The following is a 115,343-nucleotide window of genomic DNA, read 5'->3' on the forward strand; positions in this document are numbered from 1 at the left end:
TGGGCGCCGGCATGGGTCTGAGCGTCGCCGTGATCTACGGGGTGCTCAGCTTCGCCGCCGCCCTGCCCGGCGTCGCGGTCCTGTTCGTCCGCTGGTTCGCGGCGCTGCGACGCCCGCGGGAGGAGAACGCAGGAGGGCAGGATCAATGCCGGGATTCAGCGACCGCCGAAGCATCCGTCCCCGTCGAGGGCGGTGTCTTCTCCGTCAGCAACGAGAAGTACGCCCCGAAGGCCTCGGTCAGCCCCGCCAGGAGTTCCTCGCCCTTCTCGGCGGAGGCCCTCGAAGGGCGGCCGATGACGCCGGACTCGGTATAGCCGGACATTCCGAGGGTGAGCAGATGACGCCGGTCGTCCGCGACGAAGTCCGAGGTCTCGTAACCGGGGCGGATCAATTCCGGGTGCGTGTGCAGAAGAATGGAGGTCTCGATTTCTCCCGCGTGCATATCGGTGAGCAACGAGGTCTCCACACCGGCTCGTTCGAGCGCGGCCTCCCAGTCCTCGAGGGCCGGGAAAAGCGCCATGCGCGTACCGCTGCCCGCGGATTCCTGGACGACATTGCCCAGCACGTAATTCCCGCCGTGTCCGTTGACCAGCACCAGGGTGTCCACACCCGAGCGGCGGAGCGATTCGGCTATGTCCCGCACCACCGCGTACAGCGTGACGGCGGAAATGCTGACGGTCCCCGGCCACGCGGCGTGCTCGTGCGAGCAGGAGATCGTCAACGGAGGAAGGAGATGGACCGGATGGGCGGCGGCGATCTCACGCGCGACGGCGCAGGCGACCAGCGTGTCCGTCGCCAACGGAAGGAACGCCCCGTGCTGTTCGAAGCTCCCCACGGGAAGCACGGCGACCTCACGGGCAATACCGGCCCCCCGCTCGCGCACATCCTCCGTGGTGTCCGCCGGCAACAGACCGGACACCGTCGAGCGCGTTCCCGAACCACTCATGTTTCACGGCCTTTCGACGCTTCTTTCGACTCTGCTTAGGAACCAGATCATGACAGATAACTTTGCAGTACTTGCCGGGACCGCGCGCCGCTCTGGTGTCGAACGAGTCGTGATCGCCCCTCTGCCCACCGTGTACGGCAATTTCCAGGCGGTCGGCTACCTGGACCACGACCGCGGAGAGGAGCAAGTGGCCCTGGTCCACGGGGAAGTCGGTGATCTCGCCGGCGGTGGAGAGGACGCGACGAAGGAAGGCGTCCTCACCCGGCTCCATTCGGAGTGCCTCACCGGGGACGCGTTCGGCTCCACGCACTGCGAGTGCGGCGACCAACTCGGCGCGGCGCTGCGCGCCATCGTCGCGGAGGGCCGCGGCATCCTCGTCTACCTCCGCGGTCACGAGGGCCGCGGCATCGGCCTGCTCGCCAAGCTGCAGGCGATGAAGCTCCAGTCGGAGGGCCTCGACACCGTGGAGGCGAACGTCGCCCTCGGTCTCCCGGTCGACGCCCGCGACTACCGGGTGGCCGCGGACATCCTGCACGACCTCGGCGTACGGTCGGTGCGTCTGCTCTCGAACAACCCGCGCAAGCGTGAGTCGCTGCAGCGCAACGGCATCAAGGTCGCCGAGCAGGTCCCGCTGCTGATACCGCCGTGCGAGGAGAACCTCAGCTACCTGCTCACCAAGCGGGAGCGCCTCGACCACTTCCTCCCTCACCTGGACGGCGGCGACTGGACGAAGGCGATCTTTTGCGGAACGGCGAAGGCGGCTATCACTGAGGAATGACAGAAGACGACGCCGGACCGCTGTATCTGTCCCGTGAGCAGGTCGTGGAGCTGCTGGACACCGACACGGCGATCGCCTCGCAGCGCGCGGCGTTCACCGCGCTCGGTGACGGCACCGCCGAGCTGCCCGGCAAGATCATGCACCCCAGTCGCTTCGACGACAGCGTCGTCTTCGCGTACCTGGCGCGGCTGTCCGCGGACACCGGGGCCGTCGCCAAGTTCGGCAGCGTCAACCCGGGCAACGCGGCGGCGGGGCTGCCGACCGTCCATGCCGTGATCAACGCGCTCGATCCGGTGACCGGCCGGCTCGCCGCGGTCATGGACGGCACGGCGGTCACCACCCTGCGCACCGCCGCCGCCAGCGCTGTCGCCCTCGACGCGCTGGCCACCGCGGACAGCGCGGAGCTCGGCCTGCTGGGCTCCGGCACCCAGGCGCTCGCCCACGCGCGGGCCGTCGCCCGGGTGCGGGAACTGCGGTCCGTACGGGTGTGGAGCCCGCATCCCGGCCGGCGGGCGCACGCGGCCCAGCGGCTCGCCGCGGAACTCGGCGTCGCCGTCGAGGCGGCCGGCTCCGCGGAGGAGGCGGTCGCCGGAGCGTCGATGGTCGCGGCCTGCACGCTCAGCAGCACACCCGTCGTGCGGGGCGAGTGGCTGGCGCCGGGGTGCACGGTCGTCAGCGTGGGGTCCTTCGAGCCCACCCGCAGCGAGGTCGACGCCGAGGTGGTCCGGCGGGCCGCGGCGGTGGTCGTCGACGATCCGCTGACGGCGGCGGAGCACGCGGGACCGGTGGTCGAGGCGCTGGCCCGGGGAATCCTCGCGCCGGACGACCTGATCCCGCTCGGCGGCGTCCTGACCGGCGTCCGTACGGCCCGCACCGGCCCGGACGACATCGTCCTCTACAACAGCGTCGGGCTCGGCGTGCAGGACGCCGCCGCGGCCTGGGCCGTGATCGACGCGGCCCGTGCCCGGCGGGCACGGCGGTGAACGGGACCGCTCAGGTCGTCGTTGTCGGCGGCGGCGTGATCGGCACGAGCATCGCCTACCACCTGGCCCGCGCGGGTGTACGGGACGTCGTCCTGGTCGAGCGCGACGAACTGGCGTCCGGCTCCACCGCGCGGGCCGCCGGCGGCGTCCGGGCGCAGTTCTCCGACGAGCTCAACATCCGGTTGGGCGCCCGCAGCCTGGAGGCGTTCGCCCGTTTCGGGGAGGAACCCGGCCAGGACATCGGCCTGCGCCGGGTCGGCTACCTGTTCCTGCTCTCCACCCCCGAGGAGGTCGCGGCCTTCGAGGACGGGGTGCGGCTGCAGAACGCGCTCGGAGTGCCCAGCCGCCTGATCGACCCCGCCGAGGCACGCCGGCTGTCCCCGCTCATCGGCACCGACGGCCTGCTGGCCGCCGCCTTCTCCCCGGACGACGGGCACTGCACCCCCGAGTCCGTGGTCCAGGGCTACGCGGCCGGAGCCCGCCGGCACGGCGCGACCCTGCTGCGGCACTGCGAGGTCACCGGCATCGAGACCCGCGGGGACACCATCACCGCGGTGGTCACCACCGGCGGCCGGATCGCCACCGGCGCGGTCGTCTGCGCCGCCGGCGCCTGGTCGCGGGCCGTCGGCGCGATGGCCGGAGTGGACCTTCCGGTGCAGCCGCTGCGCCGCCAGATCGCCGTCACCGAACCCGTCCCCGACCTGCCGCCCGACCTCCCCATGACGATCGACTTCACCACCAGCCTCTACTTCCACGCCGAGGGCCCGGGGCTCCTCGTCGGCATGTCCGACCCCGACGAGACCCCCGGGTTCGCCACCGGGACGCACGAGCGCTGGATACCGCGGCTGGCCGAGGCCATGCGGCGACGCGCGCCCGCCCTGCTCGACCTGCGCCGCACGGGTGGCTGGGCGGGCCTCTACGAGGTCACACCGGACCACAACGCGCTGATCGGCGAGGCGCGTTCGTGCGCCCGCTTCCTGTACGCGACCGGGTTCTCGGGCCACGGCTTCCTGCAGGGACCGGCGGTCGGCGAGGTGGTCCGGGATCTGTACCTGGGCCGCGTACCCTTCCTCGACATCAGCCCCCTGAGCGTCGAGCGCTTCGCCGCCGACGCCCCGCGCCCGGAGGTCAACCTCGTATGACCGAGCTCCACTTGTGGCTGCGCCACGAGACCCGTACGACCGAACGGCGCACGCCCGTCGTGCCCTCGGACGCCCGACGGCTCGTCGACGCCGGCGTGACGCTCACGGTCGAGGACTCGCCGCAGCGGGTCTTCCCGGCCGAGGCGTACGAGCAGGCGGGGTGCGGTGTCGCCGAGGCGGGCTCCTGGGTCTCGGCACCGCCGGACGCGGTGGTCGTCGGCCTCAAGGAACTCCCCGCCGATTCAGCCGAACTGACGCACCGGCACCTCTTCTTCGGGCACGCCTACAAGCGGCAGCCGGGGGCCGAGCCGCTGCTGCGCAGGTTCCTCGCCGGCGGTGGTGCCCTGCTCGACCTGGAATACCTGGTGGACGACGAAGGACGCAGGCTCGCCGCCTTCGGCTACTGGGCCGGATATCTGGGTGCGGCGCTGGCGGTGCTGCAGCACCGGGACGCCCTGAAGGCCCCGTTGCGGCCCACGTCGAAGGAGGAGCTGGACGCGGAACTCGCCGGGATCGCGGGGGAGCTGCCGGCACTGGTGATCGGTGCCCTCGGCCGCAGCGGCCGGGGCGCCCGCGCCGCGCTGGGCGTGGCCGGGGTGGAGCCGACCTGCTGGGATCTCGCCGAGACCCGTGATCTGGACCGGGCGGCCCTGCTGGACCACGAGTTGATGGTGAACACCGTGCTCACGACCCGGCCGATCCCGCCCTTCCTCACGGACAAGGACCTCGACGGACCCGGCCGCCGGCTGCGCACGCTGTGCGACGTGACCTGCGACGTCGGATCGCCGTCCAACGTGCTGCCGGTCTACGACGCCACCACTAACTGGACGCGCCCCGTGCGCCGCCTGCGGGAGCGGCCCGCCCTGGACCTGATCGCCATCGACAACCTGCCGTCCCTGCTGCCGCTGGAGGCGAGCGTCGACTTCTCGGCGGCGCTGCTGCCGCAGCTCCTGGAGTTCGGCGTCGGCGGCCCGTGGGGACGCTGCCTGGACCGGTTCCACCAAGCCTGCCGTGAACACGGCCTGGAGTAAGGGGAGTTGCGTGAAGTCAAAGGCAACGGCAGCGAGCGGCACCGTGCACTGGATAGGCGCGGGTCTGTCCACCGGCAGCGGTCTGGCCGCCGTCTGCGACGCCGCCGACCGTGTGCACCTGTGGCACCGCACCGAGGAGCGCGCGGCGCGGAGCCTGGAGGCGCTGGGCCTGACCGGTCGCGCGGAGCCCCGCGCCCACACGCTGCCCGCGCTCACCGCCGCGCTCGCGCCCGGAGACGTCGTGGTCTCCATGCTGCCCGCGCCCGAACACGCTCCACTGCTCGCCGCCTGCGTCGGGAGCGGCGCCCATTTCGCCTGCTCGAGTTATGTGTCGGACGCCGTACTCGCGCAGGCGCCCGCGGCCACGGCGGCCGGCGTGGTGGTGCTGACCGAGTGCGGGCTCGACCCCGGTATCGACCACCTCTTCGCGCACAGCCTGATCGCCCGGGCCCGCCGGGCGATCGGGGACGGCGTGGCCGCCTCGTACAGCCTCACGTCGTACTGCGGTGGCGTCCCGGCGGTGCCCGACGACTTCCGGTACCGCTTCAGCTGGGCACCGGCCGGTGTGCTCGGCGCCCTGCGCTCACCGGCCCGCTACATCGAGGACGGTAACCGCACCACGGTCCCGCGCCCCTGGGAGGCGACCCGCCCCCATCACGTCGACGGCGAGACCTTCGAGGTCTACCCCAACCGCGACAGCGTGCCCTTCCTCCAGCAGTACGGTCTCCCCGACGCCTGGACACCGGAGACCTTCGTCCGGGGCACCCTCCGCCTCGACGGCTGGCAGCGCGCCTGGGACGCCGTCTTCGCCGAGCTGAAGGCGGGCGACGACGAGCGGATCGCGGCCCTCGCCCAGGAACTCGCGGCGGCCCACCCGACGACGGACACGGACCGCGACCGCGTCGTGCTCGTGGTGTCCCTGGAGGTACGGAGCGAACCGGGCACGAGCTGGTCGGGCCGTTACCTCCTCGATCTCGAAGGGACCGCCGAGGAGAGCGCCATGGCGCGCTGTGTCTCCCGCACCCTGGCCCTCGGCGTCCGCCACATCCTCGACGGCTCGCTCCCGCCCGGTCTGTGCCGCGCCGCCGGGACGGCGACGCGGTCCGAGCAGTGGCTGGCCGAACTCGCCCGGGACGGGATGGAGTTCGGTCTGCGGACCGGGTGAGCCGGGTCAGTCCCGCACGGCCTCGTGCACCAGCCGCTTCAGCTCGGGGAAGTGCGCGTGGGACCCCGCCGGGCGGACCTGGGTGAAGAACTGCACGGTCAGGTCCCGGTGCGGGTCGACCCAGAAGGTCGTACCGGCCACACCGCTCCAGCCGAACGCACCCTCGCCGGAGGGGGACCGGGTGATCTCCGGGTCCACCACGACGGAGACGCCGAGGCCGAAGCCCAGGCCCGCGTTGCCGGGCTCGCGGTGCAGCGGGCTGCCGAAGGTGCGGCGGTCGGCGCCTCCCGGCAACTGGTTGGACGCCATCGTGTCCACGGTCTCCGGCTTCAGCAGCCGCACGCCGTCGAGTTCGCCGCGCCGGCGGAGCATCTCCATGAAGCGGTGGTAGTCGTGGGCGGTGGCCACCATGCCGCCGCTCCCGGACAGGAAGCGCGGCCGGCCGTGCAGCGGGAGCCCGGCGATCGGGGCGATCCGCCCCTCGGAGTCCTCCCCGTAGAGCTCGGCGAGCCGTCCGGACTGCTCGTCGGTGACACAGAACCCGGCGTCCGTCATCCCGAGCGGACGGAAGATCCGCTCGGCGAGGAAGACGTCGAGGTCCTGACCGGACACCACCTCGACGAGACGCCCCAGGACGTTGGTGGAGACCGAGTAGTTCCACGCGGTGCCCGGCTCGAACTGGAGCGGCAGACCGGCGTACACCTCGCAGGTTCCGGCGAGATCCGTGCCCGGCGCCACCGACGACTCCAGACCGGCGACGCGGTAGAGCGCGTCGACCGGATGGGAGTGGTAGAAACCGAACGTCAGGCCGGAGGTGTGGGTCAACAGATGCCGGATCGTGAGGGGTTGATCTGCCGGACGGGTCCGCGTGCCGGCCCCCGACCCGTCGACGTACACCCGAGGTTCGGCGAAGGCGGGCAGGAAACGGGCGACCGGGTCGTCCAGCCGGAAGTGTCCCTCCTCGAGGAGCATCAGCGCGGCCACCGAGGTGACCGGCTTCGTCATCGAGTAGATCCGCCACAGCGTGTCGGTCTCGACCGGAAGCCCGGCCGCGCGGTCGCGCCATCCGTGCGTCGCGAGGTGCGCGACCGTGCCGTGCCGGGACACGGCCACCAGACAACCGGGCAGCCGGTGGTCGTCGACCAGGTGGGCGAAGTGCTGGTCCAACCGGGCCAGGGCCTTCGGATCGAGGCCGACCTCATGCGGCTCGACCTCTTGTCGCAGGTGTCCCATCGTTCTCCTCCGCACTGCGGCTCATGGACTGCCTCGTGTTCATCGTCCCGTACGGAGTTCCCGCGGATGCTTCGGGGCAGTCCGGCCCGCGGGTCGGCGGCCCGTCGCGTCCCGGCAGCCACCGGGCGAGCGGCAGTCCGGCCGGCGCCACGGCCGCCAGAACCGTCAGAGCGGGACCCGTGCGGACATCGCCCGCCAGGGGCATCAGCACGGTCGCCGCGGCAACACCCGGCGTGGGCCCGACGTTCATGGCCGTCTGCTGGAGACCGCCCGCCACCCCCGCCGACTCCGCGCGGACGTGCCGCACACGACGACCGTCGTCGCGGTGACCATCACCGCCGCGAAGCCGGCGCCCAGCAGGAGGAACCCGGGATGCGGCACACGGACGTCCTCGACGAACGAGTCCGGCGGTACGAAGCGGGTCCGGGCACGGTCTACCAGGCGGACGTGGACACTGTCTACCGCCTGTCGGTCAGGGAATGACGATCCCCACCGGAGGGTTGATCCGGATATGACTCAGGACGCGACGCAGGACGCACTGCTCAAGCTGCTCTCCGAGTACAAGGGCGGGGTGCTCACCACCCTCAAGAGGGACGGGCGGCCCCAGCTGTCGAACGTTGTTCACGCCTACAGTCCCGACGAGAACATCGTCCGGGTGTCTCTCACGGACGACCGCGCCAAGACGCGGAACCTGCGCCGGGACCCGCGGGCCTCGTACCACGTGACCAGCGACGACCGCTGGGCGTACACGGTCGCCGAAGGCACCGCCGAGCTCACTCCGGTGGCAGGGGACCCGCACGACGAGACGGTCGAGGAGCTCGTCCGTCTCTACCGCGACCTGATGGGCGAGCACCCCGACTGGGACGACTACCGGGCCGCCATGGTCCGTGACCGGCGGCTCGTGCTGCGGCTGCACGTGGAGCGCACCTACGGCGTCCCCCGCGAACGCTGACGCCGGCCGTCGGGTCCGTGCCCGGCTCCCGGAGCGTCGTCGGCCGGCCGTCCCCGTGACGAGGGCCGGCGGGAGCTCCGCGCATCCCGGCCGCCCCTGAATCCGGCCGGGGTGCGCGGAGCGGCTCCGTGCGGCCGCGCCTTCGCGTCGCGCGCCGTTCCGGCCGGTGTTCCCGCCGTGCCGTCGCGTTCGGCCCCGGCCCGATGTTCTTGCCGTCCGACGTCGGCTGTCAACCGTATCCAGGCGTGACGTTCACCCGGGAACGCCCAAGTCCCCGGCGGCGAGAGGCTGATGGAGACCCGGACGACCGGCGCGGACTGGACGGTCGCGCGGCGCTCCGGTGCGCCTCGCCGCGCAGCGCGCGGCCCCGGGGTGCGGACACGGCCCACGCGGCAGGTCACCGCCCCGCGGCGCCTCGGAGCGTCCGGCAGTGGGCGTCACTTCCACCTGCGGGTGGTGGCGCGGCCGCCTTGAAGGTGACGCCGAAGGCGTTCACGGACTTCGTCGAGGCAGCGGCCCGCGGCTCGCTCTGACGCACAGGGCGGCACAAATCAGGGAGGCGCAGGGCGGCGATCACGTGCTCGAACACGATCCGGTCGGGGACGCGCGGGTCGTGGCAGCCCGTGGGTGGGTGTCCACGTGCCCGGGCAGCGAGCGCAGAGAACTCCATGATCACCGGAGCTCGCGCCTGCTCTGCGTCCGAGGCCTCCGACCGCCGGTGCACGCCCACTGCCGGTCGCCCTTATACGGCGGATATTACCGACGGGTTGACATTGAAACACCAAAGACCACCGCTATCATCACACCACCTGCGGAACACCTCCTGCGGAGCTACCGTCGGCCGACAACAGTGGCCGTCGTGCAACCGAAGCAGCGCATCCATGAACGACGACAGGGGCAGAGGGCTCTCCCATCAGGAGCCCTCGGTTCGTCCGACACGGTGGTGACGGCGGTCGAGCGGTCCTTTCCCCACGAAGGTCTCCCCACCGACTTCTGAGAGAGTCCGCATGGCGAGAGACCGCTTCACCCCCGATTTCGACCCCGACGGCGGGGACACGCTCCTCACCTCCGCACGCCAGGACATCGCCGTCGGCCGTTGGCAGAGCCTGCGCGACCTGTTGAGGGCCACCGGCCCCGCGTGGCCCGTGCGCGGACACCGGATGCGGCTGCTGGCGGCGGCCTGCGTGGACAACTCCTCGGTCGAGTCCTGGCTGGCGGCCGAACCCCACGGCGGCGACGCCCTCGTGCTGCGGGCCGCGACCGAGGTCGCCAGGGCCTTCCATCTGGCCGGCGCGGCGGGCGGGGGTGCCCCGGTCGAACGGCGTCGCGTCGACCAGGCGGTGATGGCCTGCCTCCAGGGTGCCGAGGCCTACCCGGACGACCCCACGCCCTGGATCTGTCTCATCTCCGTCGCCCGGCTCTATCCCGCCGGGGTGCGCCGTCAGGAACTCGGGCGCTGGTGGGACGAGTTGCACGCCCGCGATCCGTACAGCATGGAGGGGCACCTCCAGGTGCTGCGCTACTACTCCGCGCGCTGGCACGGGTCGCACGGCCTCATGTACGACTTCGCGCGGGACGCGGCGGCCGTCGCCCCGCCGGGCTCCGCGCTGCCGGTTCTGCTGCAGGTCGCGCGGGTGGAGGAGTACCGCGCCGTCCTGGAGGAGGCGAACGGCCGGCGGGACACGCCCGCCGGGTTCGACCGGCACTGGAATCACGACGGAGCCGTCAGCGACGTGCGGCGGAGCTGGCAGCGCTGGCTCACCGCCCGCTCCGAGGGGCCGCCCGCCCCCGAGGAGGTGCGGCACTTCAACTACCTGGCGCACGCGGCCTGTTACGGCGGACTCCCGGACCTGGCCGGTTCGCTCTTCAGGATGGTCGGACCGCGCGCCAGCCGCTCGCCCTGGTCCTGCACCGGCGACCCGGAGAAGGAGTTCGTGAGGTGGCGCAAGCGGTCGGCGCGCGGCACCTGAGCCACTTCACCCGCCTCTGGGGGGCCTGTCGTCCGGATCATGCGGCGGGACGCCAGGGCGCCGCGCGCCGGTGCCGCCTGACCCGAACGACGGACCCCGGCCCACGGCGGGCGACGTGGGCCGGGGTCCGGCGCGGAACTACAGGTCGAACTCGTGCGGCGGCAGGTCGAGCGCGAAGCACGCCTCACGCACCACGGCCTGCTCGGTCTTGTCGAAGTCGCCGTCGGCGCCGCCGATCACGATGCCGATCTGGATGACGGCACGTGCCTCGGCGGGCTTCTTCTTGGCCTTGGCGATCTCCTGGAGGACGCTGACCTTGCCGAAGGCGAAGTCGGCGGTCAGCTTGTTCAGGTTGTCGTCGAAGCGGCGGCGCAGGTCGTCGGCGTCGAAGTTCTGCAACACCTCGTTCGTGGCGATGAGCTGGGCGACACGCTGCCGCTCGGACGGATCGACCGACCCGTCCGCCGCGGCGACGAGCGCGCACATCGCCATGCTCGCGTCGCGGAAGGCACCGCTCTTGAGATCGTTCTTCTTCGCCACGAGCTGGGTCTGCATCGTCGACGCGGACTCCTTGATGCGGTCCCACAGGGCCATGAGAACTCCATACGTTGGCAGAGGCCCGGCCCGCCCGGGGGCGGACCGGAAACCTCCTCGGTTTCTACAGCATCGTAGAAACTAGCGGACCGGCGCAGAAGTTCCGGTGGCGTTCCACTCGGCGATCACCGGGTGTCCGTGTTCCGTGGACAGCCGGCTGACGGTTCCCGTCGAGAGCTGGAACAGCCGTCCGGCGTCCGCCGGGAGCCCCAGCCGACGGGCCGTCAGCACCCGCAGGAAGTGCGCGTGGGCCACCAGGACCACGTCCCCGGGGTGGTTGCAGAGCGCCGCGTCCACGCGGGACAGGACCCGGTCGGCGCGTTCCCCCACCTCCTGCGGCGACTCGCCGGGGTGACCGTCGGGGCCGGGCGGCACCCCGTCCTCCCACAGGACCCAGTCGGGCCGGGTGCGGTGGATGGCGCGGGTGGTGATCCCCTCGTAGCCCCCGTAGTCCCACTCGTGCAGATCGGGGTCGGTCACCGGTCCGGTCAGGCCCGCGAGTTCCGCGGTCCGTACCGCCCGGTCGAGGGGGCTGGTGAACACCTGCGCGAAGGACTGCCCGGCGAAGAGCGGCGCGAGGGACTTGGCCTGTTCCTCGCCGTGCTGGGTGAGCGGCAGATCGGTCCAGCTGGTGTGCTGGCCCGTCAGGGTCCACTCGGTCTCGCCGTGGCGGACGAGTATGAGATCGCCCATGACCCGGCCTACTCCGCGGACTCGACGGCGTGGCCGCCGAACTGGTTGCGCAGTGCCGCGACCATCTTCATCTGCGGCGAGTCGTCCTGGCGCGAGGCGAACCGTGCGAACAGCGACGCGGTGATCGCGGGCAGCGGTACCGCGTGGTCGATGGCCGCCTCGACGGTCCAGCGGCCCTCGCCGGAGTCGTCCGCGTAGCCGCGCAGCTTGTCCAGGTGCTCGTCGTCGTCCAGGGCGTTGACGGCCAGGTCCAGCAGCCAGGAACGGATGACCGTGCCCTCCTGCCAGGAACGGAAGACCTCGCGCACGTCGGTGACGGAGTGGACCTTCTCCAGGAGCTCCCAGCCCTCGGCGTAGGCCTGCATCATGGCGTACTCGATGCCGTTGTGGACCATCTTGGAGAAGTGGCCGGCGCCGACCTTGCCGGCGTGCACGAAGCCGGAGTCGCCCTCGGGCTTGAGCGCGTCGAAGACGGGCTGGACCCTGGCGACGTTCTCCGCGTCGCCGCCGACCATCAGCGCGTAGCCGTTCTGCAGGCCCCAGACGCCGCCGGAGACGCCGGCGTCGACGAAGCCGATGCCCTTGGCGGCCAGTTCCCCGGCGTGCTTCTCGTCGTCCGTCCAGCGGGAGTTGCCGCCGTCGACGACGGTGTCACCGGGCTCCAGCAGGTCGCCGAGCTGGTCGATGGTGGACTGGGTCGCGGCACCGGCCGGCACCATCACCCACACCACACGCGGGGCTTCGAGCGCGCCCACCAGCTCTTCGAGGCTGTGGACGTCGGCGAGTTCCGGATTGCGGTCGTATCCGATGACGGTGTGGCCTGCGCGGCGGATCCGCTCGCGCATGTTGCCGCCCATCTTGCCGAGGCCGATCAGCCCCAGTTGCATCGCGGTCATGTCAGTTCACTTCTTCCGGAGAGTGCGGTACGCGGCCACGAGGGAGGCGGTGGAGGGGTCGAGGCCGGGTACCTCGGTGCCGTCGGTGAGTGCGGGTTCGATGCGTTTGGCGAGGACCTTGCCGAGTTCGACGCCCCACTGGTCGAAGGAGTCGATGTTCCAGACGGCGCCCTGGACGAACACCTTGTGTTCGTAGAGGGCGATGAGCTGGCCCAGGACGGAGGGGGTCAGTTCGCGGGCGAGGATCGTGGTGGTGGGGTGGTTTCCCTTGAACGTCTTGTGGGCCACCAGGTCTTCGGGCACGCCCTCGGCGCGGACCTCGTCGGGTGTCTTGCCGAAGGCCAGGGCCTGGGTCTGGGCGAAGAAGTTCGCCATCAGCAGGTCGTGCTGGGCGGCCAGGCCCGTCTCCAGCTCGTCGACCGGGTTGGCGAAACCGATGAAGTCGGCCGGGATGAGCTTGGTGCCCTGGTGGATGAGCTGGTAGTAGGCGTGCTGCCCGTTGGTGCCGGGAGTGCCCCACACCACCGGTCCGGTCTGCCAGTCCACCGGCTCGCCCTGCCGGTCCACCGACTTGCCGTTGGACTCCATGTCCAGCTGCTGGAGGTAGGCGGTGAACCTGCTGAGGTAGTGGGAGTAGGGCAGCACGGCGTGGGACTGCGCGTCGTGGAAGTTGTTGTACCAGATGCCCAGCAGGCCCAGCAGCAGCGGCGCGTTGGACTCGGCCGGCGCGGTACGGAAGTGCTCGTCGACGAGGTGGAAGCCGTCGAGCATCTCCCTGAACCGGTCCGGGCCGATCGCGATCATCAACGACAGGCCGATGGCCGAGTCGAAGGAGTAGCGTCCCCCGACCCAGTCCCAGAACTCGAACATGTTGTCCGTGTCGATGCCGAAGTCGGCGACCTTGCCGGCATTCGTCGACAAGGCCACGAAGTGCCTGGCGACCGCCTCCGGACCGGCTTTGAGTCCGGACAGCAGCCAGGACCGCGCCGAGGTGGCGTTGGTGATCGTCTCGATGGTGGTGAACGTCTTCGACGCGATGATGAACAGTGTCTCGGCCGGGTCGAGGTCACGCACCGCCTCGTGCAGGTCGGCACCGTCCACGTTCGACACGAACCGCACCACCAGACCACGGTCGGTGAAGGACCGCAGCGCGTCGTAGGCCATCGCGGGACCCAGGTCGGAACCGCCGATCCCGATGTTCACGACGTTCCTGATACGCCTGCCCGTGTGCCCGGTCCACTCACCCGAACGCACCCGCTCGGCGAAGGCCGCCATCTTGTCGAGGACCGCGTGGACCCCCGGGACCACGTTCTCCCCGTCCACCTCGATCACCGCGTCCCGCGGCGCCCGCAACGCGGTGTGCAGAACCGCACGCCCCTCGGTCACATTGATCTTCTCACCACGGAACATCGCATCCCGCAGCCCGAACACATCCGTGGCCACCGCCAGTTCCTGGAGCAGGGCGAGGGTCTCGTCCGTGATCAGGTGCTTGGAGTAGTCGATCCGCAGATCGCCGACCTGCACGACATAGCGCTCCGCGCGGGCGGGGTCGGTGGCGAACAGCTCACGCAGCTGCGGGTGGAGCATGCCGTCCGCGCGGTGGTCCTCCAGGGCCACCCACTCCGGACGCCGCGTGAGCTTGGGGGAGTCAGACATGACGGGAGGTCTCCTTGGTGCCCTCGCCCCGCAGGGCGACGGCGTACATCTCGTCCGCGTCGAGGCGGCGCAGTTCCTCGGCGATCAGTTCGGAAGTGCTGCGCACCTTCAGGGCGAGGGTGCGCGGGGGCTGCGCGGGCAGGGTCAGCGTGGCCAGTGGACCCTCGGGGCGGTCGATGACGATCTCGCCGGCCGCCGTGCCGAGCCGGACGGCGGTGACCACCGGACCGGCGGTGACGACCCGTTCGACCGGGACCTTGAGCCGGGCGCCCAGCCAGCGGGCCAGCAACTCGGCGCTCGGGTTGTCGGCCTCGCTCTCGACGGCGGCCGAGGTCACCTTCGTACGGGCCTGGTCGAGCGCGGCGGCCAGCATCGAACGCCACGGGGTCAGCCGGGTCCAGGCCAGGTCGGTGTCGCCCGGCGCGTAGGAGGAGACGCGGGCCTCCAGGGCGACGAGCGGGGACTCGACGGCGTACATGTCGGTGATGCGGCGCTGCGCGAGGGCACCCAGCGGGTCCTTGGCGGGCACGCCGGGCGCGTCCACCGGCCACCAGACGACGACGGGCGCGTCGGGAAGCAGCAGCGGCAGCACCACGGAGTCGGCGTGGTCGGACACCTCGCCGTAGGTCCGCAGCACCACCGTCTCACCGGTGCCGGCGTCGGCGCCCACCCGGATCTCGGCGTCGAGGTGCGAGTTGGTGCGGTCGCGCGGGGTGCGGGCGTGCCGCTTGATGACGACCAGGGTGCGCGAGGGGTGTTCGCGCGAGGCCTCCTCGGCGGCCTTGATCGAGTCGTAGGCGTTCTCCTCGTCCGTGACGATGACCATCGTCAGGACCATGCCCACGGCGGGGGTGCCGATGGCCCGGCGTCCCTGCACGAGCGCCTTGTTGATCTTGCTTGCCGTGGTGTCGGTCAGGTCGATCTTCATGGCCTGCGCCAGCTCCGTCCGTCTCGTGCGAGCATCTCGTCGGCTTCCTTCGGACCCCAGCTGCCCGAGGGGTACTGCGCGGGCTTGCCGTGCGTCTCCCAGTGCTCCTCGATGGGGTCGAGGATCTTCCAGGACTCTTCCACCTCCTGGTGACGGGGGAAGAGATTGGCGTCGCCGAGCAGGACATCCAGGATCAGCCGTTCGTACGCCTCCGGGCTGGACTCGGTGAACGACTCGCCGTAGGCGAAGTCCATCGAGACGTCCCGGATCTCCATGGAGGTACCCGGCACCTTCGAACCGAAGCGGACCGTCATGCCCTCGTCGGGCTGGACGCGGATGACGATCGCGTTCTGGCCCAGTTCCTCGGTGGCCGTCGAGTCGAAGGGGGAGTGGGGCGCGCGCTGGAAGACCACCGCGATCTCGGTCACCCGCCGGCCCAGACGCTTGCCGGTCCTCAGGTAGAACGGGACACCCGCCCAGCGGCGGTTGTCGATCTCCACCTTGACGGCCGCGTAGGTGTCGGTCGTCGACCCGGGGTCGATGCCGTCCTCCTGCAGATAGCCGCGTACCCGCTCGCCGCCCTGCCAGGCCGCCGCGTACTGCCCGCGCACGGTGTGCTCGCCCAGGTTCTCCGGGAGCCTGACCGACTTCAGGACCTTCAGCTTCTCCGTCAGCAGCGACTCGACGTCGAACGCGATGGGCTCCTCCATCGCGGTCAGCGCCATCAGCTGGAGCAGATGGTTCTGGATGACGTCACGGGCCGAGCCGATGCCGTCGTAGTAGCCGGCCCGGCCGCCGATGCCGATGTCCTCGGCCATGGTGATCTGTACGTGGTCGACGTACGACCGGTTCCAGATGGGCTCGTACATCTGATTGGCGAAGCGGAGCGCCAGAATGTTCTGGACGGTCTCCTTGCCGAGGTAGTGGTCGATGCGGAACACCTGCTCCGGGTCGAACACCTCGTGCACGATCGCGTTCAGCTCCCGCGCGCTGGCCAGGTCGTGACCGAACGGCTTTTCGATGATCGCGCGTCGCCAGGAACCCTCCGGCGCGTCCGCCAGCCCGTGCTTCTTCAGCTGCTGGACGACCTTGGGGAAGAACTTCGGCGGGACCGAGAGGTAGAAGGCGTAGTTGCCGCTGGTGCCCCGGGAGGAATCCAGCTCCTGCACGGCCTCGCGCAGCTGCTTGAACGCGGTGTCGTCGTCGAAGTCGCCCGGGATGAACCGCATGCCCTCGGCGAGCTGCTGCCAGACCTCCTCACGGAACTCGGTCCGCGCGTGCTCACGCACCGAGTCGTGCACCACCTGGGCGAAGTCCTGGTCCTCCCACTCGCGCCGGGCGAACCCGAGGAGCGAGAAGCCGGGCGGCAGCAGACCCCGGTTGGCGAGGTCGTACACGGCCGGCATCAGCTTCTTGCGGGAGAGGTCGCCGGTGACACCGAAGATGACGAGACCGGAGGGGCCCGCGATACGCGGCAGACGGCGGTCGCGCGGGTCGCGCAGCGGGTTGTCCCAGTCCGGGCCGGCCTCGGGCGCGGTCCCGGCCGCGGCGGACGCGGCCTTCACAGCTCCCGGTTCCACGGCCTGGTCACCGGATCCCTCCGGCGTGGTGGACGCATCCTGCGGGTCACCGTCGGGAAGCGCTTCACTGTTGGTCATTCCCCCTCGACTCCCTTGCCGCTCAGCGAGACCTTCACCGCGTCGAGCAGATCGCCCCACGCGGCCTCGAACTTGGAGACGCCCTCGTCCTCCAGCTGCTTGACGACCTCGTCGTACGAGATCCCGAGCCGCTCGACGGCCGCGAGGTCGGCGCGTGCCTGGGCGTAGCCACCGCTCACCGCGTCGCCGTGGATGTCACCGTGGTCGGCGGTGGCGTCGAGCGTGGCCTCCGGCATGGTGTTGACCGTGCCCGGCGCGACCAGCTCGTCGACGTACAGCGTGTCCTTGTACGCCGGGTCCTTGACGCCGGTCGAAGCCCACAGGGGGCGCTGCTTGTTGGCGCCCGCCGTGGCGAGGGCGGTCCAGCGGGACGCGCCGAAGACGTCCTCGTAGGCCTCGTACGCGAGACGCGCGTTGGCCAGCGCCGCCCTGCCCTTGAGGGCCAGCGCCTCGTCCGTGCCGACCTTCCCCAGCCGCTTGTCGATCTCGCTGTCGACGCGGGAGACGAAGAAGGAGGCGACGGAGTGGACGGTGGCGAGGTCGACGCCGGAGGCCTGGGCCTTCTCGAGCCCGGCCAGGTAGGCGTCCATGACCGCGCGGTAGCGCTCCAGCGAGAAGATCAGCGTGACGTTGACGCTGATACCGAGGCCGACCACCTCGGTGATCGCCGGGAGACCTGCCTCGGTCGCCGGGATCTTGATCATCACGTTCGGGCGGTCCACCAGCCAGGCCAGCTGCTTGGCCTCGGCGACGGTCGCGGCGGTGTGGTGGGCCAGGCGCGGGTCGACCTCGATGGAGACCCGGCCGTCACGGCCGGCGGTCGCGTCGTACACCGGGCGCAGGATGTCGGCGGCGGCGCGGACGTCGGCCGTGGTCATCATCCGGACGGCCTCGTCGACCGTCACGCCGCGCACGGCGAGTTCGGCCAGCTGCTCCTCGTACCCCTCGCCCGAGCCGATGGCGGCCTGGAAGATGGAGGGGTTGGTGGTGACGCCCACCACGTGCTTGGTCTCGACGAGTTCGGCGAGGTTGCCGGACGCGATGCGCTTGCGCGAGAGGTCGTCCAGCCAGATGGAGACGCCTTCGTCGGAGAGGCGCTTCAGGGTTACCGCGGTCGCGGCTGCTTCGGTCACAGTGATCATCTTCCTTGATGCGATCGGATCAACCGCGGGCGGCGGCGAGAGATTCCCGCGCGGCGGCGGCGACGTTCTCGGCGGTGAAGCCGAACTCGGCGAACAGGGTCTTGGCGTCGGCGGAGGCACCGAAGTGCTCCAGCGAGACAATGCGTCCGTGGTCACCGACGTACCGGTACCAGGTCAGGCCGATGCCCGCCTCGACCGCCACGCGGGCCTTCACGGACGGCGGAAGCACGCTCTGCCGGTACTCGGCGGACTGCTCCTCGAACCACTCGACGGACGGCATCGACACCACCCGGGTACCCACACCCTCGGCCTCCAGCAGGTCGCGTGCCTCCACCGCGAGGTGCACCTCGGAGCCGGTGGCGACGAGAACCACGTCCGGCGTCCCGGTGGACGCCTCCCGCAGCACGTAACCACCCTTCGCCGCCTCGGCGTTGACCTCGTAGGTGGGCACGCCCTGACGGGTGAGCGCCAGACCGTGCGGGGCCGGGTTCGTGGCATGCCGCCGCAGGATCTCGGCCCAGGCGACCGTCGTCTCGTTGGCGTCGGCCGGGCGCACGATGTTCAGACCCGGGATCGCGCGCAGCGAGGCGAGGTGCTCGACCGGCTGGTGGGTGGGGCCGTCCTCGCCGAGCCCGATCGAGTCGTGGGTCCAGACATAGGTGACGGGGAGCTGCATCAGCGCGGACAGCCGGACGGCGTTGCGCATGTAGTCGGAGAAGACCAGGAAGGTGCCGCCGTAGATGCGGGTGTTGCCGTGCAGCGCGATGCCGTTCATCTCCGCGGCCATCGAGTGCTCACGGATACCGAAGTGGACGGTTCGGCCGTACGGGTCGGCCTCCGGCAGCGGGTTGCCCGCAGGCAGGAAGGAGGAGGTCTTGTCGATGGTGGTGTTGTTCGAGCCCGCCAGGTCGGCCGAGCCGCCCCACAGCTCGGGGAGCACCCCGCCGAGCGCCTGCAGGACCTTGCCGGAGGCGGCCCGGGTCGCGACGGACGTACCGGGCTCGAACGCCGGCAGCGCTTCCTCCCAGCCCTCGGGCAGCTGGCCGGCGACGACGCGGTCGAAGAGCTTCGCGCGCTCGGGCTGCGCCGTGCGCCACTCCGCGATCCGCTTGTCCCAGGCGGCGTGCGCCTCGGCACCCCGGTCGAGGGCGGCCCGCGCGTGCGCCAGCACGTCGGCGTCCACCTGGAAGGTCTGCTCGGGGTCGAAGCCCAGCACCCGCTTGGTGGCGGCGATCTCGTCGGCGCCGAGCGCGGAGCCGTGGGAGGCCTCGGTGTTCTGCGCGTTCGGGGCGGGCCACGCGATGATCGTGCGCATCGCGATGATCGAGGGGCGCCCGGTCTCGGCCTGCGCCGTCCGCAGCGCCGTGTGGAGCGCGTGGACGTCGATGTCGCCGTCCGCGGTGGGCTCGATCCGCTGCACGTGCCAGCCGTACGCCTCGTACCGCTTGAGGACGTCCTCGGAGAAGGCCGTCGCGGTGTCGCCCTCGATGGAGATGTGGTTGTCGTCGTAGAGGAAGACGAGGTTGCCGAGCTTCTGGTGGCCCGCGAGCGAGGAGGCCTCGGCGGAGATGCCCTCCTCCAGGTCACCGTCCGAGACGATCGCCCAGATGGTGTGGTCGAAGGGGGACTCGCCCTGAGGAGACTCGGGGTCGAAGAGACCGCGCTCGTAGCGGGCGGCCATCGCCATGCCCACGGCGTTGGCGACACCCTGGCCGAGCGGACCGGTCGTCGTCTCGACGCCCGCGGTGTGCCCGTACTCGGGGTGGCCCGGCGTCTTCGAGCCGTGGGTCCGGAACGCCTTGAGGTCGTCCAGCTCCAGTTCGTAACCGGACAGGAAGAGCTGGGTGTAAAGGGTCAGCGACGTGTGGCCGGGGGAGAGGACGAAGCGGTCGCGGCCGGTCCACTCCGGGTCGGCGGGGTCGTGCCTCATCACCTTCTGAAAGATCGTGTACGCGGCCGGGGCCAGGCTCATCGCGGTGCCGGGGTGGCCGTTCCCGACCTGCTGCACGGCGTCCGCCGCCAGGACACGAGCGGTGTCGACGGCACGCCGGTCGAGTTCGGTCCACTCGAGACCGTCGGGAGAACGGTCCGGTGTCTGGGTGCTCTGCTGCGCGCTCATCTTCAAGAAATCCTCGTTGGAAGCGTCTTAACTGCTCGGACGCGTTCAAACTTAAAAGTCTGACTTTTGCCGGGAAAGGTGCCCCTGTGTCAGCCTTCGGTGAAAGTGGGACACGCAGTGCCGCACCGAGCCGACGCGAGAGGGACATGGCAGACAGAACCACCCAAGGCGGTGTCGGGGGCGACGAGACCCAGGACGGGATCAAGACCTTCCCCTTCCCCACCGACCTGAGCCTCTCCGGCGTCGGCATGCAGATCGGCGCGATGGGGACGGGCCGCACCTGGCACGTGGACGCGCCCCTGGAGCGCGTCCACCGCATCGACTTCCATATCGTGATGCTGTTCCACGAGGGCCCGGTCCGGCACATGATCGACTTCGCCGAGTACGAGGTCGCCGCGGGCGAAATCCTGTGGATCCGCCCCGGTCAGGTGCACCGCTTCTCCCGCACCGACCGCTACCGCGGCACCGTCCTGACCATGCAGCCCGGCTTCCTGCCGCGGGCGACCGTCGAGGCGACCGGCCTCTACCGCTACGACCTGCCCCCCGTGCTGCGCCCCGACCCCCAGCGGTTCGCCGCCCTGGAGCACGCGCTGACGCAGCTGGAGCGCGAGTACGTCGACACGACCACCCTGCCGCTCAGCCTGCACACCGCGGTGCTGCGGCACTCCCTCACCGCCTTCCTGCTCCGCCTCTCCCACCTCGCGGCCAGCTCCGCCGAGGGCGACCGCGAGCGCACCGACACCACCTTCACCCGCTTCCGGGACGCGGTCGAGAAGGGCTTCGCCACCAACCACAGCGTCAGCGCGTACGCCGACGCCCTCGGTTACTCCCGCCGCACCCTGGTGCGCGCGGTGCGCGCCGCCACCGGACAGACCCCGAAGGGCTTCATCGACAAGCGGGTGATCCTGGAGGCCAAGCGGCTGCTGGCGCACACCGAGATGCCGATCGGCCGCATCGGCGTCGCCGTGGGGTTCCCGGACTCCGCGAACTTCTCGAAGTTCTTCCACCAGCACACGGGGACGACCCCGGTGGCGTTCCGGGCGGAGCTGAGCTGACCGAAGGGGCGGGCCGCGCGGCCCGCCCCTTCATCGCTCGTTCACCGTACGCGGCTCATCTCCCCGGTCAGTGGCCGAAGTCGAACCAGTTGACGTTCACGAAGTCGGCGGGCTGGCCGCTGGTGAAGGTCAGATAGACGTCGTGGGTGCCGGTGACGCCGGTGATGTTGGCCGGGACCGTTCGCCAGCTCTGCCAGCCCCCGGTGCCGCCCACCGCGAAGCTGCCGACGGGCGTGCTCGTGCGGCTGTCGAGGCGCACCTCGACCAGACCGCTGACGCCGCTCGCCGCACCGCTCGCGACCCGGGCGTAGAACTGCCTGGCCGCCGAGGAGCCGAAGTTGACGCCCTTGTAGAGCGCCCAGTCGCCGTTCGCCAGCGAGCCGATGTCCTGGCCGCCGCCGCTGTCCGTGGTGGCCTCGGTGATGGTGCCGGACTGGCTGTCGTACGACTCGGCCTGGACGGCGCTGTAGGCGTCGCGGTTGCCGGTCGGCGGCGGTGTGGTACCGCTCCCAGCGGCCTGCAGCACCTGGACGTAGTCCACCACCAGCGGGTGACCGGGCACCGTGCCGCTGTCGGGACCGCCGCCGAACGCGCCGGGGAAGCCACCGCCCATCGCCACGTTCAGGATGACGAAGTAGCCGTGGTTGGTGGCGTTCGCCCAGGTCGCCGCGTCCACCTGGTTCGCCTTCACCGTGTGGAAGTTGACGCCGTCGAGGTAGAAGCGGATCTCCTCGGGGCTCGTCGACCTGTCCCACTCCATCGCGTACGTGTGGAAGCCGGCCTGGCAGGTCGTGCCGGCGCAGGGGGTGTTGCCGCCGATGCCGCTCGTCTCGTTGCACGGGCCGCCCGGGTTGGTGCCGCAGTGCATCGTGGCCCACTCGGTGTTGAGGCCCTGGACGTTCTCCATGATGTCCAGCTCGCCGACGCTCGGCCAGTTCTGGTAGTTGCCGCGGTAGGGCGCGCCCAGCGCCCAGAAAGCGGGCCAGTAGCCCTTGGCGGCGGCGCCGGTCACGTTCGGCATCTGGAGCCGTGACTCGACGCGCAGTTTGCCGCCGGCCGGCGGCTGGAAGTCGGTGCGGGTGGTCTCGATGCGGCCCGAGGTCCAGTTGCCCGAGGCGTCGCGGCGCGGGGTGATCAGCAGATTGCCATTGCCGTCCAGGGCGACGTTGTTGGTGCTGGAGGTCATCGTCTCGACCTCGCCGGTGCCCCAGTTGGCCGCGCCACCGGGATAGCTGGTGCCGGTGTCGTACTGCCAGTTGGAGGTGTTGACGCCGGTTCCGGCCGCTCCGTTGAAGTCGTCGACGAAGACCTGGGACCAGCCGGAGGGGGGAGTGGGCGCGGACGCGTTCGCGGGGAGGGTGGCGGCCGCGGCGGCGGCCGCGACCAGGCCCAGGGTGCCGAGGACGGCCACCAGGGTGCGCCGCAGGGGGCCGCGTCTTACGAGGGTGCCGGAGGGTTCACGCATGGGTGCCTCTCAGGTACGGGGTGGGGGTGCGCGGGTGCTGCCGACGCACTCTGAGAGCGCTCTCAGAGTGCGCGGCCAATGTGCTCTCCGCCACTCCTGCCGTCAAGAGGTAGAACCGATAATGTCCTTGCGCCACAAGGGAGTTCACGCCATGAAGGGGGGATTTGGGGACATCCCTCAGAGGGCGCTCCCCGCCTTCCAGTCCGACCAGGACAGGTTCCAGCCGTTGAGACCGTTGGACGGCTCGACGGTCCGTTCGCCCGAGTTCCGCACGACCACCACGTCACCGAGCATCGAACTCGCGTAGAACTCGTAGCCCGGCACGGAGGTGTCGGCGGCGCCCTTGGCGTCGTGCAGACCGACGCAGCCGTGGCTGGTGTTGGAGGCACCGAAGACCGAGGGCGAGGCCCAGTAGTTGCCGTGGACGAAGGTGCCGGAGGTGGTCAGGCGCTGGGCGTGCGGGACGTCCGCGATGTCGTACTCGTCGCCGAGCCCGACGGTCGAGGACTCCATCCGGGTCTGCTCGAACCGCTCGCTGATCACCATGATCCCGGCCCAGGTGGTGTGGGCGGCGTCGCCGCCGCTCACCGGGTAGACGGCGCGGGCCGCGCCGTCACGCTCGACCGTCATGGTCTTCTTCGCCAGGTCCACCGTGCTCACCTGGCGGCGGCCTGTGCGGAAGGTGACGTCCTTGGACTGGGTGCCGTACACACCCGCCGCGCCCTCGACGTCCCTGAGTCGCAGACTGAGCGTGATCTTCGTACCCGCGGCCCAGTACTCCTCGGGCCGGAAGTCGAGACGGGTGTCGCTGAACCAGTGGCCGACCACCTCGACCGGGGGCTGTGCCGTCACCGTGATCGCCCTCTCGACGGCGGCCCGGTCCCTGACCGCCTCGGTGAAGTCGAGCGACACGGGCATGCCGACGCCGGAGGTGGAGTTCGCCTCGGGGGTGAAGCGGCCGACGAAGGTGTCCGAGGGCCGTTGCGTGACGAAGCTCGCGGTCCGCGCGGTGCCACCCCGCGGCGTCGCCGTGACCGTGTACTTGGTCCCCGAGTACGGGTTCCGGGAAGAGGTCCATTTCGTACGGGCTTCGTCGAAGGTCCCGGCCAGCGTCGAACCGTCGTTGCCGGTGACCAGGACCGTGGTGAGCGTGCCGCCGCTCACGGTGACCTCGACCGGGCTGGTGAAACCGGCCTTCCTGGTGCCGTCGGCGGGGACGACGGTGACGGTCGGGGCCTTGACCTCGGCCTTCGTTCCGGCCACCGCTGTCGCGCCCGTACCCGCCTTCGCGTCCGCGCCCGCCGAGCCGTCGGCCGAGCCGCCGCAGCCCGCGAGGGCCCCCGCGACCGGCACGGCACCGAGGGCCGCGAGCACCCCGCGTCGCGACCACGGCTGCCGCTGGGACCGGTCCGCGGCCCGCTGCTGGGACCGGTTCGAAATCTTCGGGAAGCCCACGGCACGCCTTTCCTGGATGTACACCCCCGCTGGTGCATCCTGCGTCGGCTCCCTGGGGCGATTCTTTGAAACCGGGGGCTCCCACCTGAGATTCCGCTGAAGAGCCCGGGTATCGCGGAGGGCGTACCGCGGAGTCCGCACCGGTGCGGAGGAGATCAGGCGCCGCCCTGCGGGTCCGGGCCCGGCGCGTGCCGGTGTCGCCGTCCTTCGGGTCCGGGCTCGGCGTGTGTCCGTACGGTCGTGCTACGAGCCCGGCTCGGCCCGCGCCGGCACGGCCGCCCTCGCCCCCGTGCCGGCCGGAGGCTCCGGCGGGGGCTGCCACCCCAGTGCGCGCGAGATCCCGCGCGCCGCCAGCCGGACGGCCGGGACCAGCGCCGGTACCTGACCGTCGTACCAGGGCACCACGACCGACACCGCGGCGACCACGGCCCCGTCCACCCGGCGCACCGGAGCGGCGACCGACAGGGCGTCGTCGGTGACCTGACGGCTGCTCACTGCCACGCCGGTACGGCGCACCTCGGCGAGCTCGCGGCGCAGCCGTACCCCGTCGGTGATCGTGTGGGAGGTGAACGCGGTCAACGGCCCGCGGCAGTAGGCATCCTGGAACGCCGGATCACCGTGGGCGAGCAGCGCGAGGCCGACGCCCGTCGCGTGCAGCGGCCAGCGGGCGCCGACCTGGATACGGACGCCCACCGCGGAACGCCCGGAGAGCCACTCGATGTACACGACCTCAGGGCCGTCGCGGACCGCCATCTGCACGTTCTCGTGCGTGGCCTCGTACAGGTCCTCCAGGTACGGCAGCGCGGCCTGCCGCAGCGCGAGGCCGCGGGGGGCCAGCGCCGCGATCTCCCACAGGCGCAGCCCCACGTGGTAGGCGCCGTCCTCGTCCCGTTCCAGCGCGCCCCACTCGGTGAGCGCGCCCACCAGCCGGTGCGCGGTGGTGAGGGTGAGCCCGGCCCGGCGGCTGATGTCCGTGAGGCACAGCGCCGGGTGCTCGTGGTCGAAGGCGGCGAGCACGGCGAGCAGCCGGTCGGGCGCCGAGAGCGGGGGCGGGCGCCCGGTCCGGCTCTCGCGATCCGTCGCCGGGGCGGGTGCGGGGCGGTCCGCCCGGCCGGTGCCGGGGGGCCGGTGCGGATCGCCGGTCGCACGGGGACCCGCCTCGTCGGTGGCACGCTGCCGGCCTGCGATGACGGGCTCCCTGGGCCGGGCCCCGGGCGGGGGCGGTTCGTCCGTGCTTCGCACTTCGCACAGCATGCCGCGCCGACGGGTCGGCAACAACCGTGGGCGCAGGCAACGGTCTACCCGGACCCCGGCCCTGATCGACTGCTTCCGGTGACCCGGTGACCCGGTGACCCGGTGACCCGGTGACCCGGTGACCCGGTGACCCGGTGACCCGGCGCCAGCGGTGGCTTGTCCTCGGCCTGCTCGGCCTCGGCCCGCTCGGTCTGCGTCCGGGCATGCGAAGTACACACGTTCGCTCCATCGGGAAGAAGGTGGGGCGCGAGAGGGTCAGAGCATGCGCAGCGTCCAGGACCAGCGGTGGGTGCCGGCCCGGACCAGATGGCCGGGCGAGGTGTCGGGCCCGCAGGAGGCCGTGCCGAGGCCGCGGTGGGCGGCGTCGAGGTGGACCACGCAGCCGGGCCGCGCCACCAGCTCGTCGTGGTGGGTGGCGGCGGCCAGGTCCCCGGCGCGATACCGGGTCACGGACACCTGACGTGGCTCGTCCAGCGTGACGGTGAGCCCCGTGGCGTCCGGCGCAGAGAGCGTGAAACGGCGTACGCCGTGCCGTCCGCCGCTCTCCTGCGGCCGCAGGTACGGGGTGAACAGCTCGTCCACGGTGAGCGAGTGATGGCCCACGGGCGCGCCCGCGCTGCGGTCCGGATAGGACTCCCAGGGACCCTGTCCGTACCACTCCAGGACATCGAGTCCGGCGACCGTCTCGAAGACGGAGCCGACGCGCGGCACGTCGGCTAGCCCCTCCGGGAGCTCGGCCGTCTCCTCGATCCGTATCCCGCCTCCGACGCGGGTGAACACCTGCTCGTGGCGCACGGTTCCGGCGAGGGTCGCGTACCCGGCGACCACCGTGACGCCCGCGCTCTCGCGCCGTACGTCGAGCACCTCGCGCTCCGGCGCGTCGAGCCTCCAGGCCCGCCAGCGCAGGGCCATGCCGCCCAGTTCGTCGTTGTCGGTCGGTGTCCGCCACAGCGAGAGCACGGGGGCGGCGGTGAGCAGCGGATGGACGAGCAGGCCGGCCTCGTCCACCTCGACGGGCGGCCCCGGCAGGGTGGCCGACGTCATGCGGGCGGCCGCCCGCAACCGCACCTGCGGCACGCACACCTCGGTGCCCCGCGGCGTCCACGCCTCCTCGCCGGCCGTCGTCACCCGCAGCGTCAGCCAGGCCTCGCCGCCCTCCTCCGGCAGGGTGAACGGCATCGGCACCACGGCCGAGCCACCCGCCGGCACCCGGGGCAGTTCGGCAGGCGCGGTCCGGGTACCGCCGTCCGCGAGGGACAGCAGCCACTCGGCGGCGAGCCACTCCAGCCCGCGGAAGTGCTGGTGATTGGTCACCCGCAGCTCGCCCCCGGCGTACGCGAGGCGTACCGGCGCGGCGATCTCCCGGTGCTCGAACATCACCGGCTTGGGTGTGCGGTCGGGGAAGACCACCCCGTCGGCGACGAAGGCACCGTCGTGGATCGCCTCGCCGAAGTCGCCGCCGTAGGCCCAGCGATGGCCCGGGGCGGTGACACCGTGGTCGTACAGCCCGGCGCCATCGCGCCCGGCCGGTCTTCCGTCGCTCACGCGTTGAAGAATGCCGTGGTCCCAGAACTCCCAGATGAAACCGCCCTGAAGCCCGGGGGTGGACTCGATGGCCTCCCAGTGGTCGGCGAGCGTGCCGTTGCTGTTGCCCATGGCGTGCGAGTACTCGCACTGGATGAGCGGCTTGGTCTGCCGGCCGGAGAGGGCGTGCGCGACGCAGTCCTCCAGCGGCGCGTACATGGGGCAGGCGATGTCGGACGCGACCGTCGGACCGGCCCAGTCGAGTTTGGCCGCACCCTCGTACTGGAGGGGGCGCGTGGGGTCGTGCCGGCGGACCCAGCCCGCGGCGGCGTCGTGGTTGGCGCCGTAGTCGGACTCGTTTCCCAGCGACCAGATGATGACACAGGGGTGGTTCTTGTCGCGCAGCACCATCCGGGAGACGCGGTCCACGAAGGCGGCGAGATAGCGCGGGTCGTCGGCGATCTCGTGGGCGTGGTCGTGTGCCTCGATGTTCGCCTCGTCGACCACGTAGAAGCCGAGTTCGTCGGCGAGGTCGAGCAGGGAGGGGTCGTTGGGATAGTGGGCGGTGCGGATCGCGTTGAAGCCGAAGCGCTTCAGGGTGACGAGGTCCGCGCGCATGTCCTCGTACGACACCGTGCGGCCTGTCAGAGGATGGAAGTCGTGCCGGTTGACGCCCCGGATGTAGACCCGCTCACCGTTGAGAAGCAGGTCCCGGCCGCGGATCTCGACGTCGCGGAATCCCACGCGGTGGTGCGAGGTGTCGGCGACCGAGCCGTCGGCGCGGTGCAGCCGTACGGTCAGGGGATACAGCGCGGGCGTCTCCGTGGTCCAGGGGCGGGCGTCGGCGACGACCGTGCTGAGGCGGGCCTCGCCGAGGAAGTCGGAGACCCGCCCGTCCTCCTCCTTGAACCGCTCGAACTCCGCGTCCTGGGTGAGGAGATGCCCGTCCAGTTCGCCGGTGACGTACCAGCCGGCGGGCAGCGCGCCCCCCGCGTCCCGTACCTGGCAGTCGACGCGCAACGTGCCGTCGCGCCGCGTCCGCACGGTCACGTCGGCCAGCCGCAGCGGATCGGTCGCGTACAGCAGGACAGGGCGGGTGATCCCGGCGTGCCACCACTGGTCCTGGTCCTCCAGGTGCGAGGCGTCCGACCACTTGACGACGGTGAGCCGCAACACCGCGCGCCCGCCGGGCCGTACGACGCCCGACAGGTCGAACTCGGCCGCGAGATGCGAGTCCTTGGAGACGCCGACCGGCCGCCCGTCCACGTGGACCAGCAGTACGCTCCCGGCGGCACCGACCTGGAGCACGATCCGGCGTCCGGCCCACTCGGCGGGGACGTCCACCTCACGCTCGTAGACCCCGGTGGGATTGGCGGCGGGGGAGGCGGGCGGGAACTCGCCCCAGGGCATCGCGAAGTTGGTGTACTGCGGCAGGTCGTCGGTGCCCTGCACGGTCCAGGCGCCCGGGACCCGCTGGGAGGACCGGACGCCGTGGGCCGGGGCGTCCGGCGCGGGCAGCAGCTGGAAGCGCCAGTCGCCGTCCAGGGAGAGGGCTCCCGGTCGACGGTCCAGCGCGTTCATCGGCAACCGCCCCCAGGAGGTCACCTCGGGTGACTCCCAGGGGCGGAGCGCGCGGAGCGGGTCGCTCATCAGCGGATGGCCCCCTTGCCGAGGTCCGCGATGATCTGCCTGGCGCCGATGGCGAAGACGATCAGCAGAGGGACGAGGGCGAGGAGCGCTCCGGTCATGACCATTCCGTAGTCGGTGGTGCCGTGGACACCGTTGAGCTGGGACAGCGCGACCTGGAGGGTCACGTTGTCGGGGTTGGTGAGGGCGATCAGGGGCCAGGCGTAGTCGTTCCACTGGCCCATGAAGGTGAAGATGCCGAGGAAGGCGAGGCCCGGCCGGACGACCGGGAGCGCCACGTGCCAGTACTGGCGCAGGAAGCCGGCCCCGTCGAGCTTCGAGGCGTCGATCAGCTCGTCGTGGATGGCGCTCCTCATGTACTGGCGCATCCAGAAGATGCCGAACGCGTTGGCCGCCGCGGGGACGATCAGCGCGGTCATCGAGCCGATCCACCCGAGCTTCGCCATGATGACGAACTGTGGGATCGCCTGGAGCTGGGCCGGGACCATGAAGATGGCCATCATCAGCGCGAAGAGCACCCGACGGCCGGGGAAGTCGAACTTGGCGAAGACGAACGCGGCCAGCGAGTCGAAGAACAGGACCAGGACGGTCACCGAGCACGCCACCAGCAGCGAGTTGAACATCGACCCGAAGAAGTCCACGTTGTCGAAGAGGTGGCGGGCGTTCTCCAGGAAGTGCGAGCCGGGCAGCAGTTTCGGCGGGTAGGAGAAGATCTCCGTCGACGAGTGCGTCGACATGATCACGGCCCAGTAGAACGGCAGGACAGAGAGCAGCAGACCGGCGATCAGGACGAGATGGAGGCCGATGCCCCGGCGCCGTGAACCCTTGAGGGATGCCATGGTGGGGGCCTCCTAGTCTTCGCCCCGGCGCTGTACCAGCCGCCAGTTGATGATCGAGAAGATGATGACGACGAGGAAGATGCCCCAGGCCACGGCGGCGCCGTAGCCGAAGTCGTTGTTGTCGAAGGTCTGCTGGAAGAAGTAGAGGACCATGGTCTGGCCCGAGTGGCCCGGACCTCCCGCGAACGACGAGTTGTTGTCCGTGGACTGCAGCAGCACCTGGGGCTCGGAGAACGTCTGCAGACCGGTGACCGTCGAGATGACGAGCACGAAGAGCAGCACCGGTCGCATCAGCGGCAGCGTGATCCGGAAGAAGGTCTGCACGGGCCCGGCGCCGTCCATCCGCGCCGCCTCGTACAGCTCGCCGGGAATCGTCTGGAGTCCGGCGAGGAAGATGATCGCGTTGTACCCGGTCCACTGCCAGGTCATCAGCGTCGCGACGGCGACCTTGATGCCCCAGGGGGTGTTCAGCCATGCCACCTGGTCCAGTCCGACCGCCTGCAACAGGGCGTTGACCAAACAGAAGTTGGTGGAGAAGACCGAACCGAAGATGATCGCGACCGCCACGATCGAGGTGACGTTCGGCAGGAAGTAGGCGAAGCGGTAGACGTTCTTGAAGCGCACCGCGGAGTTGAGCAGCACGGCCGTGACCATCGACAGGAAGATCATCGGGAAGGTGGCCAGCGCCCAGATGACGAGCGTGTTCCCGATCGAGCTCCAGAACTGACTGTCCGCCAGCAGGTACCGGTACTGGGACAGTCCGGCGAACTCCATCGGCCCCAGGCCGTCCCAGCGGTGGAACGAGAGATAGAGGGAGAAGCCGACCGGGACCAGGCCGAAGGTGAGGAAGAGCAGATAGAAGGGGGAGATCGCGGCGTACAGCCGCCAGTGGCTGAGGACACCCTTCCTGGGGTGGGCGGGGAGGGGCCGGGCGGGCGTCGGCGGGGGTGTCGTCTCCAGCACGGGCGCGGTGGCCATCAGTAGCTCACCCCCAGGTGGTCCGCGATGCGCCGGCACTTGCTCATGGCGTCCCTCCAGGCCTTCTCCGGGTTCTTGCCGAGGACGGAGAAGTTCCGCAGCTCGTCGTTGATCGGGGTGCTGAGCGCGACGTCGTAGGGGCTGTTGAAGGCGACCGGGACCTTCCGCGCCGCCGGGCCGAAGACGTCCATGGTGATCTGGTCACCGAAGAACGGGTCGGGTTCGCGCAGCTGCTTCATGGCGTACGAGGCCGGAGTCGAGGGGAAGAGCACGGAGTCGACGAACCCCTGGGCCTGGTTGCCCGCGTCGAGCATCCAGGTGATCAGTTCGAAGGCCTTCTCCGGCTCCCGGCACGCCTTCGTGATCGCCAGGAACGAGCCCCCGATGTTGGACGGTCCGCCGGGACAGTTCGCGACCCGCCATCTGCCCTTGGTCCTCGGCACGTTGAGCTTGATGTCACCGGCCGCCCAGGAGGCGTTCAGCTGGCTGGGCAGCAGGCCTCGCTCGGTGGCGGAGGTGTTGTCCGGCGTTCCGTTGACGATCTTCGAGACCAGGCCGCGGTGGGTGGCCTCGACGGCACGGTCCCAGGCGGCGCGCACGTGCTCCTGATCGCCGATGAAGTGCCGGTCCCGGTCGACGAACCGCTTGGTCGACTGGTTGACCGAGATGCTGAAGACGCTCAGCGCGTCGGTCAGGATGAAGGAGCCCGGGACGCGCTTCCTGAGCTGCTCGCCGGCCGCGAAGAACTGGTCCCAGGTGGCCAGTTCCCGGGAGACGTCGGCCGGCTCGTACGCCAGCCCCGCCTTCTCGAAGACGGCCGGCTGGTAGTAGTGGGCGACCGGGCCGCAGTCGATGGGGAAGCCCACCATCGAGCCGTCCTCGGCGATGGCCTGATCCCACTTCCAGGCCAGGTACCGGTCCTTGAGCTTGTCGGCGCCCAGCGTCCGCAGGTCCACGAACTGGTCGGAGTTCGGCAGGTAGGAGGCCATGTCCTCGCCCTTGAGCCCGGCGATGTCCGGGATGTGGGCGCGCCCGGTCAGTGTCGTCAGCAGTTTGGAGCGGTAGTAGCCGCCGATCTGGATGGCCTGGAGGTTCACCGCGCTGTGGTAGCGGGCCCTGGCGTCCTGGACGACCTTCGGGCTCAGCCCTCCGCTCCAGTACCAGAGCACCATGTTCCGTCCGGTCGAGCCGGTCGGGACGCCGCAGCCGGTCGTCAGGCCGCCGAGCGCCGTGGCGGCCGTAGCGGCCAGGCCGGCGCGGAGCAGGCCCCTTCGTGAGAGCCGCACTGCTCCCACCGCCTTTCGGATCTCTTCTGTCTTCGTGTACCAGGGGTCGAATCAGGTGAACGGGGGGTCGGGCAACGGGTCGTACGGGGTGTCGCGTCGGGGGTCATCGGGGGGTGCCCGGCCGACGTGGAGTGTCGGGGGGAGTCACCGGTGCGTGGCGGACGGGCGGGCCGGGGTCCGCGGGGATGCGTTCGGCCAGGAAGCCGTACGTGCGGCGCAGGCCGGGGTCCCGCAGCGACTGCCACCAGCGGTGCACGCCGTACCAGCCGGGCGCGGCCAGGGCACCGCCGTGCCGGCGTACCGAGAGTCCGGCGGCCAGTACCGCGAAGCGCAGCCGCTCCTCCAGCGGCCAGCCGCCGAGAGAGGCGGCGACGAAGCTCGCGCCGAAGACGTCCCCGGCCCCCGTCGCGTCCAGGACATCGATGTCGAGGGCCGGGACCTCCGCGTACTCGCCCGTCGTCTGGTCCGCGGCCATCGCGCCGTCGCCGCCGCGGGTGACCACGGCGACCGGTACCAGCTCGGTCAGTCTGCCGAGGGCCGCGCCCGCGCTGCCGGTGCGTGTGTACGCCATCGCCTCCGCCTCGTTCGGGAGGAAGGCGTGGCACAGGGAGAGCTGGTCGAGGAGGTCGCGGGACCACCGCTGGGTGGGGTCCCAGCCGACGTCGGCGTAGATCCGGGTTCCGTTCGCGGCCGCCTTCGCGAGCCAGGCGCTCGGCTCGGCCTGGAGGTGCACGAGGGCGGTGCGCCCCGCGGGCGGGTCGCCCATCAGTTCGTCCTGCGAGTACGGCGGCTCCTGGCCGTGGGTGACGAGGGCCCGGTCGTCGCCGTGGGCCAGGGAGACGGTGACCGGGGTGTGCCAGCCGTCCGCGGTGCGGGAGAGGGAGAGGTCGATGCCCTCCTGGCCGGCGAGCACCTCGCGGCAGTACGACCCGTAGTGGTCGTCGCCGAAGACCGTGGCCAGGGAGGTGCGCAGACCGTAGCGGGCCGCCGCGACGGCCAGGTTCGCGATGCCGCCCGGGCTCACGCCCATGCCCTCGGTCCAGATCTCCTCGCCGGGGGTCGGCGGTTTCCCCAGTCCGGTCAGGACGAGGTCGTAGAAGAGCAGCCCGGTCAGCAGGACGTCGGGCCGTTCGTCACCCACGAGCACATCCTCTCGTCAAAAGTCTGCAAGCGGTGACCAGGATCGTGCGCGCATCGCTTCAATTTGGCAAGAGTCGAGCAGAACTGAGCATAGAAATGATTGAAGATGACGAGTACTGTTCACAGGGTGCTGGCAGAGCGACGACATCAACTCATCCTGCGGGCCCTGCGCTCCGGCGGGCCCGCGGCCGTGACCGACCTCTCCGAACAGCTGGGCGTGAGCCCGGCCACGGTCCGCCGTGACCTGTTGAGACTTGAGGAGGAAGGCCTGCTCACGCGGGTGCACGGTGGCGCGGTCGTCGACGAGGGCGACCAGCCCTTCGCCGAGGTCGCCGAGGTCCGGGTGGCCGAGAAGGACGCCATCGCGGCGCGCGCCGCGTCGATGGTCGTGGACGGCCAGTCCGTCCTGCTGGACATCGGCACGACCGCGTACCGGCTGGCCCGGCAGCTCCACGGCCGCCGGATCACCGTGATCACCAGCAACCTGGTGGTCTACGAGGAGCTCGTGGACGACGAGAACATAGAGCTGGTGCTGCTCGGCGGCATGGTGCGCCGCGAGTACCGCTCCCTGGTCGGCTTCCTCACCGAGGACAACCTGCGACAACTGCACGCCGACTGGCTCTTCCTCGGCACCAGCGGGGTACGCCCGGGCGGCCAGGTCATGGACACCACCGTGGTCGAGGTACCGGTCAAGCGCGCCATGATCCAGGCCGGTGACAAGGTCGTCCTGCTCGCCGACCGCGCGAAGTTCCCGGGTACGGGAATGGCGCGGGTCTGCGGGCCGGAGGAGCTGGACGTGGTGGTGACGAACGGTCCGCCGGACCCGGCGACGCGGTCCTCGTTGGAAGAAGCGGGCGTGCAAGTGGTCGTGACGGGAAAGGCGGAGACGGCGTGAAGCTGACGATTCTGGGTGGCGGCGGGTTCCGGGTGCCGCTCGTGTACGGGGCACTCCTCGGGGACCGCGCCGAGGGCCGCGTCACCCGTGTCGTACTGCACGACGTGGACGCGGAGCGACTGACGGCCGTCGCCCGCGTGCTGAGCGAGCAGGCCGCGGGGGACCCCGACGCCCCCGAGGTGTCCTTCACGACCGACCTCGACGACGCCCTGCGCGGCGCCGACTTCGTCTTCTCGGCGATCCGGGTCGGCGGACTGGAGGGCCGGGCGGCGGACGAGCGGGTCGCCCTCGACGAGGGGGTCCTCGGCCAGGAGACGGTCGGTGCCGGCGGCATCGCGTACGGCCTGCGCACGGTGCCGGTCGCCGTCGACATCGCCCGCCGGGTGGCCCGGCTCGCCCCCGACGCCTGGGTCATCAACTTCACCAACCCGGCCGGTCTGGTCACCGAGGCCATGTCCCGCCACCTCGGCGACCGCGTGATCGGCATCTGCGACTCGCCCGTCGGCCTCGGCCGCCGGATCGCCACCGTCCTGGGCGCGAACCCCCGCGAGGCCTTCATCGACTACGTCGGCCTCAACCACCTCGGCTGGGTGCGCGGGCTGCGCGTCGAGGGCAGGGACGAGCTGCCCAGGCTGCTCGCCGACCCCGAACTGCTCGGCTCCTTCGAGGAGGGCAAGCTCTTCGGTGCCGACTGGCTGCGCTCCCTGGGCGCCGTCCCGAACGAGTACCTGCACTACTACTACTTCAACCGGGAAACCGTCAGCGCCTACCAGCGCGCGGAGAAGACCCGCGGCGCGTTCCTGCGCGACCAGCAGAAGCGGTTCTACGACGACATGAAGCACCCGGACACCGCCGCGCTCACCGCCTGGGACCGCACCCGCGCCGAGCGCGAGGCCACCTACATGGCCGAGAACCGGGACGCGGCCGGCGCGGGCGAGCGCGCCGCCGACGACCTCTCCGGCGGGTACGAGAAGGTGGCGCTCGCGCTGATGCGCGCCATCGCCCGCGACGAGCGCACCACCCTGATCCTCAACGTCCGCAACCGCGGCACCCTCGCGGTGCTCGACACGGACGCCGTCATCGAGGTGCCCTGCCTCGTCGACGCCAACGGCGCGCACCCCGTCTCCGTCGCCCCGCTGCCCGGCCACGCCACCGGGCTGGTGTGCGCGGTCAAGGCGGTGGAGCGCGAGGTGCTGTCCGCGGCCGATTCCGGCTCGCGCACGACCGCCGTCAAGGCCTTCGCCCTGCACCCGCTCGTGGACTCGGTGAACGTGGCCCGGCGACTGGTCGACGGATACACCTCGGTCCACCCCGGTCTGGCGTACCTCAAGTAGCGCTTCCCGTCCGCTTGGAGACTTCTCATGCACGACGAACGCCGCCGGATCGAGGAGCGCGTCCAGCGCGTCCACGACCAGCGCATCAAGCCCGCCGTCCACGCCGCCTCCGTACCCTTCGAGGTCGAGGCGTGGCAGGCGCCCGGTGAACCGGTCCCCTTCGACGAGGCCGCCGCGGCGCCGTACCAGCCCTTCGCGATGGGCACCCCCTGGGGGCCGCCGTGGGGCACCACCTGGTTCCGGATGCGCGGGACCGTACCCGAGGACTGGGCGGGCAGGCGTGTCGAGGCCGTCTTCGACCTCGGCTTCGTGGGGGACTGGCCCGGCAACCAGGCCGAGGCGCTCGTCCACCTCCCCGACGGGGTCCCGCTGAAGGCGGTCAACCCGCAGAACCAGTACGTGCCCGTCGCCCGTCCGGCCGCGGGCGGGGAACGCGTCGACTACCTGGTCGAGGCGGCCTCGAACCCCGACATCCTGGCGGACGACTTCGCGCGCCCGACCCCGCTCGGCGACCGGCTCACGGCGGGCTCCGAACCGCTCTACACCTTCAGGCGCGCGGACATCGCCGTTCTCGACGAGGACGTCTGGCACCTCGACCTCGACATCCAGGTGCTGCGCGAGCTGATGACGGAGCTCGGCGAATCCGATCCGCGCCGCCACGAGATCATGATCGCGCTCGACCGGGCGCTGGACGCGCTGGACCTGGACGACATCTCCGGGACCGCCGGCGCGGCGCGCGCCGTACTGGCGCCCACGCTGGCCAAGCCCGCGCACGCCAGCGCCCACACCCTCTCCGCGGTGGGCCACGCGCACATCGACTCCGCCTGGCTCTGGCCGATCCGCGAGACCAAGCGCAAGACCGCCCGCACCTTCTCGAACGTGACCGCGCTCGCCGAGGAGTACGAGGAGCTGGTCTTCGCCTGCTCACAGGCCCAGCAGTACGAGTGGGTGCGCGACCACCACCCGCACGTGTGGGAGCGGATCAAGAAGGCGGTCGCCGACGGGAACTGGGCGCCGGTCGGCGGCATGTGGGTCGAGGCCGACGGCAACCTGCCCGGCGGTGAGGCGCTGGCCCGCCAGCTCGTCCACGGCAAACGGTTCTTCATCGAGCACTTCGGCATCGAGACCAAGGGCGTGTGGCTGCCGGACTCCTTCGGCTACAACGCGGCCTACCCGCAGCTCGCCAAACTCGCCGGCAACGACTGGTTCCTCACCCAGAAGCTCTCCTGGAACCAGACCAACAAGCTGCCGCACCACAGCTTCTGGTGGGAGGGCCTCGACGGCACGCGCATCTTCACGCACTTCCCGCCCGTCGACACCTACAACGTGGAGTTCTCCGGCAGGGAGATGGCGCACGCCGTCCGCAACTACCAGGACAAGGGCCGCGGTTCGACGTCACTGGCCCCCTTCGGCCACGGCGACGGCGGTGGCGGCCCCACCCGCGAGATGATGGAGCGGGCCCGCCGGCTGGCGAACCTGGAGGGTTCGGCGAAGGTACGCGTCGAGCACCCGGACGCCTTCTTCGCCACCGCGCGCGAGGAGATCCCCGGGGACCAGGTCTGGTCGGGCGAGCTCTACCTGGAGCTGCACCGCGCCACCTACACCTCGCAGGCCCGCACCAAGCAGGGCAACCGGCGCAGCGAACACCTGCTGCGCGAGGCCGAGTTGTGGGCGACGACGGCCGCGCTGCGGACGCCGGCGTACTCCTACCCGTACGAGCGGCTCGACCGGCTCTGGAAGACGGTCCTGCTCCACCAGTTCCACGACATCCTGCCCGGCTCCTCCATCGCCTGGGTGCACCGCGAGGCCGAGGCGGAGTACGCGCGGGTGGCGCGGGAGGTGGAGGCGATCACGGAGGAGGCCGTGGCCGCGCTGGGCAGCGGCGGCACCCGGGTGTTCAACGCCGGTCCGGTCGACCGCGCCGAAGTGGTGCGTACCCCCGCCGGCCTCCCGGTCTACGTCGAGGTCCCGGCGAACGGCAGCGCGCCGCTGGGCACGGCCGGACCACCGCGGCCGGTGACCGTCGACGGCCGCGTCCTCGACAACGGACTGGTCCGCGTCGAACTGGCCGTGGACGGCACCCTGGCGTCCGTGCGGGACCTGACGGCCGACCGCGAGGTCCTCGCCGACAAGGGGAACCTCCTGCGTCTGCACAGCGACCTCCCGAACCACTGGGACGCCTGGGACATCGACAAGCACTACCGGAACCGCTACACGGACCTGCTCGACACCGAGTCCGTGACCGTGGCCGAGGACGGACCGCTGCTCGGCGCCCTGCGGGTGGAACGCGCCTTCGGGAAGGGCTCGCGGATCGTCCAGACGATCACCGTACGGGCGGGCAGCCGCCGGATCGACGTCGAGACCGAGATCGACTGGCACGAGACGGAGAAGATCCTCAAGGCCGCCTTCCCGGTGGACATCCGGGCCCCGTACTCCTCCGCGGAGATCCAGTTCGGCCACGTCCAGCGCCCCACCCACACCAACACCAGCTGGGAGTCGGCCCGTTTCGAGGTCTACGGCCACCGCTGGGTGCACATCGCCGAGCCCGGCTACGGCGTCGCCGTCATCAACGACTCGACCTACGGCCACGACGTCTCCCGCACGGTCCGCGAGGACGGCGGTACGACGACGACCGTCCGGCTCTCCCTGGTGCGTGCCCCGCGCGTACCCGACCCCGACGCCGACCAGGGCAGGCACCGCTTCACCTACGCGCTGCTGCCGGGCGCGACCATCGAGGACGCGGTCGCGGCGGGCTACGCGCTCAACCTGCCGCTGCGCGTGACCGATTCGGCCGGCAGCGCCGTGCCCGTCGTCTCCGTCGACGGCGAGGGCGTGACGGTCGAGGCGGTCAAGCTCGCCGACGACACCTCGGGCGATGTCGTCGTACGCCTCTACGAGTCACGCGGCGGCCGGGCCACCGGCATCCTGCGCACGGGCTTCCCGCTCGCGGGGGCGCAGGTGACCGACCTGCTGGAACGCCCGCTGGGCGAGGCGGACACGGACGGGGACGCGGTGGCGGTGTCACTGCGGCCGTTCGAGGTGCGGACACTGCGGCTGGCCGTGCGGAAGGACTGACCGTCCGGGGGCGCCGTGCCGAAGCGAGTGCGGGGGTACCCGGCCGGGTGACGGCCGGGTACCCCCGCGAGGGAGGTGTCAGCCGGTGAACCCGGCGGTGATGGAGGTGAACTGCCAGGTGCTCTGGCTGATGCCGGAGCAGTTGCTCACCACACCGCCGCCGGGGCAGGACCGGTCACGGTTGACCGCCCAGTAGGCGAGCCGGGCGATGTGGTGCGAGTTCGCCCAGTCACGGATCTGGGTCCAGATCGCCGGGGTCGTGTTCTCCTGCTGGTCGCTCAGTCCGTTCATGCCGGAGATGCCGATGTGGGAGTACGCGGTGGCGTCGTCCCAGCCGAAGGTCGACTTCAGCTTGGCCTTCAGCCCCTCGGTGGCGTTGACGGTGTTGTTGTACATGTCGGAGCCGCCGCCGAAGTCGAACGGCATGATGGTGAAGACGTCGATGCCCGCGTTGAGCGACTGCGCCTGCTCGATGAGCCGGTTGCCGTAGTACGTCGGACCGGTCGTCGAGGTGCCGAAGGTGACGATCGTGCGCAGGCCGGGGTTGTTGGCCTTCACGGTCTTCAGCGCGGTCAGGATCTTCGCCTGGACGGCCTCGTTCTCGAACTCGTCGGTGTTCTCGATGTCCATGTCGATCGCCTTGAGGCCGTAGGCGTCGATCACCTTCTGCAGCGCACCCGCCAGCGCACCGGCGGAGGAGCAGTTGGCGCCGAGCTTGCTGCCCTGCCAGCCGCCGAACGACGGGACGACGTCACCGCCCGCGGAACGGATCTGGTTGATGACGGTCTGGTCGGTGCCGCCGGTCAGCGGCCGGCTGCTGTCCCAGGCGGGGTTGCAGCCGCCCGAGTCGAGCATGAACGCCATCGTGAACCACTTGATCCCGGTCGAGCTCATCACCGAGGTCGCGCTCGGCGGGTCGCCCCAGCCGAGGTAGAGGTAGGGCGCCGCCTGCTTGAAGCCGGTGGGGCCGCCACCGCCCGCGCTCGTGGTCACGCTCACGGAGTTCGAGGCCGCGGAGGTGTTCCCGGCCGCGTCCCGCGCCTTCACCGTGAAGGTGTACGCCGTGCTCGGCGACAGCCCGCTGACCGTCGCGCCGGTACCGGAGACGCTGAGCACCTGGTTCGAGCCGCTGTAGACGTCGTACGCGCTGACGCCGACGTTGTCGCTCGACGCGCCCCACGACAGCGACACGCTCGACGAGGTCTTGCCGGTGGAGGTCAGGTTCGTCGGTGTGGTCGGCGCCTGGGTGTCGGAGCCGCCTCCGCCGCCGCCCGGACCGTCGAGGCTGATGTCGTCGGCGTAGTAGGTGCCCTGCGCGTACCAGCCGTGGACATAGATCTTGGCACTGGTCTGCGAGGCGCCGGTGGTGAAGGACACGGAGAGCTGGCTGTACGCCGACGGGGACGTGGTCCAGGTCGAGGCACCGCCGTCCACGCCGAGGTAGACGTAGTTGCCGCGCACCCAGCCCGAGAGGCTGTACGTGGTGTTCGGCTGCACCGAGACGGTCTGGCTGCACTGGGCGTTGTCACTCGAACTCACCGCGCCCGCGAGGGCCTTGGAGCCTCCGTGCACGGGGCTGGAGACCACCGAGCCGAGGTTCCCGGTGCAGGACCAGGGGGAGGGACTGCCCGACTCGAAGCCGGGATTGGAGAGGATGTTGGCCGCCTGGGCCGTGGTGGGGAGGGCGACCGCCCCGGCCAGGGCCAGGGCAGCGGTGCCGAGCAGAGCGAAGAAGCGACGTCTGGAACGTCCGAGGTCGGTGATGCGCACGCGATCTCCCTGAAGAAATGGGGGTGTTCGGGAGTGCTGAGAGGTGCGCAACCAAGTTGGTATGGACCAATCACGCTGTCAAGACGCTGGGCGAGAACTGGTCCGGACCGGTGGACCGACAAGGGTGACAAGGGTGACAAGGGGAGGGAAGAAGCGAGGCAGGGGGAGCGAGGGACACGTGGGGAGAAGAGGGAAAGCGGCGGGGGAAAGGGGGAGTGGGCGGGGCCCGGGGGCGGGCGGGCTCGTCGGCGGTCAGGCGGGAGCGATGGCGGCGCTGCTCGCACCCGCGGACGCGGGCGTGGCGGCCGACGAGGCCGCGGGCGCCGTGGCCGGTGCCGTGGTGACCGCCGCCGCCGGGGCCGGGACGGCCGGCAGCGTGGGCGCGGGGGCGTGGGCGTCGGTGCGCTGCTGCGGCAGTGACACCGGGCGCACCGGACGCGGCCCCGCCACCACGGTGTAGTCCGGTGCGAGCGTCGGCGGCAGCAGCTCGCCCGTCTCCTCGCCGAGGGCCAACTGCACTGCCGCCCAAGGGGCGTTGACGCCGCACTGGGCGAGCTGGTGCAGACCGCCCGCCGGACGGGTGTTGACGTCCATCAGAACCGGCTCGTCGCCGAACATACGGAACTGGATGTTCGTCAGGTAGTGCAGCCCGAACGCCTCCGCGAGCAGCCGCGCGGGCTCGATCCACGAAGGGTGGAGCGTGAAGCCACGGCGACGCCCGTTCTTGGTGCGGCCCACCGCCATACGGACCCGGCCGTCCGGACCGGTCAGGCAGTCCACGGACACCTCCGGCTCCGCCAGACGCGGCATGACGAGCCAGTCGACGGGCTCGTCGGCCTGCAACATCGCCTCCACCACCAGGTCGAGCGGCACGTACGGGCTCGGGAACCCGTTGAGGTGCATCATCGAGAAGGGGGTCCGCGTCAGGACGCGGAAGCCCACCCCGCCCGCGCCGGCCGCGGGCTTGAAGCAGGCCCGGTGGCCGTCGGCCTCCAGCGCCTCGACCGCCGCCACCAGCTCTTCAGGGGTACGCACCCGCCACCACGGAGGCACCGGCACGCCCACGGCCTGCACGGCCTGGTACGCGGTCGCCTTGTCCTGGAAGACGGCCACGGCCTCGACGGTCGGCGCCAGCAGGGCCGTACCGAGCGCGGCGAACTCCGCGCGGTGCGCCACGATCGCCGGCTGGTGCAGGACCGGCACGAACACATCGATGGAGTGCCGTGCGCACTGGTCGAGCGCGTACTCCACGTAGGCGGCGGGGGAGAGGCCGTCCGGCTCCATGGCGGCGGTGTCGGCGGCCGCCAGCACGGGGGAGTCGGGATCACCGTGCGTGGCATGGATCTCGACCGCGCGGCGCTGCGGATTACTTCGCAGCTGGTCCATGAAGAACACGTTCTCCGCGTACGTGCGGTTGAGCCAGACGCGTACGCGAGAGACCATGCAGGCCGCCTTTCACGGTTCCCGGGCACGGCGGAGCGGGCCGTGCCCGGCCAAGGGGGAGGGAGGAACACCAAGCCGCCGTACGCCAAGGTAGGTTCATGGCGGCCGTGTTGGGGCGATCATAAGGGGAGCGGGACCGCAGTGGTGCTACGGGCCTGTTACGGAATTTCCGGGACGCGGCACCGAACGCCCCGGGCCGGAACCGGCCCCCGCCGCGCGCGGTCCGTTCTTGTCCCGCGAGGGTGAATATGTTCTTGTGTTTCCAGTCCTTTTCTCGGAGGTGGCGAGGGTGCGGTCTACGGCCGGCGGACACGGAAACCTGCTGGCCATCAGCGACCTGCACATCGGGTATCCGGAGAACCGCGCCCTGGTCGAGGAGATGCGCCCCTCCACGGACGACGACTGGCTCCTGGTCGCCGGTGACGTCTCGGAGACCGTGGCCGACATCCACTGGGCCCTCGAAACACTCGCCGGACGCTTCCGCAAGGTCGTCTGGGTGCCGGGCAACCACGAGCTGTGGACCCATCCGAAGGACACCGTCACGCTGCGCGGCGTGGAGCGCTACGAGCATCTCGTGACCCTGTGCCGGGAGCTGGGTGTCACGACCCCCGAGGACCCCTACCCGATCTGGGACGGGCCGGGCGGCCCCGTCGTCGTCGCACCGCTCTTCCTGCTCTACGACTACTCGTTCCTGCCGCCGGGCTGCACGACCAAGGACGAGGGCATGGCGTACGCGGAGAAGACCGGGGTGATCTGCACCGACGAGTACACCCTGCACCCCGACCCCTATCCGAGCCGCGAGGCCTGGTGCCGGGCCCGGGTCGCCGAGACCGGGCGCAGGCTCGCCGAGCTGCCCGAGGACCTGCCCACGGTGCTGGTCAACCACTATCCGCTGGACCGCCACCCGACCGACGTCCTGCGCTATCCCGAGTTCGCGATGTGGTGCGGCACCGGGCTGACGGCCGACTGGCACCGCCGGTTCCGCGTCGAGGTCATGGTCTACGGTCATCTCCACATCCCGCGGACCACCCACCACGAGGGGGTCCGCTTCGAAGAGGTCTCGGTGGGCTACCCCCGCGAGTGGCGCCCACGCCCGGGACCGCCGGGAACGCTGCGCCGCATACTGCCGATGGAGGTCGGAACCGGTGATCGAGGAGCTGCTCCCGGACTCGGTCGTGAGCGTGGAGGCGCTCGGTGACGACGCGGCCGGGGGCGCGCGGCTGTATCCCGAGGAAGAGGCGCTCGCGGTGTCGTTCGTACACAAACGGCGCAGTGAGTTCGCCGCCGTACGCGGCTGTGCCCGGCAGGCCATGGAGAAGCTCGGGGTGGCGCCGCGCGCCGTTCCGCGCGGGGACAGCGGAGCGCCGATCTGGCCCGCGGGGCTGATCGGCAGCATGACGCACTGCGAGGGCTACTGCGCCGCGTCCCTCGCCCGCGCCGGTGACCTGGCCTCCCTGGGCATCGACGCCGAACCCCACCAGGAGCTTCCCGAGGACGTCATCGTCTCGGTGGCGCTGCCCACCGAGAACGACCGCCTGCGCCGGCTGGCGGAGCGGGACCCGTCCGTGCACTGGGACCGGCTGCTCTTCAGCGCCAAGGAGTCGGTCTACAAGGCGTGGTTCCCGCTCATGGGGCAGTGGCTGGACTTCCTGGAGGCGGACATCGATCTCTTCGAGGACGGCGGCCCGGCGCCGCACGGTGCCGGAGCGGGGGCTTCCGCGGCCAGGGGTTCCACGACGGGGACTGCGGCGAGCGGGGCTGAGGTGAGCAGAGGTCCGGTGAGCAGGGGGCCACTGAGCAGGGGTTCCGTGACCGGGCACCCCGTGACCGGGCACGCCGTGTCCAGGGACTCCGTGTCCAGGGACTCCCTGAAGGGTTCCGCCACCGGCGGTCCCGAACGGTCCGGCGGATTCCGGGCCACGCTCCTGGTACCGGGACCGCTGGTCGGCGGGCGCCGGATCCAGTCCTTCGACGGGCGCTGGACGGTCCGGCAGGGCCTGCTGGCCACGGCCGTCGCCGTGCCCCACGGCGGAACGGGCGCGGTCTAGGAACGCGACCGGCCTCCTGCGGCCGGGACGGCTCTCCCCACGGCTGGGACAGCCCTCCCCGCCTGCCGGAGGCGCCTTCCCACGGCCGGGACGGTCCTCCCCGCACGGTCGGAGTCGCCTTCCCACGGCCGGGACAGCCCTCCCCACTGCCGGGGTCGTCCTCCTCATGGCCGGGTCCGCCGTCCCGCGGCCGGGCTCCGCCCCCGCGGGCCCCGCACGGATCCTGCCGCGGCGCCCGCGCCGGTACGCCGTCCGGGGCGCGGGGCTTCAGGGCAGCCGCCCGCCGGGCTCCGGGCACCAGCGGTGCAGCAGCCGGAAGAACTCCTCCTCGTTGCCCGCGAGTCCGGCCGCCGCCAGCGCCCGCTCCGCCTCCGCGAGCGCGGACGGCGCCACCACAGGCGGCCGGTGCGTGTCCGGCGTACCGTCGAAAGCGGCCCGTACGGTCTGGAGGAGACGCAGATAGGCCTGCACGGCGGCGCGTTCGTGGTCGGTCAGTACGGCGGTCGGCATCGGACGGCTCTCCCCGGGTCGGCTGGTCGTGAGCGGTGCGTGGCACTACGTGACCCCAGCTTGCCGTCCACCACTGACAATGCCGTTTCGATGTGCGGGGGTTCGCCCGCTTAGCGGAGGCGAAACCTCACGGAAATCCCTGGTGGGACAGGAGCCCTAGGCTGGGAGGAGGAGCTGGAGGCCGCCCGCTCGGCGGCCCGGGAACAGGAGGTGAGCCCGTGGCCGACGTACCGCCTCGGCGTCCGAGGCGAAACCTGCGACTGCGCTCGGTGGGCGGCGCGGAACTGCGCCTGCAGCATCGCGTCGTGCACGGCTACCGGCGTGCCTACCGTGTGGCGGGCGAGGGCCCCGCGCTCGTCCTCATCCACGGCATCGGCGACTCCTCGGCGACCTGGGCGGACCTGATCCCCGACCTGGCCCGCACCCACACCGTGATCGCGCCCGACCTGCTGGGCCACGGGGCCTCCGACAAGCCGCGTGCCGACTACTCGGTGGCCGCGTACGCCAACGGGGTCCGCGACCTGCTGACCACGCTCGACATCGAGTCCGCGACCCTGGTCGGTCACTCGCTCGGCGGAGGCGTCGCGATGCAGTTCGCCTACCAGTTCCCCGACCGTACGGAACGGCTGATCCTGGTCAGTGCCGGAGGCGTCGGCGGCGAGGTCAACCCGGTGCTGCGGGCCGTCTCGCTGCCGGGCGCCCACCTCCTGCTGTCCACCCTGCGACTGCCCGGAATGAGACTCCAAGTAGGCCTGTTCTTACGCCTGATGACGCTCCTCGACACCGACCTGGGCCAGGACGCGCCGGAACTGCTGAACCTCGTGGACGCCCTGCCCGACGCGACCTCCCGCAGCGCGTTCATCCGCACCCTGCGCGCCGTGGTCGACTGGCGCGGCCAGTCGGTGACCATGCTCGACCGCTGCTATCTGACCGAGGGCATGCCCACGATGCTGCTCTGGGGCGACCGGGACAGCGTGGTGCCGGTGCGGCACGCGTACGGGGCGCACCGGGCGATGCCCGGCAGCAGACTGGAGATCTTCGAAGGCGCGGGCCACTTCCCCTTCCACAGCGACCCGGCGCGCTTCCTCAACCTCGTCGAGGAGTTCACCAGCACCACCAGTCCGGCCGACTGGAGCCGCGAGCACTGGCGGGAGCTGCTGCGTGCCGGCCGCCCCGGCACGACGGTGGGGCAGCCGGACACGGCACACAACCGCGCCGTGGAACGGGACCTGCGGGAGGCGAGCGAACGCAGCGCGACCTGATGCGGGCCTCGGACCCGCGAGCGCAGCTCCGATCCGAGTCGGCGCCGCTCGCGCCGGGGGACGCCGCCACCCGTTCGGCCGAGTCCGGTCACGCCGGATCGGAACCGGTCCGGCAGGGGGCGCGGCGCCGTCCCGGGCGGGTCAGCCCGCGGTCGGTGCCACCGAGGGCTCCGGCGCGCTGAGCACCGCCGCGCGCTCGTCGGGCGTGAGCGGCGGCTCGGCCAGCGGGGGACGCCGCGGACCGCGCAGCACCTCGAAGAGCACCGGGGGCTTGACGAGCGCGGTCAGCGGCGCGGAGAGGGTGATCACGGAGAGGAAGGCCCTGGCGACCAGTGGACGTCCCGCCGCGGTCCGCGTCAGCCGTTCCACGTAGCGGCCGAGCAGCTTCTGCGCCACGCCGGGCTGTTCGCCGATCGCGTCGGGGTATCGGATGTCGGTTCCCGTGGCCAGTTCCCAGGCGATCGTCACCGGGAGCCCCACCGCTCGCTGAACCCGTCGCGCGAGCCCGGGCGCCGCGGTCCCGTGCTCGGCCACCTGTCCGCGCAGCGCCACCGCACCCTGGGCGGCCACCGACATACCGTGTCCGTAGACCGGGTTGTACGTGGCGACGGAGTCGCCGAGCGCGACGAACCCCTCGGGCCAGTCCCGCACCTTCTCGAAGAAGCGCCGCCGGTTGATCGTGCTGCGGGTGAGCACGACGTCCGTCAGCGGCTCCGCGTGCGCGATCAGCTCGCCCACCACGGGATGCCGGACGGCGCGCGCGAACAGCTCGAACTCCTCGGCCGAGGCCGTCGGTTGTCCGCCGCGGGTGCCCGAGAGCGTCACCAGCCAGCGGTCGCCCTCCAGGGGCACGATGGTCGCGGACTGCGCGGGCACGGGCTGCGCCGGGTCGGGCTGCACATTGACCACCGGGTAGTCCGCGGTGCCCGCCGGTGCCCGGAAGACCCGGCTGGCGTAGGCGAGTCCGGAGTCGACCTCGTCCATCGGAGCCTGCGGGACGCCCAGTGCGTCGAGCCATGCGGTGGACCGCGAGCCGCGTCCCGAGGCGTCCACCACCAGATCGGCCTCCAGAACCCGCTCGCTGCCGTCGGACGTCCGTACCCGCACACCGGTCACCCGGGAGGCGTCGCCCTCGAGTCCGAGCAGTTCCGTGCCGTCCAGGACGGTCACCCGCTCCTTGCCCGCGACCTGCTCGCGCAGCACCGAGTCGAGCAGATCACGGCTGCACGAGATCATGAACTCCATCTCGGGCCAGCGCCGCAGCCAGCCCCGCGCCGACAGGGTGACCAGTCCGGTCGGCAGCGGGATGCGGCGGGCGCCCGCGGCGAGCCACGCGGCGGTCACACCGGGAAGCAGCTCCTCCATCGCGCGGGCGCCGCCGGACCACAGCAGATGGGCATGACGGGCCTGGGGCAGCCCCCTGCGCGGTTCGGGCCCGGCGGGCAGGACGTCACGCTCGACGACGGTGACGTCGGCGTACGTGTGCAGGGCCGCGGCGGCCAGCAGGCCGGCCAGCCCGGCTCCGATGACGACGGCCCGACCGGAGGCCGGGGCGCGGTCGTCTGCTGCCGCGCCCCGGGGGGCGCTAGCGCGATTGCTCATGGAAGTCGCTCTCTGACCTGGTGGCGGCGCGCCCTCGGGCGGCCGCGACGACGGGGGACTGACGCAGGGCCATCGACATCCGCACGAGGTCGCGTGGCCCGTCGGGGTAGGCGTGTGCGGACCCGGGTCCGACGGGGGCGGTGGCCGCCTCCGCCGCGCTGATGACCCGGCCCTCGGGGTCGGCCGCCCTGGCCCGTACCGCCGCCGTCACCATCGCGGCGTCGGCCTCGGCCTGTGCCTGGACGGGCTCGGAGCCCGCCGCCACGGCCGCGTCGTAGGCGAGGGCGCGCGCCTCGGAGTCGAAGTAGGGGTACAGGCCGAGCATGCCGTCGTGGATGTCGGACTCCCGCTGGGTGACCTGGAGTTCGGCGGGGGACCACCAGGAGATCCGCACGGCGCGGTCCTCGTGGGCCGAGACCGACTTCAGTTCGCGCCACAGCGGCCCGAGCCGGCGGTACGTCGACCAGGTGCACCAGCTGTCCCCGATGCGCTGGCAGGCCAGCGGCAGCAGGAAGCCGACCGCGCTGACCTGGGCTCCGACCGAGGCCAGCACCGGCGCCACGTCGGTACTCAAACTGTCCAGGTCGGTGCCGTTCCAGCGGGCGCCCACGGCGATGAACTTGAGCGCCGAGTAAGGGATGTTGAAGAGGAAGCCGAACGCGATCGTCAGCAGTCCGGCCCGCAGCCAGCCGCTCACCTGCAGGGCCCAGCGCCAGCACATGACGTTCATCGCGACGCCCGCGACGGTCAGTGAGGCGAGGTACAGCACGATCATCTCGCGGATGAACGGGGTGTTGGCGTAGTAGGTGTCGAGGTCGCGCAGCCGCTCCTCGCGGCAGTCCCCCAGCAGGTACAGCACGACCAGCGCCACGCTCACCACGCCGTACCCGGTGATCCAGCGACGGGAGAGCCGGCGGGTCACCTCGGCGGGTCCGCCCCGCCAGTTGATGATCAGCACCAGACAGGAGGCGCTGAAAGCGGTCAGCAGGCAGTAGACGAGGGGCGCCGAGACGTTGGGGATCCCCGTCAGATCGTTGACCTCGCCGATGGTCGGCGGTGCCGCGAAGAGGAAGACCAGGCAGGCCAGGGCCAGCAGGACGCCCACGGACCTCAGCAGCGGGTCGCGCCAGCCGCGGATCAGGGTGGGCGCCTTCACGGCCAGGGCGACGCCCATGGCGACCGCAGGGACGTAGTAGCTGGATCCGTCCATTCCCGGAGAGTGTCCTCAGCCCTGCGGTCCGCGATAGCCGAGGGACGCCTCGATCCGGCCGGCCAGACCGTCCCGGCTCACCGGCCCGCGCAGCGATGAACCGGCCAGCCACGTGCGGCACTTGCTGGCGAGCAGCAGACCGAAGCTCTCGGCCTCCTTCTCGTCGGCGAGGTCGAACCGGGTGCGCGCGGCGACCTTCAGGACGGTCGCCTGCAGGTCCGCGTCGTCGCTGAGCAGACGGGCGGCCACGGCCGCGCCCTCGACATGGTGGCCGCAGTGCCCGGCCTTCATGTGCCACAGCTCGTGGCCGAGGATCACCAACTGGTGGTCGGGGGCGGTGCGTTCCTCGATGACGACAAGGTCCTGCTCGGCCATGTCGAGCCACAGCCCGCTGGCGGTACCGGGCGGGAACACGGCCGTACGGAACTGGACGGGCCGGCCACGGCGTCTGCTCATGGCGTCGCACAGGGCGGCGTACAGGGTGGCGGGTTCCGCCGGCGCGGGGAGCGAGAGCTCCGCGACCAGCTCGCCGCACAGACGGCGCATGTCCCTTCCGATGCCCACGGTTCTCCCCCGGATCATGACTCGGGCCGCTTGACGCTTTCCAAGAGCATGTCCAGCCATTCGGCGACCTTGTCGCGGTGCTGGTCGGTGGGCAACTGAGCGGCCCGCCAGGCGATGCCGCGGACGCCGTGGTCCTGCAACAGCCTCTCCAGCGGGTCGTCGGCCGCCGCGGCCGCCTCGCGCTCGCGGTCGGCGAGCTGTTGCAGCAGCTCCTGCTCGGAACGCTGCAGGGCACCCACGAGCGCCTCGGAGTCCTCGGCCGTCAGGAATCCCGCGTGCACCCGGAAGAAGCGCTGGATGGCATCGCAGTGCTCCATGGTGGGGCGCCGGTCGCCGTTGATGAGAGCGCCCGCCTGCTGACGCGACATGCCCGCGCCGTCGGCGATCTCCTGCTGGGTGTATCTGCGCCCGTTGGGCTTGAGCCGGGTGCGGCGCAGCAGGTCGAGACGCTGCAGGAAGCGGGCCTGCAGATCGGGCTCGCCGGCTGGGCGGCCGCCGAGCAGTGCCCGCACCACGGGCTCGGGAACGCCGGACTCCGCCGAAAGGCGCCGTACGTCGAAAACCTCGGTGTGCTGCACACCGAGCCGGTCGGCGAGCGCGGTGACCCGGGCCACGACGGCCGGCAGCAGAACCGTCGCCGTGGCGCCCGGAACTTCGAAGCCATCCGTCACCGACAGATCTCCTACGTCTCTCTCAGGTCTCTCACATGATGCTCAGGACCCCCGGAGACTAGTCGCTCGCTCGAACTCACATCCAGGTCTCGCCACAACTGTGGCGCGAATCAGCCGTCAACAAGCGCCAAATGCCACGATAGTTGACACGACTGAGCTCGGGGCATCAGGATCGGGGCGCCGCGTGAAGGCCGCATAGGCAAGAGGGGTGACCTCCCGATGGCGTACCAGGCAGGAAGGCAGCGGTCCCAGCCGCGACCTGTCCCCGAGAGCCCCGAGGCTCAGGCGTATCTCCAGGACTACGCCAGCCTCCTCGATGCCGTGCCGTTCCCCTCCGTCGTCTTCGACCACCGTTGGGACGTCGTGCTGTCCAACGCCGCGTTCCAGACACTTTTCGGCGGCGTCGGCCCTCATCCGACGGCGATGCCGGGGGACAACTTCCTCCGGTTCGTCCTCTTCCATCCGGACGCGGCCACCGTCCTCGGCGAGCACGAGGCGAGCTGGTGCCTGCCGATGCTGGCCCACTTCGCCGCCGCCGTGGAGCGGGACGGGCAGGACCGCGGGCTGCAGTCGATCCGCCGGGACATCGCCCAGGACCCGATCATGGAGGCGGCCTACCGGCACGGCCTGCCGCACTGGATCCGCGCGGTCGGCCAGGACGCCGTCGAGCACGACGGGGCGGTACGGCCGCTGATCCACCCCGACCCCCGCTGGGGGCGCACGGACTGCCGGATCGTCGACGAGACCCCCAAGAACCTCCAGGACATGGGCTACACGCGGATGACGCTGGTCCTGCGCGAGACGCGCCGCGGCGCGCAGCCCCCGCGCGGGATCGCCCGGACGCGCCTCGGCGGCACCCACCTCAGGGTCGTCTGACGCCCGGTGCCGGGGACCCGGCACCGGGCGTGTCCCGCCAAGGGCTGTCCCGTGATCCCCGGTGGATCAGCGCGCGGCGTCAGATGCGGTGCATCGCAAGGCGGAGGGTCGTCCTCGTACTGGGTGTGTTCGGGCGATCCGACAACGCGGCGAGGTGCCGTGGCTGTCGTCGTGCGCCCGCCGGGGATCACGGGACAGCCCTTAGCCTGCGAACTCCCGCATCCAGGCCTCGACTTCGGCGGCCGAGCGCGGCAGCCCGCCCGACAGGTTCTCGTAGCCGTCGGCGGTGACCAGCAGGTCGTCCTCGATCCGCACGCCGATGCCGCGCCACTCCTCGGGCACGGTCAGGTCGTCGGGCTGGAAGTAGAGGCCCGGCTCGACGGTCAGCACCATGCCCGGCTCCAGCACCCCGTCGACGTAGTCCTCGTTGCGGGCCTGCGCGCAGTCGTGCACGTCGAGGCCGAGCATGTGACCGGTGCCCGCCATGGTGAAGCGTCGCTGCAGGCCGAGTTCGTACGCGCGCTCGGCCGGCCCCTCGACCAGGCCCCAGGACACCAGCCGTTCGGTCATGGACCGCTGGGCCGCCTCATGGAAGTCGCGGTACCGGGCGCCCGGCTTCACCGCGGCCATCCCGGCCTCCTGCGCCTCGTGCACCGCGTCGTAGACCTTCCGCTGGAGCGGGCTGAACGTGCCGTTGATCGGGAGGGTGCGGGTGACGTCGGCGGTGTAGAGGGTGCGGGTCTCCACGCCCGCGTCGAGCAGGAGCAGTTCGCCCGGGCGGACCGGGCCGTCGTTGTCCGTCCAGTGCATGATCGTGGCGTGCTCGCCCGCGGCGCAGATGGAGCCGTAGCCGACGTCGTTGCCCTCGACCCGGGCGCGGCGGAAGAAGGTGCCCTCGATCCAGCGCTCCGAGGTGGCCACCGCCTGGGACAACTCCCTCACGACGTCGGTGAACCCACGCACCGTGGAGTCCACCGCCCGGCGCATCTCGCCGATCTCCCACGCGTCCTTGACCAGCCGCAGACCGGACAGCGCCTCCTCCAGCTCGGCGTCCCGCTCGTCGTCCGCGCCGGGCGTCGCGTCCAGCGCGGGGTCGTGGCCGCGTACGACACGGGTCGGTGTGCGGGTGTCCCGCAGGTGCTCGGGGAGTGCGCGGATGTCCCGGCAGACGAGGCCGAGTTCGCGCTCCGACTCGGCGAGGGAGCGGCGGCGGCCCGTCCACAGTTCGGCGGTCGTGCCGGTCCAGAACCCGTCGGTGTCCCGGCCGTCGCGGGGGAGCCGGTAGCAGTACGCGTCATGACCGCCCTCGGGCCGGGGTTCGAGGACCAGGGCGCAGTCCCGGGACTGATCTCCCGTCAGGTGGACGTAGCCGGTGTACGGGCGGAACGGGTAATGGCTGTCGTTCGAGCGGATCCTGAGGCTTCCGGAGGGGATGACGAGTCGCTCGCCGGGGAAGAGCGCGCCCAGCGCGGCGCGGCGGCGGGCCGCGTACGGCGCCTGCTCGGCCGGTTGTATGTCGCGCCGCTCGGTGTCCGCCCAGCCCGTTCGCATCAGGGCGGACAGTTCCTCGGAGATCTCTCGGTACAGACCGTTCTTCCGGGCCTTGGCCACGGTGGGCACCTCTTCTGTCGGTCGGTCCATCGGTCCGGGCGGGTCCCGGCACTGTTCCCCCGCGTAGAAGCATGTGACATAGTACTGAGGTGAGCAAGGGACTGACCTGCGATGTCGTGGTGGTCGGAGCCGGAATGGTGGGCTCGGCCTGTGCCCTTTACGCGGCGCGGGCGGGCTTCGACGTGGCGCTCGTGGACCGCGGCCCGGTGGCCGGCGGCACCACCGGAGCGGGCGAGGGCAATCTGCTCGTCTCCGACAAGGAGCCCGGTCCCGAGCTCGATCTCGCGCTGCTGTCGGGACGTCTGTGGTCCGGGCTCGGGGAAGAACTGGGCGGCGCCATCGAGTACGAGGCCAAGGGCGGGGTCGTGGTGGCCGCCACGCCCGAGGACCTGACCGCGCTGGAGAGCTTCGCGGCGGGGCAGCGGACGGCCGGTGTCTCGGCCGTACCGGTCCCGGCGGACCGGCTCCACGATCTGGAACCGCACCTGGCACCCGGCCTGGCGGGCGCCGTGCACTACCCGCAGGACACCCAGGTGATGCCGGCGCTGGCCGCCGCCCACCTGGTGCGCGCTTCGGGCGCGCGGCTGCTCACCGGCCGGACCGTGACCGAGGTCCTACGCACGGCGGACGGGTCGGTCCGGGGCGCGCGCACCGACAAGGGGGACCTGTACGCGCCGGTGGTGGTGAACGCGGCGGGGACCTGGGGCTCCGCGGTGGCGGCGCTCGCGGGCGTACGACTGCCCGTGCTGCCCCGGCGCGGCTTCGTGCTGGTCACCGAGCCGCTGCCGCGGCGGGTACGGCACAAGGTGTACGCCGCGGACTACGTCGCCGACGTGGCCAGCGACTCGGCGGCGCTGCAGACCTCGCCGGTCGTGGAGGGGACGGCGGCGGGCCCGGTACTGATCGGCGCGAGCCGCGAACGGGTGGGCTTCGACCGCTCCTTCTCACTGCCGGCCGTACGGGCGCTGGCGGCGGGGGCGATCCGGCTCTTCCCCTTCCTGACGGACGTCCGCGCCCTGCGGACGTACCTGGGATTCCGCCCGTACATGCCCGACCACCTGCCCGCGATAGGTCCCGACCCGCGGGTGCCCGGACTCTTCCACGCCTGCGGGCACGAGGGAGCGGGAATCGGTCTCGCCGCCGGCACCGGGCATCTGATCGCCCAGGTCCTCACCGGCGGGACACCGGACCTGGACCTCACGCCGTTCAGGCCCGACCGCTTCGCGCAGGAGGCCGTGTGAATCCCCTGGAACTGGTGGGTGCCGAGCCGGGGCCCGGGTTCACCGTCACCCTGGACGGCCGCGCGATCACGGCGCTGCCGGGTCAGACCGTCGCCGCCGCGCTGTGGACGGCGGGGATCACCTCCTGGCGCACCACCCGCGGCTCCGGGCGGCCGCGCGGAGTCCTCTGCGGCATCGGCGTCTGCTTCGACTGTCTGGTGACCGTCAACGACCGCCCCAACCAACGGGCCTGTCTGGTGCCGGTGCGACCGGGCGACACCATCCGTACGCAGGAAGGGACCGGACATGGCGGCTGAACGGGCGCACCTCGCGGTGATCGGCGCGGGTCCGGCGGGCCTGGCCGCCGCCCTGGCCGCGGCGGGGCGCGGGGTCCGGGTCACCCTGATCGATTCCGCCGCCCGGGCGGGCGGACAGTTCTACCGTCAGCCCGCGGCCGGGCTGCGGGCGCGGCGCCCGCGGGCCCTGCACCACGGGTGGCGCACCTGGGAACGGCTGTCGCGAGCACTCGCCGTCCAGGTGGAGGCAGGCACGATCACGCACCTGGCGGACCATCACGTATGGCTCGTGGACCGCGTGGACCGCGTGGACCGCCTGGCACGCATGGACCGCGTGGCACGCATGGAAGGCATGGAAGGCACGGAACGCGTCGACCGCTCCGGCACGGCGCACCTGCCCGCGGGCACCGGCGGCTTCGTCGTGCACGCGCTCCGGGGGCCCCTCCAGGAGGACCCCGGCACGGTCCGCGCCGACGCGGTCCTCCTCGCCACGGGCGGCTACGAGAAGCTGCTGCCCTTCCCGGGCTGGACCCTTCCCGGCGTCGTCACCGCGGGCGGTGCTCAGGCCATGCTCAAGGGGACGCTCGTCGTGCCCGGCCGCACGGCTGTCGTGGCCGGCACCGGCCCGCTGCTGCTGCCCGTGGCGACCGGGCTGGCCGCGGCCGGGGTCGAGGTCGCCGCGCTCGTCGAGTCGGCCGACCCGCGGGCGTTCCTGCGCCGTGCGGGGGCGCTGGCGGCACAGCCGGGAAAGGTCGCCGAAGGCGCCGGGTACGCGGCCCGGCTCCTGCGGCACCGCGTCCCCCTGCGCACGCGGCACGCCGTCGTCGAGGCACACGGCGAGGCACGGCTCGGCGCCGTGACCGTCGCCGCGCTCGACGCCGACGGACACGTCAGGCCCGGCACCGAGCGGCGCATCCCGTGCGACACGCTCGCGGTCGGGCACGGCATGCTGCCGCACACCGACCTCGCCGACGGGCTCGGCTGCCGCGTCGAGGGCGTCCGGGTACACGTCGACGAGGAGCAGCGGACCGACGTGCCGGGCGTGTGGGCCGCGGGTGAGACCACCGGCGTCGGCGGCGCGGCCCTTTCGCTCGCCGAGGGCCGCATCGCGGGACACTCGATCGCCGCCCGGCTGCGCGGCGCGGAACCCGACCCGCGCGACCGGTCCGCGGCCACCAGGTCCCGTACGCGGCTGCGGGCATTCTCCGCCGCGCTCGACGCCGTCTACGCGCCGCCCGCGCGGTGGACGGAGCGGGTCACCGACGACACCGTCGTCTGCCGCTGCGAGGAGGTCACCGCCGGGGCGGTCCGCGCGGCCGTCGACGAACTGGGCGCGGGCGACGTACGCACCGTGAAGCTGCTCACCCGCGCGGGGATGGGCTGGTGCCAGGGCCGGATGTGCGAGCCCGCCGTCGCCGGACTCACCGGTTGCGAACAGACCCCCGTACGAAGGCTGTTGGCACGCCCCGTCCCGCTCGGGGTGCTCGCCGTGGCCGGGGAGCCGACGGACGACTGACCGACACCACGGCCGCCCCCCGTCGCACCCGCGTGCTGTGCCCGCGCGCCGCGACCGCGGTCACAGCCACCGCCGCACCCCATGCGTCCCGCCGCACGTCGTCTCACGGCACCAGTCAGTAAAATGTCACACCCCATTGAGAGGGAACCGCTGATGACCACCACCGAGAACCGTCCCTGGCACGGCGTCCTCGTCGCCACCGCGCTCCCGCTGAACGACGACCTCTCCGTGAACCACGACCGGTACGCCGCGCACTGCGCCTGGCTCGTCGAGAACGGCTGCGACGGAGTCGTCCCCAACGGTTCGCTGGGCGAGTACCAGGTGCTCACACCGGAGGAGCGCGCGCGGGTCGTCGAGACGGCCGTGTCGGCGGTCGGCGGTTCCAGGGTGATGCCCGGCGTCGCCGCCTACGGTTCCGCCGAGGCCCGCCGCTGGGCCGAGCAGGCCCGCGACGCCGGCTGCGAGTCCGTGATGCTGCTGCCGCCCAACGCCTACCGCGCCGACGAGCGTTCCGTCCTCGCCCACTACGCGGCGGTCGCCGAGGTCGGCGTCCCGGTCGTCGCCTACAACAACCCGATCGACACCAAGGTCGACCTGGTGCCCGAACTCCTCGCGAAGCTGCACGCGGAAGGGTTCGTCCAAGGCGTCAAGGAGTTCTCCGGCGATGTGCGCCGCGCCTACCGGATCGCTGAACTAGCCCCGGAACTCGACCTGTTGGTCGGCGCGGACGACGTCCTCCTGGAACTCGCGACGGCGGGCGCCAAGGGCTGGGTGGCCGGCTACCCGAACGCACTGCCCGCAGCGAGCGTCGAGCTCTACCACGCCGCCGTCAAGGGCGACCTCGACACGGCCGGCCGGCTCTACCGGCAGCTGCATCCGCTGCTGCGCTGGGACTCCCGGGTCGAGTTCGTCCAGGCCATCAAGCTGTCCATGGACCTCGTCGGCCGGCCGGGCGGCCCGGTGCGCCCGCCACGTGTCCCGCTGCTGCCCGAGCAGGAGGCCGCCGTGCGCGCGGCCACCGAGAAGGCCGTCGCGGCCGGCCTCGGCTGAGCCGCCCCGCCGTCCCCCACCGCTCTCGATCACGAGGAGTTACGGATCCCATGCGCAGCAAGCTCGTCCTGCACGCCGTCGACTCGCACACCGAGGGGATGCCCACCCGCGTGATCACCGGCGGCATCGGCACCGTCCCCGGCGCGACGATGAACGAACGGCGGCTGTACTTCCGCGAACACCGCGACGACATCAAGCAGTTCCTGATGAACGAGCCGCGTGGCCACGCGGCGATGAGCGGCGCCATCCTGCAGCCCTCCACCCGTCCCGACTGCGACTACGGGGTACTCTACATCGAGGTCTCGGGCTACCTCCCGATGTGCGGGCACGGGACCATCGGCGTCGCCACCGTCCTGGTGGAGACCGGCATGGTCGAGGTCGTCGAGCCCGTCACCACCATCCGCCTCGACACCCCAGCCGGCCCGGTCGTCGCCGAGGTCGAGGTCGAGGACGGCGCCGCGAAGGCGGTCACGCTCAAGAACGTGCCGTCCTTCTCGGCCGGGCTCGACCGGAAGGTCACCCTGGCCGATGGCCGGACGGTGACCTACGACCTCGCGTACGGCGGCAACTTCTACGCGATCCTGCCACTGGAGCGGCTCGGACTGCCCTTCGACCGCACCCGCCAGGACGACATCCTCAAGGCGGCCCTGTCGCTCATGGAGGCCATCAACGCCGAGGACGAACCGGTCCATCCCGAGGACCCGACCATCCGGGGCTGCCACCACGTCCACCTGTACGCGCCCGGTGCCACCGCACGGCACTCGCGGCACGCGATGGCGATCCACCCCGGCTGGTTCGACCGCTCGCCCTGCGGCACCGGCACCAGCGCGCGGATGGCCCAGCTGCACGCGCGCGGCGAACTCCCGCTGCACACCGAGTTCGTGAACGAGTCCTTCATCGGGACGCGGTTCACGGGACGGCTGCTCGGCACCACCGAGGTCGCCGGCGTCCCCGCCGTGCTGCCCAGCTTCACCGGCCGCGCGTGGATCACCGGCACCGCCCAGTACCTGCTGGACCCCTCCGATCCGTTCCCGGCCGGATTCATTTTGTAGATCCCCGGGAGATACTGGTGGCACGTGACATTGCACAAGCCGGTGCGCGCGGCTCGGCGCACCGGCCCGTACGAGGAGAGACCCCATGCCCGCCCAGCGCAGCAGCGCACCCTCCGCCGCTCCCGCCGCCCTGCCCACGCTCGGCGGCAAGAAGAGCAGCTACCGCGAGCGCGTCGCCGACGCCCTGCGGGCCGCGCTGATCGCGGGCGAACTGCGGGCCGGCGAGGTCTACTCCGCGCCGACGCTCGCCGCCCGCTTCGGCGTCTCGGCGACGCCCGTGCGCGAGGCCATGCTCGACCTGGCCAAGGAGGGCCTGGTGGACACGGTGCCCAACAAGGGGTTCCGGGTCACCGCGGTCTCCGAGAAGCAGCTGGACGAGTACACGCACATCCGCTCACTCATCGAGATCCCCACCACGGTGCAGCTGGCCACCACCGCCGACCCGGTCTCCCTGGAGGCCCTGCGCCCGGCCGCCCGGGAGATCGTGACCGCGGCGGCGGCCGGTGACCTGATCGCGTACGTCGAGGCGGACATCCGCTTCCACCTCGGTCTGCTCGCCCTCGCCGGCAACGCGCATCTGGTGGAGGTGGTCGGCGACCTGCGTAAGCGCTCCCGCCTCTACGGACTCAACGCCCTCGTCGAGGCGGGCCGTCTCCAGGACTCCGCCGAGGAGCACCTCGAACTCCTCGAAGCACTGCTGGACCGCGACGGGGAGGCCGTACGCAGGGTCATGACCCGGCATCTCGGGCATGTCCGGAGCCTGTGGGCGGCCGGCTCGTCGATGGCCTGATTACGCAAGTCGTTTGCAATTCTTGCGGTATTCTTGCGCTCATGACACGACGACTTGCTCAGGTGGCGAAGAAGGTCGGGGTCAGCGAGGCCACGGTCAGCCGGGTGCTCAACGGCAAGCCCGGCGTCTCCGACTCCACCCGGCAGGCAGTGCTCTCCGCGCTCGACGTGCTCGGCTACGAGAGGCCCACCCAGCTGCGCGGTGAACGCGCGCGGCTGGTGGGTCTCGTGCTGCCCGAGCTGCAGAACCCGATCTTCCCGGCGTTCGCCGAGGTGATCGGCGGAGCGCTGGCGCAGCTCGGTCTGACCCCGGTGCTCTGCACCCAGACCAAGGGTGGGGTCTCCGAGGCGGACTACGTGGACCTGCTGCTCCAGCAGCAGGTCTCCGGTGTGGTGTTCGCGGGCGGTCTGTACGCGCAGGCCGACGCGCCCCACGACCACTACCGGCAGCTCGCGGAGCGCAACATCCCGGTGGTGCTGGTCAACGCGGCCATCGGGCACCTCGGATTCCCTGGCGTGTCCTGTGACGACGCGGTGGCCGTCGAACAGGCCTGGCGGCACCTCGTCTCGCTCGGCCACGAGCGGATCGGCCTGGTGCTCGGACCCGCCGACCACATCCCCTCGGGCCGGAAGCTGGCGGCGGTGCGGAGCCTCGCTCCCGAGCTGCCCGACGAGCACATCGGCCGGGCCATGTTCTCCATCGAGGGCGGTCAGGCGGCGGCCTCCCGGCTCATCGACCGCGGGGTCACCGGTTTCATCTGCGCGAGCGACCCGCTCGCCCTCGGTGTGGTGCGGGCCGCCCGCCGCAAGGGGCTTGACGTGCCGTCACAGGTCTCGGTCGTCGGGTACGACGACTCCGCGCTGATGAACTGCACCGAGCCGCCGCTGACCACCGTGCGTCAGCCCATCGAGGCCATGGGCCGGGCGGCCGTCGAGTTGCTGAACGCCCAGATCGGCGGCAGCAGCGTGACGCCCGAAGAGCTCCTGTTCGAGCCGGAGTTGGTGGTGCGGGGGTCGACCGCGCAAGCACCTCGTCACTGAGATCCGGTCCGGCGCGCGAGCACCCTGTCGTGGGCGGCCGTCCGACCGCGCAAGCGCCCCGCCGCTGAGATCCATTCCTCTGTCAAATAATTACAGATTCTGCGTGACATCTTGCGCACCCCTGTCGGCGGTGCTTGAGTGTGCGGCGCCCACCGCTCCTGCCCAAGGCGCCCAACCGCTCCTGCCCAAAGGGGTCCACCGATGAGAAGTCCCGGGTTCCGCCGTACCTTCGTCGTCTTCACGGCGTCCGCTTTCGCGCTCACCGCGACCGCCTGCGGTTCGAGTGACGACGACGGTTCCGCGGGTGGCAAGACCCGCATCACGGTCAACTGCGAGCCGCCCAAGAGCGCCAAGGTCGACCGCTCGTTCTTCGAGGCCGACGTCAAGGCCTTCGAGAAGGCCAACCCGGACATCGACGTCGTCGCCCATGACGCGTTCCCGTGTCAGGACCCCAAAACGTTCGACGCCAAGCTCGCCGGCGGCCAGATGGAGGACGTCTTCTACACGTACTTCACCGACGCCAAGCACGTGGTCGACATCAACCAGGCCGCCGACATCACGTCCTACGTCAAGGACCTCAAGAGCTACGGCACCCTCCAGCAACAGCTGCGCGACATCTACACCGTCGACGGCAAGATCTACGGCGTCCCGCGCACCGGGTACTCGATGGGCCTCATCTACAACAAGGCGCTCTTCACGAAGGCCGGCCTCGACCCCGACAAGCCCCCGGCCACCTGGGAAGAGGTGCGCGCGGACGCCAAGAAGATCGCGGCGCTCGGCGGCGGCACCGTCGGCTACGCCGACTACAGCGCCCAGAACCAGGGCGGCTGGCACTTCACGGCCGAGCTCTACTCGCAGGGCGGCGACGTCGTCACTCCGGACGGCAAGAAGTCCAGCATCGACACCCCCGAGGGCAAGGCCGTCCTGCAGAACCTGCACGACATGCGCTGGGCCGACAACTCCATGGGCACCAAGCAGCTTCTCGTCCTCAACGACGTCCAGCAGATGATGGGCTCCGGGAAGCTCGGCATGTACCTCTCCGCGCCCGACAACATCCCGATCCTGGTGAAGGAGAAGGGCGGCAACTACAAGGATCTCGCCCTCGCGCCCATGCCGGGCGGCAAGGGCACGCTCGTCGGCGGTGACGGCTACATGTTCAACAAGAAGGACTCCCCGGCGCAGATCAAGGCCGGCCTCAAGTGGCTCGAGCACATGTTCCTGACGCCCGGCAAGGGCTTCCTCGGTGACTACGCGCGCGCCAAGCAGAACAACGCCCCGGTCGGTCTGCCCGAGCCGCGTCTGTTCACCGGTGCCGCGGACGCCAAGGACCAGGAGGTCAAGAAGGCCAACGCGAACGTGCCGGTGGAGAACTACCAGGGCTTCCTCGACGGCAACCAGAGCCTGCAGATGAAGATCGAGCCGCCGCAGGCCCAGCAGATCTACTCCGTCCTCGACGGCGCGGTGTCCGCGGTCCTCACCAAGAAGGACGCCGACGTCGACCAGCTCCTCAAGGACGCCTCCGGCAAGATCGACTCCATCCTGGCCCGAGGCTGACACCGTTCATGAAGACCGCATCGAAGCCCCCCGCAGCGTTCCCTCCGGCCGCCGTCGGCGCGCCGGAGGTACCGCGGTCGGCCGGGCGCCGGCCCGGGGGACCGTGGCGCCGGCGCCTGGCCGACCAGTCCCGGGCCTACGCCTTCCTGATCGGCGGCGTGCTCTGCTTCGCGCTGTTCTCCTGGTACCCGGCGATCCGCGCGGTCGTGATCGCCTTCCAGAAGTACACACCGGGCAGCGGCGGCGAGTGGGTCGGCACCGCCAACTTCACCCGGGTCTTCCACGACCCGGAGTTCACCGCCGCCTGGCGCAACACCCTCACCTTCACGCTCCTCGCCCTGCTCATCGGCTTCGCCGTCCCCTTCGTGATGGCCCTGGTCCTCAACGAACTGCGGCACGCGAAGGCCTTCTTCCGCGTCGTGGTCTATCTGCCGGTGATGATCCCGCCGGTGGTCAGCGCCCTGCTGTGGAAGTGGTTCTACGATCCCGGAGCGGGCCTCGCCAACGAGACGCTGCGCTTTCTGCACCTGCCGACCTCGAACTGGTCCAACGGTGCCGACACCGCCCTCGTCTCCCTGGTGATCGTCGCCACCTGGGCCAACCTCGGCGGCACCGTCCTCATCTACCTCGCCGCGCTCCAGAGCATCCCCGGCGAGCTGTACGAGGCGGCCGAGCTGGACGGCGCGAGCCTCCTGCAGCGCGTCCGGCACGTGACGATCCCGCAGACCCGCTTCATCATCCTCATGCTGATGCTGCTGCAGATCATCGCCACCATGCAGGTCTTCACGGAACCGTTCGTGATCACCGGTGGCGGTCCCGAGGACAAGACCGTCACGGTGCTCTACCTGATCTACAAGTACGCCTTCCTCTACAACGACTTCGGCGGAGCCTGCGCGTTGAGCGTCATGCTGCTCGTCCTGCTCAGCGCCTTCTCCGCGGTGTACCTGAGGCTGACCCGCTCGGAAGGGGACGACGCATGAGCACCCGCACCCTGGTCTCCCCGCTCACCCTGGCCCGCCCGCGCGGCAAGGCCGTCTACTGGACGGTCTTCAGCGGTGTCGTCCTGCTCTTCGCGGTGGCCTTCCTCTTCCCCGTCTACTGGATGGTGACCGGCGCCATGAAGTCGCCGGACGAGGTGACGCGCACGCCGCCGACCCTCGTACCCGACCGGTGGCACCTGAGCGGCTACACCGACGCGTGGGACCTGATGGACCTGCCCACGCACCTGTGGAACACGGTCGTCCAGGCAGCGGGCGCCTGGCTCCTCCAACTCGTCTTCTGCACCGCCGCCGCGTACGCCCTGTCCAAGCTGAAGCCCGCCTTCGGCAAGGTGGTCCTCGGCGGCATCCTCGCCACCCTGATGGTCCCCGCACAGGCGCTCGTGGTCCCGAAGTACCTGACCGTCGCGGACCTGCCCCTCATCCACACCAGTCTGCTGAACTCACCGCTCGGCATCTGGCTGCCGGCCGTCGCGAACGCCTTCAACCTCTATCTCCTCAAACGCTTCTTCGACCAGATCCCGCGTGACGTCCTGGAGGCCGCCGAGATCGACGGCGCCGGGAAACTGCGCACCCTGTGGTCGATCGTGCTGCCGATGTCCCGGCCCGTCCTCGGAGTCGTGTCGATCTTCGCCCTGGTCGCCGTCTGGCAGGACTTCCTGTGGCCGCTGATGGTGTTCTCCGACACCGAGAAGCAGCCCATCAGCGTGGCGCTCGTCCAGCTGTCGCAGAACATCCAACTGACCGTGCTCATCGCCGCGATGGTGATCGCGAGCATCCCCATGGTCGTGATGTTCCTGGTGTTCCAGCGGCACATCATCGCCGGGATCAGCGCGGGCAGCACCAAGGGCTGACGCCTGTACGTGACCTCCTCGAACGAAAGGCAACGCACCGTGGGACAGCCCCGCCCTGCCCGAAATCAGTCCGCGTGGTGGCGTTCAGCCGTCATCTACCAGGTGTACGTCCGCAGCTTCGCGGACGGCGACGGCGACGGCACCGGCGACCTCGCGGGTGTCCGCGCCAGACTGCCCTACCTCGCCGAACTCGGGGTGGACGCCCTGTGGTTCAACCCCTGGTACCGCTCACCCATGGCCGACGGCGGTTACGACGTCGCCGACTACCGCTCCATCGACCCGGCCTTCGGGACGCTCGCCGAGGCGGAGAAGCTCATCGCCGAGGCCAGGGAACTGGGCATCCGCACCCTCGTCGACATCGTGCCGAACCACGTGTCCGACCAGCATCCGTGGTTCCAGGCGGCCCTGGCGGGCGGCCCGGAGCGCGAGCTGTTCCATTTCCGCCCCGGACGTGGCGAGCACGGTGAACTCCCGCCCAACGACTGGCCGTCCCAGTTCGTCGGCTCCGCGGAACCGGTGTGGACCAGGCTGCCCGACGGCGACTGGTACCTCCACCTCTTCACCCCCGAACAGCCCGACCTCAACTGGGAGCATCCGGCCGTCCGCCAGGAGCACGAGGAGATCCTGCGCTTCTGGTTCGAGCGGGGGGTGGCGGGGGTCCGCATCGACTCGGCCGCCCTGCTCGCCAAGGATCCCGACCTGCCCGACTACGTCGAGGGCCGCGACCCGAACCCGTACGTCGACCGTGACGAACTCCATGACATCTACCGCTCGTGGCGGTCGGTCGCCGACGCCTACGACGGCATCTTCGTCGGCGAGGTCTGGCTCCCCGACAGCGAGCGCTTCGCCCGCTACCTGCGCCCGGACGAGCTGCACACCGCCTTCAACTTCAGTTTCCTGTCCTGCCCCTGGGACGCCGGACGGCTGCGCACCTCCATCGACGAGACCCTCGCCGAGCACGCACCCGTCGGAGCGCCCGCCACCTGGGTGCTGTGCAACCACGACGTGACACGCACGGTCACCCGTTACGGACGCACGGACACCGGCTTCGACTTCACGGCCAAGGCCTTCGGCACCCCCACCGACCTGACTCTCGGCACCCGCCGGGCGCGCGCCGCCGCCCTGCTCTCGCTCGCCCTGCCCGGTGCCGTCTACGTCTACCAGGGTGAGGAACTGGGGCTGCCCGAGGTGGAGTTGCCCCTCGACAGCATCCAGGACCCGATGTACTTCCGCTCCGGCGGCACGGACCCGGGCCGGGACGGCTGCCGCGTCCCGCTGCCCTGGGACGCCGAGGCCCCGTACGCCGGATTCGGCGGCGACCCCTGGCTGCCCCAGCCGGCCGACTGGCCCCACTACGCCGCCGACCGCCAGTCCGAGGACCCCACCTCGATGCTGAGCCTCTACCGCGCCGCGCTTCGTGTCCGCCGCACCGAACCGGGTTTCGGCGACGGCCCGCTCAGCTGGCTGCCCGCGGACGAGGGCGTGCTGGCCTTCGCCCGCACGGACGGTCTGCTCTGCGTCGTCAACCTGGCCGACCGACCGGTCGAGCTCCCCGAACACTCCGAACTCCTGCTCGGCAGCGCCCCGCTGGACACCGACGGATTCCTCCCACCGGACACGGCGGTGTGGCTGCGCGCCTGAGACCGCCGAACCGCACACCGCTATCCCCGCACCCCCACCTCGAAGGGATCAGCACATGCACAGCAGGAGAACTGTCAGGCGCATGCCATTGGCGTGCGCCGCGGCCGTCGCCCTCGCCGCGGGCATGCTCGGCGCCACCACGGCCCACGCCGCGGTCGCCGCGGCGGGCGCGAGCCTCCCCTTCACCTCCGTCGAGGCCGAGTCCGCCACCACCACCGGCACGAAGGTCGGCCCCGACTACACGCAGGGCACTCTCGCCTCGGAAGCCTCCGGGCGGCAGGCCGTAAGTCTGTCGGCGGGCCAGCGCGTCGAGTTCACCGCCCCGCGCGCGGCCAACGCCGTGAACGTCTCCTACAGCGTCCCCGACGGCCAGTCCGGCACACTCGACGTGTACGTGAACGGCACGAGGATCTCCAAGACGCTCGCCGTGACCTCCAAGTACTCCTACGTGGACACGTCCTGGATCGCCGGCGCCAAGCAGCACCACTTCTTCGACAACGCCCGGCTGCTCCTCGGCCAGAACGTCCAGGCCGGCGACAAGATCGCCTTCCAGGCCACCTCGACCCAGGTCACCGTCGACGTGGCGGACTTCGAGCAGGTCGCCGCCGCCGCGTCCCGGCCGGCGGGGTCGGTGTCCGTCACCGACAAGGGCGCGGACCCCAGTGGCCAGGGCGACTCCACCCAGGCCTTCCGGGACGCGATCTCCGCCGCTCAGGGCGGCGTCGTGTGGATCCCGCCGGGCGACTACCGGGTGACGTCCTCGCTCAGCGGCGTCCAGAACGTGACCCTCCAGGGCGCCGGCGGCTGGTACTCCGTCGTCCACGCGTCCCGCTTCATCGACCAGAGCAACTCCTCGGGCGGCGTCCACCTCAAGGACTTCGCGGTCATCGGCGAGGTCACCGAACGCGTCGACTCCAACCCGGACAACTTCGTCAACGGCTCGCTCGGCCCGGGAAGTTCGGTCTCCGGGATGTGGATCCAGCACGTCAAGGTCGGCCTGTGGCTGACCGGCAACAACGACAACCTGGTGGTCGAGAACAACCGCATCCTCGACACCACCGCCGACGGCCTCAACCTCAACGGCAACGCGCACGGCGTCCGCGTCAGCAACAACTTCCTGCGCAACCAGGGCGACGACTCGCTCGCCATGTGGTCACTGAACGGCGCGGACAGCAACTCCAGCTTCGAGAGCAACACCATCTCGCAGCCGAACCTCGCCAACGGCATCGCGATCTACGGCGGCACGGACATCAGCGTCAGGAACAACCTGGTCTCCGACACCAACGCGCTGGGCAGCGGCATCGCCGTCTCCAACCAGAAGTTCCTCGACCCCTTCTCCCCGCTGGCCGGCACGATCACCGTCGACGGCAACACGCTCGTGCGCACCGGGGCGATCAACCCCAACTGGAACCACCCGATGGGCGCGCTGCGCGTCGACTCCTACGACAGCGCGATCAACGCCACCGTCAACATCACCAACACGACGGTCACCGACAGCCCGTACAGCGCCTTCGAGTTCGTCTCGGGAGGCGGTCACGGCTACCCCACGAGCAACATCAACGTGACCGGGGCGACCGTGAAGAACACCGGGACGGTCGTCGTCCAGGCCGAGACACCCGGCTCGGCGAGGTTCAGCAACGTCCAGGCCACCGGCGTCGGCTCGGCCGGTGTCTACAACTGCCCGTACCCGAGCGGCTCGGGCAGCTTCACCGTCGCCGACGGCGGCGGCAACTCCGGCTGGAGCAGCACCTGGTCGGACTGCTCGGCCTGGCCGCAGCCCGGCCAGGGCAACCCGCCCCCGGACCAGAACGCCAATCTGGCCAAGGGCCGCCCGGCCACCGCCACCGGCTCCCAGGACGTCTACACGCCGGGCAGGGCCGTCGACGGCGACGCGGGCAGCTACTGGGAGTCCAGCAACAACGCCTTCCCGCAGGCCATCACGGTGGACCTCGGCTCCTCGCAGGCGGTCCGCCGGCTCGTCCTGAAGCTGCCGCCGTCCTCGGCGTGGGGCGCGCGCACCGAGACCCTGTCCGTGCTGGGCAGCACCAACGGCTCCGCCTACTCCACGGTGGTCGGTTCACAGGGCTACCGCTTCGACCCGGCGACCGGAAACACCGTGACGATCGCCCTGCCGGCCGGTACCGGCCTGCGCTACCTGCGGCTCAACGTCACCGCCAACACCGCCTGGCCGGCGGCCCAGTTCAGCGAAGTGGAGGCGTATCTGACCTCGTGACCTCCGCCCCGCGCTTCGCCGCCTGGATCTGCTCGTACACCTGGGTCCGCAACTCGGCGAAGCGCGGGGCCACCCGGGTGTGCAACTGGTCCCGCTCCTCGGGCAGGTCGACCTTCAGCTGCTCCCGTACGACGGTGGGGGAGGCGGAGAGGATCAGGACCCGCTCGCCCAGGTAGACCGCCTCGTCGATGTCGTGGGTCACGAACAGGACGGTCATCCCGCGCTGCCGCCACAGCCGGCGCACCAGGTCCTCCAGATCGGCGCGGGTCTGCGCGTCGACCGCCGCGAACGGCTCGTCCATCAGCAGGACCTCGGGCTCGTACGCCAGCGCCCGCGCGATCGCGACCCGCTGCTGCATCCCGCCGGACAGCTGCCACGGATAGGCCCCCACGGCGTCGGACAGACCGACGGACTCCAGCGCGTCGGCGACCAGCTCGTGCCGCCGGAGCCTGCTCAGCTTCTTCTGCTTCAGCGGGAGTTCGACGTTCTCTCCGACCCGCATCCAGGGGAAGAGGCTGCGCCCGTACTCCTGGAACACGAACGCCATGCCGGGCGGCGGCCCGCTGACCGGACGTCCGGCGAGCCGTACCTCGCCCGCCGTCGGCGTGAGGAGCCCGCCCACGCACTTGAGCAACGTGGTCTTTCCGCAGCCCGACGGGCCCACCAGACAGACCAGTTCACCCGTGTCCACGGTGAAGGTGAGGTCGCGGACCGCCTCCACGCGGCGTCCCGACCCCTCGTAGACCTTCCGCAGGCCGGTGACGACCAAAGACGCGTGCATGGACCGCCCTTTCGCGAGCGAGCGTCACGGGGACCGCCGGGAGGAGTCCCGGAGTCCGTGGTACCAGCCGAGCACCCGGCGCTCCACGAACTGGAAGACGACCGAGAGGAGAAGGCCGAGCAGGCCCAGGACGAGGATCCCGGTCCACATGTCGGGGATCGCGAAGCCGCGCTGGAACTGCACGATGGTGAAGCCGAGGCCGTTGGTGGCCGCGAACATCTCGCTGATGACCATCAGGATGATGCCGATGGACAGCGCCTGGCGCAGGCCCGCGAAGATCTGCGGGCTCGCCGCCCGCAGGACCACGTGCCGCAGCCGGGCGGCGCCCGTGACGCCGTACGAACGCGCCGTCTCGGCCATGACGGAGTCGACGGCCCGCACTCCCTCGACCGTGTTGAGCAGGACCGGCCAGACGCAGCCGCTCGCGATCACGACGACCTTCATCGTGTCCCCGATGCCCGCGAACAGCATGATGACCGGCACGAGGACGGGCGGCGGCACCGCGCGCAGGAACTCCAGGACCGGCTCGCAGAACGCCCGCACCCGCCGGTACGAGCCGATGACCACGCCCAGCAGGACCCCTACGACGGCCGCTGCCGCGTATCCGCCGAGCAGCCGCAGCACGCTGGGCACCAGGTCGGCGCGGAGCCGGTCGCCCGTCCAGACGTCCGGGAAGGTCCTGAGGATCGTGCGCAGCGGTGGCCAGTAGACGTCGGTGCTGCCGTCCGAGGCGAGCCACCAGCCGGCGACCAGAAGCGCGGGGAGCGCCACGACGAACAGCACGCGCGGCAGGAGGGAGTTCCAGGCGTTCGGCCTCGTCCGGCCGGACGGGAGGCCCGTCACACCGCCACCTCCCCGCGCACCGACTGGTGCCAGGCCAGGGCCCGTCGTTCCACCGCGCGGGCACCCACGTTGATCAGCAGCCCGAGCAGGCCGGTGACCACCACCAGCGCGTACAGGTCCGGGACGGCCTGCGAGGACTGGGCGACCGCGATGCGCGCACCCAACCCCGGTGCCCCGATGACGAGTTCGGCCGTCACGGCGAGGATGAGGGCGACCGCGGCCGCCAGCCTGACACCCGTCATGACGTAGGGGAGCGCGGTGGGCCACAGGACGTGCCGGGTGCGTGCCCAGGGGCCGAGGCCGTACGAGCGTGCCGTCTCCTCCGCCACCGGGTCGACGTCGCGGACGCCGTAGAGGACCTGGACGAGGATCTGCCAGAAGGAGGCGTACACGACGAGGAGGAGGACCGAGCGCAGTTCGGTGCCGTAGAGGAGGACGGCGAGGGGGATCAGCGCGACGGAGGGGATCGGGCGCAGGAACTCGATCGTGGAGGCCGTGGCCTCGCGCAGGTACGGCACGACCGAGACGACCAGTCCCACGACGACGCCGGCGACGACCGCGGTCACCAGCCCCAGCGCCCAGCCGGTGAGGGTGTCGCCGAGGGCCGTCCAGAAGGCGCCGTCGGTGGCCTCCTGCCCGAGCGCGTCGGCGATGCGGCTGGTCGGCGGGAAGTAGGCCGCCTTGACGAGGCCGAGCCGCGGCGCCGCCTCGCCCAGGGCGAGGAAGGCCGCGAGCCCGGCCGTACCGAGCGCCGCGTTCGCACCCCTCACGGCAGCAGTTCGTCGAGATCGGGGGCCGACTTGAAGAGCCCGTCCTGCTCGCCCAGTTTCTCCAGCGCCTCGATCGACGCGCGGTTCGGCTCGGCCGGCCACTTCGGCAGGGTCACCTTCGCGAGGACCGCGGCGGGGATCTTCGTGTACGAGGTGACGACGGAGCGGACCTCGTCAGGGTGGGCGTCGGCGTAGGCGAGAGACTCCGCGGTGGCCTCCTGGAACCTCTTCACCACATCGGGGTTCTTCTGTTCGTACTGGGTGGACGTGAAGTACATCGCCACGGTGAGGTCCTTGGCGACGTCGACCAGGGACGAGGCGATCTCCGTGCCGCCCTGGCTCCTGACGGTGGCGAGCGCGGGCTCGACCACCATCGCCGCGTCGATCTGGCCGCTGTCCAGGGCGGCGGGCATCTGGTCGAAGGCCAGCTCGACGAACTTCACCCTGGAGGGGTCGCCGCCCGCCTTGCGCACCGACTCGCGCACCGCTGTCTCGTTGATGTTCTTCAGCGTGTTGACGGCGACTTTCTTCCCCTCCAGGTCCTTCGCCGATGTGAGGGCACTGCCCTTCTTCACCGTGATGGCGCCGAAGTCCTTGCCCGTCAGGCCCGTTGAGGCGGCACCGTTGGCCACCGCCTTCACCGGCACGTTCTGGCTCCGGGCGATCATCAGCGAGGTCATGTTGGAGAAGCCGAACTGGAACTGGCCGCTGACGACGCCCGGGACGATCGCGGCGCCGCCCTGCGCGGTCGTCATGGAGAGCTTCAGACCGCGTTTGCCGTAGAAGCCCTTCTGCCGGCCAAGGTAGAGCGGTGCGACATCGACGATGGGGATGATCCCGACCTTGACCGTGGTGGTACCGCCGGACGACGCGCCCTTGTCCGACGTTCCGGAGTCGTCGGACGAGCCACAGGCCGACGCGGTGACCAGGAAGGTTCCGACCGCGAGACCGGCGAGCAGACGACGCATGGCTCCTCCTGTGCAGACGACAGTGTTCCGACAGGCTGTGCGCACACCGCACAGTGGTGCTCAGCGGAAGGTAGAACTCCCGTACGACGCGGTCAATGGCCTTAGCTGACAATATTGTTGACAGTTACCGAAGCGTGCTCCCCGGCCGCTCGAGCCGGATGCCTACAGGTCGAGCACGAGCCGCTTCCCCCGGCATCGGGAGACGCAGATGAGCATGGTCTCGCCGGCCGCCCGCTCCGCGTCGGTGAGCACCGCGTCCTGGTGGTCCGGGGTCCCCTCGAGGACGTCCGTCTCGCACGTGCCGCAGGTGCCCTCGGTACAGGAGAAGAGCACCTCGACGCCGGCACCCCGCACGGTGTCGAGCACGGAGACGTCCGCGGGGACGGTCAGGGTGCGGCCGCTGCGTGACAGGACGACCTCGAACTCGCCGTCGGCGCCCGGCTCCTGGGCCTTCGGCGTGAAACGCTCGACGTGCAGCAGCCCGCTGGGGCAGCGCTCCTCCACCGCGTCCAGCAGCGGACCGGGACCGCAGCAGTAGACCAGGGTGCCCGCGGGAATGCCGGAGAGCACGGAGTCGAGGTCCAGCAGCCCGCTCTCGTCCTGGGGAGCGATCGTCACCCGGTCCCCGTACCGGCTCAACTCCCGGACGAACGCCATGGAGCCGCGGGACCGTCCGCCGTAGAGCAGCGTCCACTCCGCGCCCGCCGCCTGCGCCGCGGCGAGCATCGGCAGGATCGGGGTGATGCCGATGCCGCCCGCGACGAACCGGTAGCGGGGAACGGGAGCCAGGGCGAAGTGGTTGCGGGGGCCGCGGACGCGGACCCGGTCGCCCACGTCCACCCGCTCGTGCACGTACGAGGACCCACCGCGGCCGTGCGGCTCCCGGAGCACCGCGATCCGCCACGTTCGGCGCTCCGCCGGGTCGCCGCACAGCGAGTACTGCCGCTCCAGCCCTGGGCCGAGCCCGACGTCGATGTGGGCGCCCGGCTCCCAGCCGGGGAGTTCGTCGCCGAGGGGGTGGCGCAGCGTGAGGGCGACCACTCCCTCGGCCACGAAATCCCGTCGCGCCACGACGAGTTCGGCTTCGTAATCGGTCATCCTCGGCTTCCTGGGGGCGTGTGTCCCTCGGGGTGGGCGAGCATCCACTCCCACATCTCGACCGGATCCTGGGCGGTGTGCTCGGCGCCGCAGTGGCAGGTGCCGTGCAGGACGTCGGTGCCCGGGAGCCAGTCGACGCGGTAGACCTCGCCGTGCGCGAGGCGGGGTGCCGGCCTCACCGGACCCTCTCCGTCGGCTTGTCGCCCTCCTCGGCCAGCCGGGCGAGGATGCGGCGGGCCGCGAGACCACCGGTGTCGATGTTGATGCTGAGTTCCTGGTACCCGTCGCGTTCGGTGCCCAGCGTCCGCTGCAGCAGGTTGAGCGCGTCGACGTCCTGCATCACGACCGTGTGGTTGAAGTCCCGCAGGAACGCGGTGACTTCCGTGTCCTCGCGGGCGAAATCCCGGGAGACCGCCCAGAAGTCGTAGACGTGGCCGTCGCGTGAGGGGGTGATCGCATAGGTGATCTCGGTGTGGAAGGCGTTCGGATCGCCGCCGTCCCCCTCGGGCAGCACCCCGACCGGCGCGACCCGGCTGTGCAGCAGATACAGGCACGGTGCGTGGTACTCGATGTCCTGCCAGCGGGTGATCCGGCCCTCGATGCCGGTCGAGCGTGCGTAGAACGGCGGGCAGGCGGCATCGTCCATGCGCCGGCTGACCCGCACGATGCCGGCGCCCTCGTCGACCTCCGTCGTGATCGGCGTCTCGGCGACCTCGGGGGTGCCGATGTATCCGCCGTGCAGATAGGTCTCGTGGGAGAGGTCGAGGAGGTTGTCGACGAGCAGCCCGTAGTCCGCGTCGATGGGCTCCATGCCCGAGACCGTGGTCCAGTCCGGAGAGTCCATGTGCGGGGCCCGCGGGACGGTCCCCGGGTCGGCGAGCGCCGGGTCGCCGACCCACACCCAGACGAACGAATCCTGTTCGAGGACCGGGTAGGACGCGACCCGGGCCGTGCGCGGTATGCGTTTCTGCCCCGGCACGTACACGCAGGTGCCCGTGGTGTCGTACGTGAACCCGTGATATCCGCACACGATCCGGTCACCGTCGAGCCGGCTCTCGGAGAGCGGGAACCTGCGGTGCACACAGCGGTCGGCCAGGGCGACGGCCGCCCCCTCGTCCTCCGTCCGGTAGAGGACGAGCGGTTCGCCCAGAACCGTCCGGGCGAGCAACTCGCGCCCCACCTCGTGGGCGAGGGCGGCGACGTACCACTGGTTCCTGGCAAAAGCGGTGATGTGCGGCATGAGAGGGGTCCCGTCATCCTCGACGTCGTGTCGAGAACACCATGACGATGGCGCCTCCACCCCGGCAATAGGACTTCCGTCGGACGGAAACTCCCTGGTCAGCCGCTTGCTGCCTGCCACGTGGTATTCAGTTCGCTTCACCGCTCCGGTCGAGACCGGGAGAGGTGCACTTTCTGGTCCTGCACTCGCGGGGTCGAATCGGGGTCGAATCGAGCGCTTCGACCGTTCCACGGGTCGATGCGCCCTCTTGCCGCGATGGTTAGCCTCGCTTCGTTGTCGAGTCTTTCACATTAGGGGCGGACCGGGTCAAGTCCCCTTCTCAGACTCGCCATCAGGCCGCTTGTTCCCTGGACGGGTCCAATGGGGTAAACAAGCCGCTGAATGTCGTGACGGCCACGCCCTCCACGGCTCGCGGCGGGTGGGCGTAGGTCTCCCATGTCTCGGCGAACCGCGCATGTCTGCTGAGAGCCTGAACCGTCTTCGGGTCGTGCTGACCGGACGCGCCAAGCTGAGACGTGTAGAAGTGCTTGAGGTCATGGAACCGGGTCTCTGGCGGCAGCCCGGCCAGCCTGACGGCGGCACGCCACTTCTCGTTGAAGTCTCGGCCCGAAACTGGCCGGCCGTACCGGTTGGTGACGATCAACCCCTCGTCTGGCGGCGGAACCCAGCCGCGGCGTCGGCGGTCACCTTCCGCACGGTGACTCACCGACGCGAATTGGGGGAATCGCTCGATGTGCTTCCTCAGCTTGTCGATGAGGAAGGCGTCGACAGGCAAAGTTGCTGCGCTGGCCTTGGTCTTGAGCTTCGCCGACTTGCCTCCCTGTCGCTGTTCCTCGATGTACAGGAGGCCCTCCGACCAGTCGACGGATGTCTTCCTGAGGCCGATGGCTTCTCCTTCACGGAGGCCTGCGCATGCGGCGATCCACACGAAGACCTCGAAACGTGGCTCGACTTCCCGCATCGCGGCAGCGAGGCGGTTGACCTGCTCTGCGCTGAGGGAGACTTTGACACGCCCCTCCACTTCCGGCAGCTCGATCCGTGACACGACGTTCGCCGGCAGGGGCACGTCCTCGTCGATCATGTAGTTGACGAGGATGCGCCAGGTTTTGAAGATCTGAACACCGTAGACGCCACCAACGGTGGGTTGGTCGATCAGGTAATCCACGAGGGCCATGCTGTGCTTGCGGCGCAGCGTCCGGGCGATGTACTTCCCGAGGAACGGAATGATGTGGACCCGGATGTGCGTGTCGTACGTGTCAGTCGTGTTCTTGTTCTTGTTCTTCTTCCTTCTGCGTTCAAGAAATTCTTTGGCGTAAAACTCGACTGTTTCGTTACCCAGGTCTGGATCGACCCAACTACCGTTGCGGATCTGGACTCGGACTTCGTCTAGATGGTCACGCGCTGCCTCCCACGTGTCGAACGCTGGACGACGCCCCTTTCCGTTCGGATCCGTGTAACGAGCCTGCCATTGCTGACCCCGTCCGTGGTCAGCTGAAGGGTAGAGCGGATTCTTCTTTGTGCCGCATTTGCATGGTATGTCACCTGGTTTCGGATATCTTTTGTGCCACCGATCAAACGGTGCATCGGACTCGGCCATGTGCCTCTTTCGTGGGTGAGTTTCAGATTTTCTAGCGCCTGTGGTACCTAGGGGTCCTGGAGCTTGGGTGGGTGGGCAAGTGCGCCGCTCTTGATGCGCTCGAAAAGGTCGTTGACCTCATGCTCGCTGTAGCGCACCCGGCTGCCATTTCTGTTACCTCCACGGTTGTTTCCCGGTCCTGGCCGGTAGTACGGGCCAAGAGGATAGGCGCGCAGAAGACCGCGATTAGTCCACCGGCGCCGAGTTGAAGGTGAAATGCCAAGTCGCTGTTCCACCTCACGGGGCATCATATAGCGATCGACGGAATCCGATGGAGTGGTTTCGGGTGTCCTTATTGAATTGCTTATTGAGGCGCCCAAGTCTGCATTTTCGGGTTGACTCGAAGCCGAAACCCTCCTGCTTCTGAACCTGGCATCCGGCAAGATCCAGCCTCCTGTGGTCACGTCTCCTCACCCGTGGTGGGTTGACCTGGACGTCAAGCTCGCTGTGCGAGCGCGCCAGAGCCGCTCATCTACAGGTGTTTATGTATGGAGGTGACGCTAGCTCAACCGCTCTGGATGCGACAGATCCAATGTGTGCGCTATCGCTGCTTATGTGGTGCTATGTCGTAAACACTTGTAGATGAAGGTGAGAGGTGTCGCCCTCGTATGCCGCTTCCAGCGGGACGTGAGGGCGGACTGCTGACCTACGCATGCGATGGCAGAGGCGCGAGTCGGTCCATGAAGGCGGGACCTCTTGCGGATCCAACGGCCAAGTAGATGAAGAGGGACTCCTTGTAGCGTCGCGCGGCAAGCTGGGTGTCCCCGTGCCTCCTCCGCGGCGCTGCCCAAGAGTTCTAGGGCGGCGGCTTCGCCGGCGAGTTGGTCGGCGGCCTGGCATGTGTCGTGCGCGACACGCACTTTGCGCAGGGCTCCTTCCTAATCGTGCGCTGCTGCGTCGCCGAAAGCCCAGGAACGAGAGGGCTCGTTCCTGGGTGTCCCAATCAGGGGAAAGGGCATGGGTGAGAGGATGCCGTACGTGCTGGCGAGGTAGTGAATCGATTCGCCAAAGGAGGTTGGCGTCACGAAAAGGCTCCCGATGCAGCGGCGTGAAAAACAGGGCTGTCCTAGCCGGTATCAGCTGCTGGCAGCATGGAACCGCTGCGGGGAGAGGTTACTTTAATGCGGACTGTGCGACTACGCGCAGGTGGGCATTGCGAATCTAGGGTTGTGTCTAGGCCACAGCCTTCCAGTGCCATGGCCGTGGACCTGCAAGCCCGCGCACGCATTCGACTCGATATCTTGCTTGCTCCAGCATCACAGGATTGTCGTCGGCTGTTTGCAATGCGAATGACGTAAGTCGAAGTTCTCGAATATCGCGCAGCGTGGGATAGCCGGCCCAGTCCATGACGTCGTGGCCGTAGGATTCGCAGAATTTCACGTACGCGGATCGAGAGATTTTGCCAAACGTATCCGCAGCCACGGCTGTCGAAGTGAGATCCCACTCCGGGGGCCCTACCGCAGTGCGCTCAAAGTCCATCAGAAAGACGCCGTTGTGGGTAACCGCAGTGTTGCCGCCCCAAGCGTCGCCATGAACGACGCATGGCCGTAGGCCCTGCGGCAGGTCGGTCCATGCTGCCTGGAGATCTTCTAGTCGTCGAAGGAGCCACGCTTGATCTTCTCGACTGGCAGACTGGGAGGCCTTGATGCGGTCCGCGATACGCACGAAGGGGGCTATCTCTCCCAAGGCGAAGGGTGGGGATGGCAACTCGTGTAGACGGCGCAGGAGTGGAGCAAGGTCCGACTCGTCGCCGGCGCGGTGTGGTGGTAGCTCTTCCCAGAATGTCGCTGTGCGCCCATCGACAGTTACGGGCTGGTCTGTGTCCAATGGCCGTACTGCTGGAATGCTGTTCTGTGCAAGCCATCGTGTGACTTGTACTTCGCGGGCTGCAGCGGCAGATTGTCCCCTACGCGCGATCCGCACAACGACTTGCCCGGGAAGACGCCATAGGTCGTTCTCGGCCAGACGGATGGGCTCCGCACCGTTCGGACTTAGGCCGACCGCCTGCACGATCTTCTCCAGAACATCGAACGACTCTTGGATGCGGGGAGACGTCATGCCTGAACAGTAGTGCGGATGCGTTCGCGCAGATCAGCGACTCCGACGTTGCGGCTGCGTGAAGCCGCGATGCGTCGCAGCTCCTGGACGTCGTCAACGGCGCGTTGAGAGCGAAGGCGTCCCACCTCGTCGAGGGCGCGGTGGCCAACCGCCACAGCTTCCTGCGGGTCGCCGGTGGCCATACGGAGCGAAGCGAGCTTCGTCCCGGAGAGAGCACGGGATCGCACGTATCCGTCTCCGTGCTCCTCGATCGCGATCTTCAGACGGTCGGCTGCCGCAGCTGGAGAATGGCCGGCGAGAATCGTCAGGTCGAAGAGCGCGTGGCCTGTGTCGCCGTGATGTTGTGCGCGGTCGTAGTAACTCATCCACGGGGCGTCTTCGCCTTCCGCGGCGTGAGAGAAGATCTCGTCCGAATGGCCAATCGCTCGAACTGCTGCGTCGATGTCTCGCATTTTGGCGTGGGCGCGGGCGCGCGCGTTATGTAACATCGCCTGCTCCTTCGGCGTCAGACGATCAGAGCGCACAAGGCCGTTCTCCGCGTGAGTCAGCCCGTCGTCTGGTTCTCCGACCCAGATCGCCTGACGGGCCAGCCAGTTCATCGCCGACGCCCGGAGATGCCAATTGCCAGCATGTTCAGCGAACTTGACACCTGCGCCCAGGTAGAACCGCGCGTCATCGTGCTCGTACGCATCAAAGGCGCTCGCGCCCATGACGATGGCGAGGCGGCCGACCGCAGTAAACAGCTCGGGTTCCAGGCGACCGGGGCATCGCACGTCGAGGAGAGACGTGGCCCAGCGGTACAGGCCGATCGACGCGCTGCGGACGAGACCTGCACCTCCATACTGGTTATCCCACTGGGCAAGAAGGGTCGACGCCATCCATACCTGCTCAACGTCGTCGTTACGGATGACCTTTGGCAGTGAGGCATGGCCAAGCGCTCCCACTCCTATCGGGCCCAGTACGGCGGCGCCACCAGCGAGGAACGACCGACGTTCCACGTCACTCCCATCGACTTCAGCAAGTGTCCTTGCCTCTAGCGTGCCCGGAGCGGCCAGGTTCGAGGCCTCTACCAAAGCTTCGGACCGGAGCTTGTCCGCATCACGGCCCTGGCTGTCCGCATCCGCCTCGACGCGGCGCCAGAGCCGTCGCAGCGCACCCCTTGCATCAAGTGCATCATCCAGCGAAGCCGCCAGGTCGGCGTTGCATGGTCGCTCTGCCTTCTCGATCCTCTGGATTGAGGACCCGCTGAGGTGCACCTTTGCCCCGAGGGCGGTGGTTGAGAGGCCTCGCAGTTCACGCCAAGTTCGCAGCTCTACCCCGAACCAATGCGCCATGGACTGCGAGTCATCGAGAGGCCTGGGCTTCTGTGGCATGACGTCCCCCTCGACAGTCTGATGCGGACAGTTTGCCGTGCACGTCCACTGTCCGCATCAGCATCTCCCGAGAGTGGTTCGAATCCTCGGGTGAGCAGCGAACAGGCGTGATCACGGCCATTTTGTACACCGCCGGACTCATCTCAACGTGTGTGACGGCATTGTGACGTAATGTCAGTTTTACTCTGTGGGATGCGCCTGAGGTGCGGGGCCCGGCTGTAGGGGCTGGTGGCGAAACTTTCGTCGTGAACGTGCTTCGGCCTGGCAGCCGAATGCGCCGGGCCGAAGCACGTTCACGACGGCTGCGCTAGGAGGAGATCTCCCCGTGCTTCACCGCGCTGATGAACGTCATCCAGGCGTCGCCTTCGAAGGTGTGGTGAGGGCCATTCGGATCCTTCGAATCGCGCACCTTCACCCGCGTGGCAGCAAGGAAGGCGGCCTCTACACAGTCCGTTGACGGTTGGCCGCTGTAGCTGCTTTTGAACCAGTTGGGCTGTTCGATCACGTGTCTTCCTCGTTAGGCGCGCAGGTGCTTCTTGCTGGCCTCGGCGATCAGCTCCGCCGAGGACTCGATTGAGAGGGCTTCGGCTTGCAGGTAGTCGAACGCTGCTGAGTACAGCCGGCGCTCCTCGTCCTGTTCCAGGTACAGCGAACCCGACGTGTTCTCTGCGTAGATGACGTCGAAGTCAGGGTCTGCGGCTCCGAGAATGATGAAGCCGGTCAGTGCCGCGGAGTATGCGCCTCGGTCGAACGGCAGGATCTGCACAGTGGTGCCCGGTGCCGAGCCGCGTTCGAGCAGGTGATCGAGTTGCTCGGTCATGACGTCAGGTCCTCCGACGCAGCGACGGAGGACGGATTCGTCGAGGAGGACGTGATACCGAGGGCGGGTCGGCTGATCGAGCAGCTGCTGCCGTCGCATGCGGGTATCCAGGAAGGATGTGACTTGCTCCGGCGGCAGTTCGTAGCCCGGTGTGCCCTTGATTGACCGAGCGTAGCTGCTGGTTTGCAAGAGTCCGGGGACAACGCTTGAAGCGAACTGACGGAGGCTGGTGGCCTCGTTCTCCAGAGCGATCAGCATGCCCAATGTGCTCGGCACGGAACCTGCGCCCGGTACCCACCACCCGTTGGTGGCTTTGGACGTCTTGGCCAGTTCGACCAGGGCGTCACGCTCTTCGTCCGAAGCGCCGTAGACCCTGCAGAGCTGGTCAACTTGGTTCCAGCGGACGTTCCCTTTGCTGGTCTCGTATCGGCTCACTGTGGCCTTGGAGACGCCGGCGCGGTCGCCGGCCTCCTCAGCGCTGAGGCCCTTGGATCTGCGGAGCTCCAGCAATCGGAACGCCAACTGGCGGCGGCGGGTTGTCGGGCCGGGACCTGGAGTCGGCTCGACGGCTCGCCTGGAGCCGAGCGGCTCGTCGGTCATGCGGCCCCCTCAGGACATCGTGCTTCCAGTGTCAGGTTCAGCTCGTAGTAGCCACAAGGAAGTTACACGGCGGACCAGCCGCGGCGTTACGGGCCTGGCAAATCGTGGATCGCTCATGCGGACACTTCCGCCATGAGCGTTACATGAGGAGCGATACGCGCTACATACTCCACCTCAGCCGCTCCACGAGTAGTTGCTCGGGGACGGTGAGCGATCTCGATCCGAGTGCGTCACCCCCACCGCGAGGACAGCCGCCATGATCCCTTCGACTCAACTCCAACGTACGGAGTCCCCTGCGCGTCACGCGGGGATGGTCGACGGGCTTGGTGATCGTGTGACAGCGCGAAAGCAGCCTATGTATCGCCTCAGGTCCAGACGGGGCCGGCGCGCGACCGTCGGGCCCTTGAGGCGCGGTGGATTCGATAGTGGCTTGGCTGACTTCGTTGCCGCCTACCGTGCCGCGTTAGCGTTCGGAAGCGTCTCGCCAGTAGTCCCGCAGCATTTCGCTTGGCCAAGAGGGCTGTCGTACGGGGCCGCGCGGGAGCATCTCCTCGAACACCGCTACTACGTCAACCACGAGCGTGCCGTCATCCGCATCGAGATCGGTGACATGCAGATCGTGCCCTTCAACGCGAAGCAGGCGTGGGAACGACGTGGCGAGTCGAGCTGGCCGTCGGTGGTTGTGGTGCACGAAGGTCCCTGTGGCTGGCCAGGCCGGATTGTCGCGAGGGCTGCGAGCATGCAGTGCGACGTCGTCGGGAGACCCGAAGTTAAAAAACCAAGTGACTTGGATGTGCGAGAACTCCTCGATCCCCTGCAGCGTCTCCAGCGGAAACTCCGGATGCAGCCGGATGATCGATTCCGTGCCGCCCTTGAAGTCGTCGAGCCGCCCCGTGTGCCCTCCCACCACGGTTGCGATGACAGGCACTTCGATGGACTTTGTGGACACGACTTTCCCCTTCTCCGCTGTGAGCAGGGCGGGACGCATGGCTTGTTCATGGTCGTCCTCGCCACGACGGCGCCGTCAGGCTACTCGTTCGAGTACCGCCTTAGCCCGCTCGTCGATCTCTCCAGCTGCTGTGATCCCTCGGTTCCGGAAAGGGGAGAGCACCCTGCGCATGTTCACGACGGCCTCACGCGCCCTGCCCGACTGAACCCCTTCCATGGCGTCCAAGGCTTGGGCCCACGTATGGCAGGCGGCTTCAACGTTGCCTTGGTGTGCCTGCACCGCGCCCATGTAGCCCAGGGTGACAGCGTGCGTCCGGCTGAAGGTCTCGGCCTTCCTGGTCAGCACGCTGTTTCGGAACTCGCGAAGAGCTCCTTCGAGGTCACCAAGAGTCCACAGGGTGCGTGCCGTCTCGTGGGCCAGGGACGCTTGCTGGAAGAACCACACCCGATGCGGATCACTGTCGCCGTCCCCAGCGGCGGCGAGGTCGTCCTCAGCTCGGAGGAGCGCTGCTATCGCCTCGCGCCTCTGGCCGTCCATGGCAAGGCTGCGGGCGCGGACAACGCCGAGCAGCGCGCGCTCACGTGGTGTCGCCAGGGTGTACCGCTTGCGGTCGACGGAAGCTGTCGCGAGCCGCACTCCCGTCCCGGGGTGTCCCAAATCGATTGCCTGATGGGCCATGGCCCGGAGGATATGGCCGGCCAGCGGTGCTTCGTCGGCTTCTGCGGCGAGCTTCAGTGCCAAGGTGAAATAGCGTCGCGCTGCCTCGTGTTCGGAGGCGTCGAAGCTCATCCAGCCAGCCACGTACACGGCTTCGGAAGCTGCGGCAAGCAGGTCTCTGCGTGTTTCATCGTTGGTGAAGACACCGCCTACGTATTTCGCGACGTCATCGAGAATGTACTGGCGCAGGGCTGTGCGACCGTCCATCCCGCCGTGTCGCTGGTCCCGTCTGGAGAAGAACTCAGTCATCTCGCGGACAGCGGCAACCTCGCTGACGCCGATGTGGCGGAAGGTTGCGGCAGGGCGCGACCTGGCGCGTTCCGGTGCGTCGTCCCACCACTGCTGTCCGGGCAGGACCAGGCCGCCTACCGAGTAGGCAGCGCCGGCCAGCAGTTGGCGGCGTTCCAAATCCACGTCGCTTCTCCCGAGATCCACCAGCGCGGTCAGCGTATCGACGCGCCACTCGGATGCCGGGTCGGCATCAGTGGGCGATACCGAAAGCCCGATTTCCGCCAGAGTGACCGGGCGTTGCAGCCGTCGAGACAACGTCTCACACAAGATACGGGGTGCCCTGCCGCTTGGACGGGTGCCAGAGATCCACATCGCGATGTGCGAACGACTCATGCTCAACAGTTCATGCGCACCGACCTCGGCGGCGACCCTGACCACCGCCGCGGCGACCTTGGGCTGCGACCAGCCCGTCTCCGCGATCACAGCGGCCAGTTGTTCGTTCCTGTGTGCCATCCGACGTCCCCGTTCACAAGAGAACGATCTTTGACGGGTTTGACGGCATCGCGGACTGGCCGGGGATACCAACCCGTCGTCATTCACGGTTCGCTCAAGGTCAACGAAACCACCATCTGCCTTTGCCCGGGAGGACATCCGGTGAAGACCAGCCACGCGTCTGGTGCCAACGCCAGGACCCTTCCCGGCTCCGCTAGCGCTGGCATCGACGCCTTCGGGGCGGCTGAGGGCCGGGTGGCGTCGCCCTCGGGGGCGTGCGTACTCAGGAGGCAGTCATGAACGAGCCCACGACTGCGGACGGCTGCAACGACGCCCCGGAACAGCAGAAGAGTCTGACGCTGGCCGCCAACGATCTCGCACCCAGCGAGGCCCGTTCCTTCACCCGCGACGTACTCACGGCTTGGGAGTTCGAAGACCTTATGGATCAAGCCGTGTTGATCGTCAGCGAACTCACCACCAACGCTGAGCGCCATGGCCGGCGCGATGAAAGGGCCGAGGGCGCTTCATCGGGCCCACAGGGCAAGAGGGACGAGGAGATCACGCTGACCCTCGCGGTCCAAGCCGAGGTAGTGACGATCGAGGTTGAGGACAACTCTCCCTATGCCCCGGTCCAACGGGTTCCCGACCAAGACGCGACCAGCGGGCGTGGCCTGTGGCTCGTCTCTGCGATGGCCGACAGCTGGACCACACGTCCTACCGAGGACGGAACCGGCAAGCGGGTGCTCGCCTTCATCAGCCGCCCTGAACCGGGCGTTGCTTCCTGAACATCTCCACCCCTCTCGCCTCTCTTTGGAGACCCTCGCTATGGCTCCCGAAGCACCTCCCGCTGCCTCGCCCTGCGTGACAGCGAGCAAACACGACCGTGGCGGCCTCGAAGATCCGCGTTGCCTCCTCCTCGATCTCGACGGCGTTCTGGTGGACACACGTCCTGTGATGGAGATCGCGTGGCGTGCCGTCCAGGAAGCCCACGGCGTGAACATCCCCTTCGAGACGTACCAGGAACAGCTCGGCCGCCCCTTCGACGACATCATGGCGCGCCTCGGCCTGGCCAACGCAGAGGAGATCCACCGGACGTACACCGACGTGTCTGCGGCTGCATCTCATCTGGCCCAAGAGTTCGAGGGCATCACAGACGTCCTTCTCGCGGTCGCCGCTGATGGCTGGTCCCTTGGCGTCGTGACGTCAAAGCCGTTAGCCCGGGCAACGCCTCTTCTCGCTCGGCTCGGCTGCCCGTTCGTCACGGTCCGCGGGCCTGAAGGACACGGGCGGGGTAAGCCTGCTCCGGACCCCATACTGCTGGCCCTGATCGACCTCGGCGCTGATCCGGCCGATGCGGCCTACGTCGGCGACATGGCGGTCGACCAAGAGGCAGCACGTCGCGCCGGCGTTTCCTACATCCACGCGGGATGGGGATACGGCCGTCCTACGGGGCCGTGCCCCGCCGTCGCCGATACGCCCAGGCAGCTGTTGCACCTCCTCGGCGTGAGTACCCCCAACGGCCCGTTCGTCGAAGGGGGGCTGTTGTGAAGGCTGTTGGACGCAGCGCACTTGGCCTCGTCCGGACCGACTTCGGCGGACAGCCTTCGTGGGCCTTGGTGGGAGAGGGTGCTCTCGCCACGGTGCGAGCCGACCGGATCACCACCCGGGACCTGGAGGCCCTGCCGCTCGACTCGGGTGAGGTAGACGAGCATGTCAACCAGGTCATGGAGGCGCTTGAAAATTACGGCGCGCATCTCACGGCGACACCGGGCGGAGCGGGATGGCTGCACGCGCAGCAGGTACCAGCGCGCCGTCTGGTGGGGCAACTCGTCCGCAAGTTGATGGCCCTCAGCACGTGGGAGCCCTTCGGGGAGGCCCCCGGTGGCATCACTCCAGCTTCGTACGAAGGGTTCGTCGGGGTGCGGCCGAGTAGTTCGCGGGAGTACCGGTCATACACAGTGACCTGGTCCGGGGTGGCGTTCGTGCTCGGAGCTTCAGCCCCGCACAATCCGCTGAGGTCGGCGCGGTTACGCAACCTTCCCCGTGCCCGCTCGGATGTCGGCTCGGACCGTGCGCCTTCGACTTGGCCACGGAGCGAGGTGGTGGCGTTGTCGTGGTCGTCGCGGCACGCGGCGACGCTGCTTCCGGTACTCGAAGCGCTCTCCCGTGAAGGAGCGAGGAGTCTGCTCCTCGACCTGGCCACCGACGACGCCCAGCGCTGCATCGCACCGGATGAGCAGGGCGTGAGCTTCGGTGCACTGCCCGCTGATCTCTTCAGCATCTCCGGCACGGTGGATGAACTCCACCTGCCCGACGACGACCGCGTCGTGCGGGTGAAGCAGCACACCGTGCGGCTGGCCCGGCTGGTCCGGCTGATCTCCGTTGTCCTGGAGACGGCGGGCGGATGCACCCAGCCGTCCTGGCGATCGGTCGTGGAGGTCGAGAGGCGGTTGGACGAGGTCCTCACTGCGGCCCGGCCTCACACCGTGCTGGTCAGCAACGACACGAGCCCCCTGGGCGCACTCGCCGTCCACGCGGCCGAGCGCCACTCGCTGAACACGGTGCACGTCCAGCACGGTGCGTGGACGGCCGAGGCTGTTGCCTGGCCTGCGCTGCACAGTCGTCACATCGTGGTCATGGGCGAACGCGACGTCCCGCTGGCGATGACCTGGGCGCGTCATCTGGGGGCCGAGGTCCATGTCCTTGGACAGCCTCGCTTCGACTGCCTTACCAGCCTCGACCGTGCGGCTCAACGGCGCTACCTGACACGGCTGATGGCCTCGGCCCACGACCGTGTTCCCTCTCGGATCATGGTTTGGGCCTGCCAGCCCTTCAGCCACGACCGGCTCAGGACTCAGGCCAACCAGATCGCGCAAGGGCTGCGCAGGGCCGACGGTGACTGGGGCCTCGTCATCGCCCCGCACCCCGCTCAGGGAGTCGGAGCATTCTCCTCCCTGTTCGAGTGCGACCGCGGCCCTCTCGATGACGAGCTGCCCGTTGCCGTGGCCGATCCGCAGGTCGGGGCACGCGGCTGTCTGGCCGGCGCTGACGCCCTGGCGAGTGCGTATTCGACCTGCGGTATCGAAGCTGTCCTCCTGCAGGTGCCGGTCTTGGAGATCGGACCGTCCGGAGAGCGCACACTCGGCCTGGCCGGTCACGGCCTGGCTCATCGCTGTCACAGCGCCGACGACGTCACTGCCGCACTCACCGCACTGGCCTGCCCCGACGAGCTCATGGCCCAGCCGGTGCCGGATGCCGTGTGCAGGTGGCGCGGTGACAGCGCCGCCGCCATCGCCGGCCTCATCCTCGGCCCCGAGGGCGCCACGCCTCTTGATCCCGTTCCAGCTGATTCCTCCGCCGCTGATCCCGCTCAGCCGCAGGGTGAAGGAGTTCCTACCCAATGACACACCTGACCGCCGACACCGTCGCCGAACTCTTCGCCGGGGCCGTCACCCTGGCCAAGGCCGGCGAGAAGGTCGCCCCCCGCGGTATGGCCACCCGCGAAGTCCTCGACGTCCACATGCGGTTGACCCAGCCCCGGGCTCGGCTGCTGCACGCGCCCCCAGCCCGGATCCTCAACCCGGCGTTCGCGGTGGCCGAGACCGTCTGGCACCTCGCAGGCTCGGACGACCCGTGGATATTCGACTACAACGCCCGGCTGCGGCAGTACACGGATGACGGCGTACTACGGGGCGCGTACGGGCCGCGAATGCGGAACTGGGCGGGGAAGGTCGACCAGCTGCACCAAGTCGTCGACACCCTCAAGGAGGATGCCGACTCCCGCCGGGCTCTGATCCAGCTGTACGACCCGGCCCTCGACGCCGCTGGGCACAAGGACGTGCCGTGCACGCTCGGATTCGCCTTCCACCTGCGAACCGGCCGCCTGCACATGACGACCACGATGCGCGGCCAGGACGTGTGGATCGGCCTGCCCTACGACCTGTTCTTCTACACGGTCCTGCACGAGCTGGTCGCCGGGTGGCTCGGCGCCGAGGTCGGCGACTTCCACCACCAGGTGGGGTCCCTGCACATATACGAGAACCACCTCGACCACGCCGAGCAACTCACCTCGCTCACCGCGAGCGAGATCATGCCGGACCTCAGCACTCCGTGGGACGGCTTCGACGAGCTGCTCCGGCACGTCCGGGTCGGAGAAGTCACGGGGCACCCGGGCTGGGACGCCATGACCGAGACGATGCACAGCTACCGACTGTGGAAGGACAACCTGCACGATGCGGCGTGGCAACTGGCCGACCAGGTCAACGGCCCCCTTGGCCAGGCGCTGACGTCCTGGTACAGCGAGCTGAACCGCCGTGCCGCGTCCTCGTCCGCCCGCACTGTGGCAGGGGTCAGGTGACGTTCGCCATGGACCACGTTCCGTCCGTCATTCTCGGCCTGTGCTCCTACACCCATGACTCGGCCGCTGCGCTCCTGGTCGACGGGGACCTGGTCGGATTCGTCGAGGAAGAACGCCTGTCCGAGGACAAGCACACCAAGGCGTATCCGCGCCATGCCGTCGCGTGGCTGCTGAAGGAGGCCGGGATCACCGTCGGCGACGTGGACGCTATCGCCTACAACTTCCAGCCCTCCCGCTACCTCGTCGAGTCCCCGGCCGCGCTGCGCCTGGCCCTGTCGGAGACGACCCGCGAGCGGGCGCTGCCCAGGGCCCACGGCTTCGCCAAGGTGGCCTTGCGCACCCAGCACCGCGTCCGCACCCTCGGCCGGCTGTTCCCCTCCGCCCGCGTCACACCCGTTCTGCACCACCGGGCCCATCAGATGGCCGCCTTCGCCGCATCGGGATGGGCCGAATCCGCGGTGCTCGTCGTCGACAGCCTCGGCGAACGGCAGACCACCACCATCGGCCACGGTCACGAGACGCTGCGACCGCGCACCCGCATCGTCGAGGAGCTTCATGATCCGGCGTCCTTGGGCTACGTGTACGGAGCGGTCACCGAGCATCTGGGGTGGCGCCGCGGGGACGAGGAGGGCACTGTGATGGCCCTCGCCGCTCTCGGCGACCCCAAGCGGTTCCGCCACCTGTTCGCGCGCGCCGTGCGCACCACGTCGGCCGGCTTCTTCATCGACCCGGCCTACTTCCCCCCGCGCACGCTGTCCTCCGGCTACCCCCGGACATCCCGTCGCTTCATCACCGAGACGTGCCCCGCCCGTCACCCGGACGAGCCACTCGCCGACGTCCACCAGGATCTGGCCGCTGCCCTCCAGGAGCGCACCGAAAAGGTCATGGTGCACCTGGCCCGGCGAGCCAGGATGATCACCGGCTCGCGCCGCCTATGCGTCGGTGGCGGAGTCGCCACGAACTGCGTGAGCATCGGGCGCATCATCGAGGCCGACATCTTCGACGAGGTCTTCGTGCCCCCCGCCCCAGGCGATGCTGGCACCGCGCTCGGTGCTGCGGTCGCCCTTCACATGGACGGGGGAAACCGACGCCCCGTCTCCGGCATCGCCCGCGCCTGCTACCTCGGTCCGTCCTTCCACGACCTCACCCTCGACCTCACCCCGTGGCCCGGACTGCAACAGAAGATGTTGGGCATCGAGACCGCAGAGTTCCTCGCCGACCAACTCGCCCACGGCATGATCGTCGGCCTGTTCCAGGGCCGGGTGGAAGCCGGACCCCGTGCCCTGGGGAACCGCTCGATCCTCGCCTCGCCCCTGGAACCGGGTGTCGTGGAACGACTCAACGCCACCGTGAAATACCGCGAGGCGTTCCGGCCCTTCGCCCCCATGGTCCTGGCCGAGCGCGCCCAGGAGTTCTTCACACTCGGCCAGGAAGCGCCGTACATGTCCATGGCCTCCGGCGTGACGGACACCGCACGCGAACGGGTGCCGGCCATCATTCACGCCAACGGCACCTCCCGCCTGCAGACCGTCACCACTACGCAGAACCCGTTCATGCACGCGGTCCTGACCGCCTTCGCCCGCCGTACCGGGGTCCCTGTCCTGATCAACACCTCGCTCAATGTCAAGGGCAAGCCCATCTGCGGGACACCGGCCATGGCCCTGGACTGCCTGGCCGGCTCCGGCCTGGACGCCCTGCTGCTCGAAGACCGGTGGATCACCAAATGAAGATCGGATACAGCTTCTGGGGCTTCCTCGGCAACGGCATCACCAACACCCCGGACGGGGGCCGCAGCCACCGCCGCCCCTTCGTCGACGCCCTGCTCTCCCGCGGGCACGAGATCGTCTTCCTCCAGGCCAACCGCGACCTGCTGGAAGCCGACGACGACCTCGGCGGCACCTACACCTTCGACACCGGCATCCCGAAGATCGACGCTCTGTTCCTTGAATGGCGCTGGGCGATCAACGGACGCAACTCGACCTCGTGCGGCACCGAGGGCCACACCTGTGACCTGCACCGCCAGGCCGAACTCATCACCCACTACACCGCGCGGCGCGGCACGCCGACCGTGATCTGGGACAAGGACCGCACGCTGCGGCACGAGAGCATCTGGCGCGGCACCCTGCAGAGCGCTGTGTGTGAAGCGGCCCTCGAACCCTCACCGGGCGCCCACCGCCTGCTCTTCCCCCTCGACGACCGGCTCCTAGCCCAAGCCGACCCCGTCGCACTCGCCGCCCAGCCGCGCGACCTGGCGCTCGGCTATGTCGGCAACCAGTACGACCGCGACGAGCACTTCGACCGATACTTCGCCCCGGCCGCCGCACATGCGGCGCACCTCGTCGGCGGCAAATGGACCCAGACTGACCGCTGGCCGCACGTCCGCTTCCTCGGACGGATCCCCTTCCAGGACGCCCACGGACTGTACGGCAGGTCCCTGGCCACCGTTCTCATGCTGCCCGAGCGGTATGCCGCAGTCGGGCAGATGACCCAGCGGATCTTCGAGGCGGTACTCGCCGGCTGCCTGCCCCTGGCGCCGGCCGACATCCGGCACGTCGAGGAGTTCGTGCCCGCCGAGCTGATCGTGACCTCCGGCCACGAGGTGATCGAACGGCTCGCCCATCTCCGGAAGATCGCCGGGAGTCAGCAGCACGCGGACCTGATACGGGCCTGCCTGGACCGCCTGGACCTGTTCCGCCTGAGCCGACAAGTCGACGCGTTGGAGAGCGTGCTGGCCACGCTCGTCCGTGGCGCGAACGAGCGAGGAGCAGCCTGATGCGACAGACCTTCCAGGCTGGCCTGCCTGAATCATCCGGATGTATCCCGGCGGCCGGTCCGCCCGGGCACGCAAGCGACCCTAAGCTGGAGCACCATGATGAAGGTTGCCATTGTCGGCTGCGGGGGCAGCGGCAAGTCGTACCTGGCCCGCGAACTGGGGAAGATCCTCGACGCCCCGGTGACGCATCTGGACGCCGCGTTCTACGACGACGACTGGAACGCATTGCCGATGGACAAGTTCGCCGAGCTGCAGCGGGAACTCGTTGCCGAGCCGCGGTGGGTGATCGACGGCAACTACAACTCGACGCTCCAGATCCGGCTGGAGTCCTGCGACACCGTGGTCCTCATGGACGTGTCCACGATCTCCGCGCTGTACGGGATCTTCTCCCGGCAGCTGCGGCACGGGGCCGGGCACAAGGGCAACGGGGTGCACAACCGGATCCACTGGGGCGTGATCAAGTACGTGGCGACGTACCGCCGCAAGATGCGACCGCGCGTCATGTCCAAGATCGACGAGTTCGCCTCCAGCCGATCCGACGTCGTGCTGCTGGCCAACCGGCGACAGACGCGCCGCTGGCTGCAACAGGTGACGGCCCAGCACAGCTGAGCCATCCGCGCCCGCGAGGGGAGGGCGCGGCATGACCGAGGTCAATCCTTTCCTCGACCCCGTGCGGCAGGCGGACCTCTACGGTGATCCGTCTCGCCTGGCCGGCCGGTCCAACGCCCTGATGCGGGCCAAGACCGCAGGCCGGCCCGTGCCGGACACGATTGTCGAGCTGGTGCGAGCCCATCACGTGCGCGCTGGCCGCCTTGGTGTGGTCTTGGACATCGGCTGCGGTCGCGGCACGAGCAGTGCGGTGCTGGCCAGCCTGCTGCACCCGGAGCGGGTCGTCGGGTTCGACGCGGCCCCGGCCTTGATCGACCAGGCCCGCGAGCGGACCCGCCATCTGCCGGGCGTGCAGGTGACTTTCCTCCAGGGCGATTTCCACCAACTGCCCCTGCCTGCAGCCTCGTGCGACCTGGCGGTGGCCGCGTTCTGCCTGTACCACTCGCCGCGCCCGCAGACGGTCATCGCGGAGATCAACCGCGTCCTCGCCCCCGGCGGGCTGGCCGTGCTGGTCACCAAGAGCCTCGACAGCTACCGGGAGCTGGACCGCCTGGCCGCCACCGCGGGCGTCGACCCTCGCGCCGAGCAGCACGAGAGCCTGTATGTCTCGGCGCACAGCGGCAACATCGCTGCGCTGGCCGCGACGTCGCTCGACGTGGTGAGTGTCGAGAACGAGGAGCACGTCTTCACCTTCGACGGCCACGACCACATCGCCGAGTACCTGGCCACCAACCCGAAGTACGACCTCGCCCCGGGGCTGTACGGCCAACCGGGCGCCCTGGCCGCCGTACTGCACGAATTCGTGCCGGACCAGCCGGTGACCGCCCGGTCCGTCATCACGTTCGTCGTGGCCCGGCCCCCGGAGGGCCGATCATGATGAGCTCCCACTTCACCAAGTTCTACGAGACGCCCGATCGGGTCTCCGCAGCCGTCCGTCACCACTGGTGGCTCACCGAACACGCGCACCCCATGCGGCTGCCGTCGTTCGTGGTGATCGGGCATGCCAGCCTGACATACCAGCGGATCGAAGGACGCCCGGTCCAGCCTCATGACCTGACCGCGCTGGCCACGCTACTGGGCCATGCCCACGGCTGCGCCTGGGCCAGCGACCTGCAGGCCGCCGACCTGGCCACACCGCACCGCTTCCAAGACGGCACCGCCTTCGCCGACTACCTCGGCCCCCGCCGGGTTGCGCTCCAACGCCGCCTGGAACAGGGATACTTGCCCAACAAGGCCGCCCTGCACGCGGTGTTGGCCTTGCTGGAGAAGACTGCGGAGGGGCCCGTCTCCTTCTACAAGGACAGCAACCCCCGCAACTTCCTCATCACTCCTTCCGGGGCCGTCGTCACCGTCGACACGGACGACCTCACGCTCGCGCCGATGGCGTACGACCTTGCGAAGCTGATCGCCACGCTGCTGCTGACGTATGGACCGCTCCCCGATGACGCCATCGGTACGGCGCTCAGCGCTTACAACGAGGCTGCCGGGCACCACGACATCCGCCTTGGTGCCACGGACCGCCCTCGCCTCGACGACTTCCTTGCTCTGCACGCCGTCCTGACCGCCCCCTACGTCGGGCGCAACGGTTACAGCTACGGCTGGCCCCCCGCCTACCCCCGACTCCGAGGTTGAGCATGATCACCAGCGAACTCGTCTTTGTCCGCCACGGCGAGGCACAGTGCAACGCCGACGGACTCGTCGGCGGACCTCGGACCTGCACCGGACTGACCAACCGCGGCTATGCCCAGGTGGAACAGGTCACCCGGCGGCTCGCCGACGAACACCGCCACCAGCCGTTCGACGCGCTGTACGCCGGACCGCGCCTGCGCCTGCTCCAGACCGGCGAGATCATCAGCCAGGCCCTTCGCATCCCGCTCACCACGGACGTACGGCTTGACGGCCCGGTCCACGGCGACGCCGACGGCAAACCCTGGGCCGAGGTGAAGACCGCCGCCGACGGCGGGCCTCACGCACACCCCGACACCCCGTGGGCGCTGGGCTCCGACACCTGGAACGGATACCTGGAACGGGCCGGCGCCCACCTGGCACAGCTCATCACCGAACACGAGGGCGACCGAGTTCTGTTCGCCGCGCACGGCGAGACCGTGATCGCCGCCCACACCTTGCTCCTGGGCCTCCCGCTCGGCTCCCCGGCAGGCTTCACCATCACCCACGCGTCCGTCACCTGCTGGCAGCACCACCGCAACCGACTCGACCAGACCAGGTGGATCCTCGATCGGCACAACGACACCTCCCACCAGGCCCTCCCGCTAAAGGAGGCCACCTCGTGATCACGTCCTCCGTCGATCCGCGCCTGGACCTGGCCCGTGACCGGATCGGCGCCGTCCGCGTCATACCGGACCCGTCCCTTCCGCCCCGCCTGCTCCAACTGGCCGACGGCCGGGGACGCAGATACTTCGCCAAGCAGCACGGTGGCAGAGCCCGGTATGTCCAGGAGGTCCACGCGTACCGCACCTGGGCGCCGCACCTCAACGGGCACGTGCCCGATCTGGTCGGCTGCCACGACAGCACGCACACGCTCCTGGTGACCGCCCTGTCCGGCGCGTCGGCGGACACCGTCACCCCGGGATCGCCCGAGGAAGAACTGGTCCACCACGAGGCGGGCCGTATCCTGCGACTGCTCCACCAGGCCACCCTCATCCCGCGCTCCGGAGCCGTCGGCCCAGACCTGGCAGACCGCCTTGCCCGCTGGATCCAGCGGGCGGATGAGGCCCGCCTCATTTCCGCCGACGAACGTGGACTGCTGGCCGTCCACCAGGACGTCCTGGCGGGCACGCTCATGGACAGCGCGGCCTGCCACCTTGACTATCAGCCGCGGAACTGGAACATCGGCGAGTCCTTCGGCGTGTACGACCTGGAACACATGCGACGCGATGCCCGCATCCGGGACTTCGCTCGTCTCGAATTCCGTCGCTGGCAGGCGGCTCCCCGTCTCAGGGACGCGTTCTACTCCGGCTACGGCCGCCGCCCCACAGACACCGAGCAACGCCTCCTCGAATCCTTCGGTGCCATCGAGGCGGTGACCGCCCTCGTCCGCGGAAACGAGCAGGCCGATCTCGCCCTCACCACCCACGGCCGCACCGTCCTGACCCGGCTGAGCTGAAACGCCGACCCCACCGCTACTGGAGACGCACCGTGACACACCAGCTGAGCCCCCAGCACCCCCCGCTTCCCCGCCGTGCCGTCGTGACCGGCGCCGCCGGCTTCATCGGCTCCCACCTCGCCCACGCCCTCGTCCAAGCCGGGACCACAGTCATCGGCGTCGACCGTCGCGACCCGGCCACCAACCTGGCTGCCGCAGCCAACCTCGCCCCCCTGCGGTCGCTACCTGGGTACATGAACGTCACGGCCGACCTGATCAGCTGCGTGATCGATCCCCTCCTCATCGACGCGGACGCCGTCTTTCACCTCGCCGCCATCCCCGGCGTCCGCCCCTCCTGGGGAGCGCAGTTCGGCGACTACGTCGCCTCCAACATCGTGGCCACCAAGCGTCTGCTGGACGCCATCGGCCGTCTGCACGTTCCCCGACTGGTTGTCGCCTCCTCCTCCAGCGTCTACGGCATCACCGACGGTGGGCCCAGCGTCGAGACCGACCACCCGCGGCCCGCGTCGCCTTACGCCGTCACCAAGCTCGCCGAGGAACAGCTCTGCCTCGCCCACGCCGCGCAGCCGCACTGCCCGACTACCGTCGTCGCACTCCGTTACTTCACCGTCTACGGTCCCCGCCAGCGCACCGACATGTTCACCCACCGCGCCCTAATCGGCGCCCTGACCGGCCAGCCCCTGCGCCTGTATGGCGACGGTCACCAGCGCCGCGACTTCACTTACATCGACGACGCGGTCACCGCCACCATCGCTGCGGCCACCACGCCCGACGCACACGGGGTGATCAACGTGGGGGGAGGGGCAAACGCCTCCCTTCTCGAAGTGATCCACATTGCCAACAGCCTCGTCGGCCGCGACATCGAGGTGGTCCAGGACAGCCCCCGCCACGGCGATGTCCTCACCACCCGCGCCGACCCCGCTCGCGCCCACGCGGTCCTGGGCTGGCAACCGCACGTCGACCTCCACAGCGGCATGCGCGCCCACATGCAGACCCTCGCCGCCGCGCTCCCCGTGCACGGCCAGGCCGCCTAACCAGCCAGAAGTCATGAGGAGTTGCTGTGGAGAGCCCCGAGCGAGCACGACTCGACACCTTCTTCCGGCGCGTCACCGAGCAATTCCCCGCAGCCGGTCCGATCACCTCACTGATCATCACGCACCTGCTCTCCGAGCGCCCGGCGTTCCTGCGCGCGATGGCCGCGACCTCGACCGTCGGTGCCGTCCTGCCCAAGCCCAAGTCCGTCGAGAAGCGGACACTTGCCGTGGTCCGGGACCTCTATCCCGTCCACGACCTCAGCAGGGAACTGTTCGCAGACTCCACCCGCGCACTGGAGTACATGGAGGACACCGCGGGGGGACAGGACGTCGTCCTGGCGGACATCGGAGGCTACTTCGCTCCCAGTCTCCGCACGGTGGCCGAGAAGTTCTCCGGCCGTGTCCTGGGCGTTGTGGAAGACACGGAGAACGGACACCAGCGATACGCCGCGCTCGATCAGATCCCCTGCCCCGTCATCTCGGTAGCCCGCTCACCCCTCAAGGACTGCGAAGACCACCTGGTCGGCCGGTCCATCGTCTTCTCCACCGACGCTCTGGTCCGCGCCCGCGGCGACATCCTGACCAGCCGCAACGCCTGCGTCCTCGGCTTCGGCAAAGTCGGCCGCTCCATCGCGCAGACCCTCCGCGCCCAAGACCTGCGGGTCACGGTCTACGACAAGGACCCCATCCGGCGCGTGCAGGCGCACTCTCACGGCTTCCGTACGACCACGTCCACCACCGAGGCGGTCAGGGACGCCGAACTCGTCCTGTGCGCCACCGGGAATCTCGCCCTGCGCCAGTACGACTTCAACGCCCTGCGTAACGGCGCCTACCTCGCATCGGTGACCTCCTCGGAAGACGAGCTGGAGCTCGCGCCCCTCCACGAGCTCTACCAGCGAGTCGAGGTGGGGGAACAGCTGACGCGCTACGAGATGACAGGTCACTACTTCTACGTGCTCGCCGACGGCGGCGCCGTCAACTTCGTCCACGGAGCGGCCGTCGGCACCTACATCCATCTCGTCCAGGCCGAGATCCTCGCCGCCACCGCCGCTTCCAGCCCGGCCTGCACACCATGCCCATCACCGACCGTCAGACCATCGCCAGGATCTGGCTCGACCACTTCGACAGGTGAACCCCATGCCGCCGTCCCCCCACCACATCCGTGCCACCACCGAGGCTTACCTCAACCGCCACCCCGGCGAACGGCAGCTCCTCATCCCGCTGTTCGCGGCTCTGGCTGGTGCGCAGGACCCCACGTACCGCAAGACTTTCCCCGCTCACGTCACGTGCAGTGCCATCGTCCTCGACGCCGCCGACTGCGTGCTGCACATCCATCACAACGCCACCGGCAAGTACCTCGCGCCCGGTGGCCACACCGAACCGGGCGACCACGACCTCGTGCATGCCGCCCTCCGCGAACTCTGCGAGGAAGCCGGCATCCCCGACCACGCGGTCGCCCCGCTCCCCGGGTTCGAGACGGTTCCCCTGGACATCGACGTGCATGACATCGACGCCAACCCCGCCAAGGTGGAACCGGCGCACCAGCACATCGACTTCCGCTTCGTCTTCCGGCTCACAGCCGAGCACATGGTGAGGCTCCAGGCCGAGGAGGTCAGCGGCTACGACTGGCGGCCGTTCGGAGAGACCGCGTCGCCGACCGTCCGCGCCAAGCTCGCGCTCCTTGAACGTCCCGCACGTTCCTGAAACGCCGACCGACCGGGGGTATTGCCATGTCCACCGCCTCGTCCGCGCAACCGCGCACCGTGCGCCGCCACATCGCGGTCATCCCCTGCCGGTGGGGTGCCTCGCGCTTCCCCGGGAAGCCCTTGGCGCTGCTCGGGGACAAGCCTCTGCTGTGGCACGTGCACCAGCGCTGCCTGGAGGCCAAGCGTCTCGACGGCGTGCTGGTCGCGACCGACGACGAACGTATCGAGGCCGCCTGCCGCCGTCTGGGCATCGAGTGCATGCGCACCCGGGAACATCTCACCGGCACCGATCGCGTCGCGGAGTGCGCCGAGCGCGTGTCCGCCGACGGCTACATCAACGTTCAGGGCGACGAGCCGTTCATCGCGCCGGCCGCGATCGACGCCGTCTCCGACGCTCTTCACCACCTCACCACCGGCAACCTCGCGGTGAACGCCTATACGGAACTGGTCGACGCCGCTGTCGTGCTCGACCACAACGTCGTGAAGACCGTGGTGGGAACGGGCGGAAGCGCCTTGATGTTCTCGCGCCAGCCGATCCCCTATCCACGGGGGACGCGCCCGACATACCTGCGCCAACTCGGTCTCTACGGCTTCACGGGTGAGGCTCTCCGGCAATTCCAACAGCTCCCTCAGGGGCCGTTGGAGAAGGCGGAGGGCGTGGAGATGCTGCGCTTCATCGAGCACGGGTACGGCGTTCGGATGCTTCCGGTCGTGGACGAGGGCCTAGCCGTAGACACGCCCGAGGATCTCACCCGGGCCTTCACGATCCTGCGCAGCCGACCGCATGGCCCCGATCCAACCGAACAGGGTGGTTCTCAACAGGCCTCCACGCGGCGATAGAAGAGATCCCGGTGTCGATCGGCGCCTGAGTCTTCGTATCACCGGGAGAGCCCTCACCACCGTCTGAATGCCTCCACTTGAGAGAAGGCACAGACCACCGATCGCCCAACTTGTTAACGACTTTGGCGACTCGTCAGGCCGATTGGGTCGAATCGAGGTTTTCACCTCTCACGCACTGAAAGGAAGATCATGCGTCACCCGACGCTCCTCGATGCCATCCTCCATAAGCGAGGATGGCGGCGCCACGAGGTATTCGTGACGCAGCTTGCCAGCGCAGGCGCCCGAGCGGCCAAGCACTACGAGAACCCGCGCCTGGCCAGGGTGAGGAGCGTTACTCGGACCACATTGGGACGGTGGTGTGCCGGTACCCAGGAGCCGCGGGGCGACGCGGCGACGGTCGTGGAATTCTGGCTCGGGCACACTGTGAAAGAACTTCTCGGTCCGGCGCCGGAGCGGGAACTCGTACTTGCCCGAAGTCTTCATGACGCTTCGCTCGCTGCCGCGCACCGACTGGACATCAGATTCGACACGTCCTTCCTGTCCGTTGCCGCCCCTGTTCCGGGAACCGGCGGGGTGTGGCACTTGGACGGCCTGCGGATCCTGGATGGCACGTCCGTCTCGGTCCAGATGTACGAGGCTTCACTTCAGCCCGACTCTGTAGTGATCGGGCCGGAGGATCTTGAGCATCTGAGGTACTTCACCCGGTCCACGCGCCGGGCTTTGCTTCTCGGGTCTCTGGGTGCCCAGGGAGCCGACGATCTGTATGCGTTGGACGCGGCGCACGCACGGCGTCAGCTCGCCATGCCCGTGCAACGACTGCCGATTCCCATGCCGTACCGGCTCGACGAGTTGACCTACGCTCTCCTGTGGGCCTGCTTGAATTTGGACGACAGTCTTCTCGCCGACGATGGCGCTCTCCATGCGGAACTGGAAAGGCTCGAATTCCACCTTGATCAGGGCCGCTCAGCTGCTGCCCGAACCGCGTATTCGGATCTTTCCCAGGTTGGATCTCTGTGGCTCGGATCGCACGCCTGCGCAGCCTTCGTCGAGCGGCATTTGAAGGCTGGCGACGTGAGTCCTGTGATGTGGTTGCGGGCCCAGTTCGGTGAACAGGCGGCGGCCTGGCTCCTGTTCCGCGAGCGCCACAGCCTTCTGCGGTTCATGCGTGACCGCTCTTCGGGCCTTGAAAGCGTCCCCGGTTGCGCCCTGTGTGTGCCTGAATCCGCCGTACACGGCAGCGAGCCGTACGAACGGCTGTTGCTGCTGCTCATGGTCGCATTGATGGAGTCATACGGTCTGACCGTCTGGGTCTGCACGCAAGAGGATTACGCTCAGCTCCCCGAATTCCATCTCACCCCGGACCGGCGCGTGATCGTGGCCGACTGGCTGGCTCCCGACGCGGTATGGAACGTGGAGAGCGTCGGTGCCAGAGGTGCCTCCGATGCCTTCGCCCAAGCGGTCCATCATGCTCGGACGGGCACCATTGCCGTGGGTGCCACCCCCGCCGAGCGGATACGGGCGTTCGCCGAGTACCTCGGTCTCGGCCAGGACTGGCCCCGACTGGTCGAGCGCTGCCGCGAACTCGGCGGCTACGGCACGGCTGGCCTGCTGCGGGCCCGAAGCCGCTTGATCCACACGGGCGAGATTGACCGAGTCCTGCGCTTCCTCGGCGAATTCGATCTCGCGTCCTGAAGGCACACGGCATCGCCGTGAATCAGTGGGCCGAACTATGGGCCCGAAGCCACCCTGGACCGTGCCGAATACGGTGCAGGGTGGCGTCATTTCCGTTTCCTCACGAGCGCCGGGACTCTCTTTTCCCCTGCCTTCAGGGGAGTTGATCGACCCGGGCGACTCTCGCCCGTCCCGGAAGCGGCTCCGGCACGGCATGCCCATCGTTCTGGTGTCGTTCCGCCCTTCTCGCTCTCGTTCCCGGCGCCGATTCATTCGGAAAGCCCGAATCTGCCCCGGCCAGTCGTCCCCGTGCATCTTGAAACGACTCATGAACGACCGCTTCGCGTGTAGCGACGACCGGTTGAATCGAGCAAGCTCTTCGTTACTCCTGATGCTGGCGGGAGCAGGCTTTCCTACGGGGTCGTGGGCTGCTGCCGAGGCGACGCGTTCGACGGGTCTCAGCGTCGTGGCAGCGTCCACGTGTTGCCCGCCGGCCCCCAGCCTGGTCGGCAGCTTGACGCCGTCGGCAAGGCCGGGTCCACGGCAGCGAGTTCGTCGGCATCGGGCGGTCAGCGACGCGTCGGCACCGAGCCGGAGCTCAATCCATCCTGTCGTTTCGAGGACATCGATGTCTGCATTCACTTCGCCCGCTGCCGAATCGCCGGGCCCGAGGGGAGTCCGGCACCGCCGGATTCGCAAGGAACCCGACCCGGCAGCCCGGGCGCTGCGCCGGCGGCTGATCTGGCTGGCAGTGGCTCCTGCCGGATTCGTGCTCCTTCTGACGGTGGCCGCTGGCCTGTTCGTCTGTACGGCGGATCTCCCCCCGAAGACTGCCACCTGGCTGATCGCGGGTGTCGCCGCTGCAGGGGCCGTCGTGCTGGTGGCCTCCTTCCATCACGCATCGACGGTTGCCGGGGAAGTCGAGGGGGAGACCGGGCTCGTCGCGGAATGGCTGGATTACCTGCACAAACAGGTAGCCGCTGGCGGAGAGGAAGCCCGGCAGTCGGCATCCCGGTTGCAGCGAGGTCAGCGCCCGGTCGTGGCTGCTGCCGCGTCCGATATCGAGGGTGACCACCCGTTCGCCCGCCTGGCGCGTGAACTGAGCGCATACCGGGCGGTGGTGGGGAACGCCATGACGCAGGCGGCGGGTCAGCGGGTGCAGGTCTTCGTCAACTTCTCCGACCGGCTGAAGAGCTTGGGCAACGCGGCGCTGGCGAAGCTGGACGACGTTGAGCGAGATGTCGAGGATCCCGACCACCTGGCAGCTCTGTACAGCGTGGACCACGACATCACCCGCATCAATCGGGCGGCGGAAAGCATGGCGGTAATGGGCGGTGTCCAGTCGTCGCGCCATGAGGACCCTCAGTCCATCAGGGCCGTACTCAGGCTGGGCATCCAGGAGATCCACACCTATGCGCGAGCCAAGGTGATCAACGCTCCGGACGCCCACCTTCCGGGGTACGCCGTGGCCTCGGTGACTCACCTGCTGGCCGAGCTGCTGGAGAACGCCACCGCTTTCTCCAGTCCGTCCACCCGGGTGGACGTGAGTGCCTCGCTCATCCCCGTCGGACTGCTGGTGGAGATCGACGACAAGGGCGTCGGCATGGAGCCCGAGATCCTCGCTGAGATGAACGCCCTGCTCGCCGACCACGAATCCTCCGACGCCGGTGCGCGGTTGATCTCGGCCGGCCAGAACGGACTATTCGTCGTCGCCTCGCTCGCCCGCCGGTACGGCATCACCGTTCAGCTCCGCCAGAACGTGTACGGCGGGATCCAGGCGGCAGTGGTCGTACCGCACGCGCTTCTGGAAGCCGGCCACCTAGAGGTAGCAGAGCTACAGCGACGGATTGCCCGACGGCAGGCAGCCCCCACGCCCGCGCCCCGGCTGTCGGCAGCGACGCCTGCCAGCCAGACTTCCCCGGCCGCAGGGGCACGGGGCGCTGTCGCCCACCCGAGCATGCCGACGGGCCGGCCCTCAGGGCCAGTACCCGCGCCCGCGGTAGCAGGTTCCTCGGAGACGGCCACGCTTTACCTGGTCGACGGCGGTACACCCGGCCCGGTCGGGGGCCTGCGCCCCCTTCCTGTGCGCCCCGACCATCCGCAGTCTCCCGAGCCGAATCCGGCGCAGACCGGGACCGACACGGGGTACGACGCCCCTCTTGCCGACCACAACTGGCAGCTGGCCGACCAGTTCACCAGCGGATGGCACTCGGCCTCGCGTGATGAAGACGCAGGCCCCGAGCAACCTGCTCCCGCCAGCTGACCCCCCCACCCATTGATTCAAGGAGAAGATCACAGTGACCACCGACACCCCGACCGACGGCATCGGCGGCCTGGACTGGCTGCTGTCCAAACTCGTCGACACCGTGCCCTCGGCGACCGGCGCCGCGGTGTCGTCCTCGGACGGCATGCTCAAGCACTTCTACGGCATCAGCAAGGACGATGCGGACCGGCTGGCCGCGCTCTCGACCGGCGCCTTTTCGCTCTGCGGCCAGGTGGGTTCGCTCCTGCCCGACGGCAAGGGCGGCGTGGGAATCCAGGTGATCATGGAGACAACCGTCGGCATGATGTTCGCCGCGCGGGTGGGTGACAACAGCGTCTTGGCGGTCCTCGGCACCAAGGACATCGACGTACGCGTGGTCGGATACGAGATGCGGATGCTGGCCAACCGGGCCGCGCAGATCCTGGCTACCCCGGTGCGGGCCGCCGTGGTCGGCTGATGCCGACCCCCGAGCACGCACCCCACGTCTCCGGTGGTGGCCCGCCCAGGCTGCGCCCGTACACCGTCAATGAGGGGCGCACCCTCCCGCGCCTGGACCTGGAGCGCACCACGCTGGTCAAGGCGTGCCGCACCGCCCCGCATCCGCCCCAGGGAGCGCCAGAACGCTCGGACGCATTCGCGCTGTGCCGGAGGGACAAACTCACGATCACCGAGATCGCCGGACGGATGCGACTGCCGGTCCAGGCCGTCAAGGTCCTCGTCGCCGACCTGATCACCGAGAAGTTCCTGATGGCCATCCCGGCCCAACAAGCCGACGCCAAAGACCCGGACACCTTGAGGAGAGTCCTTGCAGGTCTCGAAGCTCTCTGACCAGCCGCTAAGCCAGGTGAAGGTCGTCATAGCCGGCGGTTTCGGCGCGGGCAAGACCACCCTGATCGGTACAACGAGCGAGATCGAGCCGATCTCAACCGACGAACAACTGACCACGGCCGCGATCGGCACGGACAAGATCGACGGCGTGGAGGGCAAAACCACCACCACGGTGGCCTTCGACTTCGGCCGCATCAGCCTCGACAGCCAGAACCTGGCTCTCTATCTCTTCGGCACTCCAGGCCAGGAGCGCTACCAGTTCATGTGGAACGACATCGTCGAAGGCGCCCTGGGCGCCGTCGTCCTGGCCGACACCCGTCGCCTGGAGGACTGCTTCGACTCCATCAACTACTTCCTGCGGCGGGACCTGCCCTTCATCGTCGCCGTCAACCTGTTCGAAGGGGCTGACCGCTACCCGCTCGATTGGGTCCGCGCTGCGCTGCGGCTTGAGCCGGAGACTCCGGTCGTCGGTTGTGACGCCCGTGACTCCCGCTCGGCCCGCCTTGTACTGATCACCCTCGTCAAGCACGCGCACGTCATCGCCGTCCGCGCACGCCATTCACCCCCTTCCGCCTCCCGGAGACAGCATGTCTGACCTCACCCGTACCCAGCGCACCCTGCACGCCCAGACTCCGCATCGGATGGCACGGCTGCACCAACTCGGCCTCGCCGACCGTCCCGACGAAGAGTTCGACCGCTTCACCACGGCCCTGGCCCGTGATTCAGGGGTGCCCGGGGCACTGGCGATGGCCAACGCGATTTCGGACCGCCAGTTCTTCACCGGCATGCACCTGCCCTCAGGAGACGAACTCGGCTCCGCAGCCGAGGCCGAGGCCCTGGCCGCCGCCGTGGGACGGGTCATGCCGCTGGAACACGGCTACTGCCCCGAGACCCTGGACCGGACGAAGGCACTGATCCTTCCCGACGTGTGCATGAAGCCCGACTTCGCGGGCAACGAGGTCGTGGACCTGGTCGGTATCCGCACGTACATGGGCATCCGGCTGATGGACAAGGAGATGGGCATCGCCCTCATGACGATCTGCGTGGTCGGCCGTGACATCCGCCCAATGGAAGACGGCCGGCGGATGCTCGACTACATGAAGGAGCGAGGGGCGCAGGGCCAGTACCTCCTCGACCGGCGCATCGACGCATTGTCGTAGTTCACGCGGAGACCATCGACGGCGCGGGGGCAGCAAACCGCTGGGACCACTGCGCTCCCGCCGTCGCACCCCGGGCCAGCCGGGCCAGCCGTAACCGCTGTACGTCAGACGTCCCGGCCGGCGCGAAGATCGGCTGGGCATCCCGGAAGAACCTCTCCAGCGGCCGGTCGGTGAACACCCCGCACGCGGCATGCACTTCCATGGCCAACCGGGCCGACTTCACGCCGAGTTCGTAGTTCATCAGCTTCGCCGTCATCAGCGCGCCGTCGCAGGCCAGGCCACGGTCCTGCATGCTGGCCGCGGCATAGGCGAGAGTCCCGGCTGTCTCCAGATTGGCGACCATCTGGCCCAGCCGCTGCTCCACGGTGCTCAGTCGGCTCAGCGGCCTGCCGTAGCGTTCCGTCTCGTCGGCGAACCGCAGCGTCTCATCCAGGGTTGCCCGGTGCACCCCGAGGGAGACCGCGGCCAGATTGGCCCGCCCGTACAGGACGCTGGAGGAGTCGGCCGCGTCTTCGCCTTCGCCCACCATCCCCAGCAGGTTCTCCTCCGGCACCCACACGTCCTCCATGACCACCGTGCCGAAGGAGAACCCGTTCAGCCCCATGGCCGACACCTGCGGGCGTACGGAGACGCCGTCGCGCTCGTTCTCCACCAGGAATGCCGACAGGTCGCCTCGCCCCGGCCCGGTTCGTACGACCACGCAGTGCAGGTCGGCGACATGGCTGTTGCCCACGTGTGCCTTTTCCACGTTCAGGAGCCAGCCGCCCCGCCCGCGGCGGGCCTGCCCCTGCGTTCCCGCTATGTGACTGCCCGAGACCCGTTCGGTCACCGCGATCGTGGGAAGGCACTCTCCCCGGCAGATAGGTGGGAGCCAGCGGGCCTTCTGTTCTGTACTGCCGTAGTTGATGATCATGGCGACCGGGATCAGAGATGCCTGGACCGCGGCCCCCATCGCCCCGCAAGCGCGGGCGAGTTCCTCGATGATGATCGTCTTCGCGAGATGGCCCGCGCCCATCCCTCCGAAGGACGGGTCGACGGTGACACCGATCCATCCTCGCCGGGCAGCCTCCCGGATCAGCTCGTCATCGACGCTTCGGGTCTGCTCCCACAAAGGTATTCGAGGCAGCACTTCTGCCCCAGCGAACGCACGGACCTGAGCCCGTAGCTCATCGTGGCGCTCCGTGGTGACGCAACCGAACACCAACGCCCTCCCTCGACAGGCCCCGCCGCCGCAGCCCGCACGTACAACGGCGTACGCCGGCCACGGCCCAACCGGGCCGACCACCTTTCCCAGAACGCCCTCCGGCCTGGCGGACCAGTCCGGAGGACACGGATCACGCCGCCCATCAGGGTCCCGAGGGTGATGCCGCGCCTCCACCGTGACGATTTATCGCCTTCGTCGCACCACCACCGTTGAATCGTTCAAGCATCGTTTCTCCCAGCCAGCCGATCCCACCGCGCCAACACCGAGGTGGAAAGTGGTGGTTCGCCCGGACCTTCTTGACCAGTGCGCCGCTCCAACGACTGCCGAACGACCCCACTGCCGCGTAGCAGCGATCAGGACCTTCGGCCAGAGTTGTACCGCCCCGGGCAGCCGTTCCGGCGCACCGGCTTTCGGTCCACGCTCGGCTCCGAGTTGCCCTGGGGCACACGGGGAGGTCCCCCTCCCCGTCGCGCCGATGGGGCGGGTGCGGGCCGTGCGGCGTTCTCGGAATGCCGCTGTGAGCCTTGTCCTTGCCGTCGGCGCCGCGCACGGCTCGGTTCGCGGTAGCCGCTCCTCCGGCCTCGGCTCGGCGAAACGCAACGCTCGCTCAAAGGCCCGCTCTCTTAGGGAAGGTCATGTCGACTGCTCGGCACATCAGGATTGTCAGCTGCAACTTTGAGCTCAACGGCAACGGCGACTACGAGGCGTGGCTGGCTATGCAGCAGCGGCTGGCCGGGCTGTGACGTACGACCTCGACACGGTCATCGACCTCTACCGTGCCCGGTTCGCTCTTACCACCTGATCCCTCACCCCGCCGGAGCCATCCGGCGCCGAGACCGTCAGTTCCGTCCGTGCCCCCCGTCGCGGGCGGAACTGGCCTCCCCCTTCGCCACATGTGTCGACCGACCGCACCGAGAGCGCCCGACAGCGAAACTCATGTCCCTAGCCTGCGAACACCTCAACGACCTGCCTGCCGATCCGGTCCCTGCCGCGACCGCAGCGCCGCCTTTCGGTGCGCCGATTCTCCTGGAAGTCGCGCCGATCCCACCGGAGTTGGCCGCCTGGGCTGGCAATCACGTAGGGCGCCACCAGGCATGGGCACTGCCCAACGACGTTTCCGGTGCCCGCTGTTGGCGGATGTCCTCGCCGGAAGGGATCATCGAGCTGCGGATTCCGCGGACTCATGGTGATCTCCAGCGCGAGGTGACTGCACACCGGCACGCCATCAGCCGGCTGGATGCCGGACTTGCGCCACGCATGGTCGGGTTCGACCCCAGACTGCGGGCGCTGCTGACGCGTGAGCCACGCGGCGAACGCGTGAACGACACTCCGGACAGGGGGCTTCACTTGAGGGAATCCGTCCACGAGCAGGCCGGGCAATTGCTGCGCAGACTGCACGAGAGCACGCTCGGGGCTGGCGACCGGCAGACTCAGGCCGCCGCGAACACCCTGCGGTACGTCGACCACCTCGACCGTGTGCTGGAACGGATCGATTCCCCGGTGCTGGCCGGACATCGTGTGCTCATCCGGGGCCGTCTGGCCGTCCTGCGGGAGGCGCTGCCGCAGCTGCCGCCTGCCTTCTGCCACGGGTCGTTCGGATCCGGGGCCTGGCGGTGGCAGCGTCCCACACGGTCCGTGGCTCTAACCGGGTTCGCCCGCGCACAACTGCTGGCTACGGTGGTCGATTTCGCCCGGCCGTCGCTGCTATGGACCGATCGGCCCGGTCTGCAGGACGCCTTCACTGGAGGGTACGGCCGACCCCTGGGTGAACTGGAGCGACGCTGGCTTGGCGACTTCGCCCTCCTGGCCGCTCTTGAGGACCTGTGGCATGCGATTCGCCTGGGCGACGCTGAAGCGCGCCTGCACCTCGCCGATGCGGTGTGTGCGGCCGTGGACCGGCTGCCCGGTCAGCCGTAGCCCTCGTCTGTGTCCTTCACTCGAACATCGTCCGTTTCAGAGGAAGCGTTGTTGACTATGCCTGGCCCCCCTCTGTGGCCTCACCAGCAAGAGGCCGTTGACGCCTTGGTCATGGCGTGCGGCGACGCCGAACGTGCCACCGCCGTCATGGCGTGCGGCACCGGGAAGACACGAACCGCGGCGGCCACGGTCGCCGCTCTGGCCGAACGGTCAGCGGTCAACCGCATCCTGATCGTCGTGCCCTTCCTGGAACTGATCACGCAGACGCTCCGGGAATGGCGGGACGTCCTCGGTCACACCGGACTGGGCCGGGTGGTCGCGGTGTGCTCCGACAAGGACGTCCTGCGTGATCATCAACCGGAACTGCACGCGCAGCACGCTGCCGTGACGACCAGCGCCCAAGAGCTCGCCCGCCTGACCGCCGGGCCGGGCCGCGTCACGGTCGCGGCCACCTACGCCAGTCTGCCGGTGATCGCCTTAGCCCATGATGCGCACGGCGTGCCCATGTGGGACCTGATCATCGCTGACGAGGCTCACCGCAGTGCAGGCCGGGCGGACAAGGCATCCGGCATGATCCACAGCAACGTCTTCATCCCCGCCTCGCGCCGGCTGTACCTGACGGCCACCCCGAAGATCATCACCGGGGCGAGATCGGCTTCCCCTGGGACGGTGCACAGGACCGGTGGATGCGCCGCTACAGCGAACTGAAAACGGTCCACGACCGCCGCGGGAGCCTGCTGCGCCTTCCGGCGGGCGATCCGGAGGCCGTGTGGCTGGAGAACCAGCGCGTCGCTCACCGCGGCGGGCGGCTCGCACCGTGGCAGATCAGGCTGATGAAGGCGGTCGGTATCGACTTCACCGACCGACGAGACGCCGCCTGGCGCAACACCTACGACACGCTCAAGACCTTTCACGCCGAACACGGTCATTGGGCTGTCCCCGATGACCTCACCACCGTCGACGGCGTCAAGGTCGCCTCGTGGCTGAGGAGCCAGCGCAGCACCAGGCGCAAAGGCTCCCTGTCCTCCGAGCACGAGAAGCTGCTCGACGACATTGGCTTCCCCTGGGACCCCGCCCAGGAACGCTGGGACACCCGCTGCGCCGAACTGGCACGGTTCCGCACCGCCCATGGTCACCTCAACGTGCGTGGCCCCGGTGAGCTGTACGCCTGGCTCTACCAGCAGCGCAAGAAATTCCGGCAGGGGAAACTCCCACCCGCTGCGCAGCAGCGGCTGGCACGAATCGACCCCCACTGGCACGACGCCGAGCACCACCGTGAGTGATCCGCCAGCAGATCGCCGGGAGCGACGGCGGCGCCTCCTGGCCCACCGTGCCGTCCCCCGCCGCCGGCCATCAGCACTCCGGCGCGGCGAGCCCGCTGGATGAGTCACCCACCGCCCCGACCATGCTGCACCGATAGCCGTCCCGGACCAGCACGAAGGAGCTCTCTTGACAATCAACAGCGACACTCTGTGCGTGGCGTCCTGGAACAAGGAGCACAACGCCCGCGGCGACGGCGGCCTGTCGAACCGCATCCTGGCCGCATACAAACCGCACATCGTGTTCCGACAGGAGCTGACCGGCGCCTGGGAGCATGGCAAGCGCGACCTCTTCGCGGAGGCGGAGGCGCTCGGCGGGCTGTTCCCCTTCATGGCCGAGCCGAGCGAGGGCCGCAGCCGCAATCCGACCGGGGTGATGGTCGATCCCCGCCTCTTCCAAATAGAAGCCCACACCGATCACGACCTTCCATGGAAACGGATCTGCCATGTGCGGGTCCGCGTGCGGGGCTGCCCCAAGCCGATCGAGCTGGCATCGGGCCATCTGTGCCACTTCGATCCCTCCCTGCGTGCCACGGAGGCCCGCAGACTCACCACACTCGCCGACCACGGCCGCACCGCCCTGATCGGCATGGACGCCAACAGCTACCCCCACCGCACGGCGGACGAGACCACCGAACTCCTCGACTGGGCCCAGGTCGAAGACCCCGTTCACTTCCAGCACCGCACCATCGAGCGGGACGGCAAACGAGTCTCCGACACCCAGCCGAGCGAGATCCTCACCGGCGGCCCCAAAGCGGTCTTCACCGACTTCGCCCACCACGCGGGCACCGTCCTGCAGCAGAAGGACGCCCTGGCCGCCACCGCCAGCCTGCGGCGCACGGACCAAGGCCCCCCGCAACGCATCGACTGGCTCCTCGGTACTCCCGACTGGAATCGAGCGCTCCTGCGCGTCGAGGTCATTACCTCCAAAGACGTACGTCGGGTGACCGACCATGGTCTCGTCATCGCCTACTTCAGCCTCCCCGCGGTGGAGCAGATGCTGAGCACCGCCGCATGACGGGGACGAGGCACGGCGAAGAGGTTCGGCAACACCGCACGCTCTGGTCACGGGCGCCCGTACCGCCGCCTTTTACACAAACCGCGCTCCCCGCCGACGCCGCCGGAGTCCGACGTCGCGCCTCGCGTCTCGTGGGCCACGGGGGCATCGGTTCGCGGCGATTCGGCCACGGCCGACGTCCCGCCAGTCCCGCAACGCCGGGGTGTGCGACCTACGTGCCCGCAATTTGCACGGCACGGACGCGACTCAAACACGCGTGTTCGAAAGCGGTGGCCCGCTCGTTGTCCCGGTCATCATCAGTCATCCCCAATCCGGCCTGCGGGCCGCGCTGTTGGTGATGCGTGCTGGTAACCGCGGTCCGCGCCGACCACCGGCACGCTCTCGCTCTCTCGTCCGGTCGACCTCAGGAGACTCCATGAACCCCACCCTCGTCACCGCCCATCCTTTCCCTGGACAGCCCGGGGCCGTCCGGGCGACTGCTGCTCGATCCCTGGTGACGATGTGCGACAGCGCTTCGGCCGGCATCGCGGATACATCACGCCCGGAACCGAGGTGGGGGGCATGAGCGTCACCACTCCGATTCCACCCCCGCTGCGGGAATGGGCCCAGGCCATCGTCGGCCCCGTGTCCGAACGCAACGTCTCCCACAACCGCCCCAACTCCCTTGTTTGGGAACTGACTTACGACACCGGTCGGGCCTTCGCGAAGCTGTCCCCGAACCCGATGTCCTTCGCACGGGAGACCCGCGCCCTGCGCGAAGTGGCACCCGGTCTGGAACCGGGCACCGTCCCCTGGCTCAGGGGAGCCGACGCACACCAGCAGGCGCTCCTCCTCTCACTCGTCCCCGGCCGCCCGGTGAAGTCGCTCTCACTCGCCCCCGGCGGCGAGCGCGCACTGCACCGCCACGCCGGGAGTTGGCTGCGGCGCTTCCACCGCGGCCCGAGCGATCTGTCGGTCCAGGACCGCAAGGACGCCGCCGCGGAGATCGCCCGGGCCGCCGCCAGCGCCGACAAGCACCTGGAACGGGCCGGGGATCTGATCAGCGCCACCGAACGGCGGACCGTTCGGTGGCATGCCGCCGAACTCGGCCGGATCGGACCACTGCCCGCCGCATACATCCACGGCGACTTCCAACCCCGCAACTGGCTGCTGGATGCTGGCCGTGCGGGCAACACGTTCGGGGCCGTGGACCTTGAACGCGCCCGCCCGCACGCCGCGGTCGCCGACGTCGTCCTCCTCACCTGCGGCCCCTGGGTCGGACACCTCGACTTGGAGCAGGCGTTCTGGAACGGGTACGGCCGCGGACTTACCGCCGAGGAGGAACGGGCGCTGCGCTGCCTGTCCGCGCTGGACGCGGCGAGCGCCATCTCCTGGGGCGTACCCAACGGAGATCACGAGATCGTCGAGCGCGGGCGGGCGACGCTGGCCCGGTTGGAGGTGCTGGCCGCGTGAGCGATTTGTACATGAGCCCGGTGAACGTCATGGTTCTCCTCGTACGCGATGACGGCCGCGTCCTGGCGGTGCAGCACAACGCAACGTCCACGACCTCACCGAATCAAGTCACAGTTGTTGGCGGCAAGTTGGAGGCCGGTGAGTTCGTGGCCGAGGGCGCTCTGCGTGAACTCGTCGAGGAAACCGGTGTCCGTGTCGCGCCCGAGGACCTGGAGTTCTGCCAGCTGATGCACTACCAGGACTCGGACGGAGTACGGGTGATCGGGACGGTGTTCACCTCACAACGCTGGCAGGGCGAGGCTCACAACGCCGAGCCCGACAAGCACGACGCGATCTTGTGGATCGATCCCGGTAATCCGCCCCCCGACTGCCACCCCTATACCCGGGAGGTCCTGGAGAGTTTCACCGCCGGGCGGCGGTACACCACCCTCACCGTGCCGGCGAGCGGGGGCGCGTCATGACACAGCCCACCGTGCCCGCGCAGGGCTCCCGCCCCTCACCCGAAGCCGCCGGAAAGACGGTTGCGCCAGCTGCGCCCGCGGAGATCAAGTACACCGGGCAGTACTCGGTCAACCCCATGGACGGGGTGTCGTTTAGGGCGTTGTGCGCCCGGATCCCGTCGGTAATGAAGAGAATCGCCAGCATGTCGTGGGCGGTCGACCGGGTGGCCGTCGTCCTGCTGCTGGTCTGCCAGGTGACGGTCGGCCTGGCGGCGGCCGGACAGCTGACCGCCACATCGAAAGTCATGCGCTCGCTCCTCGGGGACGGCACGGTGCAGGAGCGGCTGCGCCAGGCGCTGCCGGCGCTGATCTTCGTCGCGGTGATGGCCGCCCTGTCCCGTATCGCGAGTGCAGTGTCGGCCTACGGTGACCGGCGGATCACCCCGAAGCTGACCACAGAGGCCGACACGACGCTGGTCTCCTCGGTGTGCCGGGTGGAGGCCGCAGCCTACAGCGAGGATGGCTTCCACGACCGGCAGGAGGCCGCCGAGATGGGCGTGATCCGCACCCATGTGATGGTCGCCGACGCCCAGCAGTTGATGTCCTCGCTGATCCAGCTGGTCACGGCGTGCGGGGTCCTGGCGGTGCTGGACTGGCGGCTGCTGCCGTTCCTGCTGCTGGCCGTCCTCCCGGCCGGCGTCGGCTCGGTACTCACCGCGCGCGTGGACTACGACATCCACTACGCGAATATCGCCAACCGCAACGCCCGGGGAATGATGCGCTGGTGGGCGACGAGCCCGAAGTACGGCGACGAGGTCCGCGCCAACAGCATGGCCGGCTACCTGCTGTACTGGTACCGGACGCTGTCACAGCAGGCGGATGAACGCTCGCTGGCTGCGGCTCCCCGGATCCTGCGGATCAACCTGGGGGCGGCGGCGTGCGGAGGGCTGTTCCTGGTGGCCACTTGGGCGGCGCTGTACTGGCTGGCGGCCACCGGCCAGATCGCGGTGGCGATCGCCGCGACCGCGGTCTTCGCCGTACGGACCACCCTGGGCGCGCTGACCCAGCTGGTCCGTAGCGCTGCCGCGGTCTTCCACACCAGCCTCTACCTCGGCGACATGACCACCTTTCTCGACGAGGCCCAGGAAAAGGCCCCGCACCGCGGCGAGTTGACCGTTCAGGCGCCCATCGACGAGGTCCGAGTGCAGGAGGCGGCGTACCGCTACCCGGGCAAGGACAAGCCGGCCGTCGACGGGGTGTCGCTGACTTTGCGGCGCGGGCAGATCCTGGCGCTGGTCGGAGTCAACGGCTCCGGCAAGACCACCCTGACCCGCCTGCTCGCCGGGATCCTCCTGGCCGACAAGGGCACGGTGACCTGGAACGGGACAGACCTCGCTACAGTGGACCCGGACACCGTGTGGGCGCTGACCGGTCTGGTCCCGCAGGTCTTCGCGCAGTGGCCGCTCCGGCTGCGGGAGAACGTCAACCTCGGCCAGCCCCGTCCCGGCGGCGACGTGCCGGTGTGGGAGGCGATCGACGCTGTCGGACTACGCGACGCCGTCGAGGACCTGCCCGACCAGCTCGACACCCTGCTGGCGCGGGAGATCTTCAGCGGGGTGGAACTGTCCGGCGGACAGTGGCAGCGGGTGGCGTGCGCCCGAGGTCTGCACCGGCTTCCGGAGCTGCTGATCATGGACGAGCCGACCTCCCAGGTCGACCCGGAAGGTGAGCACCGGGCGTTCGAGACGCTCAAGGCCATGGCGGCGGACCGGATCACGATCGTGGTGACGCACCGGCTGGAGAACACGAAGATCGCTGACGAGATCGTCGTGATGGAGGAGGGCCGGGTCACCGAGCACGGCACCTACGAGGACCTCGCCGCCAGCGGCGGAACCTTCGCGAGGCTGCTCGCCCTGTCACAAGACCGCTGACCGCCCAGGTGTCGCCCCGTCATGGGGCGGGGCGGCACCCCCCTTCGTACCGATCTCAGATTTCCCCCTTCCCGATAGATTTTCGATGACGATCGAGCGCACACAGGTCGCCAAGCGCTCGCCCCTGCGGACCGTGCCGACGGCACCCGACCACCCCTGAGGCCGACGTCCGGATCCGCGCCCTCATCCTGCCCGCTTAGGCAGAATGCCCCCTGGGTAGCAACAGGCGGGACACCGACCGTAAGTGTCCCCAACGAGGCGGAAAGGGCGGGGAGTTAAGGTTGCCGAAGGTCATGAATGCCTCCCGGGCGACGGCGGGCGCCCAGGAACCGTTCGAGGCGAGACGATGAACTCCCCGGTTAGGCCGGAACAGCTACGCGGCGCGATCACCGACGTGCTGGAGAGCGCCGCTACCTGGCCCGAACTGCCCGGGTTGTGCCGCCGCCTCGGCCTTGACGCCGCCCCCAACCAGACTGACTGGAACGGCGGCGGCAAAGCCAAATACGTTCGGGCGCTCCTGGAGGACCACGGGCTCGCCGAACTGGTTGACCTGGCCCGGAAGGTCGTTGAGCAGGTCGGCAGCGAACGGCTGGAGAAGGAGCTGGCCCAGCTGGGCCCCCGCGGCGCCTCCGGAGAGTTCCGCAACCTCATCTTCGCCGGGACCGGCCCCAAGCCGGAGATGGTGCTCGATGACTCGGTGGGCAACTACCTGGAGATCACCTCGAATGCCGAGCACTGGCTCTTCTACGACCGGCCCCTCACCAGTCAGGGCCTGACCTGGCGGAACATGCTCGGCTGGTGGCCAACCACCAGCGCTTTCGCCGGCATCGCGGATGAGGTGGACGTGAGCGATCCGGCCGCTCTGGGGCACACCCTCTACAAGCGCCTCTTCGCCTCCCTTCCCGCCACCTCGCCGCCCGCCCAGAAGCTGTTCATCACCTACTGCTCCCGCTACGGACGGCCGGACGGCCTCGACCAGCCGGCACTCATCCCGGAAGTGCACCTGCACTACGACCCCTACACGCGGCGCGAGCGGGGCGGGCGAGGCCCGTTGAACCGCGAGCGCATGGACTTCCTGCTCCTGCTCCCCAACCGCGTCCGGATCGTCATCGAGGTCGACGGAAAGCACCACTACGCCCGTCAGCAAGCCTCCCCCGCGGGGCAGGAGGCGTGGACGGCGGCGCCGGACCTCTACTCCGTCATGGTCGCGGAGGATCGCGCCTTGCGGCTCAAGGGCTACGAGGTGTACCGGTTCGGCGGCTACGAGCTCATGCAGCCCGAGGCAGAGGACGTCCTGAGTACGTTCTTTGACCGTCTTTTGGCCGACTCAGACGTCTCCCCGCCCCCATCAACTGACTGACCTGCGCGAAAGGGCCAGCTCAGCTCCCCAGCGCGAGCAACGCTGCTGCGGCGGAGACCAGAGCGAGGACCGTAAACAGGCCCGGATAGCCGCCGAGCGGTCCGGCCAGCGCGGCTCCCGCGAACGGAGCCAGGGCGGAGGCGATGGTGGCCGGTGCGGCCAACAGCCCGGACAGGCGCCCGTAGTGGGTGGTGCCCCAGCGGTCGGTGACGGCGGTGGCCTGGAGCAGGGTGAGGTTGCCCCGCACCATTCCGGCCGCGATCGCGATCCCCACGAGCAGGGGGAACGGGCCGGAGACCACCGCGAACGTGGCGGTCGTGATCCCGCCGAGCCCGATCAGGGTGACGGTGCGGGTGGTGACGCCGGTGCGGCGGGCGAGGGTGGCGTACAGGGTGCGGCCGAGGGTCTGGCCCAGGCCGCCGAGGCCGAGGGCCCAGGCGGCGGCGGTGGGGCTGGCGCCGCGTGTGATCAGCAGGGGTACGAGGGCGATGACGACCGCGTACATGGCGAAGCTGTTCAAGGTCATGGCCGTGGCGAGCATCAGGAACGGTCGGCTGCGGGTCACCGAGCCGCTGTCGGTGGCCTGTTGGGGCGGTGGCGCTGGGGCGGGTGGCCAGGGTCCTCGGAGCGCGAGGGCATGGGCGGGGATGGTCACGAGGGCCAGGACCAGGGCGAGTACGGCGTACGTGTCGCGCCAGCTCAGGTGCTCGGCGAGCGTCGCGGTCAGTGGTGCGAAGGCGGTGGAGGCCAGGCCGCCGGCGAGGGTGACGATGGTAAGCGCGCGGACGCGGCCGCTTCCCCACCAGCGGGTGAGGGCGGCGAAGGCGGGCTGGTAGAAGGTGGTGGCCATGGCCATGCCCGCCAGGAGCCAGGCGGCAGTGAAGGCGATCAGGTTGGGCGCGGAGGCGATGGCCAGCACGGCGGCGACTGCCAGCACCGAGCCGGTAGTCATCACGGCGCGCGGTCCCCGGCGATCGAGGATCCGGCCGACCGGGATGCCGGTGACAGCGGAGACCAGAAGTGCGCCCGAGAAGGCGCCGGTCGTGGCGGTGGACGACCAGCCCGTGGCGGCGGTGATCTGCGGATTGAGGACGGGGAAGGCGTAGTAGACGATCCCCCAGCTGGTGATCTGGGTGGCGCACAGGGCGGGCAGGGCTGCGCGGGGCCGTGACCGGACCCCCGTCCCGGTCACGGCCTCGCTGGCACGGAGGTCGGTCATCGGCGGATCAGCAGCAGCCGCCTGCCGCGACCGGTTCCTGAGCGCCAGCGCCGGTGTCGGCCTCGGCCGTGCCGGTGCAGCAGGTGCTGCCCTGCTGCTTGGCGAGGGAGTCGGCGTCGGCCTTGACGACGTAGACCTCCCAGGGTTCCTGGCCGGGGCCGTGGACCCAGACCTTGTCCTGGAGGGCGTAGCAGCAGGTGGTGTCGTTCTCCACGTCGGTGGCCAGGCCGGCCTCGCCCAGGCGGGCGGTGGCGGCGTGGACTGCCTCGGCCGTCTCGACCTCGACGCCGAGGTGGTCCATGCGGGTCGCCTCGCCTGCGGTGCCTTCGATGAGGACGAGCTTGAGCGGGGGCTCGGTGATGGCGAAGTTGGCGTAGCCGTCGCGGAGTTTGGCGGGCTCGGTGCCGAACAGCTTCGTGTAGAAGGCGACGGACGCGGCGAGGTCGGGGACGCGCAGGGCGAGCTGTACGCGGGACATGGCGAACCTCCTTGGGTGGGTGGGGTGGTCAGCAACCACTGGAGGTGGTGGCCGGGGCGCCGATGCCGATCTGGAGCGTGGTGGGGGCCGCGCAGCAACCGGCGCCGGACTGCTCGGCGTTGTCCGGCTCGTCGAACAGGCCCGCGCCGCCGCACACGCCGGTCTCCGGGAGGGTGAGTTCGACGCGTTCGGCGGCCTCCTGGTCTCCGGCGAGGGCGGCGGTGATGGAGCGGACCTGCTCGTAGCCGGTCATCGCGAGGAACGTGGGGGCGCGGCCGTAGGACTTCATGCCGACCAGGTAGACGCCCTGTTCCGGGTGGGAGAGTTCGTTGACGCCGTGCGGGTAGACGGTGCCGCAGGAGTGGACGTTGGGGTCGATCAGCGGGGCGAGGGTGGTCGGGGCCTGGAGCCGCTCGTCGAGGCCGAGGCGGAGTTCGGACAGAAAGGACAGGTCCGGGCGGAAGCCGGTCAGGACGATCACCTCGTCGACCGGGTCGAGACGGCGACCGCCTTCGGCGATCAGGACCAGTCGGCCCTCGGCGTCTGACTCCACAGTCTCGGTGCGGAAGCCGGTGACCGCGCTGGCGTGGCCGGCCTCGACGGCTTCCTTGGCGCGCAGGCCGAGCGCGCCGCGGGCGGGGAGCTGGTCGGACTCGCCGCCGCCGTAGGTGTTCGCGCCGATGCCGCGCCGCAGGATCCAGACTGCGTGCGTGCCGTCCTCGTCCTTCGCGAGGTCGGCGAGGAGCGCGAGAGCGGTGAAGGCGGAGGCGCCGGAGCCGACGACTGCGGTGCGCCTGCCCGCGTACCGGGCGCGTACGGCGGGGTCGCCCAGGTCGGGGACACGGTACGCAATGTGGTCGGCGGCGGTCTTCTCGCCGAGGGCGGGCAGGCCGTCGGCGCCCATCGGGCTGGGGATGGTCCAGGTGCCGGAGGCGTCGATGACGGCGCGGGCGGTGATCCGCTCCTCGTGGCCGTCGGCGGACCGGACGTGCACGGTGAACGGCTGCTCGTCGCGGCCCGCGTCGACGATCCGGTCGCGTCCGGCGCGGGCCACGCCGGTGACCGTGGCGCCGTAGCGGACCTTGTCGCGTAGGGCGTCGGCGAGCGGCTGGAGGTAGCGCTCGGCCCAGTCGCCGCCGGTCGGGTAGGTCGAGGCGTCGGGGCGGACCCAGCCGGTCGGGGCCAGCAGCTTCTCCGCGGCCGGGTCGATGACCTCGCCCCAGGTGGAGAACAGGCGGACGTGCGACCACTCGCGTACAGCGGCGCCTGCGGCTGGTCCGGTCTCCAGGACCAGGGGTTCGATGCCGCGCTCGACGAGATGGGCGCCGGCGGCCAGGCCGCTCGGTCCGGCTCCGATGACCACGACGGGCAGCTGGTCGGTGGTGGGCGCGTTCACGAGATTTCCCCTTTGTTTCGACGTTTGTCGATGTCTTGCCCGTCCAGGGTGGCACCTGATTAGACGGTAGTCAACATAGACATCCATCGAATCTAGATTGCAGACAGGCCCTCGCCAGCCTGGTTCGATGTGTGTCAACATAGATGCATGTCGAACACGAAGGTGCTGCCACTGCTGGAGGCCGAGGTCTCCGAGACCGTCGCGCCGTGCTGCCCTCCGCTGACCGAGCGTCCCTTCACGGCCGACGAGGCCGAGGCGGCCGCGCGGATGTTCAAGGCGCTCGGCGACCCGGTGCGCCTGCGGCTGTTCTCGGCGGTGGCCTCGCACGAGGGCGGCGAGGCGTGCGTGTGCGACATCTCCGACGTCGGAGTGTCCCAGCCGACCGTCTCCCACCACCTGAAGAAGCTCAAAGAGGCCGGCCTGCTCAGCTCCGAGCGGCGCGGCACCTGGGTCTACTACCGCGTCGAGCCGTCGGTGCTGGCCGCGATGGGCAAACTGCTGACCATCGCCCCGGCCGTGGCCTGACCCCGCAGCGCACCTGCCCTGGGGAAGCACCCTCGGCAAGCGGTGCACAGATCTCACAGGCACGAAAAGCGGTAGTAGGCGGACAGAGCGGTTGTCATCCTGAGCGGGTGGACGAAGCAGAAGACCGGATGAGCCTGCCCCGACCCCGGTGGTCGAATCACGAGATCGCCATCTGGGGCGGGGACAGCGAAGATGATCTCGCCATCGCGAACGGCTACCTGGATGTGGCCGAGATCGCCGCGCGGCACTGGATCGCCCGCGGCCCGAACGACTTGCTGCCCATCCCCATCCTGTACAACTACCGGCACAGCATCGAACTGACGCTGAAGTGGCTGATCCGTACCGCAGCTCGCTGCGCACTCCGGGAGGGCTACAGCGGCCCCGAGGACCTGAGCCCCGCCAAGCTGGATGAGCGGCTGCGCACGCACAACATCAGGAAGCTGGCGGACTGCCTCAACCGATACCTCGCGCTCCTGGATCTGCCGAAGCCGGAGCAGCG

Annotated in this window: 101 protein-coding genes and 2 pseudogenes (1 of these 103 running past the window's edge); 58 read left to right on the forward strand and 45 right to left on the reverse strand. The window is 69.7% G+C overall.

Annotated elements, in window-relative coordinates; genetic code table 11:
- Window positions 1-142: 142 nt before the first annotated feature.
- Window positions 143-946, reverse strand: a complete 804-nt coding sequence (locus OHB41_RS37550) for a creatininase family protein (protein WP_323138429.1) — start codon at window positions 944-946, stop codon at window positions 143-145.
- A 49-nt stretch (window positions 947-995) separates the two neighbouring features.
- On the opposite strand from OHB41_RS37550, the gene ribA reads away from it, so the two are divergent.
- From ribA to OHB41_RS37575, 5 genes are read left to right on the forward strand one after another with little or no spacing between them, the layout of a single operon-like run.
- Window positions 996-1,724, forward strand: a complete 729-nt coding sequence (gene ribA / locus OHB41_RS37555) for a GTP cyclohydrolase II (protein WP_266703643.1) — start codon at window positions 996-998, stop codon at window positions 1,722-1,724.
- Window positions 1,721-2,707 carry an ornithine cyclodeaminase family protein gene (locus OHB41_RS37560; protein ID WP_266703645.1) on the forward strand — a complete coding sequence of 329 codons (987 nt, stop codon included), beginning with the start codon at window positions 1,721-1,723 and terminating at the stop codon, window positions 2,705-2,707. The genes ribA and OHB41_RS37560 overlap by 4 nt, the downstream gene beginning before the upstream one ends.
- Window positions 2,704-3,849, forward strand: coding sequence for an NAD(P)/FAD-dependent oxidoreductase (locus OHB41_RS37565; RefSeq protein WP_266703647.1), 1,146 nt, complete (start codon window positions 2,704-2,706; stop codon window positions 3,847-3,849). Before OHB41_RS37560 ends, OHB41_RS37565 begins: the two co-directional genes overlap by 4 nt.
- On the forward strand, window positions 3,846-4,880 hold the full coding sequence (locus OHB41_RS37570; RefSeq protein WP_266703649.1) for a saccharopine dehydrogenase: 1,035 nt from the start codon (window positions 3,846-3,848) through the stop codon (window positions 4,878-4,880). Before OHB41_RS37565 ends, OHB41_RS37570 begins: the two co-directional genes overlap by 4 nt.
- Window positions 4,881-4,890: 10 nt before the next feature.
- Complete coding sequence (locus tag OHB41_RS37575; RefSeq protein WP_266703651.1) at window positions 4,891-6,045, forward strand: saccharopine dehydrogenase family protein; 1,155 nt, start codon at window positions 4,891-4,893, stop codon at window positions 6,043-6,045.
- A gap of 6 nt (window positions 6,046-6,051) precedes the next feature.
- Here OHB41_RS37575 and OHB41_RS37580 read toward each other — a convergent pair whose 3' ends face one another.
- Window positions 6,052-7,278, reverse strand: a complete 1,227-nt coding sequence (locus tag OHB41_RS37580; protein ID WP_266703653.1) for a serine hydrolase domain-containing protein — start codon at window positions 7,276-7,278, stop codon at window positions 6,052-6,054.
- A 511-nt stretch (window positions 7,279-7,789) separates the two neighbouring features.
- On the opposite strand from OHB41_RS37580, the gene OHB41_RS37590 reads away from it, so the two are divergent.
- The gene (locus tag OHB41_RS37590; RefSeq protein WP_266703655.1) at window positions 7,790-8,230 is read left to right on the forward strand and encodes a PPOX class F420-dependent oxidoreductase; all 441 of its coding nucleotides are present in this window, start codon (window positions 7,790-7,792) and stop codon (window positions 8,228-8,230) included.
- A gap of 562 nt (window positions 8,231-8,792) precedes the next feature.
- Here the strand turns inward: OHB41_RS37590 and OHB41_RS52710 are convergent.
- Window positions 8,793-8,890 (reverse strand): annotated as a pseudogene (locus OHB41_RS52710) (IS5/IS1182 family transposase); the annotation flags it as partial.
- Window positions 8,891-9,237: 347 nt separating this feature from the next.
- On the opposite strand from OHB41_RS52710, the gene OHB41_RS37595 reads away from it, so the two are divergent.
- A complete protein-coding gene (locus OHB41_RS37595) occupies window positions 9,238-10,200 on the forward strand; it encodes a hypothetical protein (protein ID WP_266703657.1) in 963 nt (320 codons plus the stop codon).
- Window positions 10,201-10,338: 138 nt separating this feature from the next.
- On the opposite strand, the gene OHB41_RS37600 is transcribed toward OHB41_RS37595, so the two are convergent.
- The 8 genes from OHB41_RS37600 to tkt all read right to left on the reverse strand — a co-directional run bounded on the left by OHB41_RS37600 (window position 10,339) and on the right by tkt (window position 19,886).
- A complete protein-coding gene (locus tag OHB41_RS37600) occupies window positions 10,339-10,794 on the reverse strand; it encodes a tellurite resistance TerB family protein (RefSeq protein WP_168531046.1) in 456 nt (151 codons plus the stop codon).
- Between the two features lie 81 nt (window positions 10,795-10,875).
- Window positions 10,876-11,487: a histidine phosphatase family protein gene (locus OHB41_RS37605; protein WP_266703660.1), complete on the reverse strand. Its 612-nt coding sequence runs from the start codon at window positions 11,485-11,487 to the stop codon at window positions 10,876-10,878.
- An 8-nt stretch (window positions 11,488-11,495) separates the two neighbouring features.
- Complete coding sequence (gene gnd / locus OHB41_RS37610) at window positions 11,496-12,374, reverse strand: phosphogluconate dehydrogenase (NAD(+)-dependent, decarboxylating) (RefSeq protein ID WP_266706444.1); 879 nt, start codon at window positions 12,372-12,374, stop codon at window positions 11,496-11,498.
- Between the two features lie 15 nt (window positions 12,375-12,389).
- Window positions 12,390-14,039 (reverse strand): glucose-6-phosphate isomerase, encoded by a 1,650-nt coding sequence (pgi, locus tag OHB41_RS37615; protein ID WP_266703662.1) that lies wholly within the window; start codon window positions 14,037-14,039, stop codon window positions 12,390-12,392.
- The gene (gene opcA, locus OHB41_RS37620; protein WP_266703664.1) at window positions 14,032-14,967 is read right to left on the reverse strand and encodes a glucose-6-phosphate dehydrogenase assembly protein OpcA; all 936 of its coding nucleotides are present in this window, start codon (window positions 14,965-14,967) and stop codon (window positions 14,032-14,034) included. Before opcA ends, pgi begins: the two co-directional genes overlap by 8 nt.
- On the reverse strand, window positions 14,964-16,625 hold the full coding sequence (gene zwf / locus OHB41_RS37625; RefSeq protein WP_266703666.1) for a glucose-6-phosphate dehydrogenase: 1,662 nt from the start codon (window positions 16,623-16,625) through the stop codon (window positions 14,964-14,966). Before zwf ends, opcA begins: the two co-directional genes overlap by 4 nt.
- On the reverse strand, window positions 16,622-17,767 hold the full coding sequence (gene tal, locus OHB41_RS37630) for a transaldolase (RefSeq protein ID WP_266703668.1): 1,146 nt from the start codon (window positions 17,765-17,767) through the stop codon (window positions 16,622-16,624). The genes zwf and tal overlap by 4 nt, the downstream gene beginning before the upstream one ends.
- A 19-nt stretch (window positions 17,768-17,786) precedes the next feature.
- On the reverse strand, window positions 17,787-19,886 hold the full coding sequence (gene tkt, locus OHB41_RS37635) for a transketolase (protein ID WP_266703670.1): 2,100 nt from the start codon (window positions 19,884-19,886) through the stop codon (window positions 17,787-17,789).
- Between the two features lie 146 nt (window positions 19,887-20,032).
- Here tkt and OHB41_RS37640 point away from each other — a divergent pair, with 146 nt between their 5' ends.
- The gene (locus tag OHB41_RS37640) at window positions 20,033-20,941 is read left to right on the forward strand and encodes a helix-turn-helix domain-containing protein (protein WP_266703672.1); all 909 of its coding nucleotides are present in this window, start codon (window positions 20,033-20,035) and stop codon (window positions 20,939-20,941) included.
- 67 nt (window positions 20,942-21,008) lie between these two features.
- Here the strand turns inward: OHB41_RS37640 and OHB41_RS37645 are convergent, their stop codons facing one another.
- From OHB41_RS37645 to OHB41_RS37680, 8 genes are all read right to left on the reverse strand, one after another.
- Window positions 21,009-22,406, reverse strand: a complete 1,398-nt coding sequence (locus tag OHB41_RS37645; protein WP_266703674.1) for a glycoside hydrolase family 16 protein — start codon at window positions 22,404-22,406, stop codon at window positions 21,009-21,011.
- Window positions 22,407-22,583: 177 nt separating this feature from the next.
- Complete coding sequence (locus OHB41_RS37650) at window positions 22,584-23,861, reverse strand: L,D-transpeptidase (RefSeq protein WP_266703676.1); 1,278 nt, start codon at window positions 23,859-23,861, stop codon at window positions 22,584-22,586.
- A gap of 243 nt (window positions 23,862-24,104) precedes the next feature.
- Complete coding sequence (locus tag OHB41_RS37655) at window positions 24,105-24,887, reverse strand: IclR family transcriptional regulator (RefSeq protein WP_266706446.1); 783 nt, start codon at window positions 24,885-24,887, stop codon at window positions 24,105-24,107.
- A 483-nt stretch (window positions 24,888-25,370) separates the two neighbouring features.
- A complete protein-coding gene (locus OHB41_RS37660; protein WP_266703678.1) occupies window positions 25,371-28,289 on the reverse strand; it encodes a glycoside hydrolase family 2 TIM barrel-domain containing protein in 2,919 nt (972 codons plus the stop codon).
- Window positions 28,289-29,125, reverse strand: a complete 837-nt coding sequence (locus OHB41_RS37665) for a carbohydrate ABC transporter permease (RefSeq protein WP_153287709.1) — start codon at window positions 29,123-29,125, stop codon at window positions 28,289-28,291. Before OHB41_RS37665 ends, OHB41_RS37660 begins: the two co-directional genes overlap by 1 nt.
- 12 nt (window positions 29,126-29,137) lie before the next feature.
- A complete protein-coding gene (locus tag OHB41_RS37670; RefSeq protein ID WP_266703684.1) occupies window positions 29,138-30,103 on the reverse strand; it encodes a carbohydrate ABC transporter permease in 966 nt (321 codons plus the stop codon).
- The gene (locus tag OHB41_RS37675; protein ID WP_266703686.1) at window positions 30,103-31,389 is read right to left on the reverse strand and encodes an ABC transporter substrate-binding protein; all 1,287 of its coding nucleotides are present in this window, start codon (window positions 31,387-31,389) and stop codon (window positions 30,103-30,105) included. Before OHB41_RS37675 ends, OHB41_RS37670 begins: the two co-directional genes overlap by 1 nt.
- A gap of 103 nt (window positions 31,390-31,492) precedes the next feature.
- Entirely contained in the window at window positions 31,493-32,530 is a 1,038-nt protein-coding gene (locus OHB41_RS37680; protein WP_266703688.1) for a carbohydrate kinase family protein, read from the reverse strand.
- Between the two features lie 126 nt (window positions 32,531-32,656).
- Here OHB41_RS37680 and OHB41_RS37685 point away from each other — a divergent pair, with 126 nt between their 5' ends.
- From OHB41_RS37685 to OHB41_RS37695, 3 genes are read left to right on the forward strand one after another with little or no spacing between them, the layout of a single operon-like run.
- A complete protein-coding gene (locus OHB41_RS37685; protein WP_266706448.1) occupies window positions 32,657-33,424 on the forward strand; it encodes a DeoR/GlpR family DNA-binding transcription regulator in 768 nt (255 codons plus the stop codon).
- Window positions 33,421-34,758, forward strand: coding sequence for a 6-phospho-beta-glucosidase (locus tag OHB41_RS37690; RefSeq protein ID WP_266703690.1), 1,338 nt, complete (start codon window positions 33,421-33,423; stop codon window positions 34,756-34,758). Before OHB41_RS37685 ends, OHB41_RS37690 begins: the two co-directional genes overlap by 4 nt.
- 27 nt (window positions 34,759-34,785) lie before the next feature.
- The gene (locus OHB41_RS37695) at window positions 34,786-37,833 is read left to right on the forward strand and encodes an alpha-mannosidase (protein ID WP_266703692.1); all 3,048 of its coding nucleotides are present in this window, start codon (window positions 34,786-34,788) and stop codon (window positions 37,831-37,833) included.
- A gap of 78 nt (window positions 37,834-37,911) precedes the next feature.
- On the opposite strand, the gene OHB41_RS37700 is transcribed toward OHB41_RS37695, so the two are convergent.
- Together OHB41_RS37700 and OHB41_RS37705 are read right to left on the reverse strand one after the other, a co-directional pair.
- Window positions 37,912-39,603: a carbohydrate binding domain-containing protein gene (locus OHB41_RS37700; protein WP_266703694.1), complete on the reverse strand. Its 1,692-nt coding sequence runs from the start codon at window positions 39,601-39,603 to the stop codon at window positions 37,912-37,914.
- Between the two features lie 252 nt (window positions 39,604-39,855).
- Window positions 39,856-41,046, reverse strand: a complete 1,191-nt coding sequence (locus OHB41_RS37705; RefSeq protein ID WP_266703697.1) for an ATP-grasp domain-containing protein — start codon at window positions 41,044-41,046, stop codon at window positions 39,856-39,858.
- A gap of 289 nt (window positions 41,047-41,335) precedes the next feature.
- Between OHB41_RS37705 and OHB41_RS37710 the strand changes: the two genes are divergently transcribed.
- Together OHB41_RS37710 and OHB41_RS37715 are read left to right on the forward strand one after the other, a co-directional pair.
- Window positions 41,336-42,244 (forward strand): metallophosphoesterase family protein, encoded by a 909-nt coding sequence (locus tag OHB41_RS37710; RefSeq protein WP_266703699.1) that lies wholly within the window; start codon window positions 41,336-41,338, stop codon window positions 42,242-42,244.
- The gene (locus OHB41_RS37715) at window positions 42,192-43,094 is read left to right on the forward strand and encodes a 4'-phosphopantetheinyl transferase family protein (protein ID WP_266703701.1); all 903 of its coding nucleotides are present in this window, start codon (window positions 42,192-42,194) and stop codon (window positions 43,092-43,094) included. Before OHB41_RS37710 ends, OHB41_RS37715 begins: the two co-directional genes overlap by 53 nt.
- A gap of 267 nt (window positions 43,095-43,361) precedes the next feature.
- Here OHB41_RS37715 and OHB41_RS37720 read toward each other — a convergent pair whose 3' ends face one another.
- Complete coding sequence (locus OHB41_RS37720) at window positions 43,362-43,604, reverse strand: hypothetical protein (RefSeq protein ID WP_168531061.1); 243 nt, start codon at window positions 43,602-43,604, stop codon at window positions 43,362-43,364.
- Window positions 43,605-43,822: 218 nt separating this feature from the next.
- On the opposite strand from OHB41_RS37720, the gene OHB41_RS37725 reads away from it, so the two are divergent.
- Complete coding sequence (locus OHB41_RS37725; RefSeq protein ID WP_266703704.1) at window positions 43,823-44,866, forward strand: alpha/beta fold hydrolase; 1,044 nt, start codon at window positions 43,823-43,825, stop codon at window positions 44,864-44,866.
- Between the two features lie 141 nt (window positions 44,867-45,007).
- On the opposite strand, the gene OHB41_RS37730 is transcribed toward OHB41_RS37725, so the two are convergent.
- Genes OHB41_RS37730 through OHB41_RS37745 form a run of 4 tightly spaced genes read right to left on the reverse strand, consistent with a single transcriptional unit; the run spans window position 45,008 to window position 48,913 of the window.
- Window positions 45,008-46,468: an FAD-dependent monooxygenase gene (locus tag OHB41_RS37730; protein WP_266703706.1), complete on the reverse strand. Its 1,461-nt coding sequence runs from the start codon at window positions 46,466-46,468 to the stop codon at window positions 45,008-45,010.
- Complete coding sequence (locus tag OHB41_RS37735; RefSeq protein ID WP_266703708.1) at window positions 46,452-47,678, reverse strand: MAB_1171c family putative transporter; 1,227 nt, start codon at window positions 47,676-47,678, stop codon at window positions 46,452-46,454. The genes OHB41_RS37730 and OHB41_RS37735 overlap by 17 nt, the downstream gene beginning before the upstream one ends.
- A 15-nt stretch (window positions 47,679-47,693) precedes the next feature.
- Complete coding sequence (locus OHB41_RS37740) at window positions 47,694-48,224, reverse strand: toxin-antitoxin system, toxin component (RefSeq protein WP_266706450.1); 531 nt, start codon at window positions 48,222-48,224, stop codon at window positions 47,694-47,696.
- A 32-nt stretch (window positions 48,225-48,256) separates the two neighbouring features.
- Complete coding sequence (locus OHB41_RS37745) at window positions 48,257-48,913, reverse strand: helix-turn-helix domain-containing protein (RefSeq protein WP_266703710.1); 657 nt, start codon at window positions 48,911-48,913, stop codon at window positions 48,257-48,259.
- A gap of 219 nt (window positions 48,914-49,132) precedes the next feature.
- On the opposite strand from OHB41_RS37745, the gene OHB41_RS37750 reads away from it, so the two are divergent.
- A complete protein-coding gene (locus tag OHB41_RS37750; RefSeq protein WP_266703712.1) occupies window positions 49,133-49,789 on the forward strand; it encodes an MmyB family transcriptional regulator in 657 nt (218 codons plus the stop codon).
- Between the two features lie 201 nt (window positions 49,790-49,990).
- Here the strand turns inward: OHB41_RS37750 and OHB41_RS37755 are convergent, their stop codons facing one another.
- Complete coding sequence (locus OHB41_RS37755; RefSeq protein WP_266703714.1) at window positions 49,991-51,400, reverse strand: aminopeptidase P family protein; 1,410 nt, start codon at window positions 51,398-51,400, stop codon at window positions 49,991-49,993.
- An 89-nt stretch (window positions 51,401-51,489) separates the two neighbouring features.
- On the opposite strand from OHB41_RS37755, the gene OHB41_RS37760 reads away from it, so the two are divergent.
- From OHB41_RS37760 to OHB41_RS37815, 12 genes are all read left to right on the forward strand, one after another.
- Window positions 51,490-52,641: an NAD(P)/FAD-dependent oxidoreductase gene (locus tag OHB41_RS37760; RefSeq protein WP_266703716.1), complete on the forward strand. Its 1,152-nt coding sequence runs from the start codon at window positions 51,490-51,492 to the stop codon at window positions 52,639-52,641.
- Window positions 52,638-52,937 (forward strand): (2Fe-2S)-binding protein, encoded by a 300-nt coding sequence (locus OHB41_RS37765; RefSeq protein ID WP_266703718.1) that lies wholly within the window; start codon window positions 52,638-52,640, stop codon window positions 52,935-52,937. Before OHB41_RS37760 ends, OHB41_RS37765 begins: the two co-directional genes overlap by 4 nt.
- A complete protein-coding gene (locus tag OHB41_RS37770) occupies window positions 52,927-54,432 on the forward strand; it encodes an FAD/NAD(P)-dependent oxidoreductase (RefSeq protein WP_266703720.1) in 1,506 nt (501 codons plus the stop codon). The genes OHB41_RS37765 and OHB41_RS37770 overlap by 11 nt, the downstream gene beginning before the upstream one ends.
- A 153-nt stretch (window positions 54,433-54,585) precedes the next feature.
- The gene (locus OHB41_RS37775; protein ID WP_266703727.1) at window positions 54,586-55,482 is read left to right on the forward strand and encodes a dihydrodipicolinate synthase family protein; all 897 of its coding nucleotides are present in this window, start codon (window positions 54,586-54,588) and stop codon (window positions 55,480-55,482) included.
- 50 nt (window positions 55,483-55,532) lie between these two features.
- Window positions 55,533-56,534 (forward strand): proline racemase family protein, encoded by a 1,002-nt coding sequence (locus tag OHB41_RS37780; protein WP_266703729.1) that lies wholly within the window; start codon window positions 55,533-55,535, stop codon window positions 56,532-56,534.
- Between the two features lie 85 nt (window positions 56,535-56,619).
- The gene (locus OHB41_RS37785; RefSeq protein WP_266703731.1) at window positions 56,620-57,324 is read left to right on the forward strand and encodes a GntR family transcriptional regulator; all 705 of its coding nucleotides are present in this window, start codon (window positions 56,620-56,622) and stop codon (window positions 57,322-57,324) included.
- Between the two features lie 41 nt (window positions 57,325-57,365).
- Window positions 57,366-58,364: a LacI family DNA-binding transcriptional regulator gene (locus tag OHB41_RS37790; RefSeq protein ID WP_266703733.1), complete on the forward strand. Its 999-nt coding sequence runs from the start codon at window positions 57,366-57,368 to the stop codon at window positions 58,362-58,364.
- 201 nt (window positions 58,365-58,565) lie between these two features.
- Window positions 58,566-59,918, forward strand: coding sequence for an ABC transporter substrate-binding protein (locus OHB41_RS37795; protein WP_266703735.1), 1,353 nt, complete (start codon window positions 58,566-58,568; stop codon window positions 59,916-59,918).
- Window positions 59,919-59,926: 8 nt separating this feature from the next.
- A complete protein-coding gene (locus tag OHB41_RS37800; protein WP_266703737.1) occupies window positions 59,927-60,898 on the forward strand; it encodes a carbohydrate ABC transporter permease in 972 nt (323 codons plus the stop codon).
- The gene (locus OHB41_RS37805) at window positions 60,895-61,770 is read left to right on the forward strand and encodes a carbohydrate ABC transporter permease (RefSeq protein WP_266703739.1); all 876 of its coding nucleotides are present in this window, start codon (window positions 60,895-60,897) and stop codon (window positions 61,768-61,770) included. The genes OHB41_RS37800 and OHB41_RS37805 overlap by 4 nt, the downstream gene beginning before the upstream one ends.
- A 39-nt stretch (window positions 61,771-61,809) precedes the next feature.
- Window positions 61,810-63,411, forward strand: a complete 1,602-nt coding sequence (locus OHB41_RS37810; protein ID WP_266703741.1) for a glycoside hydrolase family 13 protein — start codon at window positions 61,810-61,812, stop codon at window positions 63,409-63,411.
- A 55-nt stretch (window positions 63,412-63,466) separates the two neighbouring features.
- Window positions 63,467-65,644, forward strand: coding sequence for a discoidin domain-containing protein (locus tag OHB41_RS37815; protein WP_266703743.1), 2,178 nt, complete (start codon window positions 63,467-63,469; stop codon window positions 65,642-65,644).
- Here the strand turns inward: OHB41_RS37815 and OHB41_RS37820 are convergent.
- From OHB41_RS37820 to OHB41_RS37885, 14 genes are all read right to left on the reverse strand, one after another.
- The gene (locus OHB41_RS37820) at window positions 65,613-66,425 is read right to left on the reverse strand and encodes an ABC transporter ATP-binding protein (protein WP_266703745.1); all 813 of its coding nucleotides are present in this window, start codon (window positions 66,423-66,425) and stop codon (window positions 65,613-65,615) included. The genes OHB41_RS37815 and OHB41_RS37820 overlap by 32 nt on opposite strands.
- Before the next feature lie 24 nt (window positions 66,426-66,449).
- Complete coding sequence (locus OHB41_RS37825) at window positions 66,450-67,268, reverse strand: ABC transporter permease (RefSeq protein ID WP_266703747.1); 819 nt, start codon at window positions 67,266-67,268, stop codon at window positions 66,450-66,452.
- The gene (locus OHB41_RS37830; protein WP_266703749.1) at window positions 67,265-68,038 is read right to left on the reverse strand and encodes an ABC transporter permease; all 774 of its coding nucleotides are present in this window, start codon (window positions 68,036-68,038) and stop codon (window positions 67,265-67,267) included. Before OHB41_RS37830 ends, OHB41_RS37825 begins: the two co-directional genes overlap by 4 nt.
- Entirely contained in the window at window positions 68,035-69,006 is a 972-nt protein-coding gene (locus OHB41_RS37835) for an ABC transporter substrate-binding protein (protein WP_266703751.1), read from the reverse strand. The genes OHB41_RS37830 and OHB41_RS37835 overlap by 4 nt, the downstream gene beginning before the upstream one ends.
- 162 nt (window positions 69,007-69,168) lie before the next feature.
- A complete protein-coding gene (locus OHB41_RS37840) occupies window positions 69,169-70,104 on the reverse strand; it encodes a PDR/VanB family oxidoreductase (RefSeq protein WP_266703753.1) in 936 nt (311 codons plus the stop codon).
- The gene (locus tag OHB41_RS37845) at window positions 70,101-70,283 is read right to left on the reverse strand and encodes a hypothetical protein (protein WP_266703755.1); all 183 of its coding nucleotides are present in this window, start codon (window positions 70,281-70,283) and stop codon (window positions 70,101-70,103) included. The genes OHB41_RS37840 and OHB41_RS37845 overlap by 4 nt, the downstream gene beginning before the upstream one ends.
- Window positions 70,280-71,344, reverse strand: coding sequence for an aromatic ring-hydroxylating dioxygenase subunit alpha (locus OHB41_RS37850; protein WP_266703757.1), 1,065 nt, complete (start codon window positions 71,342-71,344; stop codon window positions 70,280-70,282). Before OHB41_RS37850 ends, OHB41_RS37845 begins: the two co-directional genes overlap by 4 nt.
- A gap of 331 nt (window positions 71,345-71,675) precedes the next feature.
- Window positions 71,676-72,941, reverse strand: a complete 1,266-nt coding sequence (locus OHB41_RS37855; RefSeq protein WP_266703759.1) for a site-specific integrase — start codon at window positions 72,939-72,941, stop codon at window positions 71,676-71,678.
- Between the two features lie 1,212 nt (window positions 72,942-74,153).
- Window positions 74,154-75,038: a phosphotransferase family protein gene (locus tag OHB41_RS37860; RefSeq protein ID WP_266703761.1), complete on the reverse strand. Its 885-nt coding sequence runs from the start codon at window positions 75,036-75,038 to the stop codon at window positions 74,154-74,156.
- The gene (locus tag OHB41_RS37865) at window positions 75,035-76,411 is read right to left on the reverse strand and encodes a helix-turn-helix transcriptional regulator (RefSeq protein WP_266703763.1); all 1,377 of its coding nucleotides are present in this window, start codon (window positions 76,409-76,411) and stop codon (window positions 75,035-75,037) included. The genes OHB41_RS37860 and OHB41_RS37865 overlap by 4 nt, the downstream gene beginning before the upstream one ends.
- A 307-nt stretch (window positions 76,412-76,718) precedes the next feature.
- The gene (locus OHB41_RS37870; RefSeq protein WP_261722860.1) at window positions 76,719-76,916 is read right to left on the reverse strand and encodes a DUF397 domain-containing protein; all 198 of its coding nucleotides are present in this window, start codon (window positions 76,914-76,916) and stop codon (window positions 76,719-76,721) included.
- 12 nt (window positions 76,917-76,928) lie between these two features.
- Complete coding sequence (locus tag OHB41_RS37875) at window positions 76,929-77,831, reverse strand: helix-turn-helix domain-containing protein (RefSeq protein ID WP_266703768.1); 903 nt, start codon at window positions 77,829-77,831, stop codon at window positions 76,929-76,931.
- Window positions 77,832-78,294: 463 nt separating this feature from the next.
- Window positions 78,295-78,780 (reverse strand): TrmO family methyltransferase domain-containing protein, encoded by a 486-nt coding sequence (locus OHB41_RS37880; protein WP_319647612.1) that lies wholly within the window; start codon window positions 78,778-78,780, stop codon window positions 78,295-78,297.
- Between the two features lie 75 nt (window positions 78,781-78,855).
- Window positions 78,856-80,241: an NsdA family TPR-like regulatory protein gene (locus tag OHB41_RS37885; RefSeq protein ID WP_266703772.1), complete on the reverse strand. Its 1,386-nt coding sequence runs from the start codon at window positions 80,239-80,241 to the stop codon at window positions 78,856-78,858.
- Window positions 80,242-80,516: 275 nt separating this feature from the next.
- Here OHB41_RS37885 and OHB41_RS37890 point away from each other — a divergent pair, with 275 nt between their 5' ends.
- The 21 genes and pseudogenes from OHB41_RS37890 to OHB41_RS37990 all read left to right on the forward strand — a co-directional run bounded on the left by OHB41_RS37890 (window position 80,517) and on the right by OHB41_RS37990 (window position 100,585).
- Complete coding sequence (locus tag OHB41_RS37890) at window positions 80,517-81,005, forward strand: ATP-binding protein (protein ID WP_266703774.1); 489 nt, start codon at window positions 80,517-80,519, stop codon at window positions 81,003-81,005.
- A 76-nt stretch (window positions 81,006-81,081) separates the two neighbouring features.
- A complete protein-coding gene (locus tag OHB41_RS37895) occupies window positions 81,082-81,768 on the forward strand; it encodes an HAD family hydrolase (RefSeq protein WP_266703776.1) in 687 nt (228 codons plus the stop codon).
- A complete protein-coding gene (locus OHB41_RS37900; protein WP_266703778.1) occupies window positions 81,765-83,624 on the forward strand; it encodes a hypothetical protein in 1,860 nt (619 codons plus the stop codon). The genes OHB41_RS37895 and OHB41_RS37900 overlap by 4 nt, the downstream gene beginning before the upstream one ends.
- Entirely contained in the window at window positions 83,621-84,577 is a 957-nt protein-coding gene (locus tag OHB41_RS37905; RefSeq protein ID WP_266703780.1) for a thymidylate synthase, read from the forward strand. Before OHB41_RS37900 ends, OHB41_RS37905 begins: the two co-directional genes overlap by 4 nt.
- Before the next feature lie 8 nt (window positions 84,578-84,585).
- A complete protein-coding gene (locus OHB41_RS37910; RefSeq protein ID WP_266703782.1) occupies window positions 84,586-86,304 on the forward strand; it encodes a carbamoyltransferase family protein in 1,719 nt (572 codons plus the stop codon).
- Window positions 86,301-87,350 carry a glycosyltransferase family protein gene (locus OHB41_RS37915; protein ID WP_266703784.1) on the forward strand — a complete coding sequence of 350 codons (1,050 nt, stop codon included), beginning with the start codon at window positions 86,301-86,303 and terminating at the stop codon, window positions 87,348-87,350. Before OHB41_RS37910 ends, OHB41_RS37915 begins: the two co-directional genes overlap by 4 nt.
- Window positions 87,351-87,446: 96 nt before the next feature.
- Complete coding sequence (locus OHB41_RS37920) at window positions 87,447-87,959, forward strand: P-loop NTPase family protein (protein ID WP_266703786.1); 513 nt, start codon at window positions 87,447-87,449, stop codon at window positions 87,957-87,959.
- A gap of 31 nt (window positions 87,960-87,990) precedes the next feature.
- Window positions 87,991-88,836, forward strand: a complete 846-nt coding sequence (locus tag OHB41_RS37925) for a class I SAM-dependent methyltransferase (protein WP_266703788.1) — start codon at window positions 87,991-87,993, stop codon at window positions 88,834-88,836.
- Window positions 88,833-89,591, forward strand: a complete 759-nt coding sequence (locus tag OHB41_RS37930) for a phosphotransferase (protein WP_266703790.1) — start codon at window positions 88,833-88,835, stop codon at window positions 89,589-89,591. The genes OHB41_RS37925 and OHB41_RS37930 overlap by 4 nt, the downstream gene beginning before the upstream one ends.
- 2 nt (window positions 89,592-89,593) lie before the next feature.
- Entirely contained in the window at window positions 89,594-90,250 is a 657-nt protein-coding gene (locus OHB41_RS37935) for a histidine phosphatase family protein (protein ID WP_266703792.1), read from the forward strand.
- Entirely contained in the window at window positions 90,247-91,083 is an 837-nt protein-coding gene (locus tag OHB41_RS37940) for an aminoglycoside phosphotransferase/kinase family protein (RefSeq protein ID WP_266703794.1), read from the forward strand. The genes OHB41_RS37935 and OHB41_RS37940 overlap by 4 nt, the downstream gene beginning before the upstream one ends.
- 32 nt (window positions 91,084-91,115) lie before the next feature.
- Window positions 91,116-92,117, forward strand: coding sequence for an NAD-dependent epimerase/dehydratase family protein (locus OHB41_RS37945; protein WP_266703796.1), 1,002 nt, complete (start codon window positions 91,116-91,118; stop codon window positions 92,115-92,117).
- A gap of 26 nt (window positions 92,118-92,143) precedes the next feature.
- A pseudogene (locus tag OHB41_RS37950) lies at window positions 92,144-93,249 on the forward strand (adenosylhomocysteinase).
- 5 nt (window positions 93,250-93,254) lie between these two features.
- Window positions 93,255-93,821 carry an NUDIX hydrolase gene (locus OHB41_RS37955; RefSeq protein WP_266703800.1) on the forward strand — a complete coding sequence of 189 codons (567 nt, stop codon included), beginning with the start codon at window positions 93,255-93,257 and terminating at the stop codon, window positions 93,819-93,821.
- A gap of 26 nt (window positions 93,822-93,847) precedes the next feature.
- Complete coding sequence (locus tag OHB41_RS37960; protein ID WP_266703805.1) at window positions 93,848-94,663, forward strand: 3-deoxy-manno-octulosonate cytidylyltransferase; 816 nt, start codon at window positions 93,848-93,850, stop codon at window positions 94,661-94,663.
- A 189-nt stretch (window positions 94,664-94,852) separates the two neighbouring features.
- On the forward strand, window positions 94,853-96,355 hold the full coding sequence (locus tag OHB41_RS37965; protein WP_266703806.1) for a hypothetical protein: 1,503 nt from the start codon (window positions 94,853-94,855) through the stop codon (window positions 96,353-96,355).
- A gap of 748 nt (window positions 96,356-97,103) precedes the next feature.
- Window positions 97,104-98,597: an ATP-binding protein gene (locus tag OHB41_RS37970; RefSeq protein ID WP_266703807.1), complete on the forward strand. Its 1,494-nt coding sequence runs from the start codon at window positions 97,104-97,106 to the stop codon at window positions 98,595-98,597.
- 34 nt (window positions 98,598-98,631) lie between these two features.
- On the forward strand, window positions 98,632-99,054 hold the full coding sequence (locus tag OHB41_RS37975; protein ID WP_266703809.1) for a roadblock/LC7 domain-containing protein: 423 nt from the start codon (window positions 98,632-98,634) through the stop codon (window positions 99,052-99,054).
- On the forward strand, window positions 99,054-99,425 hold the full coding sequence (locus OHB41_RS37980; protein WP_266703811.1) for a DUF742 domain-containing protein: 372 nt from the start codon (window positions 99,054-99,056) through the stop codon (window positions 99,423-99,425). Before OHB41_RS37975 ends, OHB41_RS37980 begins: the two co-directional genes overlap by 1 nt.
- Window positions 99,403-100,020, forward strand: coding sequence for a GTP-binding protein (locus OHB41_RS37985; RefSeq protein WP_266703813.1), 618 nt, complete (start codon window positions 99,403-99,405; stop codon window positions 100,018-100,020). The genes OHB41_RS37980 and OHB41_RS37985 overlap by 23 nt, the downstream gene beginning before the upstream one ends.
- A complete protein-coding gene (locus tag OHB41_RS37990) occupies window positions 100,013-100,585 on the forward strand; it encodes a GAF domain-containing protein (RefSeq protein ID WP_261722836.1) in 573 nt (190 codons plus the stop codon). The genes OHB41_RS37985 and OHB41_RS37990 overlap by 8 nt, the downstream gene beginning before the upstream one ends.
- Before the next feature lies 1 nt (window position 100,586).
- Here OHB41_RS37990 and OHB41_RS37995 read toward each other — a convergent pair whose 3' ends face one another.
- Entirely contained in the window at window positions 100,587-101,786 is a 1,200-nt protein-coding gene (locus OHB41_RS37995; RefSeq protein WP_266703817.1) for an acyl-CoA dehydrogenase family protein, read from the reverse strand.
- Window positions 101,787-102,725: 939 nt separating this feature from the next.
- Here OHB41_RS37995 and OHB41_RS38000 point away from each other — a divergent pair.
- From OHB41_RS38000 to OHB41_RS38035, 8 genes are all read left to right on the forward strand, one after another.
- The gene (locus OHB41_RS38000; RefSeq protein WP_266703819.1) at window positions 102,726-103,706 is read left to right on the forward strand and encodes an aminoglycoside phosphotransferase family protein; all 981 of its coding nucleotides are present in this window, start codon (window positions 102,726-102,728) and stop codon (window positions 103,704-103,706) included.
- A gap of 57 nt (window positions 103,707-103,763) precedes the next feature.
- Complete coding sequence (locus OHB41_RS38005) at window positions 103,764-104,414, forward strand: DEAD/DEAH box helicase family protein (RefSeq protein WP_266703821.1); 651 nt, start codon at window positions 103,764-103,766, stop codon at window positions 104,412-104,414.
- Window positions 104,393-104,989, forward strand: coding sequence for a helicase associated domain-containing protein (locus OHB41_RS38010; protein WP_266703823.1), 597 nt, complete (start codon window positions 104,393-104,395; stop codon window positions 104,987-104,989). The genes OHB41_RS38005 and OHB41_RS38010 overlap by 22 nt, the downstream gene beginning before the upstream one ends.
- 166 nt (window positions 104,990-105,155) lie before the next feature.
- Window positions 105,156-106,043 (forward strand): endonuclease/exonuclease/phosphatase family protein, encoded by an 888-nt coding sequence (locus tag OHB41_RS38015; protein ID WP_266703825.1) that lies wholly within the window; start codon window positions 105,156-105,158, stop codon window positions 106,041-106,043.
- A 561-nt stretch (window positions 106,044-106,604) separates the two neighbouring features.
- On the forward strand, window positions 106,605-107,495 hold the full coding sequence (locus OHB41_RS38020) for a phosphotransferase (protein WP_266703827.1): 891 nt from the start codon (window positions 106,605-106,607) through the stop codon (window positions 107,493-107,495).
- Window positions 107,492-107,956: an NUDIX domain-containing protein gene (locus tag OHB41_RS38025; RefSeq protein WP_266703829.1), complete on the forward strand. Its 465-nt coding sequence runs from the start codon at window positions 107,492-107,494 to the stop codon at window positions 107,954-107,956. The genes OHB41_RS38020 and OHB41_RS38025 overlap by 4 nt, the downstream gene beginning before the upstream one ends.
- Before the next feature lie 116 nt (window positions 107,957-108,072).
- Window positions 108,073-109,866, forward strand: a complete 1,794-nt coding sequence (locus OHB41_RS38030) for an ATP-binding cassette domain-containing protein (protein WP_266706452.1) — start codon at window positions 108,073-108,075, stop codon at window positions 109,864-109,866.
- Between the two features lie 346 nt (window positions 109,867-110,212).
- Entirely contained in the window at window positions 110,213-111,226 is a 1,014-nt protein-coding gene (locus tag OHB41_RS38035; protein WP_266703831.1) for a putative endonuclease domain-containing protein, read from the forward strand.
- 19 nt (window positions 111,227-111,245) lie between these two features.
- On the opposite strand, the gene OHB41_RS38040 is transcribed toward OHB41_RS38035, so the two are convergent.
- Genes OHB41_RS38040 through OHB41_RS38050 form a run of 3 tightly spaced genes read right to left on the reverse strand, consistent with a single transcriptional unit; the run spans window position 111,246 to window position 114,319 of the window.
- On the reverse strand, window positions 111,246-112,445 hold the full coding sequence (locus OHB41_RS38040) for an MFS transporter (RefSeq protein WP_266703833.1): 1,200 nt from the start codon (window positions 112,443-112,445) through the stop codon (window positions 111,246-111,248).
- Between the two features lie 7 nt (window positions 112,446-112,452).
- Window positions 112,453-112,923, reverse strand: a complete 471-nt coding sequence (locus OHB41_RS38045; RefSeq protein WP_266703835.1) for an ArsI/CadI family heavy metal resistance metalloenzyme — start codon at window positions 112,921-112,923, stop codon at window positions 112,453-112,455.
- Between the two features lie 28 nt (window positions 112,924-112,951).
- Complete coding sequence (locus tag OHB41_RS38050) at window positions 112,952-114,319, reverse strand: NAD(P)-binding domain-containing protein (RefSeq protein ID WP_266703837.1); 1,368 nt, start codon at window positions 114,317-114,319, stop codon at window positions 112,952-112,954.
- A 147-nt stretch (window positions 114,320-114,466) separates the two neighbouring features.
- On the opposite strand from OHB41_RS38050, the gene OHB41_RS38055 reads away from it, so the two are divergent.
- Together OHB41_RS38055 and OHB41_RS38060 are read left to right on the forward strand one after the other, a co-directional pair.
- Window positions 114,467-114,844 carry an ArsR/SmtB family transcription factor gene (locus OHB41_RS38055; protein ID WP_266703839.1) on the forward strand — a complete coding sequence of 126 codons (378 nt, stop codon included), beginning with the start codon at window positions 114,467-114,469 and terminating at the stop codon, window positions 114,842-114,844.
- A gap of 107 nt (window positions 114,845-114,951) precedes the next feature.
- Window positions 114,952-115,343, forward strand: the 5' portion of a protein-coding gene (locus OHB41_RS38060; protein ID WP_266703841.1) for a hypothetical protein. The gene runs 262 nt beyond the window's last position; the window shows 392 of its 654 coding nt (coding positions 1-392); its start codon is at window positions 114,952-114,954; its stop codon lies beyond the right edge, outside the window.

Origin of the sequence: Streptomyces sp. NBC_01571 (assembly GCF_026339875.1) — a bacterium.
Taxonomy (GTDB): domain Bacteria; phylum Actinomycetota; class Actinomycetes; order Streptomycetales; family Streptomycetaceae; genus Streptomyces.

Coding starts and splice junctions, on each gene's coding strand:
- OHB41_RS37550 (WP_323138429.1), bottom strand. CDS start 946: ATGAGTGGTTCGGGAACGCGCTCGACGGTGTCCGGTCTGTTGCCGGCG.
- ribA (WP_266703643.1), top strand. CDS start 996: ATGACAGATAACTTTGCAGTACTTGCCGGGACCGCGCGCCGCTCTGGT.
- OHB41_RS37560 (WP_266703645.1), top strand. CDS start 1,721: ATGACAGAAGACGACGCCGGACCGCTGTATCTGTCCCGTGAGCAGGTC.
- OHB41_RS37570 (WP_266703649.1), top strand. CDS start 3,846: ATGACCGAGCTCCACTTGTGGCTGCGCCACGAGACCCGTACGACCGAA.
- OHB41_RS37580 (WP_266703653.1), bottom strand. CDS start 7,278: ATGGGACACCTGCGACAAGAGGTCGAGCCGCATGAGGTCGGCCTCGAT.
- OHB41_RS37590 (WP_266703655.1), top strand. CDS start 7,790: ATGACTCAGGACGCGACGCAGGACGCACTGCTCAAGCTGCTCTCCGAG.
- OHB41_RS37595 (WP_266703657.1), top strand. CDS start 9,238: ATGGCGAGAGACCGCTTCACCCCCGATTTCGACCCCGACGGCGGGGAC.
- OHB41_RS37600 (WP_168531046.1), bottom strand. CDS start 10,794: ATGGCCCTGTGGGACCGCATCAAGGAGTCCGCGTCGACGATGCAGACC.
- OHB41_RS37605 (WP_266703660.1), bottom strand. CDS start 11,487: ATGGGCGATCTCATACTCGTCCGCCACGGCGAGACCGAGTGGACCCTG.
- gnd (WP_266706444.1), bottom strand. CDS start 12,374: ATGCAACTGGGGCTGATCGGCCTCGGCAAGATGGGCGGCAACATGCGC.
- pgi (WP_266703662.1), bottom strand. CDS start 14,039: ATGTCTGACTCCCCCAAGCTCACGCGGCGTCCGGAGTGGGTGGCCCTG.
- opcA (WP_266703664.1), bottom strand. CDS start 14,967: ATGAAGATCGACCTGACCGACACCACGGCAAGCAAGATCAACAAGGCG.
- zwf (WP_266703666.1), bottom strand. CDS start 16,625: ATGACCAACAGTGAAGCGCTTCCCGACGGTGACCCGCAGGATGCGTCC.
- tal (WP_266703668.1), bottom strand. CDS start 17,767: ATGATCACTGTGACCGAAGCAGCCGCGACCGCGGTAACCCTGAAGCGC.
- tkt (WP_266703670.1), bottom strand. CDS start 19,886: ATGAGCGCGCAGCAGAGCACCCAGACACCGGACCGTTCTCCCGACGGT.
- OHB41_RS37640 (WP_266703672.1), top strand. CDS start 20,033: ATGGCAGACAGAACCACCCAAGGCGGTGTCGGGGGCGACGAGACCCAG.
- OHB41_RS37645 (WP_266703674.1), bottom strand. CDS start 22,406: ATGCGTGAACCCTCCGGCACCCTCGTAAGACGCGGCCCCCTGCGGCGC.
- OHB41_RS37660 (WP_266703678.1), bottom strand. CDS start 28,289: ATGAGCGACCCGCTCCGCGCGCTCCGCCCCTGGGAGTCACCCGAGGTG.
- OHB41_RS37665 (WP_153287709.1), bottom strand. CDS start 29,125: ATGGCATCCCTCAAGGGTTCACGGCGCCGGGGCATCGGCCTCCATCTC.
- OHB41_RS37670 (WP_266703684.1), bottom strand. CDS start 30,103: ATGGCCACCGCGCCCGTGCTGGAGACGACACCCCCGCCGACGCCCGCC.
- OHB41_RS37695 (WP_266703692.1), top strand. CDS start 34,786: ATGCACGACGAACGCCGCCGGATCGAGGAGCGCGTCCAGCGCGTCCAC.
- OHB41_RS37705 (WP_266703697.1), bottom strand. CDS start 41,046: ATGGTCTCTCGCGTACGCGTCTGGCTCAACCGCACGTACGCGGAGAAC.
- OHB41_RS37720 (WP_168531061.1), bottom strand. CDS start 43,604: ATGCCGACCGCCGTACTGACCGACCACGAACGCGCCGCCGTGCAGGCC.
- OHB41_RS37730 (WP_266703706.1), bottom strand. CDS start 46,468: ATGAGCAATCGCGCTAGCGCCCCCCGGGGCGCGGCAGCAGACGACCGC.
- OHB41_RS37735 (WP_266703708.1), bottom strand. CDS start 47,678: ATGGACGGATCCAGCTACTACGTCCCTGCGGTCGCCATGGGCGTCGCC.
- OHB41_RS37740 (WP_266706450.1), bottom strand. CDS start 48,224: ATGCGCCGTCTGTGCGGCGAGCTGGTCGCGGAGCTCTCGCTCCCCGCG.
- OHB41_RS37750 (WP_266703712.1), top strand. CDS start 49,133: ATGGCGTACCAGGCAGGAAGGCAGCGGTCCCAGCCGCGACCTGTCCCC.
- OHB41_RS37770 (WP_266703720.1), top strand. CDS start 52,927: ATGGCGGCTGAACGGGCGCACCTCGCGGTGATCGGCGCGGGTCCGGCG.
- OHB41_RS37775 (WP_266703727.1), top strand. CDS start 54,586: ATGACCACCACCGAGAACCGTCCCTGGCACGGCGTCCTCGTCGCCACC.
- OHB41_RS37780 (WP_266703729.1), top strand. CDS start 55,533: ATGCGCAGCAAGCTCGTCCTGCACGCCGTCGACTCGCACACCGAGGGG.
- OHB41_RS37785 (WP_266703731.1), top strand. CDS start 56,620: ATGCCCGCCCAGCGCAGCAGCGCACCCTCCGCCGCTCCCGCCGCCCTG.
- OHB41_RS37790 (WP_266703733.1), top strand. CDS start 57,366: ATGACACGACGACTTGCTCAGGTGGCGAAGAAGGTCGGGGTCAGCGAG.
- OHB41_RS37795 (WP_266703735.1), top strand. CDS start 58,566: ATGAGAAGTCCCGGGTTCCGCCGTACCTTCGTCGTCTTCACGGCGTCC.
- OHB41_RS37800 (WP_266703737.1), top strand. CDS start 59,927: ATGAAGACCGCATCGAAGCCCCCCGCAGCGTTCCCTCCGGCCGCCGTC.
- OHB41_RS37805 (WP_266703739.1), top strand. CDS start 60,895: ATGAGCACCCGCACCCTGGTCTCCCCGCTCACCCTGGCCCGCCCGCGC.
- OHB41_RS37815 (WP_266703743.1), top strand. CDS start 63,467: ATGCACAGCAGGAGAACTGTCAGGCGCATGCCATTGGCGTGCGCCGCG.
- OHB41_RS37820 (WP_266703745.1), bottom strand. CDS start 66,425: ATGCACGCGTCTTTGGTCGTCACCGGCCTGCGGAAGGTCTACGAGGGG.
- OHB41_RS37835 (WP_266703751.1), bottom strand. CDS start 69,006: ATGCGTCGTCTGCTCGCCGGTCTCGCGGTCGGAACCTTCCTGGTCACC.
- OHB41_RS37840 (WP_266703753.1), bottom strand. CDS start 70,104: ATGACCGATTACGAAGCCGAACTCGTCGTGGCGCGACGGGATTTCGTG.
- OHB41_RS37850 (WP_266703757.1), bottom strand. CDS start 71,344: ATGCCGCACATCACCGCTTTTGCCAGGAACCAGTGGTACGTCGCCGCC.
- OHB41_RS37855 (WP_266703759.1), bottom strand. CDS start 72,941: ATGGCCGAGTCCGATGCACCGTTTGATCGGTGGCACAAAAGATATCCG.
- OHB41_RS37860 (WP_266703761.1), bottom strand. CDS start 75,038: ATGACGTCTCCCCGCATCCAAGAGTCGTTCGATGTTCTGGAGAAGATC.
- OHB41_RS37865 (WP_266703763.1), bottom strand. CDS start 76,411: ATGCCACAGAAGCCCAGGCCTCTCGATGACTCGCAGTCCATGGCGCAT.
- OHB41_RS37875 (WP_266703768.1), bottom strand. CDS start 77,831: ATGACCGACGAGCCGCTCGGCTCCAGGCGAGCCGTCGAGCCGACTCCA.
- OHB41_RS37885 (WP_266703772.1), bottom strand. CDS start 80,241: ATGGCACACAGGAACGAACAACTGGCCGCTGTGATCGCGGAGACGGGC.
- OHB41_RS37890 (WP_266703774.1), top strand. CDS start 80,517: ATGAACGAGCCCACGACTGCGGACGGCTGCAACGACGCCCCGGAACAG.
- OHB41_RS37905 (WP_266703780.1), top strand. CDS start 83,621: ATGACACACCTGACCGCCGACACCGTCGCCGAACTCTTCGCCGGGGCC.
- OHB41_RS37910 (WP_266703782.1), top strand. CDS start 84,586: ATGGACCACGTTCCGTCCGTCATTCTCGGCCTGTGCTCCTACACCCAT.
- OHB41_RS37915 (WP_266703784.1), top strand. CDS start 86,301: ATGAAGATCGGATACAGCTTCTGGGGCTTCCTCGGCAACGGCATCACC.
- OHB41_RS37920 (WP_266703786.1), top strand. CDS start 87,447: ATGATGAAGGTTGCCATTGTCGGCTGCGGGGGCAGCGGCAAGTCGTAC.
- OHB41_RS37925 (WP_266703788.1), top strand. CDS start 87,991: ATGACCGAGGTCAATCCTTTCCTCGACCCCGTGCGGCAGGCGGACCTC.
- OHB41_RS37930 (WP_266703790.1), top strand. CDS start 88,833: ATGATGAGCTCCCACTTCACCAAGTTCTACGAGACGCCCGATCGGGTC.
- OHB41_RS37935 (WP_266703792.1), top strand. CDS start 89,594: ATGATCACCAGCGAACTCGTCTTTGTCCGCCACGGCGAGGCACAGTGC.
- OHB41_RS37955 (WP_266703800.1), top strand. CDS start 93,255: ATGCCGCCGTCCCCCCACCACATCCGTGCCACCACCGAGGCTTACCTC.
- OHB41_RS37960 (WP_266703805.1), top strand. CDS start 93,848: ATGTCCACCGCCTCGTCCGCGCAACCGCGCACCGTGCGCCGCCACATC.
- OHB41_RS37965 (WP_266703806.1), top strand. CDS start 94,853: ATGCGTCACCCGACGCTCCTCGATGCCATCCTCCATAAGCGAGGATGG.
- OHB41_RS37980 (WP_266703811.1), top strand. CDS start 99,054: ATGCCGACCCCCGAGCACGCACCCCACGTCTCCGGTGGTGGCCCGCCC.
- OHB41_RS37990 (WP_261722836.1), top strand. CDS start 100,013: ATGTCTGACCTCACCCGTACCCAGCGCACCCTGCACGCCCAGACTCCG.
- OHB41_RS38000 (WP_266703819.1), top strand. CDS start 102,726: ATGTCCCTAGCCTGCGAACACCTCAACGACCTGCCTGCCGATCCGGTC.
- OHB41_RS38005 (WP_266703821.1), top strand. CDS start 103,764: ATGCCTGGCCCCCCTCTGTGGCCTCACCAGCAAGAGGCCGTTGACGCC.
- OHB41_RS38010 (WP_266703823.1), top strand. CDS start 104,393: ATGCGCCGCTACAGCGAACTGAAAACGGTCCACGACCGCCGCGGGAGC.
- OHB41_RS38020 (WP_266703827.1), top strand. CDS start 106,605: ATGAGCGTCACCACTCCGATTCCACCCCCGCTGCGGGAATGGGCCCAG.
- OHB41_RS38030 (WP_266706452.1), top strand. CDS start 108,073: ATGGACGGGGTGTCGTTTAGGGCGTTGTGCGCCCGGATCCCGTCGGTA.
- OHB41_RS38035 (WP_266703831.1), top strand. CDS start 110,213: ATGAACTCCCCGGTTAGGCCGGAACAGCTACGCGGCGCGATCACCGAC.
- OHB41_RS38040 (WP_266703833.1), bottom strand. CDS start 112,445: ATGACCGACCTCCGTGCCAGCGAGGCCGTGACCGGGACGGGGGTCCGG.
- OHB41_RS38045 (WP_266703835.1), bottom strand. CDS start 112,923: ATGTCCCGCGTACAGCTCGCCCTGCGCGTCCCCGACCTCGCCGCGTCC.
- OHB41_RS38055 (WP_266703839.1), top strand. CDS start 114,467: ATGTCGAACACGAAGGTGCTGCCACTGCTGGAGGCCGAGGTCTCCGAG.